Source organism: Aeromonas sp. 600276 (assembly GCF_049175815.1).
Taxonomy (GTDB): domain Bacteria; phylum Pseudomonadota; class Gammaproteobacteria; order Enterobacterales; family Aeromonadaceae; genus Aeromonas; species Aeromonas dhakensis.
Genome location: NZ_JAAKVU010000005.1, coordinates 113,160 through 227,386, shown reverse-complemented (window position 1 = coordinate 227,386; position 114,227 = coordinate 113,160). Strand labels below are relative to the sequence as shown.

The following is a 114,227-nucleotide window of genomic DNA, read 5'->3' as shown; positions in this document are numbered from 1 at the left end:
GTGATGTTCCTGATACAGACGATGCAACTGCGCCTGGAAGGAGCCTGTGCCCATTTCCACGATTTCTCTCCTGAACCTCGTGTTATTTTTATTTGAGAATGAAAATCATTATGGTAATCATTTGCACGGTATCGTGTTCATCGATATATCGCAATGCCTTTCCCGCCAATTAGGGGGGAGGGGCATGCGTCCGTGGTTATTTCAAATAAAACAGACGTTATTCACAGGGTTATATTTCCACAGAGAAGGAGATGGCTTTTGCTGCAATTCCATAATGAGGGGCTGCTTGAGCTGCCTGTCAGTGCCCATGAAGAGAGCTGCTGGTTGTTACAACAACAGCAGCCCGAGCAGATAATTAAACAGGCGATGTGTTGGCCGCTTCCTGACGATATTGATATTTCGCTGTTGATACTGAGTGTTGAGTTATTAATAAAGGAGCAGCCGGAACTCAATGCCCGTTATTTTTTCAGTGCCGATGGCGATCTATTTAAATATCAGATAAATGGCTGGTATCCCTGTCTGGAATTTCATCGTCTGGCGGCCGACGAGGTGGATGAGCTGGTACGGCGAGTGCAGCAGGCCCCCTGGGACAGTGCCCGCCAGCCGCCTTTCAAGGCATTGATTATCAACGCAGAACGAGGTGTGACACTGGCGCTGGTGCTGCATCCTGTGCTTGCGGAACAGGGTTCGCCACAGACCCTGATGGCGGCGCTGAAGGAGCACTACGATCGGTTGGCTACCGGCCAGGCCGGGCAAACGCCGCTGCTGCTATCATCCCCGGCATGCATTGCCACACCAGCCTCTTGTGCCCCTGCTCATGATGTCGGCAAGAATATTTCACGGATTATTCTTGAGGAATTTCGCCGTGCCTTGTCATCGCCAGATATGGGACCGGATGATGACTTTTTTGATAATGGTGGTCACTCCCTGCTGGCGACCAGAATTATTGGGAAATTACTGAGCGAGCACGGTATCGAGTGCCGCTTCAACGACTTTTTCGAATCGCCGACGGCGGCTGCCTTGGCACGCAAGGCCGTGATATCAGAGCTGGCTTCATTGCCGGAAGTCGTTTTGGAAAATAACAGGGCACCGGCTCCGCTCGCCCTGGCGCAGGCCTCTCTGTGGCGGGCTTATGAAGCCCACGACTTTGGCACCATTTTTAATCTTCCCTTTGCCCTCGACTTTATTGACGAGGTGGACGAGCCCCTGTTTGCTCGCGCCTTTGCCGATATTATCGAGCGCCACGCCAGTTTGCGGACCCTGTTCATGACGCAGGATGGCGAGGTGCGGCAACGCATTCTCCCGGTCGATCAGCTGGCTGGCTATCGCTGGTTCTGGGGCAGCGCCGAGTCGAAGGGGATGACCCTGGCCGACGCAGCGGCCCATCGCTTCGACCTGACCCGGGAGCTGCCGCTGCGGATCCGTTTCCTGCGCGATCCGGCCACGGGGCGCCAGCAGCTCTCCTTGTTGGTGCATCACATGGTGGTGGACGAGTGGTCCATCAACCTGATGATGGGGGAGCTGGCCCAGGCTTACCTGGCTCGCGCCGCCGGGACTGCCCCCCGCTGGGATGCACCGGCGCCGGCGTTTCACGATTTTGCCCGCCGGCAGGCGGCGGATGGCATCAACGAGACGCACCTGGCCTACTGGACCCGTCTGCTGCACGGCGCCGTGCCGGCTTCCCACCGTCCTCCCTTGCCGGTGATGCCCCTGCAGGGGGAAACCTGGGCCGCCCGCTGGCACGAGTGGCAGCCGGCCGAGGGCACGTTGGCCCGGCTCTATGAGCTGGCCCGTGGCCACGATGCCTCCCTCTTTACCCTGATGTACACGGCCATCGCCCTCTCCTTGCACCAGCTGGGTCAGGCCGAGGAGATCCTGATCGGTACCTCGACCTCGGGGCGCACCGATCCCGCCTTCTTCGACTCGGTGGGCTATTTCACTACCATGGTGGCGCATCGGGTGTCGTTTGCCGCGACCACCCGGTTTGGCGATCTGCTGCGCCAGGTGACCCGCACCATCAACGACTCACTCTGCTATGCGGATGTGCCGCTCGAACAGATCCAGCAGGGATTGGGCATGACGCCTGCCGACGGCTTGCTGTTCGACGTCTACATCCAGATCCACGCCAGCAACGCCCTCAACGGCCGTCTGCCGACCCCGGCGGGCGAGGGGCTGCGCTACCGCCAGATCGATGCGGACAAGACCGAAACCATGTTCGGCCTGCAGTTCGAGATCATGGAGGATGTGCTGGACGATGAGCGGCGGCTGCGGCTGGTCATTACTTACCGGGACGGACGCTACAGCCCGGCCCAGATACAGACTCTCTGTGTCCTGCTTGACCGGTTGCTCGAACAGCTGGTGCGGGAGGGGACTGCCAGCCCGCTCGCGGCCCTGGCCCCACAGGTGTAATGGCGTGAGCCCCCGCAAGGGGGCTCACTGTTTGGCTCAGTCGGTCGGCAGACCGTAGTGCTGGAAGGTGGTGCGGGCGGGCAGGTGGTAGTGGGCGCGGCCCAGCAGCTGGTTGAGGATGCGGGCATTGCGGTTGGGCCCGAGCCCCAGATCCGGCGAGCCTACCCCCTGCTGGAAGATGTCGGCGTTGTGGATGAAGACCCGGCCTGTGCCCCGATCGGCGCGGCGGGCGGTGAAGTCCTCCTGCACTATGCAGTCCCCCTGTTCGTCCACGGCCAGCACCTCGCCCTTCAATTGTTCGAACCAGGCGGGCCAGGCGTGGGCATAGCCGGTGGCGGCCACCACGGCATCGGCCTCGAGGGTACAACGCTGATCGAGCTGGGTGTGGTGGCAGGTCAGACGCAGGGCTCCGTCGCTCAGGACTTCGGCCGCCTCCAGATTGCAGCTGGAGAAGAGGGTCAGCCCGGGTGTCTGGCCGCCGATGGATCGCTCGTAGATCAGGTCGAACAGGGCGCCTATGGTCGCGAAGCTGATCCCCTTGTAGAGCATCCCCTGTCCGGCCACGATGGCGCGCCGTTTCTCCCGCGGGATGCGCTGGAAATAGTCCATGTAGCCGGGGGTGAAGCACTCCTGCCCCAGCTTGGAGTACTCCATGGGGTGGAAGCCGGGGGCCCGAGTGATCCACTGGATGGCCGCCCCGGCGGCCACCCGCTCCGGCGTGAGCGTCTGGAACAGGGCCAGCACGCACTCGGCCGCACTCTGCCCGGAGCCGACCACGGTCACCCGGCGGCAGGCGGCCAGGCGCTCCCTGGCGTGCAGGAAGTCGGCGGAGTGCAGCAGATTCGGGTGTTCGATCCCCTGCGCCCAGGCTGGCAGGGCCGGGCGGGTGCCGATGCCGATGGCCAGATCACGGCTCTGGTAGTGGTGGGCCCGGCCGTCGGCGTCGCGGCTCTCGAGGCAGAAACGCTCCTTGCCCGCATCGTAATGCACCGCCACCACCTCTTCGCCAAAGCGGCAGCTGGGGAGCTGCTCGGCGGCCCAGCGGCAGTAGTGGTCATACTCGCGGCGCGGGATCTGGAAGTGGTCGTAGTAGTAGAAGGGGTAGAGCCGGTCGTGCCGGTGCAGGTAGTTGAGGTAGCTCAGCGGATGGGTCGGGTCGGCCAGGGTGACCAGGTCGGCCAGGAAGGGCACCTGCAGCGTGGTGCCCGGCAGCAGGAGCCCCTGGTGCCAGCTGAAGGCCGGTTTGCGGTCCAGAAACACCCCGCTCAGCTCGGGATGTCGGTCCAGCAGGGCGGCCAGCCCCAGGTTGAAGGGGCCGATGCCAACCCCGGCGATATCCACGTGTGTGGTCTCCATAAACACTCCCAAAAAAAGGTGATGCGCCCCGGCCATGCCGGGGCGCAGGGTCAGGCGTGCACGCTGGCCAGCAGCCCCTCGACGTCGGCCGCCGTGCGGCAGGCCAGCAGCTGGCCCGGTGACAGCTCCACGGCGAAGCGTTCGCGCAGCCGGGCCGAAATGGTCTTCAGGTGCTGGGGCCGCAACCCCAGCGCGGTAAAGGGCTGCCGGCTGTCGGCACTGCCCGGTGCCGCGCCCAGCACCTCCAGATAGATGTCGAGTACCCCGTGACGGGGGGCGGGTTGCGCCAGCAGGGTGCGTGCGGCGGGCTTGTCCGGCTTGCCGTTGGCGGTGAGGGGCAACTGCTCGACGGCCAGGGCGCGGGTCGGCACATGGGAGGCCGGCAACCGCGCGCGGGCAAACTCGCGCAGGGCGGCCGGGTCCAGCCGGTGGCCGGTGGCGCAGACGTAGAGCAGCCCGATCCCAAGCTCCCCCTGTCGCTCGTCGCCGTACTCCACCACCAGCACCTGGGCTAGGGCCGGATGGGTGATGAGGGCGCTCTCGACGTCGGGCAGCGAGACACGCACCCCGCGCACCTTGATGTAACCGTTGACCCGGCTGTCGAACAGCAGGGTGCCGTCGCGGCGGTAGCGGCCCCGATCGCCGGTGCGAAACGCACGCACCGGTTGGCCCCTGTCATCGGTGAGGGTGACGAAGTCGGTCTGGACGAGCTGCCCCTGTTCGAGGTAGCCGAGGGCCAGGTTGACACCGCTGGTATGGATACGGCCCGCCACCCCGAGTGGGCAGTGTTCACCGCGCTCGTCCAGCAGCCAGTAGGCATTGCCCGGCAGCGGTGTGCCGTAGGGGATGCGCTGCCGATCGTCGGCGCTTATCTCGTGCCAGATGCTCCAGATGGTGGTTTCAGTCGGCCCGCCGAGGGAGAAGAGGCGGGCGACAGGCAGGCCGGTGCGCAGGCGCTCTATGATGCCCGGCTTGATGTAATCCCCCCCCTGGGCGATGAGCCGCAGACTCTGCAGCGTGTCGACCGGGTGGCAGGCGAGCAGCATCTCCAGCATGGCCGGCACCGAACACCAGAGGGTGACGCCGTGGCGCGCGATGAGCCGGCCCCAGTGCACTGCGTCCTTGTCGGCGCCGGGCTCCGGCAGCACCAGGGTGGCGCCGGCGGTCAGGCAGCCAAACACGTCGAAGACCGACATGTCGTGGTGCAGCGGGGTGACGGAGAGAAACTTGTCCTGCTCTGTGATGTTCCAGCGCTGCAGGGTGCTGCCGATCACGTTGGCGGTGGCCTGGTTGCTCAGCACCACGCACTTGGGGCGCCCCGTGGTGCCTGAGGTATAGAGGTAGTAGGCCGGCGTGGTGCGGGCACTGTGCCCCGCCCAAGGCGTGCCGAGGGGGGCGTCGGAGCCGGCCAGCAGGGGGGCCGGGGTCAGCGTGGGGTGGCCCGTCTCTGCGCCTGGCTCTGCCACCACCAGATCGGGGCAGCAGTTGTCCAGCAGATAGCGGCGGCGTTCGGCTGGCGAGGCGGCATCGACGGGCACCCAGATGATGCCGCTGAGGGCGCAGGCCAGGGTCACCATGGTGTGCTCTGGGCTGCGCGGCAGGCAGATGGCGACGACCTGCCCGGCCTCGATGCCGGCCTCGCTCAGGGCATGCATCACTCGCCCCACGCCGTGACCAAGCTCCCGGTAGCTGAGCCGTCGTTCCCCCTGGATCAGGGCCACCGCCTCGTGCTGCGGATGGAACAGGCGATCGGCGATGCGCTGCAGGAAGTCGGTGTGGCAGGCGGCGTCCGGCAGGCTGTTGTGACGGGCATGGGGGGGGGTGACCAGATCTGGGAGGTGAAATGCCTTTCCCTCCGCCAGCCGGGCCACGGCACGCGCCATGGCAGCGAGCAGATCGCTCACCAGCGCGGCCTCCAGGGCCTCGCTGGTGTAGTCGATGTCGAGCACCAGGGTACCGTCGGCCTGCTGGCTGATGCGAATGTCCATGGCGACCTGGGGTGTCTGGGTCAGGCCCCCTTGCCACTGCATGGGGCTCTCTGGCGCGGTCACCGGCCAGGCCAATCCGTTGGTGATGACCACGGGCAGGGCGGGCCCGCCGCCATGGGTCTCCACCAGTTGGCGGGCGATATCGACCCCGGAGAAGGCGAGCCGATCCAGCCCCTCCATGACGTCCTGCTGCAGGATGTGGGCCCGCTCCAGCAGGGTGCCCTCCGCGGGTTGCCAGGTGAGGGCGATAAAGCTGGAACGGTTGGTCAGCGGCCCGCCGGGTGGCGGGGCCACCGGCACGGCCACGCAGAGATCCCCCTCGTCGCGCCAGCGGGAGAGCACCTCCAGGATGACGGCCATCAGTGTGGTGTTCTTGAACAGGTGCTGGCGGGCACCCAGCTTGTAGAGCGCGGCCGCCTGCCCGGCAGGTATGCGTTGCCGCTGGCGTGCGTAGCGGGCACAGCGCAGACCTTCGAGCGGCTGGGTCCAGGGCAGGCGCGGTGGCCCCTCCAGCCTGGCCAGCTTGCGCCGCCAGTAGTCCCCGGCCTGCTCCCGCTGCGCCGCCGTGGGCTCGTGAGCGGGCGGGAAGGGCAGCGCGGGGGCCACTATCCCTTCGAACAGCTCGCGCATCAGGGTGGCGATGGCGTGTCCATCCAGGATCAGGGCATCGATGCGCACGAAGGCGACCAGCTCGTCTCCCGGCAGGTGCAGCAGGGTCAGATCCCAGGGGGACTGCGTCAGGTCGAACAGGGCATGGCTGTATGCCTCCCGGTGGCGAGCGAGCCTGGGAGACACCTCCTCTTCGGTCAGCTGACGCAGGTCCTGTTCGTGCAGATTGAGGTGCGCCTCGTCATCGACGACCTGTACCAGGCGGTCGGAATCGATGCGGGTACGCAGCGCATCGTGGCGCTGCACCATCTCCCGCAGGCGGGCGCGCAGCAGCGCCGGCTCCATCTTGCCGCGGTACTCCCGGTACTCCTGCATGGCCACACCCCCGAGCGGAAACTGGGTGGTGCGACCGAGCAGGTAGGCCTGCTGCAGCGGTGTCAGGGGGGCCTCGCGGCGGCGGTGCAGCTGGGCGTCGAGCAGGGCGGGATCCCGCGCCAGCTGGCGCAGATGTGTCACCAGATCGTCGAAGAGGGCGGTGATCCAGGGGCGCGGCAGGGCATCGAGGCGGACGTCCCAGTTGATGAGCAGTTCGCCGCGCAGGCGCACCAGCTGGGCATCCAGCGCCACCTGGGGGCCCTGGGAGATGACCCAGTTCATGGCGCCGAAGACCCTGTGCACCCGTTCGTCAAACAGCGAGCCCCCTTCCAGATCCAGGGCGGCGGTGAAGACGATGGGGGCCAGCTGGGCCGAGCCGTGGTGGCGGGAGAGATCGCGCATCACCGCCACGCCGGAATAGGCGCCGTGGCCGAGGCGCTGGTGCCATTGGGCCGCCAGTTGCCGGCACAGCGCATCCAGCGTGCCGGCCTGGTCAAGGTCCACGTCCACCAGGGTGAGGTTGGCGAACTCGCCGACGATCCGCTGCTCGTTGCCGAGCACGGGCTCGCGCCAGAAGAAGGGGACATTGAGGCGAAAACGCCTGTCGCCGGTGGCCTTGCCCAGGGCGTGGGCAAAGACGCCCAGCATCAGGCTGGAGAGGGTCAGGCGCCGCTGCCGTGCCAGGGCGGTGAGGGCCTGGCAGGTGGCGGCATCCAGAGTGGCGCTGAGACGCTCGCTGGCGGGGGGAGTCTGCTGCGGAGCGGGTGGCAGGGTGGGCGCCGGCGCCAACGCGGGCAGTTGCTGTCGCCACCACTGCCGATCCTGTTCCCGGCGCGCGCGCAGGCGCGTCTGCACAGCCTCGTGCCAGGCAAAAAACGAGGGGGCTGGCGGCGGCGTCCACTCCGGCTCTTCGTACCATTGGGCCAGATCGGCGAGCAGGATCCGCACGCTGGAGGGATCGATGGCCATCATGTCGGTGTCGATGTGCAGCCGCTGGCGCTGGTTTGCCAGCCGGGTGACGGAGAAGCGGGCCGCCTGGCCCCGGCTCAGATCGAGTTGCTGATGGGTCCACTCCTGCCGCTTGCGGGCCAAGGCATCGGCCAGTGGCTGGCCGCTCAGGGAGCGGAAATCATCTATCTCCAGCACGGCCGGGGCAGGCTCCCCCAGCGTTTGGGCGCCGTCCCGGGTGACGGTCAGGCGCAGCATGGGGTGCGCCTGATAGAGACGCTCCAGCGCACCGTGCAGGCGCGCCAGATCGAGGGCCGGGCCGTCAAACTCGGCGTAGAGGTGGGCACTGACGCCCCCCAGATGGGCATGCGCGCTGCGTCCCATCCAGCAAGCCGCCTGCATCGCGGTCAGTTCTTTCATCTCATTCATGGCGTTGACAACTTGTCGTGTTTCGTTGTTTATATATTTAAAGGTGAGAATGATTTTCATTTCAAGGTTAATTTAATCCGTCAACCCATATGGTTATATCGATAAGTCGCTTAATTAAATTGGCATCAGTCGTGGCCAGAGATGACTCTGGACGGTATTTCAGGCCGGTATGACTGGGCCTCTTTTTTGGCAGTCGTCGATCCAGTTTTCAGCAATTGGGTGGGGGCGTTGATTAAACAATCACGACTAGAAATAACCATGACAGACAGTGAGGAAATAACATGAGCAGACCAACATTCATGACCCGTGAGTGGTTGAATGAACGAGTACAGAGCTTGGTGGAGGAGGGGGAGCTGGATCCGGAGGAGAGTCTGGTGCTGTATGGGCTGGACTCCCTCAGCATCATGCGCTTTACCGCAGAGCTGAAGGCTCAGGGGGTCGATGTCGGCTTTGACGAGCTGGCGCGCAGGCCCACCCTGTCAGCCTGGTGGGCGCTCCTGAGCGGCTCCCAGGCGGCCTGACTGGCTGTATATATTCAATCAATTTCACGCATTGCTCTTATCATTCAGCAAGGGCGGCGCCAGTTCATGGCGCTCGCCACGGACACCATCATGACGCTGTCAGCAGAAGATCAGCACAGGCTCGAGCAGTTTTGGCAGTTCTGCCTTACCCATCAATATTTCAATGTCGGTTATCCGGAGGCTGCCGACTTTGATTATTCCCAGCTGCACAAGTTTTTACAGTTTTCTATCAATAACTGTGGCGACTGGGGGGCGCCTGGAAATTATTTGCTCAATACCTTCGAATTTGAGCGAGAGGTCATGCACTATTTCTCATCGCTATTTTCAATCCCGCCAGAGCAGAGCTGGGGTTATGTGACCAATGGTGGCACCGAAGGCAATATGTTTGGCTGTTATCTTGCCAGAGAGTTGTTTCCTGAAGGCACCCTCTATTATTCACAAGAGACACACTATTCGGTTGCCAAAATAATCAGATTGCTGCGGATCAAGGCCAAGGAAATTCCCACACTGCCCAGCGGGGAAATTGACTGCGATAAATTGGCAGAGCAGATAGTGGATGATGGCGAGCGTCATCCCATCATATTTGCCAATATCGGTACCACCATGAAGGGGGCGGTCGACGACATCGGTGCCATTCAACGGCGGCTGTCGGCCATCGGCATCCCCCGTCAGGATTACTACCTGCACGCGGATGCGGCCCTGAGCGGCATGATACTGCCGTTTGTGGACGATGCGCCGCCCTTTTCATTTGCTGACGGCATCGATTCCATCAGTGTCTCGGGCCACAAGATGATGGGGTCGCCGATCCCGTGCGGCATCGTGCTGGCCAGGCGGCGTTTTGTGGAGCGCATCGCCGTGGAGGTGGACTACATCTCGGCCAGCGATCAGACCATCAGCGGATCGCGCAGCGGCTTCACGCCCCTGCTGATGTGGGCCGCCATCAAGGGACGGACGCTGGCACAGTGGCGTGAGCGGACCGGGCGCTGCCTGGCCATGGCCCAGCAGCTGGTAGAGCGGCTGAATCAGCAGGGGGTGTCGGCCTGGCGGCATCCGCACTCCATTACCGTGGTCTTCCCGCGCCCATCGGAGCGCACCTGGAAGCGCCATTGCCTGGCGACCTCGGGTGAGCATTCCCACCTCATCACCCTGCCCCATCATCACAGCCTTCATCAGCTGGATGCGGTGATCCGCGACATAGTGCGGGATCTCGGCCCGGCGGCCGAGCCCACCGCCTGTACGCTCCCAGTGCGCGCCTGCTCCGCATAAAAAGAAAAAGCCATTGTCTCCAATGGCTTTTTCACGCTATCGAACCGGGATTATTCGATGTTCTGAATTTGTTCGCGCATCTGCTCGATGAGCACCTTCAGCTCCACGGCGGACTGGGTCACCTCGGCGTTGATGGACTTGGAACCGAGGGTGTTCGACTCGCGGTTGAACTCCTGCATCATGAAGTCGAGGCGACGGCCACAGGCGCCACCCTTCTTCATGATCTTGTTGGTCTCGCTGATGTGCATCTCCAGCCGATCCAGCTCTTCGGCCACGTCGATCTTCTGGGCCAGCAGCACGATCTCCTGCTCGATGCGAGCCGGATCCAGCTCCACCTTGGCTTCGGCCAGCCGGTCGGTGAGCTTCTGACGCTGCCACTCGATGATCTGCGGCAGGTGCACGCGCACCTTCTTCACTTCTACCTGAATGCCGGCCAGGCGCTGTTCGATCAGGGCCTTGAGGTTGGCCCCTTCGCTGGCGCGGGAGGCGAGGAAATCTTCCATGGTCAGGTCAAACCCGCCGAGCAGCTCGGTGGCGACCACGTCCATGTCCTGCTCGGCGGCAGCCATGACGCCCGGCCAGCGCAGCACGTCGACCGGATTAAGCTGACCCTGGCCCGCCTCTTTCATTACCCAGTTGGCGCTGTCGATGATGAGCTTGGCCAGCTCTTCATTGATGTGCAGCTGGCTGGCGGCAGCTTGCGCGGCCTCGAAACGCAGGTTGCACTCCACCTTGCCGCGCTGCAGCTTGGCGCGGAAGCGCTCACGCAGAACCGGCTCCAGGCTGCGCAGTTGTTCCGGCAGGCGAATGTAGGTCTCCAGATAGCGCTGGTTGACCGAACGAATTTCCCAAACGGCTGTGCCCCAGTCGCCCTTGAGTTCCTTGCGGGCGTAGGCGGTCATGCTGTGAATCATTGATTGTTCCGGGCTTGATGAAGTGTGGGGCCAGTATACTCAGCCAGCCCTGCTCCGTCAGCCGACAGCGTGGTTTTAGCGGCTGATATTTGGGCTGGGATCACTTATACTCCTGCGCCAATTCAGCCAGCCCAGAGGTCCGTCCCATGTCACGTCCCAGCGATCGCACTGCCGCGCAGCTTCGTCCGGTCACCATTACCCGCCACTTCACCAAGCATGCTGAAGGGTCCGTGCTGGTGGAATTCGGCAACACCCGCGTGCTCTGCACCGCCAGCGTCGACACCAGCGTGCCGCGCTTCCTGAAAGGGAAGAACCAGGGCTGGGTGACTGCCGAGTACGGCATGCTGCCGCGCTCCACCCACTCCCGGATGAACCGCGAAGCGGCCTCCGGCAAGCAGAGCGGCCGCACCCTGGAGATTTCCCGGCTGATCGCCCGCTCCCTGCGCGCTGCGGTAGACCTGACCGCGCTGGGCGAGCACTCCATCACAGTTGACTGCGACGTGCTGCAGGCCGACGGTGGCACTCGTACCGCCGCCATCACTGGTGCCTGCGTGGCGCTGGTGGACGCGCTGAACTGGATGGTGGAGAAGGGCATGATCAAGCAGAGCCCGCTCAAGCAGATGATCGCCGCCGTCTCCGTCGGCATGTTCGAAGGGGAAGCCATCTGCGATCTGGAGTACATCGAAGACTCCGCCGCCGAGACCGACATGAACGTGGTGATGACCGAGGATGGTCGCATCATCGAGGTGCAGGGCACCGCGGAGGCCGAGCCCTTCACCCACGAAGAGCTGCTGGAGATGCTGGCGCTCGCCAAGGGCGGCATCGCCGACATCATTGCGCTGCAGAAGCAGTCGCTCTCCTGATTTTAAAAACGCGGCATTGACCGCGTTTTTTTATACCCCCACACCAGTAAACGACAAGCCAAGCAAGGAGCCAGAATGAAAGCCTACCAGCGTCAATTTATCGAGTTCGCCCTGGAGAAGCAGGTCCTCAAATTCGGTGAATTTACCCTGAAATCCGGTCGTAAAAGCCCCTACTTCTTCAACGCCGGTCTGTTTAACAGCGGCCGCGATCTGGCCCGTCTCGGGCGTTTCTATGCCGCCGCCCTGATGGATGCCGGCATCGAGTTCGATGTGTTGTTTGGCCCGGCCTACAAGGGGATCCCCATCGCTTCCGCCACTGCGGTACAGCTGGTTGAGCAGCACGACGTGGACGTGCCCTGGTGCTTCAACCGCAAGGAGGCCAAGGATCACGGCGAGGGCGGCAATCTGGTGGGCAGCCCGCTCAAGGGGCGCATCATGCTGGTGGATGACGTCATCACCGCCGGCACCGCCATCCGCGAATCCATGGATCTGATCCAGGCCAACGGCGCCTCCCTGGCTGGCGTGCTGATCGCGCTGGACCGTCAGGAGAAGGGCAAGGGCGAGCTCTCCGCCATTCAGGAGGTGGAGCGTGACTACGGCGCCCACATCATCGCCATCATCCAGATGAGCGATCTGATCGCTTATCTGGAAGAGAAGCAGGCCGAGCAGCCGGAGCTGGCTACGCAACTGGCTGCCATGAAGGCGTACCGCGCCCAGTACGGCATCTGAGCCGATCACACCGCGCAATAGTTGAAGTCGGCGCCCGTTTGCTCACTGGCAGCAAACGGGCGCCGTTTTTTCATCTGCAAAAAGTGAGTCAGATGGCTTGAGCTTACCCTTACAGTAAAGGTTAGGGTTTGCTGGTCAGCGCTCGTTCTGGCCGACGGGTTCCGGGGAGGAACAAGATGACCACTCATATTCAATTACCCATTCATCTGCAGCTGCCGCTCACAGGCATGAGCTGCGCCAATTGCGCCAGCCGCATCACGACCGCCCTCAACAAGCTGGAGGGGGTCGAGGCGACCGTCAACTTCGCGCTGGAGCAGGCCGCCATCGACCTGGCCAGCCTCGACCGTTTGCCGGCGGTGCTGGAGAGCATCCAGGCACAGGGCTATGACTATGGCCACGAGACGCTCTCCTTCCAGATCAGCGGCATGACCTGTGCCGGTTGCTCGGCTCGTCTGAACAAGATGCTGGCCGCGCTGCCCGGCGTCATCTCAGCCGACGTCAACTTCTCGCTCGAGCAGGCCCGTATTGTGCTGGTGCCCGGGATGCAGACCCCCGCCGCATTGCGCGAGCAGATCGAGGCCCTCGGCTTTGGTGCCCAGCTGGCGCAAGGCTCGGCCAGCGGCCGCCGTCAGCAGTTGCTGGAGCGGGAAGCGCAGGAGGCCGCCAGTGCCCGTCAGGTGCAGACCCGGGTCATCGTCTCGGCGCTGCTGACCCTGCCGCTGCTGGTGGGCATGTTCTCAATGGCCGGTCTGCTGCCCTGGCATCTGCCCGCCTGGCTGGAGCTGGTGCTCGCCACCCCGGTGCAGTTCTGGATCGGGGCCCGCTTCTATCGCGGTGCCTGGCTCGCCATCAAGAACCGCTCCGCCAACATGGATGTGCTGGTGGCGACCGGTACCAGTGCGGCCTACTTCTATAGCCTCTATCTGCTGCTGACCCTGGGGATGGCCGCCAGCGGCCAGCTCTATTTCGAGGCGAGCGCCATCATCATCACCCTGATCTCCCTCGGCAAGCTGCTGGAAGCCAGGGCCCGACGCAGCACCCAGTCCGCCATTCGCGAACTGATGGCGCTGCGGCCGGAAACCGCCACCGTCTGGCGCGGTGAGAGCTGGCAGAGCGTCGCCATCGACGAGGTGCTGCGCGGCGATCGGCTGCGGGTGCTGGTGGGTGAGCGGGTGCCGGTGGACGGCAGAATCGTGAGCGGCGAGAGCGAGCTGGATGAGTCGATCCTCACCGGCGAGAGCCTGCCGGTGCCGCGCGGCGAGGGCGACAAGGTGCTGGGTGGCGCCATCAACCGCTCTGGCGTGCTGGAGATCGAGGCAACCACGGTGGGGGAGGACTCCAGCCTCAGCAAGATCATCGCCCTGGTGGAGAGCGCCCAGATGGGCAAGGCCCCGCTGCAGCAGCTGGTGGACAAGGTCTCCGCCGTGTTCGTGCCGGTGGTGATGGCCATCGCCCTCTTTACCCTGCTGGTGTGGTACGCCATCGGCAACGATTTCGGTCAGGCGCTGCTGGCGGCGGTGGCGGTGCTGGTGATCGCCTGCCCCTGCGCGCTGGGACTGGCCACGCCGGCCGCCATCGTCACCGGCACCGGGGTGGCGGCGCGCCACGGCATTCTGATCAAGGATGTGGATACCCTGCAGAAGGCCCACGCCATCAAGGCGCTGATCTTCGACAAGACAGGTACGCTCACTCAGGGGCGGCCGGTGCTGGCGAGCTGGAGCGGCAACGACGAGCAGCTGCGCCTCGCTGCCGCACTGCAGCAGGCGAGTGAGCACCCGCTGGCGCTGGCCATGCGCGAGGCGGCCGGTCAGGATGCCGTGCTGCCCCAGCCGGAGGCGGTGGAGGTGCGGGTCGGGGCCGGTATTGTCGGTCAGGTAGCTGGTCACACGGTCGCCATCGGCAATGCCAGTCTGCTGGCCCAGCTCGGCATTGACGTACCACAACAGGATGAACAAGCCGCCGACGGCGCGACCCGGGTCTGGGTGGCCATCGACGGCGTGGTGGCGGGCATAGCCGCCCTGGCCGATACCCTGAGACCGGAGAGCCCCGAGGCCATCGCTACCCTGCGCCAGCGCGGCATTGCCAGCTGGCTGGTGAGCGGTGATGCGCCGGCGCCGGTGGCCCATATCGCCGCCAAGCTGGGGTTGGACGGGGCGTTTGACTCCGTGCTGCCGGCCGGCAAGGTGGAGAAGGTCGAGGCGCTGCGGGCGCAAACCCGCGGGCTGGTCGCCATGGTGGGGGACGGGGTGAACGATGCCCCGGCGCTGGCGGCGGCGGATGTGGGGATCGCCATGGGCTCCGGCTCTGACGTGGCGATGGAGACCGCCGCCATCACGCTGATGCGCTCTGATCCGCGGCTGGTGGCCGATGCCATCGACATCTCGGCGGCCACCTGGCGCACCATCCAGCAGAATCTGTTCTGGGCCTTCGTGTTCAACATCATCGGCATTCCGCTGGCGGCACTGGGTTACCTCAGCCCCGAGCTGGCGGGGGCGGCCATGGCCCTGAGCAGCATCACAGTTTTGAGCAATTCCCTGTTACTGAAACGCTGGCAACCGCGGGCGCTCGCTCAGGTCAGCCACCATGTCAGCACTGAATCGAACCGTTAAGGAGTCATCCATGAACATCAGCAAGGTAGCCAAGGCGACGGGACTGACCGCCAAGACCATCCGCTACTACGAGAGCATCGGCCTCATCTCTGCGCCGGTGCGCAGCGACAACGGCTATCGCAGTTACACCGAGGGGGCGCTGCGCGAGCTGCGCTTCGTCAAGCGGGCGCGGGAGACCGGCTTCAATCTGGAGGAGTGTCAGGAGCTGCTGGCGCTCTATCGGGACGAGCACAGAACCAGCGCCCAGGTGAAGAAGCTGGCGCAGGAGAAGATCGTCGATCTGCGCGCCCGCATCGCCGGCCTGCAGGCCATGCTCAGCTCCCTCGAGGGGCTGGTCGGCTGCTGTCACGGGGACGAGAACCCCGAGTGCCCGATCCTCGACGAGCTGGAGCGAGGCTGACTAACCGCTTAATAACGGACGTTTTATTGTTGGCTCCGAAGGGGTAGTGGTAGACTGTGCGGCTCTTGTACAGGGAGTACGCAGTTGACCCAGAGTGTGACACGTCAGGTAAAGCAGGCCATCATGGCCCAGCTCTATACCCACGCCTCATTCAGCCTGCCTTGCCTGGGTCTGCTGGCACTTGGCTGGAGCCTGCTATTCCACGACTACCTGCCCGCCAGCGAGGCGCTCGGCTGGCTGGCGAGCGTGATGCTGCTGCTGCTCTGCCGGGGCTGGCATCTGCGCTGGCGCCAGCCCAGGCTGGCACAGATCCCGCTGCCGGTGCTGGAGCGCGAACTCTTCATCGGGGTGACCATCACCTCCATCATCTGGGCGCTGGGCGTGCTGCTCTACATGGACAAGCTGCCCGATACCTACCGCGCCGCCATGATGATGCTCGCCAGCCTGATCCTCACCGGCAGTGCCATCATGCTGTTCGGCAGTCGCCGCTCCCTCTATGGCGCCGTGCTGCCGCTCGGGCTGGCCATGGTGTTCGAACTGGGGGCGGGCAACGAGCAGGAGCGGATCGTCTCCAGCATGCTGGCCGGCTACCTGTTCGTCTTCCTGCCGACCCTGCTGCGTCGCCTGCGGCGGGATCAGGTGGCCTCCCTCTATCACCGTTTCTCCAACGCCGACCTGGTGGCCGAGCTCAAGGCGGTCTCCGAGCACCTCAAGCTCACCTCCCGGCTGGACGGGCTGACCGGCATCGCCAACCGGGCCCACCTCGACTACTGCCTCGAGCGCGCCTGGCGTCGCTGCCACCGTGCCCGGGCTCCCTTGTCGCTGGTGCTGGTGGATGTGGACTACTTCAAGCAGTTCAACGATCTCTACGGCCATCAGCTGGGGGATGAGTGCCTGCAGCAGGTGGCGGGTCTGCTGGCCGAGGTGCAGCGGCGGGAGGACGATCTCGCCGCCCGTTACGGTGGCGAGGAGTTTGCGCTGCTGCTGCCCTGCACCAGCATGCAGGGGGCCATGCAGATCGCCGAAAACGTGCGGGTGGCCCTCAAGGAGTTGAGCATTCCCCATCAGAAGTCCCTGGTTTCCGGTCGGGTCAGCTGCAGTTTCGGGGTGGCGACCCTGGTACCGGATCAGACCCTCTCCATCAGCGAGCTGATACAAAAAGCGGATGCGGCCCTCTATCAGGCCAAGCATAATGGGCGGGATCGTATCGAAGTAGCCTTGATGGGTAAGGTTGCCTGAGTTTCACAAGACAGATTAAAGAGGTCGTCTATGCAATGTCATCGTATCGAAGAGCTGCTGGAGTTGTTGCAGCCTGCCTGGATCAAGGAACAGGATCTCAGCCTGGTACAGTTTGTTGCCAAACTGGCCGAAGAAGCGGGATTTGAAGGGCCTCTGTCCGAGCTGACCGACGACATGCTGATCTACCACCTCAAGATGCGTGAATCCGACAAACAGGCGATGATCCCCGGTCTGGCCAAGGACCACGTGCCCGACTTCAAGGAAGCCCTGCTCAAGGCCCGCGGCATCAAGTAAAGAGTGCGCTTGCTGGAAGCTTGAAGGTTTTCAAAAGAATCTCTCAAAAAGGCGTTTCGTCAACTGGCGATACGTCTTTTTTGTTGCTTGAAATTGCGACACCACTCGAACATTAGATACATTTTACCCACACAATTAGCATGCTGTTTAAGATATAATCCGCCCCATAACAATTAATTAATGGAGCGAAGTGTTGCAATGGCCGACCAGGACAAGATAGATATCAAGGATGTCACCGGCGATGTAACGGGGACGTTCAACCCCAATACCTTCAAAGCCAGCGACGACAGGTTCAACCCCGGCAACCGCATCTATGTCCGGGCCCAGACCGGCTACTGGCAGCGGATGCGCAAGGCCATGGGCTGGTTCTTCGTGGTGCTCTTCGTCGCCATTCCCTGGTTGCGTTATGACGGTCGACAGGCCGTGTTGTTCGATATCGGCCATCAGCAGTTCCACATCTTCGGTGCCACCATCTGGCCGCAGGACCTCACCCTGCTGGCCTGGGTCTTCATGATCGCCGCCTTTGCTCTCTTCTTCGTGACCACCTTCCTGGGTCGGGTCTGGTGCGGCTACCTCTGTCCACAGACGGTGTGGACCTTCATGTTCATCTGGTTTGAAGAGAAGCTGGAAGGCTCCGCCAACAAGCGCCGCAAGCTGGACGCCTCGCCCTGGAACGGCGAGAAGCTGGCCCGCAAGGGGGCCAAGCACCTGGCCTGGCTCCTGCTGTCGCTGGGCACCGGCCTCACCTTCGTCGCCTACTTCCAGGATGTGTTCCAGCTGGTGCCTGACTTCTTCACCCTGCAGGCCAGCGGCTGGGTCATCTTCTGGGTGGTGCTCTTCGCCGCCTGCACCTACGGCAACGCCGGCTGGATGCGCGCCATCATGTGCATTCACATGTGCCCCTATGCCCGCTTCCAGTCCGCCATGTTCGACAAGGACACCTTCATCGTCGGCTATGACACCAAGCGCGGCGAGACCCGGGGGGCCCGTTCCCGCAAGGCCGATCCCAAGGCGCTGGGACTGGGGGACTGCATCGACTGCGACCTCTGTGTGCAGGTCTGCCCGACCGGCATCGACATCCGCGACGGCCTGCAGTACGAGTGCATCAACTGCGGCGCCTGCGTCGACGCCTGCGATCAGACCATGGAGCGAATGGGCTATCCGAAAGGGCTCATCAGCTATACCACAGAGCACAAGCTGGCCAACGACTCCACCCATGTGGCGCGGCCCAAGCTGATCGGCTACGGCCTGGTGATGGTCATCATGCTGGGGGTGTTCGTCTACAACGCCATGTCCATCATGCCGATGGGGCTCGACATCCTGCGGGATCGCAACCAGCTGTTCCGCGAGAACAGCGAGGGGCTCATCGAGAACACCTATACCCTCAAGATCCTCAACAAGACCCTGCATCCCCAGACCTATCAGCTGGATGTGGAGGGGTTGCCGGAGCACGAATGGTTCGGCCCGCGCGAGGTGACCCTGAAGGCGGGCGAGATCTATACCCTGCCGGTGAGCGTGGCCGTCGACCCCTTCAACCTGAAGAAGCCGACCCTGGACATCCGCTTCGTGCTCAAACGCGAAGGGGCGGCGCCGGACGACAGCAAGGGGACCCTGCGCCAGCCCAGCAAGTTCATCAGCCGGTTGTGACGGCAAGGCACACCGCCATGCACGGCAACGGCGGACAGTAGTGATAGAATGGGGCGCAACGGCGCCCCTTTCTCATGGTGGATGACATGCGTTTCAACTATTCCGATCTCACTCCCGACCTCATCATGGATGCGCTGGACCTCAGCGGTCTGCGGCTCGACTCGGGCCTCATCGAGCTCAACAGCTACGAAAACCGGGTTTATCAGTTCCAGGACGAGGATCGTCGCCGCTACGTGGTGAAGTTCTATCGTCCCGGCCGCTGGAGCCGGGCCCAGATCCTCGAAGAGCACGAGTTTGCCGCTCGCCTGCGCGAGGCGGAGATCCCGGTCGCTGCTCCCATCGCCTTTGCCGGCGAGACCCTGCTGGAGCATCAGGGCTACCCGTTTGCCATCTGGCAGAGCGTGGGGGGACGTCAGTTCGAGGTGGACAACCTCGACCAGCTGGAGTGGGTGGGGCGCTACCTCGGCCGCATCCATCAGCTCGGTGCCAGCAAGCCGTTTCACCACCGGATCCGGCTCGACGTGGAGACCATGCTGCACGAGCCGCGTCAGCTGCTGGCGTCCGGCGAATGGCTGCCGAGCGGGTTGGCCAAGCAATTCTTCGGGGTGCTGGACGAGCTGATCAAGCATGTCGGCGACGCCATGACCCTGGATGTGGCGCAGATCTCCCTGCATGGCGACTGTCATCCGGGCAACATCCTGTGGCGCGACGGTCCCATGTTTGTCGATCTCGACGACTGTCGTACCGGCCCCGCCATCCAGGATCTCTGGATGATGCTGAACGGCGAGCGCAGCGAGCAGCAGATCCAGCTCGATACCCTGCTGGCGGGCTACGAGGAGTTCATGGAGTTCGACCCACGCGAGCTGGCGCTGATCGAGCCGCTGCGGGCCATGCGCATCGTTCACTACATGGCCTGGCTGGCGCGGCGTTGGGAGGATCCCGCCTTCCCCCGCCACTTCCCCTGGTTCAATACCGAGCACTACTGGCGCCAGCAGATCGCCACCCTGCACGATCAGCTGGAGGCACTCAAGGCGCCGCCCCTGACCCTGATGCCGGGCTGGTGATGTGGCAGGTTGCCGGCCGTTCGTCATGCCTGCCGCAGACCCGCGGCAGGCAATCAAGGCGTTCGCGCTGACGCGGGCGCCGGGGAGAGAACTTGACGACCTGGTGAGCGAGGGATGGGACTCGCACCCCCTGCTTGATCATTGACTGTGCAGTGGTGACGCAATAGGCTTGGCACTGCTTCGGTTCGCCGGGCGTGCCTCACAGTGATCCCTTAACAGGAAACGTCATGAAAAAAATTCTGTTTTTCCTTGCTGCCATGCTGATGATGCCCATGGTTCACGCCGCCCCCGAATTCAAGGAAGGCGTCAACTATGATGTGGTCAAGCAGACCGGTAGCGCCCAGCCGGAAGTACTGGAGTTCTTCTCCTACTACTGCCCCCACTGCGCCAAGTTCGAGCCGATTGCCGAGGATCTGAAGAAGAACCTGCCGGAAGGCGTGCCGATGAAGAAGAACCCGGTGGCCTTCCTGGGCCGCGAAATGGGTCCGGAGATGCAGCGTGCCTACGCCGTTGCCAGCCTGCTGAACGTTGAAGGCAAGCTGACCCCAGCCATCTTCGACAAGATCCACACCCAGCGTCAGATCCCGCAGAGCCGCGCCGACGTGAAGCAGATCTTCGTGGACAACGGCGTACCGGCCGAAGAGTTCGACGGCGCCGTCGACAGCTTCGCCGTCTCCGGCATGGTCTCCCAGTTTGACCGCAACACCGAGAGCTACAACATCCGCGGTGTGCCGGCCTTCCTGGTCAACGGCAAGTACATGGTGAAAATCGAATCCATTACTTCCCAGGAGCAGTTCAACCAGCTGGTGAAATTCCTGCTGGCCAAGAAAGACTGACCTCGTCTGATCCCATGAAAAAAGCCCGCCGGTGCAAACCGGCGGGCTTTTTGTTTATCAGGAGCCTGCGTCAGATCTGGCAATCCCGCTGAGTGGGGGCCGGGCGCGGCAAGCGGGTGCGGCGGCTGATGGCCTCCGCCAGCCAGACCAGCAGCAGGATGGCCAGCAGCAGGGTGGCAGTCTGATCGTAACGGAACAGGCTCAGGGAGACATAGAGCTGCTGCCCCAGCCCACCGGCGCCGACCACGCCGAGTATGGTGGCGGCCCTCAGGTTCATCTCGCCGCGATAGAGGCTATAGGCCAGCCACTGGCGCGTGACCAGGGGAAACAGCCCATACCAGAAGCTGGCAATGGGCCCGGCCCCGCTCAGCTGCAGGGCGAGGCGGGGGGCAGGATCGGCGTTCTCCAGGGTCTCCACGAACAACCGCGCCAGCACCCCGGTGGTGTGCAGGGTCAGCGCCAGTATGCCCGCCACCGGCCCCAGCCCGACCGCGATCACCAGCAGGCTGGCGAAGATGAGCTCGGGTACCGAGCGCAGCAGGTTGAATAACAGCCGCAGCGGCCAGCAGTGGCGAGCGAGGCAGGCCAGCGGCAGGGCCAGCAGGGCGCTGAAGAGGGTACTCAGCAGCGCCATCTGCACCGTATCGAGCAGGCCGCTGGCCACCGTCTTGAGGAAGGGCCATGACCAGTCCGGTTGCAAAAACTCCCCCACGAAGGAACCCAGCCCGCTCAGGGAGAAGCTCAGCATGCGCCAGTCGAGCTGATAAAGGGCGAGAGCTGAGGCCAGCCCCAGGCAGATCAGCAACAGCAGGCCGGGGGAGCGGCTGTGGCGCAACCAGGCGCTGAGGCCATCCGCGAGCGTCACCAGCAGGATAAAGGCCAGCAGCAGGGTCACCACCTCGCCACCGGCAAACATGCGCAGGGAGAGCTCGAGCTGCTGGCCGAGCCCGCCGGCACCGACGAAGCCCATGATGACGGAGGCGCGCAGGGCGCACTCCCAGCGGTAGACGGTGTAGGAGAGCAGCTCCTGGCGCACCGCGGGCAGCACGCCGTACCAGAGTGCCTGCAGCCGGCCACTACCGCCCAGCAGCAGGGCGCGGGCCGGTTGCAGGGCGCCGCTCTCCATGATCTCGTTGTAAACCTTGGCCAGCATGCCGCCGTAGCTGACCGCGATGGCCAGGATGGCGGCCAGCGGCCCGAGCCCGGACAGGCGCACGAACAGCAGCGCCCAGATGAGCTCGGGCAGGCTGCGCAGCACGATGGCGACGAGGCGCGAGAGGGCTCGCAAGGCGCTGCGCAGCGGGCTGGGCACCGGCCCCAGTTCGGCCAGCGACAGGGCGCGGGAGCCGAGCAGGGCAAACGGCACGCCGAGCAGCAGGGCGCCCGCCAGCCCTAGGGTGGCGACGGCCAGGCTCTCCAGGGTCGCGGTCAGGGTCAGGGCGAGAAAGTCCCGATCAAAACGGGGTGGCCAGCTGGTGGCGAGGAAGTTACCCATCTGCCGCCAGCTCTGGCCGTCGAACAGGCCGAGCCAGCCGTCGGCCTGCTGCCACAGGCTGAAGCCGATCAGCAGCAACAGCCAGGGCAGGGGATGGCGCCAGCGGTGGGTCAGTTCAAACACGCAGCCGCCTCGTCGTCACCGGCGTAGAGCTCGGTCAGCATGGCTGGCGTGACGGCCGTCGCCGGACAGTCGAACTGCACTCGCCCCTCGCGCAGGCCGATGATGCGGGGGAAGCGGCCGAGCGCCAGCTCGACCGCATGCAGGTTGGCGATGAGTGTGCTGCCCCGGGCGCGGGCCTGGGCCAGCAGGGCATCCAGGCTGCTCTGGGCGAGCACGGGGTCGAGGGCGGAGACGGGCTCGTCGGCCAGGATCAGATCAGGCTGCTGATAGAGCACCCGGGCGATGCCGACCCGTTGCAACTGGCCACCGGAGAGCTCGCCGCAGCGCTGTTGCCATTTGTCGGCAAGGCCGAGGCGGGCCAGTTCGGCCCGCGCCCCTTGCGGGTCGCAGGGGCGCAGCAGGGAGAGCAAGGAACGGCCGAGGGACCACTGGCCGAGCCGGCCGGCCAGCACGGCGGTCACCACCGGCTGGGAGGCGGGCAGCGGCGGTTGCTGCCAGACCATGCCGATCCGGCTGCGCAGCCGCTGGCGGTCCCGGGTGGAGAGACTCCAGGGATCCTGCTCCCAGAGGGTGAGCCTGCCCTCGCCACGCAGCTCGGTGCCGATCAGCCGCAGCAGGCTGGTCTTGCCCGCGCCGCTTGGCCCTATGATGGCCACGCACTCGCCCGCGGCTATCTGCAGGTTGAACGGCTGCAGGATGCGGCTCTGGCCGAGCCGCAATCCTTCCCCGTCCAGCGCGACGGCGATCACTTCAGCAGGCCGGCCTGGGTGGCGGCGGCTTCGATGCCCAGGTAGTTCTCGGGCTTGGTCTCGATGAAGCGGCTGGCGCGCTGCAGCTTGAGGATTTCGGCCTGGGCGGGCACCGCCGGATCCAGACTGAGGAAGGCCTGCTTGATCTTCTCTTGCAGGGCCGGGTCCAGGCCGCCGCGCACGGTCCAGTTGTAGTCAAAATAGGTAGGTGTGGTCCAGATCACCTTGACCTTGGCGGTGTCGACCTTGCCCTCTTCCACCAGCTTCTCCCACACGGAGGCGTTGAGCGCACCGGCCGGCACCTTGCCGGAGGCGACCCAGGCGACGGTGGCGTCGTGGGCGCCGGAGAAGGCGACGTGGGCGAAGTCACGCTCGGGGTTGATGCCCTGCTCGGCCAGGAAGTGGCGTGGCATCAGGTGGCCGGAGGTGGAGGAGGGGGAGCCGAACGCAAAGTCCTTGCCCTTGGTGTCGGCCAGGGTCTTGATGCCGCTGTCTGCATTGGCGATGAACTTGGAGGTGAACTGGGCGTCCTCCTGGCGTTGTACCAGGGGCACCACCTTGTCGGCACGGCGATGGGCCTGCACATAGGTGAAGCCACCGAGCCAGGCCATGTCCAGCTTGCCGGCGGCCAGTGCCTCGACCACGGCGGCGTAGTCGTTGACCGGTACGAACACCACCTCGCGGCCGGTCTTCTCGGCCAGGTAGTCACCCAGGGGGGCAAACTTGCGTTGCAGCTCGGTGGGGGCCTCGTCCGGGATGGCGGAGACCCGCAGCGGTTCGGTGGCGACGGCGCTCAGGCTGGCGAGCAGGGTGGTGAGGGCGAATATCCATTTGCGGGTCATGGTGCATTCCTTGGTGGGCTGTCGTTCGGGCAATAGAAAGGCCCGACACCAGTCGGACCTGACGAGGAGAGAATGGTAGGGGGCCACTGGCCACTGGCGCAAGATGCGCCCCCAAAAATAGGCGTTAGACCCCGACGTGGAAGGCCTGCTTGAGGTTGCGGATGAAGTCCGCGTCCCGGCACAGGGTCTTGCCCGGGCTGTCGGAGATCTTGGCGACCGGGCCGCCGTTGCACTCGATCAGCTTGAAGACGATGTTCATCGGGCTGACGCCGGGCAGATCGCAGGTGAGCTTGGTGCCGATACCGAAGCTGGTGTTGATGCGGCCGCGGAAGTGGCGCAGCAGCTCAACGGCCTTGTCGAGATTGAGGCCATCGGAGAAGACCAGCGTCTTCTCGGTGGGGTCGATGCCGAGCCGCTGATAGTGGCTGATGGCCTTCTCGCCCCATACCACGGGATCGCCGGAGTCGTGACGCAGCCCCTGATAGCGGCTGGCCAGCTCGAAGTCAAAGTCGCGCAGGAAGGCATCCATGGTGATGCAGTCGGTGAGCGCGATGCCGAGGTGGTTGGTGAACTCATCCAGCCAGCTGGTGAGGGCGGCACGCTGGCTGTGCTCGAGCGGGAAGCCGAGCTGCTGGTGGGCTTGGAACCACTCGTGAGCCTGGGTGCCCACCGCCGGCAGGCCGTACTTCTGGGCCAGCAGGTAGTTGCTGGTGCCGCGAAACGCCGGCAGCCGCTCCTGGAGGCGACCCACCACCGCATCTTGTACCGCGAGGGAGAAGCGGCGACGGGTGCCAAAGTCGATGAGGTTGAATTCGCTCATCTCTTCCCGGCTCAGCTCCCGCTCCAGCTTGTCGAGCTTCTGATCGAGCCGCTCCAGCGCCTGGCTGACGCCAAACTGGGGGTAGCGGAAGCGGTTGCGCATCTCGCTGATGATGGCGAGCACCGGGATCTCCCACAGGATCACGTCCTGCCAGGGGCCCTCGACCCGCACGTTGATGCGACCATCCTGCTCGAACACCTTGAGCAGCGAGGCATCCAGCGGCTTGCGGCGCAGGTGGTCGAGGTAATCGGCGGTAAAGAAGGGGCGCTCCGCCAGGAAGTTGAGCTCGGGCCGGGTCAGCCGCAGGGAGCCGGCCAGGCGCAGCTGCTCCTCGATCTGGCCCATCATGGGCAGCAGATCTTCCTCGTTGCGGCTGTGGAACTCGGCCACCACCTCGGCATCCGGATAGCGATGGAACACCGCCTGCTGCATGTGCAGCTTGTAAGCATCTGTATCGAGCAGGCTGTTGAGTATGGGTGGCATATCAGACTCCCCGCAGGGGGGTGAACGCAAGAGCGCTCCCCTGCCGCTTTTGTAGATTGCAGACGCCGGTATCGGGCAGGCTGTTGAGAATAGGAGGCATATCAGGCGTCCAGCAGGCGTTGTACATCGGCAAGGGTCTGGGCCAGTTCGGCGCCGGCCTCGATCATCTGGGTGTGGGCCTGAGCGACCGTTTCGGGGGCGATGCCACGACAGGCATCGAGATGGACGATCACCCGGAAACCGGCGCGGCGCAGCTGCAGCACGCTGGTCTTGACGCAGTAGTCGGTGGCGAGGCCGCCGGCCAGTACGGTCGTGACGCCGCGGGACTGCAGGAACTCGATGAGCCCTGTGCTGCGGCGCTCGGCCAGATCGTGGAAGCAGGTGCCGTAGGGGTGCAGATCCGGCTCGACCCCCTTCCAGACGAAGAAGTCGTAATCGACCGGGGCCGGCAGGCCGTCGAGCAGTTCGAAGCCGCGAGTGCCCGGCACGCAGTGCACCGGCCAGGTGAGGTCGGCGTTGGGCATATCCAGCGGCAGCAGCATGCCGGCAGGGTCGCTGACGGCCCAGGCGGCGTTGGCCGGGTGTGAATCCTTGCTGCCGACCCGCAGGCTGGCGAGGGTGGCCTGAGCGTTGAGCGCAGCCACAATATCATCCCCGCCCGCGACGGGCAGTTCGTTCGGGCAGAGGGGGGTAAACCCCTTCTGCGCATCAATATCCAGGCTGGCGACGGTTCCCATTGAGTGGCTCCTGCACATACTATTCGTGTGATATTATCTACCAAACATTAATCGAAGGCGAGCAGGGCGATCGGCATGTTGAGAATGAGTCTGGATATGGTGGTGCTGCGGTTGAACGAGGAGCGGCTCGAGCTGCTGCTGGAGACCCGCGATCGCCCGCCCTTTGCCCACTGCTGGCAACTGCCGGCCCTGCGCATCGACGAGACCCGGGATCGGGATCTGGACGCGGCTCGCCATCGCCTGCTGACCGAATGGGGGCTGGGCCACTGCTACAGCGAGCAGGTCTGTACCCTGGGCAACCTGGAGCGGGATCCCCGTGGCTGGTCCACCACCCTGGTCTACCTCTGTCTGGTGGATCCCGAGGTGGAGGTTCTCCACGGCTGTTGGCACCCGCTTGCAGCCCTGCCGGGGCTCAGCCTCGCCTTCGACCACACCCAGCTGATCGCCAGAGGGCTGGAGCGACTGCGCATCAAGAGCCGTTACAGCACCCTGCCGCTGCAACTGCTGGGGGCCGAGTTCACCCTCTCCGAGGTGCAGCGGGCCTTCGAAATCATCCTGCAGACCCCGATGAACACGGCCGCCTTTCGCAAGCGCATCCATCGCGCCGATATCCTGGTGGACACCGGCCGCAAGCGCACCGGCAAGCAGCGTCCCGCCATCCTCTACCGGCTGGAGAGCCCCTGCTGCGTGATGTTCGATCAGGTGATGCACGGAGCGGAAGCATGAAGGATGTCGGCGTGCACAAGGTATTGGTAAGCGCCTGTCTGCTGGGACCATGTTCGTTGTGCTACGAGGGCCCTGGTTTTAGCCAGCGGGGGAGCAAAGCATGAGTGAGACCAGCGTGCACAAGGTACTGGTGAGCGCCTGCTTGCTGGGTCAGCCGGTGCGCTACGACGGTCAGAGCAAGGGCATCGTCAGCGACTGGCTGCAAACGCTGGGGGCTGAAGGGCGGGCATTGGCCTTCTGTCCCGAGGTGGCGGGCGGTCTGCCGACGCCGCGCCCCCCAGCCGAGCGGCAAGGGGAGCGAGTGATGACCGCAAGCGGGCTGGATGTGACGGCGGAGTTTGCCCGTGGCGCCGCGCTGGCGCTGGCGACTTGTCAGCAGCAGGGCATTCGCTTCGCTCTGCTCAAGGAGGGGAGCCCCTCCTGTGGCAGCGGCCGCATCTACAACGGCCGCTTCGAGGGGCAGTCCGTGGCGGGCGAGGGCATGACCACTGCCCTGCTGCGCCGCCACGGCATCGCCGTGTTCAGCGAGGATCAGCTGCCCGAGCTGGCCTCGGTGCTCGCCTCGGCTGCCTGCGGCTCGGTCTGAGCCGCCGCATCGGCCGCCTGCCACTGCGCCAGCACGGCGTCCTTCTCCTGCCAGCGCTGGTTCAGCCACTCCTGGAAGCCGCGCTTGAACTGCTTGTCATTGAAGTAATCCCCCACCAGCTGCTCGTCCACCGGCAGCTCCTCGATCCGCACCCGGATGCGCTTCATCCGCCCCATCAGGAAGTCCTTGAAGGGGGTCTCGACGTTGTCCGGATAGCTGATGGTGACGTTGATCAGGCTGTCGAACTGCTCCCCCATGGCCGCCAGGGTGAAGGCCAGCCCCGCCGCCTTGGGCGGCATCAGATGCTGGTATCGGGAGCGGGAGGCATCGCGCTTCGCCTCGGTGAAGCGGGTCCCCTCCACGAAGTTGATGACGGTGGTGGGGATGTGGCGAAACTGCTCGCAGGCGTTGCGGGTGGTCTCGATATCCTTGCCCCGCAGATGCGGGTTGCGCAGCAAGAACTCCCGCGAGTAGCGACGCATAAAGGGCATGTCCAGCCCCCAGCAGGCCAGTCCCAGCAGCGGTATGTAGATGAGCTCGTGCTTCATGAAGAACTTGGGCACCGGCAGCCGGTCGCGAAACAGGTGGCCCAGCACGACTATGTCGGTCCAGCTCATGTGGTTGCTGATGATGAGATACCAGCCATCCTTGCGCAGCCGGGTGTCGTCCTCCACCTGCCAGTCGATGCGGGTGGTGAGGCGGATCACCAGGGCGTTGCAGGCCAGCCACAGCCGCATGAAGCGGTTGTTGAGTCGGCTGCAGGCACGGGCCAGGGGCGGAACGGGCAGCAGTTTGACCAGCGACACCAGCAGGATCAGGCTGGCGCACAGGGCGGTAAACAGTATGGTCAGGCTGGCGCTGATGAGCAGCACCAGCGGACCCGGAAGCAGGCTTAGCATGGCGTAGTTTGGGGCGTCTTGTCTGCCAGCAGCTGGTTCAGGGTCTGGTCCTTCTCGTGCCAGATCCCGTTCAACCACTGCTGAAACTCTTGTTGGAACTCGGGGTCATTGAAGTAATCCCCCACCAGATTGCGTTCGATCGGCAGAAAGCGGACCCGAACCTTGATCTCCTTGACCCGACCGCACATGAAGTCCCAGTAGCTGGGGATGCCGCCCGGATAGGCGATGGTCACATCCACCAGCTTGTACAGCTGATCGCCCATGGCTGCCAGGGTGAAGGCGATGCCGCCAGCCCTCGGATGCAGCAGGTGGCGATAGGGCGCTGCCTGTTTGTCGTGCTTGCGGGCGGTGAAGCGGGTGCCCTCCACGAAGTTCATCACGCTCACCGGCATGTGGCGGTACTTGGCACAGGCCTTGCGCGTGGTCTCTATGTCTTTTCCCTTCAGATGGGGCTTCTTTTCCAGCAGTTTGCGGGAATATCGCTGCATGAAGGGGAAGTCCAGTGCCCACCAGGCCAGCCCGAGAAAAGGTACCCAAATCAGTTCTTTCTTGAGGAAAAACTTCAGGAAGGGGATTTTTTGATTAAAAACCCGCTGCAGTACCAGTATGTCGACCCAGGATTGATGGTTGGCAATCACCATATACCACTCATTCCGGTGCCCTTTGTCCACTCCGACCACATCGAAAGGAGTTCTGATGATGGTTTTCTGGATCAGGTTGTTGAAACCGATCCAGCAGCCGGCGCTGCCATCCAGCAGGGCATTGCAGAAGGTACGCCAGCCCTTGAGGGGCAGCACCAGCTTGAGCAGGCCCAACGAGAGAATGGGGATAAACCAAAACAGGGTGTTGAGAAAATAGAGCAGGGTCGAGAGGCTGCCGCGCAGTCGCTCAATCAGCTTGTTGGGCATGGGTCGGGTCCGTCTTGCTGTCGATAAAGGGCCATCAAGTGGTCAGATCTGTGGCCATAATATCAGCCGATGGCCCGCGAGACCATGCAGGGCCGTCAGGTGCGCTTGCGACCCATCAACCGCTGCGCAGCCGTGACAGCAGCCGATCCATGGCCCGATAGCCGAGCGCCTCGATCAGGTGCTCTCTTTCGATGGCGGCGTGCCCCGCCAGATCGGCGATGGTGCGCGATACCCGCAGGATGCGGTGCCAGGCCCGGATGCTGAGCCCAAGCTTCTGGATGGCGTTCTCCAGAAACTCGGCATCCTGCGGCGATAAGCGGCAAATTTCTTCGATTTCACGGCTATCAAGCAAATTGTTGAGCTTGCCGTCGCGGCTCAGCATGCGCTCCCGCGCGCCCAGCACCCGTTCGCGGATCTGCTGGCTCGACTCCCCCCGCTCCGCCTTGCCGGTCAGGCTCCCCTTGGGCAGCAGCGGCACCTCCACCGTCAGGTCGAAGCGGTCGAGGAAGGGGCCGGAGAGCTTGCCGAGGTAGCGCAGGATCTGATCCGGGCTGGAGCGGGTCTGGCCATCGCCGTAGTGGCCGCAGGGGCTGGGGTTCATGGCGCCGACCAGCTGGAAGCGGGCGGGAAAATCCACCTGACGGGCGGCCCGGCTGATGGTGATGTGGCCCGTTTCCAGCGGCTCGCGCAGGGAGTCGAGCACCTTGCGCTCGAACTCCGGCAGTTCATCCAGAAACAGCACCCCGTTGTGGGCCAGGGATATTTCACCGGGCCGCGGGTGGCTGCCACCCCCCACCAGCGCCACCGCCGAGGCGCTGTGGTGCGGCGTGCGATAGGGTCTGTGGTGCCAGTGACCGGCGCGGGGGGTGAGGCCGCCAATGGAGTGGATGGCGGCGGTCTGCTGCGCCTCCTGCTCGCTCAGCGGTGGCAAGATGCCGGGCAGACGGCTCGCCAGCATGCTCTTGCCGGTACCGGGCGGGCCGATGAACAGCAGGTTGTGGCTGCCGGCGGCGGCGATCTCCAGCGCCCGTTTGGCCTGGGATTGGCCGATCACGTCCTGCAGGTCCGGCACATCGGGCAGGGCCTCCGTGGTCTGAGGATCCGGCAGCGGCAGCTCGTATTGACCCGCCAGCCAGGCGGTGACGGCCAGCAACTGATGGGCGGTGCGTACCTCGGCGTCCTGGATCAGCGAGGCCTCGGGGCCGTTCTCCTGCGGTACCAGCAGGGTGCGTCCCGCGTCCCGGCAGGCGAGCACGGCGGGCAGCACGCCGAGCACGGGACGGATCTCGCCGGTCAGGGCCAATTCGCCTAAAAATTCGTGATCGAGCAGGTATTTTGCGGGTATCTGCTTGGAAGCGGCGAGGATGCCGATGGCGATGGCCAGATCGAAACGGCCCCCCTCCTTGGGCAGATCGGCGGGGGCCAGATTAACCGTGATGTGCTTGCTCGGGAACTCGAAATTGCCGTTGAGCAGGGCGCTGCGCACCCGATCCCGCGACTCCTTCACCGAGGTTTCCGGCAGGCCCACCATGTTGAAGGCGGGCAGACCGTTGGAGAGGTGCACTTCCACCGTGACTTGCGGGGCCGCTATTCCCAGGCTGGCACGGCTATAAACCACAGCTAATGACATAAATCCCGTCCTTGGTTTGATGTATATGCTGGTTAACCGTTTTTTATTAGTTTTTTGTTCCAACTGACGCGATTGGACTCAGTGAAAATCAGAGTCTTGTCAGGCAAAAAACGCTTGCCCAATAAAATTCACCGTGCTAGTTCTAATAGCCATTCGCGGTAAAAACCGCCCCAATTTCACAGGATTTCCGGTTGTAACTATGAACATGGCCTCCCGTTTCGTCAGCATTATTGTGGTCCTAGTGGTGATTATTATCTCACCGCTCGGGGCTCGTTTAGCTGCACGGAACAAGGGATAGACCCACCACCGGACAGAACGAAACAAGCGACCCCCGAGCCTCACGGCCCGGGGGTTTTTTTTCGACCAAAGGACAGGATTTTCCAGATGAACGGCGCGCAGTTTTTGGTACAGGCTCTCAAGAAACAGGGTGTGACCCAGGTGTTTGGTTACCCGGGCGGGGCCATCATGCCGGTCTACGATGCCTTGTATGACGGCGGTCTGGCGCACCAGCTCTGCCGCCACGAGCAGGGGGCCGCCATGGCGGCGGTGGGCTTTGCCCGCGCCTCCGGTCAGGTGGGGGTTTGCATCGCCACCTCGGGCCCGGGTGCCACCAACCTGGTGACTGGTCTTGCGGAGGCGCTGCTCGACTCGGTACCGCTGGTGGCCATCAGCGGCCAGGTGCCCTGCGCCGCCGTGGGAACCGATGCGTTCCAGGAAGTGGACGTGCTCGGCATGTCTCTCTCCTGCACCAAGCACTCCTTCATGGTGACGGACGTGGCGGATTTGCCTCAGGTGATCGCCGAGGCCTTCGCCATCGCCAGCGAGGGGCGCCCCGGCCCGGTACTGATCGATCTGCCCAAGGACGTGCAACTGGCCGCGGTGCCGGCCCAGAGCCCGCTGTTTGCGGTGGCTGAGCCCGAGCATCTGAGCCAGACCGAACTGACGGCCGCCCGTACCCTGCTGGCCGCCGCCGAGCGTCCGGTGCTCTACGTCGGTGGCGGGGTGGGCATGGCCAATGCCGAGCAGCAGCTGCGCGACTTTGCTGCCGCCACCGGCATGCCTGCGGTCACCACCCTCAAGGGGATAGGGGCGCTCGATCCCGACAGCCCCGTTTATCTGGGCATGCTCGGCATGCACGGCACCAAGGCCGCCAACTATGCGGTGCAGCAGTGCGACCTGCTGGTGGTGGTGGGCGCTCGTTTCGATGATCGGGTGACCGGCAAGCTGGAGGAGTTCGCCCCCGAGGCCAAGGTGATCCACCTGGATGTGGACGCCGCCGAGTTCGGCAAGCGCCGCGCCGCCGAAGTGGGCATCACCCAGGATCTGAAACAGGTGCTGCCGCACCTCGTCATGACGTTGGCCATCGAGCCCTGGCGTGAGCACTGCGCGAACATGGCCCGCGAGTACGCCTTCCGCTACGACCATCCCGGCCAGCCCATCTATGCTCCGGGGCTGCTCAAGCAGCTTTCTGCCAGGTTGCCGGAAAGCAGCGTAGTGGCCTGCGACGTGGGCCAGCACCAGATGTGGGTGGCACAGCACATGCGCTTCACCAGCCCGCGCAACCACCTCTCCAGCGCCGGTCTCGGCACCATGGGCTTCGGCCTGCCCGCCGCCATCGGCGCCAAGATGTCGCGCCCCGAAGACGAGGTGGTGCTGGTGAGCGGCGACGGCTCCTTCATGATGAACGTGCAGGAGCTCGGCACCATCCGCCGTGCCCAGCTCAAGGTGAAGATGGTGCTGCTGGACAACCAGCGCCTCGGCATGGTGCGCCAGTGGCAGGAGCTGTTCTTCGACGGCCGCTACAGCGAGACCATCCTTTCCGACAACCCCGACTTCGTCGCCCTGGCCGCCGCCTTCGGCATTCCGGGCGAGACCATCACATGCAAGGAGGAGATAGCCCCGGCCCTCGATCGCCTGCTGGCCAGCGAGAGTGCTTACCTGCTGCATGTGGCCATTTCAGAGGAAGAAAACGTCTGGCCCCTGGTTCCGCCAGGAGTCGCCAACCACCAGATGATGGAGCAACGCCCATGAGTCAGTTCAATACCTTGCAAATCCATGCCCAGCCCAGACCCGAAGTGATGGAGCGGGTGCTGCGGGTGGTTCGTCACCGCGGTTTCAACCTCTGCGCCCTCAACATGGAGCAGGATTGCCAACAACTGCGGATCACGGTTACTGTCGAGTCGGTGCGTCCCATCCAGCAGTTGTGGAGCCAGCTGGTGAAGCTGGTGGACGTTTCCCGGGTCGATGCACTGGAACAGCAACCCCGGATCAGAGCTTAAGGAGCCAAGCCAATGTCACAGCCTTCCCAATCCGCCACCCACCCGCAATACATCTGGTTCAACGGCACACTGGTGCCCTGGCAGGATGCCCAGGTGCACGTGATGAGCCACGCCCTGCACTACGGCTCCTCTGTGTTCGAAGGGGTGCGCGCCTACGATACCCCCAAGGGCACCTGCATCTTCCGCCTGCAGGAGCACACCCGCCGCCTGTTCGACTCCGCCAGGATCTACTGGATGGACGTTCCCTACAGCGAGGCTGACGTGAATGAAGCCTGCCGCACCGTGGTGCGCGAGAACGGCCTGAAGAGCGGCTATCTGCGCCCGCTGGCCTTTGTCGGCAACGTGGGGCTGGGGCTGCATCCGCCGCTGGATGCCAAGGCCGACCTGATGGTGGCTGCCCTGCCGTGGGGCGCCTATCTGGGGGAAGAGGGGCTGAAAAACGGGGTGGATGTCTGCGTCACCTCCTGGAACCGGCTCGCTCCCAACACCATTCCCACCGGCGCCAAGGCGGGCGGCAACTATTTGTCCTCCCAGTTGATCAGCCGTGAGGCCAAGCGCAATGGCTTCGCCGAGGGGTTGGCGCTGGACGTGAACGGCTACCTGAGCGAAGGGGCGGGGGAGAACCTGTTCCTGGTGAAGAACGGCGTGCTGTTCACCCCGCCCGCTACCGCTGCCATCCTGCCCGGCATCACCCGTGACACCATCATGACGCTGGCCCGTGACTTGGGATACGAGGTGCGCGAGCAGGCGCTGCCCCGTGAGGCCCTGTATGTCGCAGACGAGATTTTCATGACCGGCACCGCCGCTGAAGTGACCCCGGTGCGCTCCGTCGATCGGATGCAGGTGGGCGCCGGTTGCCGCGGTCCGGTGACCGAGCAGCTGCAGAACGCCTTCTTCGGCCTGTTCAATGGCCAGACCGAAGACAAGTGGGGCTGGCTGACGCCGGTGGCTGACTGACAAATGAGGGGAGGCGATGTGCCTCCCCGAGTCGCTTCCGGTCAGGGCATCCGGCGGTGCCCTCACCAGGATCGATTCCCGATCCGAGAGTCACTTTTTCATTTCCAAAGATAATGAGCCCGCTGGGCATTCAGGGAGTAGAGACAATGCCGAAGTTGAGATCCGCCACCACCACCCACGGACGTAACATGGCCGGGGCCCGCGCCCTCTGGCGTGCCACCGGCATGACCGATCAGGATTTCGGCAAGCCCATCATCGCCGTGGTCAACTCCTTCACCCAGTTCGTACCGGGCCACGTCCACCTCAAGGACTTGGGCCAGCTGGTGGCGCGCGAGATCGAGGCCGCCGGCGGGGTGGCCAAGGAGTTCAACACCATAGCCGTGGATGACGGCATCGCCATGGGCCACGGCGGCATGCTCTACTCCCTGCCGTCGCGCGAGCTTATCGCCGACTCGGTGGAGTACATGGTCAACGCCCACTGCGCCGACGCCATGGTCTGTATCTCCAACTGCGACAAGATCACCCCGGGGATGCTGATGGCTGCCCTGCGCATCAACATCCCGGTGATCTTCGTCTCCGGCGGCCCAATGGAAGCGGGCAAGACCAAGCTCTCCGACCAGATCATCAAGCTGGATCTGGTGGACGCCATGATCCAGGGTGCCGACCCCAAGGTCTCCGACGCCCAGAGCGAACAGGTGGAGCGCAGCGCCTGCCCGACCTGTGGCTCCTGCTCCGGCATGTTTACCGCCAACTCCATGAACTGTCTGACCGAGGCGCTGGGCCTCTCCCAGCCGGGCAACGGTTCCCTGCTGGCGACCCATGCCGATCGCGAGCAGCTGTTCAAGCTGGCGGGCCAGCGCATCGTGACCCTGGCCAAGCGCTGGTATGAACAAGATGATGCGAGTGCCCTGCCGCGCAATATCGCCACCAAGGCGGCGTTCGAGAACGCCATGGCGCTCGACATCGCCATGGGCGGCTCTACCAATACCGTGCTGCACCTGCTGGCGGCGGCCCAGGAGGCTGGCGTCGACTTCACCATGGCCGACATCGACCGCATGTCGCGCAAGGTGCCGCAGCTGTGCAAGGTGGCGCCCTCCACCCAGAAGTACCATATGGAAGACGTGCACCGTGCCGGCGGCGTCATCGCCATCCTGGGCCAGCTGGAAAAAGCGGGCCTGGTGCACGGCGACGCCCGCAACGTGCTGGGCACCTCGCTGGTGGAGCTGCTGGCCGAGTATGACGTCAGCCGCCAGCCCAGCCAGGAGGTGGTGGACTTCTACCGCGCCGGCCCGGCTGGCATCCGCACCACCAAGGCGTTCAGCCAGGATTGCCGCTGGCCGGAGCTGGATCTGGACCGCGCCGAGGGTTGCATCCGCTCGCTGGACAACGCCTACAGCCTGGAGGGGGGCCTGGCCGTGCTCGCCGGCAACCTGGCGCTGAATGGTGCCATCGTCAAGACCGCCGGGGTGGACGAGGAGAACCTCACCTTCCGTGGCCCGGCCCGGGTATTCGAGAGCCAGGACACGGCGGTCGCCGGTATCCTGGATGGCACAGTCCAGGCAGGTGAAGTAGTGGTGATCCGCTACGAGGGTCCGAAAGGGGGCCCCGGCATGCAGGAGATGCTCTACCCCACCACCTATCTGAAATCCATGGGGCTGGGCAAGGCGTGCGCGCTGATCACCGACGGCCGCTTCTCCGGCGGCACCTCGGGTCTCTCCATCGGTCACGTCTCGCCGGAGGCGGCCTCTGGCGGCACTATCGGTCTGGTGGAGGATGGTGACATCATCAACATCGACATCCCGGCTCGCAGCATGGTGCTGGAGGTGGCCGACAGCGTGCTGGCCGCCCGCCGCGTCGCCGTCGAGGCCCGTGGCTGGAAGCCGCTCGATCGCCAGCGTCAGGTCTCCTTTGCCCTGCGCGCCTACGCCATGTTTGCCACCAGTGCCGACAAGGGCGCGGTGCGCGATCGCACCTTGTTGGGGGAATAAAGATGAATTCCAATATGAACTATGAGCAGTCGACCCGACTGGTCGGTCTTTGCGCCGACAAAGGGGTGATGTGGCGCGATCGCTCGATGCTGGGGGAATAAGTCATGGTCTCTGCGGCGGATTATCTACGCAAGGTGTTGCTCTCCCCCGTCTACGAGGCGGCGCGGGTCACCCCTTTGCAAACCCTGAAGAAACTCTCCGAGCGGCTCGGCAATCACGTCAGCCTGAAGCGGGAGGACCTGCAACCGGTCCACTCCTTCAAACTGCGCGGCGCCTACCACAAGATCGCCACCCTGACCCAGGAGCAGAAGGAGCGCGGCGTCATCGCCGCCTCTGCCGGCAACCACGCCCAGGGGGTCGCCCTGTCGGCCGCCAGGCTCGGCATCAAGGCGATCATCGTGATGCCCAAGACCACGCCGGACATCAAGATCGATGCGGTGCGCCGGCAGGGTGGCAACGTCATGCTGTTTGGCAACAGCTTCGACGAGGCCTACGGCGAGAGCCGCCGTCTCGCCGAGTTGGAGGGCTACACCCTGATCCCGCCGTTTGACGACGTCGAGGTGATCGCCGGGCAGGGCACCATCGGCAAGGAGCTGCTGGAGCAGGATACCCATCTCACCCACGTCTTCGTGCCGGTGGGCGGCGGCGGGCTGGCCGCCGGGGTGGCGGTTTACATCAAGCAGTTGCTGCCAGATGTGAAGGTGATCGGAGTGGAGGCGGAGGGCTCCGCCTGCCTCAAGGCCGCGCTGGCGGCCGGTGAGCCGGTCAATCTGGAGCGGGTCTCGCTGTTTGCGGACGGGGTGGCGGTCAAGCGCATCGGCGAGGAGACCTTTCGCCTGTGCAACCAGTATCTGGACGAGGTGGTGACCGTCTCCAACGACCAGATCTGCGCCGCGCTCAAAGACATCTTCGACGACTGCCGCGCCATTGCCGAGCCGTCGGGCGCCCTGTCACTGGCCGGCCTCAAGGCCTACAGCGAGCGGGAGCAGGTCAAGGGTGGCCGGATGGCGGCCATTCTGTCCGGTGCCAACGTCAACTTCCACAGCCTGCGCTACGTGTCGGAGCGCTGCGAGATCGGCGAGAAGCGCGAGGGCATGCTGGCGGTGACCATCCCCGAGCGCAAAGGGGCCTTCCTCGACTTCTGCCGTCAGCTCGGGCCCCGCATGGTGACCGAGTTCAACTACCGTTACGCCGATGCCGAGCAGGCCTCGCTGTTCGTCTCGGTGCGCCTCAGCGGCGGTGACGAGGAGCTTGGCCAGATCATCGATCAGCTCGGCGGCAACGGCTATCCGGTGGTCAACATGACCGAGAGCGAGCTGGCCAAGAACCACGTGCGTTACATGATTGGCGGCCGCCCTGCCCGGCCCCTCGGTGAACGTCTCTACAGCTTCAAGTTTCCGGAGCAGCCTGGCGCCCTGATGCGTTTCCTCGAGACCCTCGGCTGTCGCTGGAACATCAGCCTGTTCCACTACCGCAACCACGGCGCCGACTACGGCCGGGTGCTCTGCGCCTTCGAGCTGCCGGACGAGGACGTGGCCGCCTTCCACGACTACCTGCACGAGATTGGCTACGGCTGGAAAGAGGTAAGCGACGACCCCGCCTACCGGCTGTTTCTGGCCAGCTAGGTGCGTTGCAAGCAGCAAGAGGGAGGCCATCGGCCTCCCTTTTTCATGGCGCTGCCGGCGCACCCGCGGATACCCCTGCATGGGGCGTTTTGCGGTCGGGAATGCCGGGCGCTTCACACTCTTGAGTCCCAAGTCATTTGAGGCTGACAACAGATGGGATAACCTGATGGGCGGGGCCGGGTTTGCCCCATCAGGGAAGAGAGGCGCAAGAGCGCCCATCACGACTCATTGCAGAGGCTTTTACCATGAACAAATCGATACTTGCCGTGCTGGTCAGCGGCCTGCTCGTCAGCGGGGCCGTGCAGGCTGCCGCTCAGGACAACACCTGGTATGTCGGCGGCAAGGCCGGCTGGTCCAAGTTCTTCGACGTGGATCAGAAGCAGGTCGTCTCCGACACCCTGGGGGCGTTGCAAAACACCAGCACCAGCAAGGATACGCTCGGGCTGGGCGCTTTTGCCGGCTATCAGCTCACCCCCAACCTGGGCTTCGAATTCGGCTATGACTGGTTCGGCAAGTACACCTCGTCCGGCGAATTGAGCGGGGTGAGGGTGGAAGGGGAAGCCAAGAGCCAGATGATCCAGACCACCATGAAGATAGGGTTCCCGGTCAACGATGCGCTGGATCTCTATGGCCGGATCGGCGGTGGCTACGCCTGGACCAACAGCGAACTGTCGGCCCAGACGGCCACTGACTTCATCAAGGATACCGGCAACAAGCATGGCGCCGTGTTCGTCGGGGCGCTGGGGGCCGAATACGCCATCGACCGTGACTGGGCCGCCCGCCTCGAATACCAGTACACCACCCCGCTCGGGGATACCTCCCTCGATCGTTCCGGCATCGAGATGGACAACGGCCTGCTGGCCTTCGCCATGCTCTATCGCTTCGGTCAGCAGGGCGGCGAAGTGGCGACGCCCGCACCGGCCCCGGCAGCGGCGCCTGCTCCCGCCGTGGTGGTGGTGCCCAAAACCTTCAGCCTGAGCTCGGACGTGCTGTTCGAGTTCAACAAGGCGACCCTGAAGCCGGCTGCCAGCCAGGCGCTCGACGCCCTGTTCAGCCAGATAGTGGCGGCCAATCCGAAGGACGGGGTGGCAACCGTGATCGGCCACACCGATCGCATCGGCTCCGATGCTTACAACCAGGCGCTCTCCGAGCAGCGCGCCCGCAGCGTGGCCGACTACCTGATTGCGAAGGGACTGTTTGCCGACAAGGTGCGGGTCGAGGGGCGCGGCAAGTCTTCTCCGATCACCGGCAACAACTGCAGCAACGGCTCCAGACCGGCGCTGATCGCCTGCCTGGCACCGGATCGGCGGGTGGAAGTGCGACTGGAGGGGGTCTCCCAGCAGGCGCAATGACCAGGGTGTCAGCATGAACGACGAGGGAGGCCCAGGTCTCCCTCGGCTGTTTAGTCGGTACCAAGCCGTCGCTGCCATTTGACCCGCTGGAAGCCGTAACCCAGCAGGATCAGCAGCAGGGCGCCGGGCAGTACCGTGTGCCACAGAAAGGGCCACTGCTGCCCCGTCATCAACACCAGCAGGGGGTTGGCGCCGGCGGGCGGGTGGATCAGGTCCAGCCCCTGCATCAGCGCGATGGCCAGCCCCACGCCCAGGGCCAGTTGCAGCTCCAATGGCAGGGGCAGCTCCTGTACCAGCAAGCCGACGGTGGCCGTCAGCAGATGGCCGCCGAGTACGTTCCACGGCCGTGCCAGCGGGCTCGCCGGCAGGGAAAACAGCAACACGCAACTGGCCCCGAAGGGTGCCATGATCAGGGCGGCATGCCAGCTGATGTTCAACCAGCCCAGCACACCTATCGCCAGTGCCGCCCCCACTCCTGCCCACAAGGGGCCATACCATCTCGTCATCACGGTTTCCTTCTTGGTTTGTCAGCCGTGATTAGGCACATTAGGTAGACAGATCGGTGTACTTCAAGGGGAAAAACGCGATGAGCGAAAAACGGCAGCAGCTGATGGAGACGGCCTACCGTCTGTTCAACCGCCATGGTTTTCACGCCACCGGCATCGACCGCATCTGGGCGGAGGCCGGCAGCACCAAACGCACCCTCTACCGCCATTTTCCCACCAAGGATGCCCTGATCGAGGAGGTGCTGCAGTCCCGCGAGCGGGAGTTCTTCGCCCTGCTGGAAGCGCGCCTGCAGGGGCAGGAAGGGCGGGAGAGCCGGCTGCATGCCCTGTTCGACGGTTTCGGGGAGTGGTTTGGCCGCAGCGACTTCTATGGCTGCAACTTCATCAACGCCAGCGCCGAGTTTGCCGATCCCCGTCACCCGGTTCGCAAGCTGGTGGTGGCGCACAAGCAGGCGCTGCTGGACTGGGTCAGCACCAGGCTCGATTGCCACGAGGCACAAGCCACCTGCATTTGCCTGCTGCTGGAGGGGGCCGTGGTGATGGCGCACAGCTATCAGCAACCGCTGGCACTGGTGCAGGCAAGGTCGCTGGCATTGGCGCTGTTATGCGCCGACGGCGAGGCGTCTGCCGGCTGATATAGCCAATCGGTGTTAAGCCCGCCCCGGCAGCTGGTCGATAACTGACCAGATGTATGGCGCCGAGGGCGAAGATATGCGCATCGATCACTACGACCTCCAGGGGGAGGTGCAATACCAGCAGCAACAGGCCCAGGCCCGCAAGGTACGCCGGCTCGGCCCCGTGCCGCCAGCCAGCCAGGTGCAGTCCCCTGCCACGGCGCCGGCGGACTCTACACCTGCTGCTGCCGGCGGCGGCAGCCAGCTCACCTTCACCCGCAGCAGCCTGCTGACGCTGCAGATGGCCAGCCGCAGCGCCGCCGGTGCGGCTCAGAGTGCCCCTGAACCGGCGTCGGCCAAGCCCGCCGAGACCGGCAAGGGCGAGCAGGATGGCATTCCCAACGACGGGCTCGACAACCGCCAGCGGCTCATCAAGCTGATGATCGAGGCGATGCTGGGCCACGAGATAGAGTTGCCGGAGCCCATCAAACCGGCTGACCAGAGCGCAGAGGGAGTCCCCGCGTCGACGGGTGAGGGGACCCAGCCTGCCGCCGAGCCGGATCAGCTGGTGGAGGTGACCGACAGCCTGCTGCAAAAAGAGCAGCTCAACGTGGTGGCGGCGGCGAATGTGCAGACCCAGGATGGCCAGACCCTGCAGCTGGATCTGGGTTTTGTGCTGGACTGGCGCCAGCTCGACATCAGCCAGCGCCGTACCACCCTCAATGCCCTCAAGGATCCGCTGGTGCTCAGTCTGGATGGAAAAATCGCCGGCCTGACCGACGCCCGGGTCAAGTTCGACCTCGATCAGGATGGCAAGGCCGACAGCCTGCCCGGCCTGAGCGAGGGGAGCGGCTTCGTGGCGCTGGATCGCAACGGCAACGGCACCATAGATGACGGCGGCGAGCTGTTCGGGGCCCGCTCCGGCAATGGGTTTGGCGAGCTGGCGACCCTGGATGAGGATGGCAATGGGGTGCTGGACGAGCGGGACAGCCAGTTCTCGGCGCTGCAGTTCTGGCAGCCGGACCAGTCACCCATCGCCCTGGTGGAGCTGGGGATAGGTGCCATCCTGCTGCATCCCCTCGACACCCCCTTCAACCATCTGGGGGAAAGCGGCAATCAGGGGGTGCTGCGTCAGTCCGGCCTCTATGTGACCGAGCAGGGCAAGGGAGGCTGGGTGCAGCAGGTCGACCTGCGAGTCTGAACCCTGCACCCGCATGGCAAACCCGGTCGCTGACGTTGCACGTTGGCGACCGCTTCACCCTCAGCAACCAGCACCTGACTCAATTCAGCTCGGTGGGGTCTATGTCGAGGCTCCAGCGTACCCGCTTGGTCTCGGGCCACCCCTCCAGCTCCTTCACCGCCCAATCCAGCAGCTGGGCCAGTGGCGCCCGGTTCGGCCCCTGTACCAGCAACTGCATGCGAAACTTGCCCGCCTTGCGCTCCATAAAGCCGCTGATGGGCCCCAGCACCTGCACATGTGGGTAGCGGGCGCTGCGCAGGGTGTCGGCGAGGCGGGCGAGGAACAGCTGCACCTCGTCGCGGCCGTTGGCCTCGGCCCGAAACAGCCCCTGATAGCTGAACGGGGGCAGCCCCAGCAGGCGGCGCTCTTTCAGCGCCGTGTCGGCGAAGTGGCCATAGCCGTTCTGGGTCAGATCCTGCAGCAGGGCGTGCTCGGGGTGGTGGCTCTGCAACACCACCAGCCCGGGCTTGCTGGCGCGACCGGCACGGCCCGCCACCTGGGTGTAGAGCTGGGCCAGTTTCTCGGCGGCGCGAAAATCGGCACTGAACAGGGCACCATCCACATCCAGCAGTCCTACCAATGTCACGTCCGGGAAGTGGTGGCCCTTGGCCAGCATCTGGGTGCCGATCAGGATCTTGTACTTGCCCGCCTTGATGTCGCCGAGGTGGGTCTCCAGCTCCCCCTTGCGACGGGTGTTGTCCCGATCGATGCGCACCACCGGATATTGCGGGAACACGGTGCCGAGCAGCTGCTCCAGCTGTTCTGTGCCGACCCCGGATCCGATCAGTTCGTTGCTGCCACACTCCGGGCAGTGGTGGGGCAGCGGGCGCACGCTGTCGCAGTGGTGGCAGTGCAGCCGCCGCCCGGCCTGGTGCCAGGTGTACCAGGCGTCGCAGCGCTCGCAGGCAGCGCTCCAGCCGCACTGGTGGCAGATCAGGGCCGGGGCATAGCCACGGCGGTTGAGAAACAGCATCACCTGGTTGCCGGCCGCCAGATGCTCTGCCATCAGCTGCTCCAGCTGGGGTGAGAGGCCGGCCTGCAGCCGCACGTTCTTGATGTCCAGGATCACCTGGCGGGCGGTCTGGGCGTTGCCGGCGCGCCGGGTCAGGCTGAGGTGGTGATACTTGCCGCTGCGGGCGTTGTGCAGCGTCTCCAGCGACGGGGTAGCCGAGCCCAGCAGGATGGGGATGCCGGCGCGATGGGCGCGCATCACCGCCAGATCCCGCGCGTGGTAGCGAAAACCGTCCTGCTGCTTGAAGGAGCCGTCGTGCTCCTCGTCGATGATGATGATGCCGAGGTCGTGAAACGGGGTGAACACCGCGGAGCGGGTGCCGATCAGGATGGCGGCACCGCCGTCGCGGCAGGCCAGCCAGGCGTCGAGCCGCTCCCGATCGTTCATGGCCGAGTTCATCGCCACCACGGGTACGTTGAAGCGGCGGCGAAAGCGGTTGATAGTCTGCGGGGTGAGGCCTATCTCCGGTACCATCACCAGCGCCTGCTTGCCCGCCTTGAGCAGGGGCTCAAGGATGCTCAGATAAACCTCGGTCTTGCCGGAGCCGGTGATGCCGTCCAGCAAAAAGGCGCCGAACCTGTCGCTCTGGCTGGTGACGGCAGAGACCGCCAGCGCCTGCTCACCGTTGAGGCGAAGCCCCTCGCCCGGCTCGAAGCGGGCGGCCCAGTCACCCTCATGGCTCGGCTCCAGCGAGCGCTTCTCCAGCAGCCCCTTCTTCTCCAGTGCGCTGAGTGCGGCACTCTGGATCTCCTCCTGCTTGAGAGCGGAGGGGGTCTGCGGCCCCTTGCGCAGCAAGGCGAGGGCCTGCTGCTGCTTGGCCGCCCGCTTGAGCTCGTTGAGATCGACCGCCATGCCGGCCTCGGTGGCGAACCAGAACTCCAGCTCGCGATAGGCGGCGGGCTCCCCCTTGCGCACCAGCACCGGCAGGGCGTGGGGCAGCACCTCCCCCAGCGGGTGCTGGTAGTAGCTGGCACTCCAGTTCATCAGCGCCAGAATATCTGGCCCCAGCACCGGCGCCGCGTCCAACACCCGCTTGATGGGTTTGAGCTTGTTGCGCGGTACCTGGCTATCGGCCGGGTGATCCACCACCAGTCCAACCAGGGTTTGCGGGCCGAACGGGATCTCGACCCGGCAGCCGGGGGCAGGCAAGGGCAGGGGGGAGAGATAGTCGAAATGACGGCGTAACGGTACCGGCACAGCCACACGAACCAGATCCAGGGTTTGGGAAGAATTCACCAGAGATTGCCTATTTTTTCTGCGAAGCCACTTGCCTGATCTCAGGCATTTCCTATATTATTCGCAGCCTTTGAAACTGTGTTCAACAATCGTGTGGTGTCCGACAGAAGATCGGATGGCGACACGGCCTATTACTTTGAGGTTGTCCATGAAAGCTGGTATCCACCCTGACTACGTAGCCATCACCGCCAAGTGCTCTTGCGGTAACGTCATCAACACTTTCTCTACCGTTGGTAAAGATCTGAACCTGGACGTGTGCTCCGAGTGCCACCCGTTCTACACCGGCAAGCAGAAAGAAGTTTCTAGCGGCGGCCGCGTAGACAAGTTCAACAAGCGTTTCGGTGCGATGACCACCAAGAAGTAATTTTACTTCTGAAGAATTCTGAAAAAGGCGCCCGATGGGCGCCTTTTTTATTGGTCGGCGTTCTGTCATGGCCCGCTTTGCCCTATGGTGGTGTGGTTGACGAGGGATGCAGAGCAGGAGCGAGTGAATGAGGAATTGTCTGGTGATGGGGGCGGCGGGCTACATAGGTTCTTACCTGGTGCCCCATCTGCAGGAGCTGGGTTATCGGGTGATTGCCGGGGCGCGGCGCCCCTGCCGGCTGTCGCCCGGGGTGGAGTTTCGCCTCGCCGACAGCCTCAAGCCCATCACCCTGCTGCCCGCCCTGGCCGGCATCGACACCGTCTTCTATCTGGTGCACGCCATGGGGGCGGGGGCCGACTTTCACCGGCTGGAGCAGCAGGGGGTGAAAAACTTCGCCGCCGCCGCTCGCGCCGCCGGGGTGCGCCGCATCATCTATCTCGGCGCCATCCAGCCCGAACCCTGCAACAGCCGCCATCTCAACTCCCGCCGCCACTGTGGCGAGCTGTTTCGGGGGGCCGGCGTGCCGACGGTGGAGCTGCGCGCCGGCATCATCATTGGCCCCGGCTCGGCGGCGTTCGAGGTGATGCGGGATCTGGTGTTCAACCTGCCGCTGATGGTGACCCCCAAGTGGGTGCGCTCGCGCACGCCGCCGATTGCGCTCTCCAACCTGTTGCACTATCTGGGCGGGCTGGTGGAGGCCGACGGGGTGGACGGCCGGATCTTCAACGCCGCCGGCCCGGAGTTGCTCAGCTACCAGCAGCAGTTGCAGAAGTTCGCCGCCCATATCGGCAAGCGCTGCCCCATCATTCCCATCCCCTTCCTGAGCCCGCGCCTCTCCGCCTGGTGGCTGCAGTTTGTGACCTCGGTGCCGCAACCTGTGGCCAAGGCGCTGGTGGGCGGCCTCAAGCACGACATCCCGGCCGACGACGACCCGCTGCGAGCCCTGCTGCCGCAAACCCTGCTCAGTTTCGACGAGGCGCTGGCCGAGAGCCTCTCTCTGGAGCAGCGGCTCGGCGCCGAACAGCAGGGGGAGGAGACCCCGCTCGGCCTGCGCTGGCGCCATCCTGAGTACGGCTTCTATGACCGCACCGCCAGCGGGGAAGCCATCTGCCTCGCCGCCCCCGAGGTGGTGTGGCAGGTGCTGCAGCAGCTGGGGGGCGAGCAGCGCTACTTCTACATGAACCAGCTGTGGGTGGTGCGCGAATGGATGGATCACCTGATCGGCGGCCCGGCGCTGACCCGTGGGCGCACCAATCCGGATCGCTTCGTGAAGGGCGACATGCTGGACTCCTGGCAGATCCTCGGGGTGGACGAGGGGCGCAGGCTGGATCTGCTGTTCAACATGCGGGCCCCCGGTGTCGGCCGGCTGGAGTTCAACATACTGCCGGAGGAGTCGGGGCTGACCCGGCTCAAGGTGACGGCTCACTGGCATCCGCAGGGGGCCTGGGGGCTGGCCTACTGGCTCGCCATGCTGCCGTTTCACCTCTTCATCTTCCAAGGGATGACGGAGGCGATCGCCCGGAAGGCGGAGGCCAGGGCGGGAATCCCCGTCATGGATTGAAACCATATCTATAACTAAATAGGTATTGGTGAGTGGTATGACATGCTAATTACTGGCTTGTCATTGGCGGGTTGGCGATACTTTCCTCTGTGAAAGCCCGGTGGTTTTCTTTATGATCCCCAGCCCTCGCCCGTGGGCGAGCCAATGCACCACTCATTCACTACCGTATCGGGGTCCCCCATGTCCGATCAGCAGCACGATCTCCGCCAACAGGCACTCGACTATCACGCCCAGCCCGTGCCGGGCAAAATCGCCATCGCCCTCACCAAGCCCGCCGAGACCGCCCGCGATCTGGCACTGGCCTACAGCCCGGGCGTCGCCGAGCCGGTGCGCGAGATCGCCGCCAACCCGGCCGATGCCTACCGTTACACCGGTAAGGGCAACCTGGTGGCCGTCATCTCCAACGGCACCGCCATTCTGGGGCTGGGCAATCTGGGCCCGCTGGCCTCCAAGCCGGTGATGGAGGGCAAGGCCCTGCTGTTCAAGCGCTTTGCCGGCATCGATGCCATCGACATCGAGGTGAAGCACGACACCAGCGCCCAGTTCATCGACACGGTCGCCGCCATCGCCGACACCTTCGGTGGCATCAACCTGGAAGACATCAAGGCCCCCGAGTGCTTCGAGATTGAACAGGCGCTGATCGAGCGCTGCGACATCCCGGTGTTCCACGATGACCAGCACGGCACCGCCATCGTCACCGCCGCCGGCCTGCTCAACGCGCTGGAAGTGCAGGGCAAGCAGATTGGCGACAGCCGCATCGTCTGCATGGGTGCCGGGGCCGCCGCCACCGCCTGCATGGACCTGCTGATCAAGTGTGGCGCCAAGCCCCACAACATCTTCATGCTGGACCGTCAGGGTGTGATCCACAGCGGCCGTACCGATCTGAACCAGTACAAGCAGCGCTTCGCCAACGACACCCCTCTGCGCACCCTGATGGAGGTGATCGACGGGGCTGACGTGTTCGTCGGCGTCTCCGGCCCGGACGTGCTGCCTGCCGAGGCGGTAGCGATGATGGCCCCCAATCCGGTGATCTTCGCCTGCTCCAACCCGGACCCCGAGATCAAGCCGGCGCTGGCCCACGGGGTACGTGGTGACCTCATCATGGGGACCGGTCGCTCCGACTACCCGAACCAGATCAACAACGTGCTCTGCTTCCCCTTCATCTTCCGCGGCGCCCTCGACGCCCGTGCCAGCCGTATCAACGATGCCATGAAGATTGCGGCGGTCGAGGCGATCCGCGGTCTGGCCAAGGAGCCGGTACCGGCCGAGGTGCTGACCGCTGCCGGCGTCAGCGAGCTCGCCTTTGGCAAGGACTATGTCATTCCCAAGCCGATGGATGCTCGTCTGCTGCCGCGCGTCGCCCGCGCCGTGGCGCTGGCTGCGGTGGAATCCGGCGTCGCCCGCATCGCCCTGCCGGCGGACTACATGTTGGGTTGAGTCACGGCAAGCGCGCAGAAAACAGAAGGGGCCCCATGTCGGGGCCCCTTTTCATTACGGGAAGCTTGCTGGTCGATTACTTGGTCTTGGGAGCAACCTTGACGGCCGGCGCCTTGGCGTGGGCAGCCTTGTGGTGTTTTTTCACGACCTTGGTCTGGGTAGCCTGGGGAGCGGCAGCCTTGGTCGGGGTGGCAGCCATGGTGAAGCCGGAGGTCAGGGCGAAGACAGCAGCCAGGCTCAGGGGGATCAGCTTGTTCATATTCCAGTTCCTCATTCGGGTTGATGACATGGAGCGTTTCTCCATGACTTCATCCTAGGGCTGTTCGACTTGCGGTTCAGTGAGTGACTGGTGACGGTTTGTATCCAAATGTACAGGCAGCATCAGGCAGAAGCGGGCACCGCTGCTGCTTGGCAGCAGCTGCACCTCGCCGCCATGGTGGCGGGCGATGCTGCGCACTATGGCGAGCCCCAGCCCGGCGCCGCCGGTGCGCCTGTCGCGGCTCTGATCCAGCCGCACGAAGGGCTCGAAGATCTGCGGCGCCAATGCGGGATCGATGCCGGCGCCGTCGTCGGCCACCTCCAGCAGATAGTGATCCTGCTGGCGCGCCATGTTGAGGGTGACCCGGCCGGCGGCGTGGCGCAGGGCGTTGCCGATGAGGTTCTCCAGCGCCCGATCGAGCAGGCGGATGTCGCCGCGCCAGGGCAGGGCCATGGCTGGGCGCACGAAGTCGAGCCGTTTGTCCGGTCGCAGCGCCTGCCAGTCGGCGAGGCGGCTGCCGGCCCAGCTGCCGAGCTCCAGCTCGCTGCACTGCAGCGGCAGCTCGGGGCGATCGAGCCTGGCGTAGGTGAGCATCTCCTCGATGAGGGCATCCAGCGCGCCGAGATCCCGCTCCAGTCCCTGCTGCTCCTCGGCCGAGGGGGCGGGATCCAGCATGGCGAGCCGGTAGCGCAGCCGCACCAGCGGGGTGCGCAGCTCGTGGGCGATGGCGTCGGTCAGCTGCTTGCGGCTGGCCAGCATGGCCTGCAGCTGCTCGGTCATCTGGTCGAAGGTGCGGCCGACCCGACCCAGGCTGCTGCCGGGGGGCAGGCGGGTGCGGCAGGAGAGATCGCCGTCGCCGACCCGACGGGCGGTCTGTTCGAGCTGCTGCAGGCCGCGCCAGTGCGGGCGCAGCCAGAGCAGGATCGGCAGCCCCAGCGAGAGACCGATGACCAGCAGCAGCCCCACGTCGACCCAGTGCAGCTCGTGCAGGTAGGAGAGATAGGGTACGGGGCCAACGATCAGCACCTGATCGGTGCCCGGAATGCGCTGCAGGAAGGTGTCATCCTCCTCGACGATGACGATGTTGCCGGCCTCCAGGAAGGCCTGATCCTCGTTGGCCAGCGGCTGGTTGGCGAGGGCGCCGATCTGCAGCGGCAGGGTAAGCTGGCGGCTCTGCTCCGCCATGCGGGCGGGCCAGTGCTCCGGTGGCAAGCGGGCCAGCTCGCCGGTGAGCAGGCCGAGGGAGCCCTGCATCATCCGCTCCAGATAGCGATCTCCCGCCCGCTCGGCGGTGACCTGATAGACCATGCCGACCAGCAGGATGGCCAGGGTGAAACAGCCGATCAGCAGCAGATAGAACTGGATAAACAGGCGGCGCATTGGGCTCTCCTCTTGCCTGGATTACGTCTGGGCATTGCATTGTTGCCCCCTCATCCCCAACCCTTCTTCCGCAAGGGGAGAAGGGAGCATCAAGGTCATTCGGCGGGGCTTATTCCCAGGCGTGGGGCACCAGCAGGTAGCCCTTCTGGCGTACTGTCTTGATGCGGGTCGGGTTGCTGGTATCGTCCCCCAGCTTGCGACGCAGGCGGGAGATGGCCACGTCCATGCTGCGATCCTGGCCGTCGTAGTCGCGACCGCGCAGGCTGCGAAACAGCGCCTCCCGCCCCAGGATCTGGCCGGCGTGGCAGGCCAGCTCCCACAGGAGATCGAAATCGGCGGTGGAGAGCGGAATGCTGTCGCCGTCGAGGCGCACGTCCCGGCCCGGGCCGTCGATCTGCAGCCGGCCGAACTGCAGGCGCTGGGGCGGTGTGCTGGCGACCACGGGCTGCGGGGCCTGTTGTCCCTGCTGGCGGAACTGGACCCGCAGCCGGGCCAGCAGCACGGGGGGCGGCGTGGTTTTGAGGATGTAGTCGTTGGCGCCCAGCTCCAGGCTCAGGATCTGGTTCATGTCGCTATCGAGGGAGGTGAGCATGACGATGGGACCGGCAAAACGCGGGCGCAGATCCCGGCACAGGGAGAGACCATCCTGACCCGGCAGCATGATGTCGAGCAGCACCAGGTCCGGCTGCTCTGCCTCGACCCTGGCCAGCGCCAGATCGCCCCTCGGCTCCAGCAGCACTTCCATGTCGTGGCGGGCCAGCCAGCTGCTGATGAGCTGGCCTATCTCGGGATCATCTTCAACAAAAAGAATGCGTTGCATGGTGGCATGACACCCAGACTGTGGCGCGGATGCGCGTGCCGCCAGCATAGCGGCTCCGGCCGCCCCATGCACAGGGTTAAATAATCAAACAGGGCCTGCGGGCCCTGTCTTGCTGGTCGAGCGGGGAGCTGTGCCCCTGTGATATCAACCTGCCTTGCGCTTGAGATAGACGCCGGCTTCCATGTGGTGAGTCCAGGGGAACTGATCGAACAGGGCGAAGCGGGCGATCTCGTGGGTTTCGCCCAGCACCGCCATGTTGGCCTGCAGGGTCTCGGGGTTGCAGGAGATGTAGAGGATGTTATCGTAATCCTGCACCAGCTTGACGGTGGCCTCGTCGAGGCCGGCCCGGGGCGGGTCGACGAAGATGGTGTTGCACTGGTAGGCGGAGAGATCCACCCCCTTGAGGCGGTTGAACTCCCGCTCGCCGCGCATCGCCATGGTGAACTCCTCGGCCGACATGCGCAGGATGATCAGGTTGTCGACGCTGTTGGCGGCGATGTTGAACTGGGCGGAGTCCACGCTCGGCTTGGCGATCTCGGTGGCCAGCACCTTGCTAAAGTTCTGCGCCAGGGCGATGGAGAAGTTGCCGTTGCCGCAGTAGAGCTCCAGCAGGTCGCCCTCGCTCCCCCTGGTCACGTCCAGCGCCCAGCCCAGCATCTGTTCGTTGATGGCGGCGTTGGGTTGGGTGAAGCTGTTTTCCACCTGCTTGTAGATCAGCTCGCGGCCTTGCACATTCAACCGTTCGATGACGAACTCCTCCCCCAGGCAGATCTTCTGCTTGTGGGCGCGGCCAATCAGCTGCAGCTCGAACCCCTTGGCCCGCAGGTCGGCCTGCAGCGCCTCGGCGGCCTGCTGCCACTCGCTCTCCAGCTTGCGGTGATAGAGCAGGCTGACGCAGATCTGGCCGGACTGGGTGGAGAGGTAATCGATCTGGAACAGCTTGCGGCGCAGTACGGGGTGCGGGCGCAGCCCCTCCAGCAGCACCGGCATCAGCTGGTTGATGAGGCGGCTGGCGGTGGGGAACTGGTCGACCCGGATGATCTCCTTGGTGGCCGGCGCATACATGCAGTGGTACAGGTCGTCACCGTCGTGCCAGATGCGAAACTCGGCGCGCATCCGGTAGTGTTCGGCGGGGGAGGCGTGCACTTCCAGCGCAGGCAGGGTGAAGTCGGCAAACAACCCGCAGAGGCGCTCGCGCTTCTCGTCGAGCTGGGCCTGGTAGTCGGCCGGGGTTCGAAGGGGCGCCGGGTCGGCGGAAACCTGCTGGGATTGGGTCATGATTTACCTCACATGCACACCGGTCTGGCCGGGACGAAATCGGGGGAAGCCTGCGGCCACCCAAAGGGGCCCGATTTTAAAAGGCCGCTGCGGATTGTCCAGCATTTTGTGGTCAAGAAGTGTGCAGTCAGGCCGATAGCTGATCTACAGGCATGGTGGGAGGACACATTATGCAGATCGACGGAGTGGGCGCGGCCCAACCCAAGGGAGTGGGTGTTGCTCCCAAATCGCCCCAGCAGGCGGACTCGAAGCCGGTAAACAACGAGGACGAAGTCTCGTTGCACAAGGCGCCGAAATGGGCGCAGGTGCTGGTGCAGCAGGCGCTGCAGTTCGCGCTGGAGATCAACGGCCAGGGCTACAAGGCGCCCAAGGCGCAGGATCAGCCGGAGGCGGTGACCCCGGATACCCTGTTCGACTTCCAGTCGGTGGCCGACAACGTGCTGCAGTTCGTCACCGGCCGGCTGGGGGCTGCCCGGGCCGACGGCAAGTCGGACGACAGCCTGACCGGCATGATGGAGCAGGCCCGCAAGGGGGTGGACAAGGGCTTTGGTGACGCCAGGAAACAGCTTGGCGACTGGGCGGACAACGAAGACATCAAGACCGGCATGGATCAGAGCTACAAGCTGATCCAGGAGGGGCTCGACCAGTTCGAGAAGGAGTTCTTCGGCAAGGTCTCCACCACCGACATGGGGCAGGCCGAGATGGCCAGCCGCCAGCAGGGCTCGCTGGAGATCCAGACCAAGGATGGCGACAAGGTGGTGCTGCGCTTCAACGACAGCTGGCAGACCAAGTCCCAGAAGGATGACAGCGGCAGCCAGTTCAGCCTCAAGTCGAGCCAGAGCTTCAGCTTCTCGCTGGAGGGCAACCTGAGCAGCGAGGAGATGGACTCCATCGGCAAGCTGGTCAAGGGGATCGACGATCTGGCCGGCAGCTTCTTCTCCGGCAATTTCGACGACCTGTTGAAGAAGGCGGGCGAGCTGAAGCTGGATGACAGCCAGCTGGCCTCCTATTCGCTCAAGCTCAAGCAGAGCCTCAAGCTGAGCCAGACCTATCAGGGGGCGCACTCCCTGCAGGAGATGCTCAAGCCGCTGGCCGACTACCTGCCCAAGCTGGATCAGGTGCAGCAGCAGGCGGATTCTCTGCTGCCGGCATCCCAGCAGCAGGCGCTGACGCCGGCGGTGCTGGCGGCCCGTGGCCAGAGCGATCCGGCCCAGGTGGGCAGCTTCACCAGCTTCAACCAGCGGATGCTGGATGCGCTGCGGATGATCGGCCAGTTCCAGCCGGCGACGGATACCAGCAGCAAGAGCGTTTGAACCGTTTTGGATTGAGAAGGACCATGACCGGCCGTTTGCCAGCTCCCGCAGGGGCTGGCAAACTGGCCTTTTTCCCGATCCGGCCACCCTATGAACCCGAAAAAGCCCAGAGACAAGCGCGAGCTTTGCTACCCCTTCATCTTCGAAACCCAGTTCCAGTGTGACTACGAGATCGCCACCGACGAGCTCTGCTGCCAGGTGGGCGCCGTATTGTCACAGCTGGCTCCGGAGGCCGAGATTGCGCCCATACAGGCGGATCTCGCGGCGCTGCAGCGGCTTATCTACAACCTCAACGGCTCGGTGCGCGGCCGGCTCGGCATCTTCGAGGAGGATCTGGCGTGGCTGAAGGGGCGTTACGATCACTACAACGAGGCGAGCCGCGGCCGGGTCACCGGTTTCGTGCTGCCGCAAGGGCCGCAGCCGATCCCGACCCTGCACCTGTGCCGCTGCGGCAGCAAGAAGGTGGTGCGGCTGCTGGTGCGGTTGGAGGAGAGCGGGGTGTGCTTCGACCCCATCCTCTATCGGTTCGCCAACCTGCTGGCCAACTTCTTCTTCGTGCTGACCGTCTACCTCAAGCAGCTGTGGCAGGTGGACGAGGTGCCCTACGTCAGCATCAACTACTGAATACGGCCAAAAAAGCTTTTGTTTTTCATGAAGATCAAACACGATCATCCCATTTGTCGGTTGCCGGGATGGTCCCGGTAGTGCAGGGGGAAGGTCATGACCATGCTTCATCTCAGTGGCAGTTCGTTCTTGATGCCGGGCAACCTCGCCTGGCGCCCCCTGGCTGAATATGGCGAAGTGCAGGTGGCCCCCCACGGCCAGTGGTTGCAGACCCTGATGCACCAGAGCGCCGATGCCGCGGCCGGAACCCACATCATCATCTGGTTGTGGGAAGATCTGGTGCCCGCCCGGACCCTGCAGGAGTGGGGCCGTCTGGCGCAGGACGATCAGCAGCTGGCGGTTGCCGCCTTCGTCGACGCGCTCTGCCAGCCTCTGTTGCAGCATCTGCAGCGCCGCCCGCAGGATCATCTGCTGGTGGGGGCCTGCAGCCATGCCCCGCTCTGTGTCTATGGCCCGGCCCCTGCCGTGCTCGCCGCGCTGGCCAGTGCGTTCGAGCAGCAGATGGCCCGCCTGCGCCTGCAGCAACCCGGCCTGGACGACCTGCACCTGCCGCTCTGGCTGCAACAGCATGGCCGCCAGCACTGCTTCGATCGGCGCAACCTCTATCTGATGTCCTGCCCCTTCTCCATGGCCGGTCTGGCCAGCCTGGCGCAGTGGATGCTCCCCTTGCTGCAGCGGTTGCAGCAACCCGCCCACAAGGTGCTGGTGCTCGACTGCGACAATACCCTGTGGGGCGGCGTGGTCGGTGAAGACGGTGTCGGCGGCGTCCTGCTGGGACAGGACGGGATGGGCCGGCTCTACCAGGCCTTCCAGCAGGCAGCCAGCCACTGGCACGAGCAGGGCATAGTGCTGGCGCTCTGCTCCAAGAATCTGGCGGACGATGTATGGCGGCTGTTTGACGAGCATCCGGGCATGATGCTGACACGGGCGCAGATCGCCGCAGCCGAAATCGGCTGGGAGCCCAAATCCAAGGGGCTGCAGCGGCTGGCAGCCCGCCTCAATGTCGGGCTGGACAGCCTGGTCTTCTGGGATGACAGCGAGCTGGAGCGGGCCGAGGTGCGGGCCAACTGCCCCGAGGTGTTGGTGATTACCCCGCCGGCCGATCTCTGGAGCTGGCCGGATGCCCTGCTGACGCTGCCGGCCCTGTGTAGTCGCCACCAGAGCCGGGATGACGGCCTGCGGCAGCACTCCTATCAGGCCCAGGCCGAGGCCGAGGCGGTGCGCCGGCAACTGGGCGACGAGCACGCCTTCCTGCGACAATTGGCGCTGCAGGCCGACTGGCAGATGCTCTCCCCAGGCAACCAGTTGCGAGCCGAACAGCTCAGCCAGAAGACCAATCAGTTCAACCTCTCCGGCCGCCGCTATCAGGCGGCGGAACTGGCCCGGCTGGCCGCCGAGGGGGGCGAGGTCTGGCTGGCCAGTCTGCGAGACAGATTTGCCGATCACGGCATGACGGCGCTGCTGGTGGTGCGCCCGCTCGATGAGGGCAGGGCGCTGCTGGATACCCTGGCCATCAGCTGCCGGGTGCTGGGGCGCGGTTTCGAATACTGGCTGCTGGCACAACTGGCAAACCATCTGCGGGCGCAAGGGGTGAGCGAGCTGGTCATCAGCCTGGTTGCCACCACCCGCAACCAGCCGGCGCGGGATTTTCTGGCGAGCCTGCCAACCCGGCCGATAACCACTCCAGCGGGCTTGCTGCCGCTGGCGGACGAGCTGTTCCTCACGCTTGATCTCTGCTCTCTTTCTCTCCCGTTTTTGGAGTTCTATGCCAATGAATGACCTTATCGCGCTGGCACACCAGCAGTTCCCCCAGGCCAGCATCAACGCACAATCTGCCCTCGGCAGCTTTCCCGAGTGGGACTCTCTGGGTCACTTCAACCTGCTACTGCTGGTCGAGCAGCACTATGCCGTGCGGTTCGAGCCGCAGGAGCTGGCCGAGTTGAAGAGCCTGGCCGACATCCAGCAAGCCCTGCTTAGCAAAGGGGTTGCCGTGTGAAACAGGCGCTCGAGCAGGCGCTGACCGCGCTGGGGATCCCCAGAGGCGGCGCCCTGATGGTGCACTCGGATGCCATGGTGGTGGCCCAGTTTGCCGGCATGGGCAACGCCGCAGGCATCGCGGCTTTCTGGACATGCCTCGAACAGTGGCTGGGCGGGCACCTGCTGGTGCCGACCTTCAGTTACAGCCCGATGGCGGACGAGTGCTTCGACCCTGCGCAGACCCCGAGCAAGGTGGGCTTGATGACGGAGCTGTTCCGCCAGCGCGAAGGGGTGGTGCGCACGCGGGATCCCGTCTTCAGCATGGCAATCAGCGGCCCGCAGGGGCCTGCGCTGGTGGCCCGGGAGTGTCACGACTGTTTCGGTCAGGAGAGCCCGTTCGGCTGGCTGGCGGAGCAGGACGGCTGGCTGCTGGGGCTGGGTTGCCACCCCGACCGCATCACCTTCACCCACTACGTGGAGCAGCGGCTGGCCGTCTCTTATCGCTATCACAAGATGTTTGCGGGTCAGGTGTGCGTCGATGGCCGCGTGCGGGAGTGGCAGGCGGATTACTATGTGCGCGACCTGTCGCTGGCCAGCGAAATCGACCTCTCCCGGCTGGTGGCCCTGCTGCAGGAGCGGGGCGCCTGGCGCCAGACGCTGTGCCAGCGGGTGCCGGTCTGGGCGGTGCCGTGTCGCGACTTCATCCTGGCTGCCGGCGAGTTGCTGGCGGCGGCCCCATACGCCCTGATCCGGGCGGGAGGAGAGTCCCATGCAGTTTGATCACATCGGACTGGTGGTGCCGGACCTGGCGAGCGGTGTGGCCTATTGCCGCGACGTACTGGGGCTGAGCCGCTTCTCGGCGGCAGTGGAGGATCCGCTGCAACGGGTCTGGGTGCAGTTCGCGCACGACGACCATGGCCTCTGCTACGAGCTGGTCGCGCCGGCCAGCGAGGAGAGCCCGGTCGCCCAGGTGCTCAAGACCCGGCGCAACGTCATCAACCACCTTGCATATCGGGTGAGCAACCTGCAGGAGAGTGCCGAACGGCTGCGCGCGCAGCGCCACCTGCCCCTCGGGCCCAGCCAGCCGGCCATCGCGTTTGGCGGCGCCCACGTCCAGTTTTTCCTGAGCCCCCTTGGCCACATTGTCGAATTGATCGAGGCACCCACCCCATGAGTTTTTCACCCAAGAGCGGCTATCTGCCCACCGACTGGGACGACCAGGCACAAGTCGGTGAACAGCTGCATCGGCTGCTCACCCTGCTGTTTCCGCTCAACCGCAGCCTGACCGGGGACGGGGTTCGGCAGTCGCTGGCCCTGTGGCGCGAGCACTGCCTGCCCGAGCTGCAGATCCATGAAGTAGCCAGCGGCACCGAGTGCTTCGACTGGACCGTGCCTGACGAGTGGAACGTGCGGGAGGCCTACATAGTGGGGCCGGATGGCCGCAGGGTGGTGGATTTCCAGGATCACAATCTGCATCTGGTCGGCTACTCGGAGCCGGTGCGCTGCACCCTCTCGCTGGCCGAGCTGCAACCCCATCTTCACTCTATGCCCGAGCAGCCGGATGCCATTCCCTATGTGACCTCCTACTACAAGCGCCGCTGGGGCTTCTGTCTGCCCCATCGGCTGCGAGAGGCGCTGCCGGAGGGGGAATATCAGGTGGTGATCGATGCCACCCTGGCACCGGGTTCGCTCACCTATGGCGACTGGGTGCTGCCGGGGGAGAGCGAGCAGGAGATCCTGCTGTCGAGCTACACCTGCCACCCCTCCATGGCCAACAACGAGCTCTCCGGCCCCTGCGTCGGTGTCTTCCTGATGGCCTGGCTGGCGTCACTGCCCACACGTCGCTACAGCTACCGGCTGATGCTGGTGCCCGAAACCCTAGGGGCCATCGTCTATCTCTCCCGCCATCTGGACCAGCTCAAGCAGCACACTCTGGCCGGGTTCAACCTGACCTGTCTTGGCGATGACCGCGGCTACTCCTTCCTGCCTTCCCGCCAGGGCAACACGCTGGCGGATCGCATCGGTCGCCATGTGCTCGGCCATCTGGCACCGGGTTACCAGGCGTACAGCTTTCTGGAGCGTGGCTCCAACGAGCGGCAGCTGTGCGCGCCCGGCATCGATCTACCGGTCACCTCGGTGATGCGCAGTCGATACGGCTGTTATGCCGAGTACCACACCTCGCTCGATGACCTCTCGCTGGTGACGCCGGCCGGGCTGGCCGGTGGCTTCATGGCGCTGCGCCGGGCCATCGAGTGTCTGGAGCTGGACGAGCGCTGCGAGGTCACCGTGCTGGGCGAGCCTCAGCTCGGCAAGCGGGGGCTCTACCCGGATTTGTCGACCCGCTATTCGGGCTGGCGGGTACGGGAGATGATGAATCTGCTGGCCTACAGCGACGGCAAGCTGACCCTGTTCGAGATCGCCGAGACCATAGGGGCGCCGTTCTGGCGGGTGGAGCCGCTGGCGCGGATGCTGCTGGAGGCCGGGCTGCTGCGTCGTCTCAGCCCGCAACCAGACTACTCGATCACCAGATAGGCCGGGCCCGGGTTGTGCGGGGTGCGGCGGATGGCGTAGCGATCCAGCCCCAGCACCTCCTTGAGGGCCAGGGTCTCCCCCGGAAAGGCGGGCCAGTTGAGCTCATCGAATGCCAGCACAGATCCCTTGGTCAGGTGCGGCTTGATGAGCTCGAGGCAGCGGCGGGTCGGCTCGTAGAGATCAAAGTCAAAATAGGCCAGCGCTATCATTGTTTCCGGCTGACGAGCCAGATAGGCCGGCAGCGTCTCTGTCACATCCCCCTTCACCAGCTCATGCTTGACGATATGGTCCAGCGGACTTTCCGCCTCATGGGCGGCGAGCAGTTGGGCCAGATGCTGCTCATAGCCCGGCGTCACCCCGTAGGCACCGGGCTGGATGGCGGCGTCGCTACCATCCTGCGGAGCGTGGGAAGGGAAGCCGCTGAAGGTATCGAATCCCACCAGCTTGCGGTTGTAGTTGTAAGGCTCATACATGCCGCGAAACGAGGAGAAGAGCGCCAGGTTCTGACCCCAGCGGGTGCCGAAATCCATGATGACGCCGTGGACCGGCACGATCTTCTGATACAGCTCGTGCATGAACAGGATGCGGGAGAGCGACTGGCGCTTGAGGTAGAGGCCCAGGTTGTTCTGCAGCTCGGCCGCGGGCAGCGGGCTGGCGTGCAGCAACTCGCTGAAGGTCTGGCGACGTGATAGCTCCTGCTCGGAGGCGTTGGAAATGGCCTTGATCATCAATGGTCTCCTGTGGTGTCGCTGGTCGGGGTCGACAGGCAGTGCACCACTTCATATTCGAGGTAGTCGGCTAGCCCCAGCCAGTCCTTGCGCTCCTGGCACTGCAGCAGGGCGGCTACCAGTCCGGGTGGCAGGTTGCCCTGCTCGGTGACCACCTCTTGCAGCAGTTCCGGCAATGCCTGACTCGCGGCAACCGACTGCCCCAGCCGAAACTGGTGTGCCAGGGCGGTTAGGCGGGTGATCTGGCCGTTTTTCATTGCACGTACTCCGGGTGATAGCGGCAGCCGGCGATCTCCGCCCCTTCCCGGCTGCAGTTCCAGAATTGCACCTCGGGGTGGCGCGCTATGTAGCGCTCGAGTTCGGTGCGGTAGGCGGAAAAGTTCGGATTGGTCTTGACCCGCCGGCCATGGCCGTCGAGGGCCCAGCTGAGTGCCAGCGCGGCACTGGGGCCGAGCGCACCGTCGGCCCAGCCCGAGTGGGTAAGCTCGCCGGGAAAGGCGAAGTCGGTACCCAGCAGGATGACCTGGTGGCAACCCATCTGTACGGCGAGATCCACGGCGGGATGAATGACGCTGCCGCCCGAGTGCAGCACGCCCTTGGGGAGCGTCTGCCGCAGCTGCTGATACATGGGGCTGCGGGAGTAGGCGGTCTTGCGCGGCCCCTGCCAGGCCAGCAGGGCTGCCGTGGGAACCGTGGGGTAATAGACCAGGGTGGTCTGGGCCGACTGGGCGGCGGGCAGCCGGTTGCCGTCGATGGCGTCATCGATGGTGACGACGATGTCCGGTCGGATGCCGTGGCCAAGCAAGAATGCCAGCGCGGTATCGACGCTGATCAGCAGGAAATCTTGCCGACGGCGCTGCAACTGGGCCTGCAGGATGGTCAGGTTGTGCTGCAGGGTCGGGCCGCTCGCCACGATCAGGGCCTGCTTGCCCTGAGCCAGACCAAACAGGGAGGCCACATCGCCGTCGCCGGCCACCAGTTCGCGGTTTTCGGCCAGCCGCCTAGTGACGTCGGGGTGCTCGGCGTCGAACCTGGCCCGGGCAAACGGCAAGTCGATTTCACTCACCAGCCGGTCGCGGATGCGGGCGGCGGCATCTTCCACCAGCAGCAGCTCGGGCGGCAGGGCGAAGAAGGGCAGCCGCACCTCCCCCTCGTCGCCGGCCATCATCAGCTCTACCCTGGGGTCCGTCAGCCAGTCCTGCTGATCCAGCAGGCGCAGCACCAGGGCAAACAGGGCGCCATTCATGATCTTCACTTCCAGCCGCTTGAGGCTGCTGCGCCCCAGCAGGGCGCGCGGCAGATCGCCTAGCCCGGTGCCGTAGAGGTGCAGCACAGCTTGCTCGGGCAGGCTGGCGGCCTGCAGCTCTGCTTCCTTCACCCGGTCGTGCCGGCTGGTGAGCTGGATGCCGTGGAGGCTGAGGGTGGAGCCGAGCCCCTCGGTCAGCTCGGCCGGCAGGCTTTCCACGTCCTGTGCCAGCAGGCGGAGCCAGAGGGCGGGCCAGCGCTGGCTGATGAGCCTGCCGTGCTGGTTGAAGAGATCATCACTCATCTTTGTCTATCCACTCCCAGCTCAGCGGTTGATTGGCGCTCAGGCTGCGGTTGACCCGCTTGCCGATGAGCCGATCGTAATCGGCCGGGGGCAGGCCGAGGGCGGGGCGCACCGACTTGATGTGCTCTGCGGTGAGCACCTCGCCGGCGGCCATCTCCTTGACCAGATAGAGGGAGCGGCGAAACGCACGGTTGCCCTGTTCACTGGCGGTGAGCTGGTAATCGGCCACCCCGAGGGCGGCATGGGCGGTGTTGACCGAGGCCACCAGCTCGGTGAGTTCGGCCGGTTCCATGGAGAAGGCGCAATCCGGCCCGCCGTCGGCGCGGGCCAGGGTGAAGTGCTTCTCGATGAGGGTCGCCCCGAGCGCAGTGGCGGCGATGGCCGTGGCCGATCCCAGGGTGTGATCGGAGAGCCCCACCTCGACCCCGAAGCGCTGGCGCAACATGGGGATGGTACGCAGGTTGTATTCGGCTGCCGGCGCCGGATAGCCGCTGACGCAGTGCAGCAGGGCCAGCTGGCCGTTGCCGTGCTTGAGCGCCATCTCGACTGCGGCGGCGATCTCGGCCTCGTTCGCCATGCCGGTGGACATGATGAGCGGCTTGCCGGTCTGGGCGGCGTAGCGGATGAGGGGCAGGTCCACCAGCTCGAAGGAGGCGATCTTGTAGGCCGGGCAGTCGAGGGATTCCAGCAGATCCACCGCGCTGAAGTCGAACGGACTGCTGAAGACCGTCAGCCCCAGCTCGCGCCCCTTGGCAAACAGGGCCTGATGCCACTCCCAGGGGGTATGCGCCCACTCATAGAGGTCATAGAGGTTGTGGCCATCCCAGAGGCCGCCATGGATCTGGAACTCGGGCCTGTCGCTGTTGAGGGTGATGGTGTCGGGCCGGTAGGTCTGCAGCTTGACCGCACTGGCCCCGGCCTCCTTGGCGGCGGTCATGATGGCCAGTGCGCGCTCCAGGTTGCCGTTGTGGTTGGCCGACAGTTCAGCGATCACATAGGGAGCCTGCGCCGGGCCGATGGATTGATGGGCGATCTGCATCTGTGTTCAGACTCCTGTGCCAAGTTGCCAGCCTTGCGGCGCCGGCTGCCAGGGGGCAGGGGGCGCTATCTGCGGTGGCTCGGCAAGATAGAGGGGAAATTGGGAGAAAATTGTTTGCAAGCGATGTGCCAGCTCTTGCCACGCCGTGGGCTGAAGTGGCTGAGTGGCCTGCCATGTCAGCCGCTGGCCGTTCAGGGTCAGGGTGAGCAGCAGTTTGCCATCATGGCGTAGTTGCCACTGCTGGCCATCTGGTAACAGTTGATAATCCGATTGTTGCAGCAACCGGGCGGTGAGCCGATCCAGCCCCAGCCCGTCCACCTGCTGCTGGCCGCGGCGGCGGTAGTCGTCTGACTGTTGTTCAAGCCGTTGCAGGGCCTGCAGCAGTCGCTCAGGCTCGGCCAGCTCGCTCAGGGTCAGCCGCTCGGCCAGCTGGAAGCGGGCGATCACCTGGTCGTTGAACTGCTGGTTGTCGACGATGGGCACTGCCAGGGTCGGCAGACCGAGACAGGCCCGCTCCCAGGTCATGCCGCCGGCGGCGCCGATGGCGAAGTCGTGCCGGCTCATCAGGTCGGCCATCTGGTCGCTCTGGCGCAGCAGCGCCAGGTCGAGGTCGGTCAGTTCGGCCACCCTCTGTTCCAGCTCAGGCCAGAAGGGATTGGCCCCGCCCGCCACCAGGGTCCACTGGATGGTGCGGGCCCAGGGCAGCCGGGCCAGGCTGTTGAGGGTGATGAGGCAGGCGCCGGCGGGATCGGCGCCGCCAAAGCAGACAAGCCCCCGTCGCCACTGACTGGCGTGTGGCCGCGCCAGCTGGCGATAGGCGGGACGCAGCAGGGCGTAGTCGGTACCCAGCAGCAGCCGACAGCCGGCGGGGGTGAGCGGCTGGTAATCGGCAGCGCGGCGCAAGGGGCCCTGATCCAGCAGCAGCTGGCAGTGGTGTGTCCGGTCGGCCAGATCATCGATCACTAGCACGCGGCCGCAGTGGGCGGCCAGCTTTTGTTCGATTGTGTGGTCAATCTGGTAGTGATCGAACACCAGCCAATCGGGCTGCAAGCCGGGCAGCGGGCCGGCGTCATCCAGCGCGCTCAGAGGATGCTGGTGATGGGGTCGCAGCAACGACAGCAGGTGTATCGGCAGATCGTGGCAGAGGAAGTGGCACTCGGCCCCGGCGGCGTGCAGCCTATCGGCGATGGCCAGGCAGCGCATCAGGTGGCCCAAGCCGATCTCGGCGCCGGCATCGAGCCGGAAGGCAACCTTAAACGTCATCTTGGGCCAGCACTTGATAGAGCAGTTCGGCCAGGTGCCAATCTTCCGGCGTGTCGATGTCGACCACCCTGTGCCGCGGCAATATGTGGCCAATCCCTTCTCCCCCCACCGGGCTGATCCCTCCCAGCCAGGCCGCGCGGCTGCCCCAGTAGAACTGGCCGGCATCCTGATAGGCGGGCTCCAGATCCTGGGAGCGTTTCGCCATCTGCTCCGGCCAGAAGGGGGTGACCCTGCCTTGCGCGTCCATGCGCACCGCCCGCTGGATCGGGAAGCCGAATTCGGCCACCGTGTAGACGAAGGGGGCCTTGCTGGCGAGCATGCGGTGGTGGGCGGCGCGCAGGTCATCGGCCTGGATCAGCGGCACTGTGGCATAGATGCAGCAGTAGTGCTCCGCCTGGATGCCGAGCTGGTCGAGCCGCTGGATGGTGTCGATCACCACAGGGGTGGTGCCGGTATGGTCATCGGCCAGCGCGGCGCCCCGCAGGAAGGGCACCTCGGCCCCGAGGCGACGGGCCACCTCGGCGATCTCCGGGTCATCGGTGGAGATCACCACCCGACTGAAACAGCCCGAGTCTCTGGCTGCCTCAACGGCGTAGGCAATCATGGGCAAGCCGCAGAAGGGACGGATGTTCTTGCGGGGAATGCGCTTGCTGCCGCCCCGTGCCGGGATGATGGCGATGGCCATGATGCTCTCTCCCTGAGGAGCCCGACGTGGTCGCCGGGCCGGATAATTGATGACAACTCGTTGATTATTTTTGAGATTATACCGAGTTTTCATCTTATATTATTGAGCTTTGCTACGGAATTGCCCGGCGATGGTCGATAACATGGGCAAGTGATGGGACGTCATTGGTATTGAACATGAGTTATGGTGTCGAATTGCGCCCGCTCCAGCCCTGGGATCTGCCCACTCTGCGACGCTGGCGCAACCAGGACGAGGTGCGGTTGCAGATGGTGGAGCAGGCGCTCATCTCCCCCCGCCAGCAACGGCAGTGGTTCGTCAGCAGCCTGGAACGGGCTGACCAGCAGCACTGGGTGCTCTGGTGCCGCGGCCTGCGGGCCGGCTACGTCAACCTGAAAGGGGAGACGAGTCAATCGCTGCAAGGGCAGCCGGTGGCCGATGCCGGCCTCTATCTGGGCCGCTCCAGCGTGCGCCACCCCATGCTGGCCGTCGCCGCCGCCCTGTCACAGCTCGATCAGGGCTTCGATACCTTCGGGCTCGGCTGCATCCGCACCCTGGTGCGTACCGGCAACGACGCCGCCCTGCGCCTCAACGCACAGCTCGGCTATCGCCAACAGGGGCAACAGGGCGACTTCATCGCCCTCGAACTGCAGCCCGCCGACTATTATGCCGCCCGAGAACGGCTACGGAGATTTTTCAGATGACTACAGCGTTGGAACAGGTTTTTGCCGATGCCCTCGGCATCGACGTCGGCAGCGTCAGCGACCAGCTGGCCTACAACAGCATTCCCCAGTGGGACTCCGTCGCCCACATGGGCCTGATCGCCCAGCTGGAGGATTGCTACGGCGTGCTGCTCGATACCGATGACATCATCGACATGAGCTCGGTCGCCAAGGCGCGGGAGATCCTCGCCAAGTACGGGGTCGCCCTCTGATGCAGGGGCTGCTGCAAGGCAAGCGGGTGTTGATCACCGGCGCCGGGCGCGGCATCGGGCTCGCCATTGCCCGGCTGTTTGCCGCGCAGGGGGCAGAGCTGTGGCTGGCGGGACGTGACGAGGCGGCCATGAGCCGGCTGGCCGATGAGCTCGGCGCCGAGTTCGGCGTGCCTTGTCACTCGCTCTGTGTCGACGTGGCGCAGCCGCAGGCGGTCAAGCAGGCCTTTCAGCAGCTGTTTGCCCAGACGCGCCAGTTGGACGTACTGGTCAACAATGCCGGCATGCTGGAAGAGGGGCTGCTCGGCATGGTCAATCAGGCTCAGCTGGAGCAGACCTTCAGCCACAACACCTTCAGCGTGGTCTATTGCAGCCAGTATGCCGCCCGCCTGATGCAGCGCAGCGGTGGCGGCAGCATCATCAACCTGGCCTCCCTGATGGGGCGGGTGGGTGCAGCCGGCCTTTGCAGCTATGCCGGCAGCAAGGCGGCGGTGATCGGCATCACCCAGTCGCTGGCCAAGGAGCTGGCTGCCAGCCAGATCCGGGTCAATGCCATCGCCCCCGGTTTCATCGACACCGAGATGGCCCACGCCATCCCGGACGACAAGTTTGCCGAGCGGCTCGCCAGCATCGCCATGGGGCGCATCGGCACCCCGGACGAGGTGGCCGGGGTGGCGCTGTTTCTCGCCTCCGACCTGGCAAGCTATGTGACCGGTCAGGTCATCGGCGTGGATGGAGGCATGACGGTCTGATGGATCACGCGCACGCACTGCTCGCCCACCTGCGGGAAGACAACCCGGCACCGGCCTGGCGCGACCCGCAAGAGGGCTGGCTCTCCTACGGCGAGCTGGCACGGCGGGTGGCGCGGCTGGCGGCCAGCTATCCGGACGAGCGCAGCTTGGTCTATCTGCCCTTTTTCACCCGCACCGCCCACCTGTTGCACTATCTGGCGGCGCTCAAGCTGGGGCATGTCGTGATGCTGGCAGACCCGGCCCTCCCTGCGAGTCAGCACGATGCCAGCTGCCGGCAGTTTGGCGTGAGCTGGCGGGTCAATGATGTCGGCCAGCTGGAGCGGCTCGCCGCGACGACGCCTGCCCTGCACCCGGCGCTGACGGTAATGCTGCCAACCTCGGGCAGCACTGGCAGCGCCAAGTGGGTGCGGCTGTCGGGGCGCAATCTGGCGGCCAACGCCGCCTCCATCGTCGACTATCTGGCGCTGACCGCGGCCGAGCGGGCCATCACCAGCCTGCCGCTGTACTACTCCTACGGCCTGTCGGTGCTCAACAGCCATCTGCTGGTGGGCGCCTCCCTGGTGCAGCACGAAGGGAGCGTACTGGAGCGCGACTTCTGGCAGCAGGTCGATCTGCACGGCGTGAGCAGCTTTGCCGGGGTGCCCTTTACCTATCAGATGCTGGCCAGGCTGCGCTTTGACTGGGCCCGCTACCCCTCTTTGCAGACCCTGACCCAGGCGGGCGGGCGTCTCGAACCCGCGCTGGCGCAGCAGTTTGCCGAGCAGGCCCTGCGGCTGGAGCGGCGCTTCTTCGTCATGTACGGCCAGACCGAGGCCACCGCCCGCATGGCCTGGCTGGCAGCGCCCGAGGTGGCCGCCCATCCCGATGCCATCGGTCGCGCCATTCCCGGCGGCCAGTTCACCTTGCGCGCGCAGGAGGGGGGCAAGCCCGGGGAGGGGGAGCTGGTCTATCGCGGCGACAACGTCATGCTGGGTTACGCCGTTACGGCCGAGGATCTGGCGCTGGGCGCCCAGCTGCAGGAGCTGGCTACCGGCGATCTGGCCCGCTGTGACGAGGCGGGCCGCTACTACATCTGCGGCCGGCTCAGCCGTTTTCTCAAGCTGTTCGGCAAGCGGGTCAGCCTGGCGGAGGTCGAGAGCCAGCTCCATCGCTGGGGCTGGACGGGGGCCTGCGGTGGGCGTGACGACTGCCTGCTGGTGGCTGTCGAGCCCCGCGATGACTTGACGACCGACGGCTTGCTGCGCGAGCTGGCGCAGTGGCTGCAGTCCCCGCCGCGGGCGGTGCAGGTGGTGCAGGTGACACAACTGCCGCGCACCGCCAATCACAAGATTGACTACGCCGCCCTGGCCAGACTGGCGGGGGAGGCGTGATGGAGCAGTTGCTGAGCGCGCCGGTCTTCGCCCTGCCCCAGGCCGCCAAACAGGCGCTGCTGCTGGCGCGGCTCAACGCGTTGACTGCGCACCACCAGGCACACTGCACGGCTTATAACAATGTGCTGCAAGCCTTCGGCTGGACGGCCGCGGCGACCGACTACGATGTGCTGCCCTACCTGGCGGCCCGGCTGTTCAAACTGGCCCAATGGCAGAGCGTGCCGCAGAGCGAGGTGTTCAAGGTGCTCACCTCGTCGGGCACCACGGGCTCGCCATCACGGATCGTGCTGGACAGGGAGACCGCCGCCCTGCAGAGCAAGGTGCTGGTGAAGATCTTGCAGGAGTTTGTCGGCAAGCAGCGCCTGCCCATGCTGCTGGTGGAGCAACCCGCCCTCATCCAGAACCGCAGCGGCTTTTCGGCGCGGGGCGCGGGCGCGCTGGGGCTCTCCTTCCTCGGCCGTGACCATACCTATGCCCTCGACGAGCAGATGCGGCCCAACTGGCCTGTCATCGAGGCCTTCTGTGACAAATATGCCGGCCAGCCGGTGCTGCTGTTCGGCTTCACCTTCATGGTCTGGCAATGCCTGCTGGAGCCGCTGCGCGAGCGCGGCCTGCAACTGCCGCTGACGCAGGGCATTTTGTTTCACAGCGGCGGCTGGAAGAAGCTGCAGCACCTGGCGGTGGACAATTCCGCCTTCAAGGCCCGCTGCCGTGACCAGCTGGGGCTGGGCCGGGTGCACAACTTCTACGGCATGGTGGAGCAGGTAGGCTCCATCTTCGTCGAGTGCGAGCAGGGACACCTGCATGCTCCCGTGTTTGCCGATGTACAGGTGCGCGATCCGCTCACCCATCAGCCGCTCGGGATTGGCAGCCCAGGCCTGCTGCAGGTGCTCTCCGCCATTCCCGGCAGTTATCCCGGCCACAGCCTGCTGACCGAGGATCTCGGCGTGCTGCTGGGAGAGGATGACTGCCCTTGTGGCCGCCATGGCCGTTATTTTCACGTAGCGGGACGCCAGCACGGCGCCGAGGTGAGGGGATGCAGCGACACCTTCCAATGACCCCGTCCGGAGTGACCACAGTGCTCTGGCAGGAGGGGCCGGCGGTCAGCTTCGTGGCACCGACGACGGGCTGGTCAACCTTCTGCCCGCAGCCGCTGCCCTGCTTTGCCCCCGTCATTTGCGACTTCGTGGCGGCGCTGTCGGCCCGCCTGCAGCAGGAGGGGCGTCGTCACCCTGATCTGGCTGCGTTCGGTTTCTGGCTGCGGCCCCGCCAGCTGGCCAGAGAACAGCAGCGCTTGCAGGGACGGGGGCCGCTGGGGGTTACCTTTCACCTGGTGCCCTCCAACGTGCCGACGGTGGCCTTCTACTCCTGGTTGATGGCTCTGTTGATGGGCAACCCCTGCGTGGTGCGGCTGTCGTCACGCCGCGATCCGCAGCAGGAGGCCATGCTGGCGATCCTCAACGAACTGTTCAGCCTCGGTGAATGGCAAGAGATCGCCGCGCGTACCCGCTTCATTCGCTATGAGCACGACGAGGACATCACCGCCTGGCTGTCGGTGCGCTGCCGGCTACGCATCATCTGGGGCGGCGACGAGACCATCCGCCAGGTGCGGGCCACTCCCCTGGCACCAACGGCGCAGGAGGTGGTGTTTCCGGATCGTCGCTCGATGGCGGTGCTCGACAGCCGCTGGCTGGCCGGGCTGGATCCGCAAGAGTGGCAACGGACGATGGATGCCTTGCAGCAGGACTGCACCCGTTTCAACCAGCAGGCCTGTGCCTCGCCAACCACCCTCTGCTGGCTGGGTGAGCCCGACGAGGGGCTGCGCCGCCGCCTGCTGGAAGCCCTGTTTGCCCCCTTTGCCACCGATCCCGCCCTGGCGATGGAACGGCTCATCCACAGTCAACAAAATGCCGCCGAGCAGGGGGTAATGAAGGTGACCAGCTTGCCCGGCGTCACCTTATTGACTCCGGCGAGCGGGCTGCGGCTCGCACACGTCGGAGGAGGTACAGTTGCCGAATTTGTGGCCGATACCCTGAATGAGCTGCTGGCGCAGCCCTGGGACATGCAGACCTGCGTCTGGGTCGGCGGTGACAGGGCCGGGGTCGAGGCGGCGCTGCCGACTGCCTCCACCTGCCGGATTGACCGGGTGGTGGCGCCGGGACAGGCGCTCGCATTCGAATGGCACTGGGATGGCATCGACATGCTGCAACTGTGCAGCCGTGGTCTCAGTCGACGTGAATAATCGGGTGTGGCTCACATAAATCCAGCAGCTTCAATGGATTAGCTTGGTCAGGCATACCTCTTGCAGTAAAACCTGACAGAGAGGGAGAAGGGTTGACAGGGACCGTGCGGTAGCCTTGCCCATTTTCTCCCATCCGCTTCTTTTCTATTCATTTTCCCTTGGATTTCCCTATGAAAGTCAGCGTATTGGTGCCCGTCTACAATCTGGCGCGCTTCATCGAACCCTGCCTGCTCAGCCTGCTTGAGCAGCAGACGGATTTCGAGTTCGAGGTGATCGCCATCGATGACGGCTCGAGTGATGACTCCTGGTCCATCATGCAGCGGCTGGCACGGCAGTGGCCGGCCCTGCGGGCCCTGCAAAACGAACAGAACATGGGGCTGGCCAGAACCCAGAAGCGGCTGCTTGGTGAAGCAAAAGGGGCCTACCTTGCCTATGTGGATGGCGACGACCTGGCCTTGCCGGGCAAGCTGCAGCGTCAGGCCGACTATCTGGACGCGCACCCCGGCTGCACGCTTTGCTATCACGAGGCGGAGATGTTTGATGATGAGACCGATGCGCGCATCAAGCTCTTCACCCACGATTACTACAATGCCCGTTACCTCGAACCCGTGATGACACGGGAGGCGTTGATCCGCTTCGGGGTCTTCGTCAATGCCAGCTCCATCATGTTCCGCCACTATGACGGCATGGCCGATGCCATCGATGAAGGGTGCAAGATCATTCTCGATTATCCCTGGCACATCCTGAATCTCTCCCTCAATCCGGGCACCCTGGATTTCATCCCCGAGCTGCTGGGGCGTTATCGCTTCCATACCCAGAGCTTCGGCGGGCAGACCCGCAAATCCGCAGAGCGGCGTGAGCAGTCGCTGCGCGACCTGCTGCGCGCCTGTGACAATGCGGCTGCATTCGGTGCAGACCCGGTGGTCATTGCCCAGGGGCGTGCCCATCACTACTACTCTGCCGCGCTCTACTTTTTGCGGCAGGATGATGTCGCCCGCTTTACTCAGCTCATCGAGCAGTCGGCGGCAGAGGTTGCGGAGCTGGCCCCTGGCTGGTTCTTCGACGAGCGCCATCAACTGGCGTGGGCGCAGCGAGCCCATCCTGCCCGGGTCGTACAACAACTGTTTGGAGAAGCGGCGTGAGTTATCAGGCAATCGTCATCGGCGCCGGGCTGTCTGGTGCCGTCATGGCTGAACGAATGGCCAGCCAGCTTGGCTGGAAGGTGCTGGTGCTGGAACAGCGCGATCACATCGGGGGCAACTGCTTCGACGAGTATGACGAGCATGGCGTGCTGATCCATCGCTATGGGCCGCACCTCTTCCATACCGACAGCAAGGAGGTGTGGGATTACCTGTCTCAGTTTACCGAGTGGTTGCCTTACGAGCATAGCGTGCTGTCACGTATTGACGGGCAACTGGTGCCTATCCCGTTCAACCTGACCAGCATCGAGCGCTGTTTCCCCGCCGACAAGGCTGGCGCCATGATTGAGGCCCTGCGCACCCGGTTCGGGGATAACGCCAGAGTACCGATTCTCGAACTGCGCAAGGAGCAGGATCCCCTGCTGGGCGAACTGGCGGATTTCATCTATCAGAAGGCCTTCGTCAACTACACCAGCAAACAGTGGGGGGTACCGCCCGAGCAGATCTCCCCCGAGGTGACGGCGCGGGTACCCGTGGTAGTCAGTCGGGATGATCGCTACTTCACCGACCCCTGGCAGGCGGTGCCGGCCGCAGGCTATACCGCCATGTTTGAGCGCATGCTTGCTCACCCGCTGATTGAAGTTAGGCTGTCGACCCCAATGGCAGAGCACGTCAGGCTGGATTGGCAGCAGAAGCGGGTGCTGCTGGATGGCGAGCCATTTAACGGCCCCTTGATCTATACCGGAATGCTGGATTATCTGCTGCCGGCAGAGGGGAATTACCTGCCATACCGCTCACTGCGTTTTGAGCATCGCCATCTGGCGCAGGAGCAATTTCAACCGGTCACCACCGTCAATTATCCGAATGAAGAAGCCTTCACGCGGATCACCGAGTTCAAGCATTTCAGCGGACAGGTACATCCTGGTACCAGCATCGTTTATGAATATCCCTGTGATTATCAGCCGGAACAGGGTCTCGAACCTTATTACCCGCTATTTACCGATACAGCCAAACAGCATTATCAAGCGTGCCGTGATAAGTTGATCCTGTTTCCGCAGCTGATCGCCCTGGGGCGCCTTGCTGAGTATCGCTATTTCGATATGGATGATGCGGTTATAAATGCACTGTTGTATTTTGATAAAATGTGGAATATTCGGTTGCCATTAATATCAGTGATTATGCCAGTTTACAATTGCGAAGATTTTGTTGGAGAGGCTGTCAATAGTATTCTTTCTCAAACCTTTAGAGACTTCGAATTCATCATCATAGATGATGGGTCAACAGATAATACACACCACATCCTACAAGCTCTTTCCAAACAAGACCAGCGTATAAGACTGTACCGTCAGAGCAACAAAGGTCTTGTATATAGTTTGAATAAAGCGATTAAACTTTCACGAGGGACTTTTATCGCTCGAATGGATGCTGATGATATTTCAGTAAAAAATAGATTCGAACTGCAAGTTGAATTTATGAAGAACAATCCTGACGTATATATACTAGGGGGGTGGGCTAAGCTTTTCGGTGAGATAAATGAAGTATGGCATCACAGACAAGATGACAATTTCATAAAAAATCTGCTTATGTTTAGAACATCTGGTTTTCAGCATTCGTCGGTGTTAATTAGAAAGTCTGTGTTTGATAAATATGAATATGAGTCTCAGTGGCCTCATATTGAGGATGCAGCCCTTTGGTGCAAAATAGCGGCCAATGAGAAATGGAAGTTTCACAACCTGAGATGTATTCTTGTTTACTACAGGACACATCACCAACAGGTAAGCGAGATATATCGAGAAGTGCAGTCAACAGGCTTCACCAAAATGACTGAACTATATGTTAATCAGCTTGGTGTAAATATTGGCTCTCTTGCTCTATGGCGTAAAATAATTGAATTATCCTCAATGGATACGTCGGAAGTGGTAGCCGCTGGCTCGATTTTAACTGATATCAGGACAGAGCTAAAACTGCCTGATGAGTTTTTCGTAATTGAAGAGCGATGGTTAAAAATTTGCTTGGTAAACCAGGTGTCACACCACCTTTATAAAAGCCATGGGCCATGTCGAGATGATTTTGTATTCTTGGCAGAGTCGCAGCTAGCTTGATGGACATAAAAATGAAGAAAGTGATTGTCTTTGGTGCTGGTGGGTTGTTTAGAGTGTTTCTGCCATTTATAAAATCCAGGTATCAACTGGTGGCTATTTCTGACAATGATACAACGCGACATGGACAATTTTCTGATGAGGTTAGGATTGTATCACCTTCGGATATTGTATATTTAGATTTTGAACTTGTTATTGTCACGAGCATGTATTTTGAAGAGATAAAGGAAAAACTCATTTCTCTTGGTTTAAATAATAATGTCATTGTAAATGTATATGATGATTATTTGATTCGTGAAAGTGTTGCTAATTATTTGAATGGGCATGATGAGCTCCTCATAGCCGTAAATAAAATATCATCCCTTTCATTAACAAAGAAAAGATTGATTGTGATGAACTCTTTAGGTAATGGGGGGGCTGAGAGAGCATTATTAAACTTATGTCGCAGGATTGAAGAGAAAGAAAAAATATTTCTGGTCGTCATTGAAGGGGGTGGAGAGTATTTTGATGCGCTTAGCCATATTCTTCCCGTAGTAGAGATCTTTTCATCTACCGAAAACAGGCTGCTATCTCGTTGTTTTTTTATGCATTTTTCCGCCAATGACATATGTGCTCGATTATTCGGCCAAAATGAATACGATATTGCTATTGCATATATTGAAGGACTTTCTACTTATCTTGTCTCAGGAATAAATAGCAACGATAAAGTCGCTTGTGTACATGCGAATCTATTTTCTCATCATATTAGTGCCCCTTATTACGCATCATTGAAAGCAGAGTATGATGCTTATGCTAATATGGACCGGCTTATCTTTGTATCTAATTCTGTCAAGAATGGGTTTAATGAGAGAATAGGATTGAGGGACTATGAGTCAAACGTAATAGGAAATATCTTTGATGTTGAGGTTATCACTAATAACTCCAACATGGAGAATGACTCTCAAATACTATATCCATATATCGTTGCTGTTGGGAGACTAGTTGAAGTTAAAGGGTTCGATAAGTTGATTCGAGCCTTCACCAAGATTAAAAAAAATGGTCAGGAAGATCTCAAGCTGGTTATTATAGGGGATGGTCCCCTAAAGTCAGCTCTGGATGACCTGATATCTACATTGGGAATGAAAGAGCATATTATTTTATTAGGAAAGAAAGAGAATCCCTATCCATATATTAAATCTGCTCAATGTTTAGTATCGTCCTCAGTTAGTGAGGGACACCCACTGTCAATTGGCGAGGCTATAATCCTCGGTACACCGATCATTGCAACTTGTTGTGAAGGGAATGTAGGGCTGCTAGCACATGGCCGTTATGGTTATCTATGTGAAAATGATGAGGATGGCTTAGCGTCAGCACTCTATAGTTTAAGTGTCATACCGATGCATCATGCGACCTTGATTTTTAAATCAACAGATGGTCAGAACAGCCTGTCTGGGAAAAATGAAAGTAATCAATGGAATGAGATGTTATCAGGGGAAAGATAGTATGAGGAAAAGAATAATTATATTTGGCTTAGGCAGTTTGTATAAACGAGCGATTATTTATATCAAAGATCTGTATGAAATAGTTGCGTTAACAGATAACAATCAGTCTCTGCATGGCACCATATTTGACGGAGTTTTGGTAATTCCTCCCTCTGAAATTTCATCAAAGAAATGTGATGGCATTATCGTCCTCAGTTCATTCTACAAAGAAATACATAAGCAGATAATTAGCTTTGGTGTTGATTCCACACTTATCAACAACGGTTTAAGTATTCTTGTGGATGTATTCAGACCTCTACTTGAAAGCGCCTTGATTAATAAAGGTGAAAACATGAATGACACCGAAAGCAACGTGTCATTTTTTATCGATACATTGGGTAATGGTGGCGCTGAAAAAGCTTTAGTTGATCTTACAAAGATGCTTTCAAACGAAAATATTTCAGCATCTATAGTGGTTACTTTTAATATCGGGGATTACTCCAGTTCGATCCCTAGCCGATTTCCAATAAGAACACTATTTGATTATAAAGATAAAGAGTTGATCGATCTTATTTTTACATTTGTTGAATGGCAAGTCATAAGAAAGATAGTAAAAATTCATGATAGTCAGATTGAAGTATCCTTCCTTGACGGGGTTAGCTCATGCCTTGTTGTCGCTGGCAGAGCAGGTAAAAAAATTGGGTGGGTGCATTCAGATTTATCTTATTATCTAGATAATGAGCAGAAAAAGAAAGAGGCATCGGCTTTATATTCATTGTTCACCGATGTTGTTTTTGTGACAGGAAATTCTAAAGTAGCATGGGAAAAGTTATTCCCTGATAATTCAAACATTAAAAAACACGTAATTTACAATCTGGTAAGTGTACAAGATATTACAGCTCATAAAGGAAAGTGTAGTCTAACATTTGATAAGCTGACATTTGTTGCTGTAGGGCGTCTTGATTATGTAAAAGGTTTTGATTTACTGATAGAGATCTGTCACAGATTAAATAATGAAGGTTATGATAATTATCAACTTCTTATTATCGGAGAGGGAAGTGATAGACCTCATCTTGTGAATAAAATAGAAGAGCTTCATATACCAAATATTAGTCTTTTAGGGCATCTTGCATATCCATATCAGTATATTGAGGCCGCTGACTTTGTTATCTCATCGTCCCGAGCAGAAGGTTTTTCTCTGGTCATTCTCGAAGCTCTCTTACTCGGCACCCCAGTGATTGCGACAAAAACAGCAGGCTCTATGGAGCTGATAGCTCGTTTAGGGGGAGGGGTACTAGTGGACAATAATATTGAAGCTCTTTATTCTGCAATGAAGAACGCATGTGAAGGAAAACTAAATAATACCCTTCCTCCTACCAGAGAAAGCTTCGAAGATATATATAGGGATACATGTGATGCAATAATAGGCATTCTGGGAGGCGGAAAGGATGTATTTTGATGTTACTGTTATGGCAGGCAATCGAGTAGGAACTGACTCACTTTGTAAATATATATCAAAACACCCAAGCATATATTGCCCAGGATTCTATGGTACGAAGTTTAGAGCTAACAAATATTCAGACAAAACATTTATTGATGTTATAGGCTGTAAGCGAAATGTTTTTATTTGGCATGATATTGATATCGATTTCATATACAGTGGTGATATACCATTAAAGAATCATCATTTAATTCATCCAATTCGACATCCATATGAGCAAGCTATCGCAAGTTATAACTCATTCTTACAACAGTTAGTTCTTGATAACAAAGATATCCCTGACGTTGAAGAGTATATTCTGCGAAATGGCGAATTATATTTTAATAGTTCATTACGCTGCTCCAAGTATTATGATAAATATGAAAAAGTGAAGATCGTTGATTTTTCTGAACTAACACGTTGCTCTGTAAATAGAACAATGAATGATATTTATCAATGGTTAGGTGTTGAGGAGTGTGCAAATTTTGTTGATGACTCTGTATTCAAAAAGAGCTACGTCGATACTTTCCTCGAAAAGTTACCATTACGAATAAGTTACAAGGGAATTTATTGGACTATACATTTTTTCAGGCTTGTTGATTTTATTCCAAAGTATTTTCATAAAATTGGCTCTATCAATACAGATGACTTTGGAATGTTAGAAATGTGTATGACCAAAGATGAGCTCTACATTAATAGGGCTCGGTACAATGACATAATAGCTAAAGAGTTGGAGTTAATTATTGAGAGTCATTTTTCAACATGGTCAGATGAGCTAAATCATAAACTTGATGTTTTTATGATGAAGAAGATAAATTCATTACCACAAAAAATTTATAGCCTTATTGATAACGAATGTGAAAGTGACTATGAAAAAATTATAGAATACTGCCCTAAAATAGAGATGTTATGGAGGGACAAATGGATATAAAGATAGAACTCGACTTTGAAGCTGTATACAGGACACTGGAATTAGATGGAGAGCGTGATAAAAATTCATTTCTTTCTATTACAAAATTAAATCAAGTGTTTAATCGATTGCACAAATCTAATGGTGCACCAGTGTATATATTCGGACTGGGTGTCGGTGGCCGCAACATAATCGGATCGATGATTTTTGATGGTATTCTCTCGGGAATAATTGATAATGATAGTCAAAAGTGGGGAGAGCATTACAATGGGTTGGATATATTATCTCCTGATATATTGAAAGACAAAAAAAATGCGTTGATCTTTGTGGTAAGTGATTGGTTTCATGATATAAGGCTGCAATTGATTAATATTGGAATCTCAAATGAAAATATTATAAATGTGATGCCAATATATACAGCGTACCAATGGTTGCTTGAGACATCCCCTATAGAGTATTATATATCATCATGTGAAGGGATATGATATATGGATGCTAAGAAACATGTAGACAAATATGATCTTTTCGTCATGTCTCTTGCTCGATGTGGTACAAATTTTATTTCAAGATGTCTAAATGGACACCCCTATATAAACCCTCTTGATTATACCAGGAATGAAATAGTAACAAGGCATCATAGGGTCGATATTTTTAATAACCACAGACTTTCATACTATCATCTTCATGTGGTAAATCATCTATCTCATTGGGATCTATTTAGTAAAATCCTTACAAAAAAGCACTTCTTATATACAATAAGGAACCCTCTTGACTTAGCTGTATCATTTTATAATTTTAGTTTATTACAATATTACTATGGCTATAGAGTGCAGCGTCCATCATTAGATTCTATTTTATTAAGTAGGGATTTTATGGTTCGCCAAAACTCTATTGCAATTGGTCTCAGCTTGGAATCTGAATTTCATCATTCAAAATGTATTGGTTTTTCCTCATTGAGATTGGATAAAGCTCAAAATACAATAAATGATATCTCACATTGGCTGGGTATTGAAAGCTACAATATTGATGATTTATCTAAGCAGGTCGAATCTTCCCTGTCACTTGTTTTATCTTTTATTCCTATGACTTTGATGGCTTATTCTAAGCAAGTTCAAATTTTTTTCTGTGAACATGAAGGTGGACCTGCAACGAGTGGTTTCGTAAAGCACATATTCAGAAGATATATCAAAGTAGTTGACGTTGATTTTTGTGAGTATAATAAGTTATATGGATTTGTAGATAGTGATTTCTTTGCGAGTATAGCAGCTCATGAGCTTGATAGTGTGCTCTACGAGCTAGGTTATAAAATTCGAACAGAATTTAAAGAATGGATTGAAATACCACTTTCAATGCTTCATTCTGCCCGGTCAGAATATATAGAACGTCTACCTAAAAGCATTGAAAATAAAATAATCAATTATTATAAACCCTACGTATCACAACTTTATAAATCCCATCCGAACATTTTGGATGAATGGTGAAAATATGGTCATATGGATTACTGGTCTTTCTGGTGCAGGGAAAACGACGGTTGCAAAGCATTTAGTATCTATACTAAAAAGTGAAGGAATACATGTCGTTCATTTGGATGGTGATATTCTTAGAGATATATTTTTTTCTGATATTACAGGGGATCCACATTCATCTGGTAATCGATTGAGAATTGCTTATAAATACTCGGCTCTGTGTGCCATGCTATCTAGACAAGATATAACTGTTGTGATGTCCACGATTTCTCTCTTTAAAGAGATTCATCAATGGAATAGGGATAATATCAACCCATATTTTGAAGTTTTTCTAGATGTGCCCATCGAAATTCTTCAAGAGCGAGATGTAAAAGGGATTTATGCTCGTTATGAAGAAGAGAAAATTAGTAGTATATACGGCTTAGATTTGGAATTTGATTATCCACATAACGCTGATATGGTATTTTGTCACAATGCTAAAATAACTGCTGAAGATATAGCAGAGAGAATTTTCAAACAAAGTTTATTGAAAATGGAGAATATTATGGCACCTGAGTCATCAGTAAAAGTAGAATGGGATTACACTGAACATGCACAGCACTATGATAAAAGAGCTGATTATAGTGAGCTTGCAATCAGCAAGTTGATTGCCATAACAGATTGTCAGCAGGACAAGCTTACTGCTGATATTGGGGCAGGTACGGGCAAGCTCACGAAGGAATTGCTAAAATTGGGTCTTACGGTTATTTCAGTCGAACCGAATGCTGCGATGCGAGAATTTGGTATCAAGAATACCTTGGGCCAAAAAGTTGAGTGGCGTATTGGTACGGGGGAAGAAACAGGAATAACAGATAGAGCCGTGCAGGCAGCATTTTTCGGAAGTTCCTTCAATGTTGTAGATCAACAAAGAGCATTAATTGAAATAAAAAGAATTCTGGAGCCAAAAGGTTGGTTTGCCTGTATGTGGAATCACCGAGATCTAGATGAAAAAATACAGACAGACATTGAGCTTATTATTAAAGGGAAGATAAAAAAATATTCATATGGTTCTCGTCGGGAAGACCCTACTGAGGCAATCAATAAATCCGGTTTGTTCGGTGAAGTAAAAAAAATAGAAGAGCGCTTCATCACTGAAATGACTCGAGATGAAATTTTGATTGCGTGGAAATCACATGCGACTTTGAGAAGAGAGGCTGGTAGTGATGCTGTGTTCGACAGCATCATTTCTGATATCGAGAACTATCTATCTTTACTTCCTGAGCCAGTACTTGTTCCATATTTCACAAGAATTTACACGGCTCAATTAAAATAATATGTTGTGGCCACTGTTTAGATGCAGTGGTCTTTTATTACATATGGTGACTAATGATGCTTAAATTTGGTACTAAAGCGGAAACACTGGCTACTTTAAATAGGGTCAGGCTAAGTGCGAGCATTCCATTTTCTATATATTTTTCTTATGGAGAATGGATTGAGAATCACCATGCTATCATAAGGTCAGTACACGATAACATTCCTGGTCGATTAATTGTAAGATCTAGTTGTTTGGCAGAAGATAACCATTTTCATTCTAATGCGGGGGCATTTCTCTCTGTTGCGAATGTCGAAATTGACTGTTTGGCATCAGCTGTCTCTAAAGTCTTTTCATCGTATGGCGATCACCCTGACGATAATGAACAGGTGTTAATTCAGCCAATGCTGGAGCATGTTGTCTTGTCCGGTGTCGCGTTTAGTCACGATCCAAGTACTTGCTCTCCTTATAGAGTGATTAATTGGCATGAAGGTAATGACACTGCTTTTATTACATCAGGATGTGGAGGGAAAATATGGGTCTCATCCAGTCATATCTCTTCAAATGAAATTGAAAATCCTTATATATCACAAGTTATAAAATTGATTGATGAGCTTTTGATATATTTTGGAGGGACGCCTGTCGATTGTGAGTTTGCTTTTACAAAGTCAGGTGACCGTTTGATCCTGTGGTTATTACAAGCCAGGCCTCTCATATTGAAAGCTCAACCTGACTCGGATAACGGGCATCATAATAAATTAAGGCAAATTGCAGATAAAGTGGAATTGGGCATGTGTGAACACCCATTTCTGATGGGCAAGAGGACGGTTTACGGTGTGATGCCTGATTGGAATCCTGCCGAAATAATTGGGTTAAGACCAAAGCCATTGGCTTTATCATTATATCGTGAACTTATAACAGATAGCACATGGGCCTATCAACGAAATAACTACGGCTATCGTAATCTTAGAAGTTTTCCTTTGATGCTACATTTTTATGGCATGCCGTATATTGATGTTCGCATATCATTCAACTCATTCATTCCTGCCAACTTGCCAGATAATATTGCCGGAAAATTGGTCGATGCTTATATAGAGAGGTTACTTGAGAAACCTTATTTACATGACAAGGTAGAATTCGAGATAGTTTACTCATGCTATACACTTGACCTTAATGAGCGACTACAGTCATTGAAAAATGAAGGTTTCTCTGAGCGTGATATAGCTAGTATTACTGAGCATCTCAAAGAATTGACCAACAAGATTATTGATCCGGAGTTGGGGCTTTGGAAAGAGGATGCAAGCAAGCTTGATATTCTTAAAGAGAGAAGAGAAATACTTCTGCAATCAAGCATTGGTACATTAGATACAATTTACTGGTTGATTGAAGATACCAAGCGTTATGGCACTTTACCTTTTGCGGGATTGGCACGTGCTGGTTTTATTGCGGTACAGTTTCTAAAGTCTCTGGTGAGAGTCGGTGTTTTTACTCAACATAATTATGATGCTTTCATGAATAGCTTGACTACAGTTAGTGGTCAGTTATCCCATGATAGAGCCATTTTAAGCAAGGAGCTTTTTTTAAATAAATATGGGCACTTACGCCCAGGAACATATGATATAGAATCACCCCGTTATGATGAGGCCCCAGATTTGTATTTTGATTGGAGCTCTTCGTCATCAAGTTCGACAGCAATAAATCCCCCTTTTTCGCTGACCATTAATCAAATGAAGTCAATATCTTCGTTGCTTAAAGAACATGGATTAAAGTCGGATGTGGTGGGCTTGTTTGAATTTTTGGAGTCAGGAATTGAGCTAAGAGAATGGTCTAAGTTTGAGTTTACACGGAATTTGTCAGATATAATTGCATTAGTCGGTTCTTACGGTGAGTCTTTAGGCTTTAGTCAAGATGAAATGTCATATTGTGATATTGCTGTCTTCAAGGAGTTACAAGTCGGAGCTATCAATCCAGTAGATTCTATTCGACGCTCGATTGATGTAGGAATGAGCAGATATAAAGATAGTTTGAAAATAATTCTACCTCCCGTGATTACATCACCGGATGATGTTTGGGGATTCGAATTGTCCGAAGCAAATCCTAATTTTATCACCCAAGGGATTACGACTGGACATGTGGTAACTGATTCCAATAAAGATAACTTCAGTGGAGCTATTATATTTATTCAGAGTGCAGACCCTGGCTATGACTGGATATTTTCATATCCAATAGCAGGCTTGGTGACCGCTTGGGGGGGGGCAAACTCTCATATGGCTATTCGTGCTGGTGAACTGGGTATTCCTGCAGTGATTGGTGCAGGTGAGGTTCTTTTCAAAAAATGGTCATCATTCAGCAGAATAACAATAAATTGTGCTGCTAAGAAAGTCGATATATTGAGTTGAACCAGATATGTTCAAAGTGATAGTTACTCAGCGTGTGGACCATCTCAAGGAACGGAATGAGAGTCGTGACGCTTTGGATGAGAATCTCTGTCGATGGGTGATAGCTGCTGGCGGGCTACCTTATCCTGTGTCTAATGTATTTGATGATACATTGCTACTTGAATATCTTCATCATATAGATCCTGATGCGGTCATTCTCTCTGGCGGGAATGATATTGGTGATTTTCAGTGTAGGGATAATACGGAGACCAAGATACTGAACTGGGCTCACTCACATAAAGTACCTACCTTGGGTATTTGTCGTGGAATGCAAATGCTGATCAATTGGTCTGGGGGGACATTGAATGAGGTAACCGGGCATGTAGGGCAAAGGCATAATATACATGGTGATATCTCTGCCAGCGTTAATAGCTTCCACCGTTACGGTGCATTATCTGTTCCCGAAGAGTTCAGTGTTATAGCAAGATCTGCAGAAGGCTGTATTGAGGCGATTGCACATAAAGATTGGCCGTGTGAAGGGTGGATGTGGCATCCAGAGCGAGATTTACCTTTTAGTCCATTATGGCTTGATCGATTTTATAAAATGGTGTCGAGAGGATAACATGACAAGAGCGATTATTTTGGCTGCAGGGCGAGGCAGCCGAATGAAAGAGATGACGGCAGAGAAACCAAAATGCCTTACCATACTGTATGGTAGACCTCTTCTAGAACATCAACTTTCAGCCTTAAGATCGGCCGGCATTACAGATATCGCAGTTGTAACAGGTTATATGAGCGAGGCTCTCACATCCTATGATTTAGTTGAGTTCCATAATTCAAGATGGGCTGAAACCAACATGGTTGCCTCACTATGCTGCGCGCGAGAATGGCTTATGGATGAGGAGTGTATTGTATCATACTCCGATATATTTTATAGTCCCAAGGCTGTAACGACCTTGCTTAATACTAATGATGATTTTGCTATTACTTATGATCCAAACTGGTTGAATTTATGGCGCCAGCGTTTTTCTGATCCCTTATCTGATGCCGAGAGCTTTAAGCTAGATGAGGAGGGCTATCTCATCGAAATAGGGAATAAAACCACAGATGCTGCTTTGATTCAGGGGCAATATATGGGGTTGTTGAAGTTTTCCCCTGTAGGTTGGGAGCGTGTAGAGAAATATCGTGAACAGTTACCTGTTGTAATGCAAGATAATATGCATATGACTGGAACTTTAAATTCAATGATTCAAGAAAATCATATAAAGATTAAAGCTTTTCCATATGAAGGAGAGTGGGGGGAAATTGATTCACCAGAGGACTTAGCGTGTTATAAACAATCATGAGTTACCATTGGGTAACTCATGATTATCAGAGATGTTGTGTCTGATAGATGACCTCTATCAGAGTCTCTTCTTGTTCCAATAAGGTAGGGTACAGCGGTAAAGTAATCAGTTGTTCGTAGAAGCATGTAGCCTCCCCACAATCACCTGTATGATAAGGATGATCCCCTATCGGGATGTAGTGCACATTTACGCCTATGCCATGTGCTCTGAGCTTTTCGAACTGTGTTTTACGATATTTCGCTGGAACTTTGATAACAAACAGGTGCCAAGCTGAGAGTCGATTATTACGGTCTGATAGAACTTCCAAGCCAAGACGTGGTAATTCGGCCTGATAACGTGCAGCAATTTTCCGTCGTTTAACCAAGAATTCCTCGAGTCGAGCCATCTGACTCAACCCTAATGCAGCCTGGATGTCGGTCATGCGGTAGTTGAAGCCCAGCATTTGCTGCTCGTAGTACCAGGGGCCGTCCGGCTCATTGATGAAGTCTTCCGGCTCCCGGGTGATGCCGTGGCTGCGTAGCATGCGCATGGTTTTGGCGAGCGCAGGGTCGTTGGTCATCGCCATGCCACCCTCGCCGGTGGTGATGATCTTCACCGGGTGGAAGCTGAAGACGGTGATGTCGCTGTAGCGGCCGTTGCCGGTGGGTTCGCCGTGATAGCGGGCGCCGAGAGCGTGGCAGGCATCTTCTATGATCCGAAAGCCGTACTCTTGTCCCAGGCGATGGATCTCCTGCATGTCGCAGGGCAGGCCCGCGAAGTGTACCGGGATGACCACCTTGGGCAGACATCCTTGAGCCTTGGCTGCTATCAGCTTGCGCTCCAGCTCGATGGCACACATGTTGCCGGTATCGGGCTCGATGTCGACGAAGTCGACCTGAGCCCCACAATAGAGAGCGCAGTTGGCCGAGGCGACAAAGCTGATGGGGGAGGTCCAGACCCAGTCACCCGGGCCGACACCCAGAGCCAGACAGGCGATATGCAGGGCGGCCGTACCTGAGTTGACCGCCACCCCGAAGCGGGCTCCGCAGTAATCCGCCACTGCCTGCTCGAAGCGGGGCACCACAGGCCCCTGGGTCAGAAAATCTGACCTCAATACTTCGACCACGGCTTCGATATCCGCTTCGCTGATCGACTGTCTGCCGTACGGGATCATTCCATTACCACCTTGCTGTTCAATGCTTTCAGCTGCTCAACCGTCAGGAAATCATCGTTGTCTCGGGAGTTGTATTCGAATCCCTGGGCCACCATGGTTCCCTTTTCACCCGAGGCGGTGACGGAGAAGTCGTTGTTGCGGTTGTTGAAGTTGATGGTCGGCCCGATGATGAAGAAGTCGTCGAACTCGAAGGTGTGGTAGGAGTCGTCACACGGGCACATCACTTCATGCAGTTTCTCACCCGGGCGGATGCCGATGATCTCCTGCTCCAGCTGAGGGGCCATGGCGGTAGCCAGGTCGGTGATCCGCACCGAGGGCAGCTTGGGCACGAAAATCTCACCCCCCTTCATGCGCGGGAAGTTGTTCATCACGAAGTCCACTCCCTGCTGCAGAGTGATCCAGAAGCGGGTCATCTCGGCGTGGGTGATGGGCAGGGTGGTGGCGCCCTGATCGATCCGTTTCTGGAAGAAGGGCACGACCGAGCCACGCGACCCCACCACGTTGCCGTAGCGCACCACCGCAAAACGGGTTGGATCCTGACCGGCGATGTTGTTGGCGGCGACAAACAGCTTGTCGGAGGCCAGCTTGGTGGCGCCGTACAGGTTGATGGGGTTGGCGGCCTTGTCGGTAGAGAGGGCGATCACCTTCTTGACCTGATTGAGCAGGGCTGCCTGGATGACGTTCTCGGCCCCGTGGATATTGGTCTTGATGCACTCCATGGGGTTGTATTCGGCGGCCGGCACCTGTTTGAGCGCCGCTGCATGCACCACATAGTCGACCCCGCGCATCGCCATGGTGAGCCGGTTGGCGTCCCGCACATCGCCGATGAAATAGCGCATGCAGGGGGCGTTGAAGACCTGCTGCATCTCGAATTGTTTCAGCTCGTCGCGGGAGTAGATGATCAGCCGTTTCGGCTTGTAGCGTTCCAGCACTGTCTTGACCAGCATCTTGCCAAACGAGCCAGTGCCGCCGGTAATCAATAGGGTTTTATTGTCGAACATGACGGATTCTCGCTAGTGATGCCAAGTGACAAGCAATTTATGTGCCTTGGGCCAGTTTAGCCGAAAAGGGGCTGATGCGGCCTTGTATGATGCCAGTTTTATTCCACTCTGAGTGAACTAACTAGATGATTCATAGAGAAATCCAACCCAGCTCAAACAACTTTATGCGATTTCGGGGGCTTTAACAAAAAGCGGAACACAGGGGTTCCGCTTTTTTGACGCCTAGCTGGAGAGCAGCACTCTGGCCGAGTTGGCGGGGATGGTGAGCTGAACCTCGCCCTGCACCACTTCGAACTTGTCGCCGTTGAAGGCGTCGGTGAAGCGGCTGGCGGGACTGGCGGTCTGCCACAGGGGCAGGCTGATGGTGCGCGGCTCGCTGGGGTGACGGTTGCAGGCCACCACCACCTGATCGCTTTGCAGGGTGCGGGCGAACACATAGCTGTGGGGGCCGGCATAGAGGGTCTGGATGTCGCCGCGGCGCAGGGCCGGACGCTGGCGGCGGATCTGGATCAGCCGGCGGTAGTGGTCGTGCAACACGTGATCCCAGGCAGTGGTCTCCCACGGGAAGCAGCGGCGGCAGTCCGGATCGTTGCCACCAGAGAGCCCCACCTCGTCGCCGTAGTAGATGGACGGCACGCCGATATAGGTGAGCAGCAGGGTGGCGGCGAGCCGCATCCGCTGCTTGTCTTCCCCCAGCAGATGGAGGAAGCGGGCGGTATCGTGACTGTCCAGCAGGTTGAACTGGGCCAGCTGGTTCTTGAACGGGATATGGGCCCGCGTCAGTTTGAGCCAGCGATCCAGCTCTTCGGCGCTGATCTTGATGGGGTGGTAGGCGATGTCCTGGCCAGCCAGGAAGGCGCGGATCGGGTGGGCGAAGCCGTAGTAGTTCATGGCGCCGTCCTCCTGATCCCCCTGTAGCCACTGGCTCGCCTCGAAGAAGTGCTCACCCAGCACGTAGGCGTCCGGGTTCTCCTGCTTCACCGCGCCGCGAATGGCGCGCACGTGGCCGCGGTTGCCCTCGGCGGTGCCGCGCTCCCCCAGCATGTGGATGACATCGAAACGCCAGCCGTCGATCTGGTAGGGGGCGCGCATCCAGTAGCGCAGGATGGCGTCGTCGGCTCGGTAGACGGCGTCCTGCACCTGTTCGCTGGAGAAATCTAGCTTGGGCAGGCTGCGGATGCCCTTCCAGCTGACGTAATCCCCTTCGTTGTCAAAGGTGTAGAAGCTGCGCCACGGCGAGTCAGGGTTGCGCTGGGCCCCCAGCGGCGGGCAGAACCAGGGGTGTTCGGTGGAGGTGTGGTTGACCACCGCATCCAGGATGATCTTCATGCCGCGCTGGTGCAGGTTGCGCGTCAGCTCGGCGAATTGGGCGTTGGTGCCCAGATGCGCATCCACTTTGAAGTAGTCCTGGGTGTCGTACTTGTGGTTGCTCGGCGAATCGAAAATGGGGTTGAGGTAGAGCGCCGTCACCCCGAGGGACTGCAGATAGTGCAGCTTGGCATCGATGCCCGCCAGATCGCCGCCGTAGAACTCGCAGGCGCCGTGGCCCTCTTCGTGGCGGCTGACCGGCTCGCCCCACGCCTTGCTGATGACCGCCTTGCCGCGGTACTCGTATTCGTGATGCTTGACGCTGAGGGACGGGTCGCCGTTGCAGAAACGATCCGGGAAGATCTGGTAGAACACCTGATCCTGCACCCAGGCCGGCGGCTGGTGCAGGCTGTTGAAGCGAAAATGCTGTTCCCGCGGCGGCATGGCCGAGCTGACGCCGGCGCCATGCAGCCACCACTGCTCCTCGTCGGTGAGACACTTGAAACAGTAGAGGTGGATATCCTGCCCCTTGTGAAGCGGCAGGGTGCCCTGCCATACCTGCAACCGATCGCGGGTGGAGACCGCCGTCATCGGGATCAGGTACTCCTCGTTGTCCGGCTCGTGGCGCAGCCACACCTCGCGGATCGGCGCGTCCAGCTCGCTGAACAGGGTGAGTTGCAGGGCGTCGGCGCTCTCTTTGAACCAGGGCGCCACCTGGGGATGAAACAGAAACGGATGGGTCATGATGCTTATTGAGTCAGAAGATCGGCGAGGGCATTACCCTGTTCATGCAGTGTTTCGAGCTGACCGGCGAGGGACTTGGGATCCAGTCCCAGCTGGTCGGCCAGCGGCTTGGGGAAGCGAGCTATGATGGCCTGGGCCGGCACCCCGGCGTTCCAAGCGAAGGAGATGAAGACTGCCAGGCGGATCAGTACCGCCTCCTTGCTGACCGGATCGTGGGAGAGGGGATCCAGCTGCTGGGAGATGGCGTCGACGAAGGCCTCCGACAGGTTCCAGCGCCGCGCCAGCTCGGCACCGAGCTGGGCGTAGTCGTAACCCAGCATCTCGCGCTGGGCCTCGACCCGGCTGCTCCCTTTCTGGATCGCCAGATTGATGAGCTCCGCCTCTTCCGGCAATGTGCTCTGGATCAGCAGCTCGCCGATGTTGTGGATGAGGGCGCAGGTGAAGGCTGTCTCGGGGTCGAGCACCTTGGCCTCCTGGGCCAGCGTCTTGGCGATGGTGGCGACCTGGAAGGTCTCGGTCCAGAACTTGTTCTTGTCGAAGCTGGGAGGGGCCTTGAAGCTGCCGATGATGCCGGAGGCGACCACCACGGAGCGCAACCGGTTGAAACCGAGGCGGATCACCGCCTGTTCGATGGAGGTGACTTCGTTGCCGCGGCGCAGGGCGGCCGAGTTGGCCATTCGCAGCACCTTGACGCTGATCACCTGATCCATGGCGATCTTGGCCGCGATCTGGTCGATGCGGGCATTTTCATCGCTGAAGCTCTGCATCAACTCATGCAGCAGCTGTGGAATAGTGGGGAGTTGTTTGATCTTGTCAAACAGACGGTCCATCGACATGGCTGAGGCAGCCTCCATTGCGAGCACTGCCTCATATTGTGCCACAGGCGGGGCACATGTTCCTGTTTGTGATCCGGCTTTGTGATGCGAAGGGGGGGTTACAGCACCCAGTCGCGCAGGGTGTATTCCAAACGATGCCGTTTTCCCTGCAGGATCAGGGTCTGGGTGGTGCCATCCAGGGTGGCCCCTTCGGTGAGGGTGGTCAGCACCGCCTGCTCCACCGCATCGAGCGGGGCCTGGCAGGCCATCTCTGTGCTGCCCAGACTGGTCACCCAGAACTTGTTCCCCTCGAGGTGGCCCTGACCGAAGTAGCGGTTGCAACCGGCGATGCCGTTGACGGTGAAGTGCTCACCTATCTCGAAATCGGGCGGATTGTCTCGCGCCGCGGTGACGGGTTGGCCATCCAGCTTGTCGAGCACCCAGTGGTGGTGCTGCAGGTCTTGCGAGGCAAAGCGGGGAGTACTGCTGCAGGCGCTGAGCAGAAGCAGGGCGAGCAGCAGTAGCAAGAATCTGGGCATGAAAGGGCTCCGGTAGTGGGAGTGACAAGCATACCCTCTGTGCGGCCCCCCAGGCAGGGCAAGGGGGAGTGCCCCCGACCGCTTCTGTCGTCCCGCGGATTGGGCCTGTGTCGTTAAATGGCAACACTGGCCTTGCAAAGAGTGCCAGCGTCGTCGCCGGCTCCCCCGCCGGGGCGTCAGTTGCCGAACAGCCGCTCGGCGTAACGGGCCAGACCGGAGGCGACCGAGCCGAAGTCATCGCCCCCTTCCAGTGGCACCTGGGGCAGCTTCTGGCGGATGAAGGCCTGGATGAGGGGCGAGCGGGCGCTGCCGCCGGTGATGAAGACCCGGTCCGGCTGGACGCCGGCGGCGGCGATGGCTTCGTCCATCAGCTCGCCGATCTTCTCCAGCAGCGGGGTGGAGGCGCTGGCCAGCTGATCGCGCCTGAGCTCGGCCGTCAGCCCGCGCTCCAGCTCGGCCAGAGATTGCTGGGCCGACTCCTCCTGGGAGAGGGCGATCTTGCCCTGCTCGGCGCGCCACACCAGCTGGTGGCTCAGCTTGTGGGCACGCAGGCTGGCGAGGCGCCCCAGCTTGCTGCCGGGCAGGCTGTCGAGCTGCAGATCCTGCAGCTGGCGGCCCGTCTCCAGGCTGTAGAAGCGGCTCTGGGCGCTGACGTCGTTGATGGCGGCGGCGTCCCAGAACAGCGGGTGGGGCAGCGGCTTGCCGGTCTTGAGGGTCTCGTGCATGCCGAGCAGCGGCATCATGCCCTCCACCGTCAGCCGGATGTCGAAGTCGTTGCCGCCGATGCGCTGACCGCTGTGGCCGAGCAGATCGCCGCTGCGATCGAGCTGGGCGCGATGGCTCGGGCCCATCCGCAGCACCGAACAGTCGGTGGTACCGCCGCCGATGTCCACCACCAGCACCACCGCATCCTCGTTGAGGCGGGCCTCGAATTCGAAGCCGGCTGCCACCGGCTCATAGAGAAACTCCACCTGCTCGAATCCGGCGAGGCGCGCCGCCTCGCTCAGGATGGCGATGGCCTGACGGTTGCTCTCTTCCCCCGCCAATCCCTGGAAGTTGACCGGGCGGCCGACCACGGCCCGGCGAATTGGTGCGCCGAGCTGCTGCTCCGCCTCGCGCCGCACGTGCAGCATCATGGCGCAGACGATGTCTTCGAACAGGGCGATCTGCGGTGCCTTGAGGCCGTAGGCGCCGAGGAAGGATTTGGGCGACTTGATGTAGTAGCCGTCGTCCGGCTCTTCCAGATAGCGCTCCAGCGCAGCGGCGCCGAAGCTGAGCTCGTCGATCAGCCCCTCTTCGCGTATCTGGCGGCGTACCGCCTGGGCCCGGGTTACCACGGGGCCGCGCAGCTTGAGGTACTCGCTCTGCTGGGCAGGCGCCAGTCCTTCGGCCAGCAGGCCGGCGATGGCATCCCGATGGGGGGCGTGCAGGGTGGAGGGAAGATAGTGGGCACCGCTCAGGTTCAGCAGCCGAGGGCTGCCTTGTTCCATCACGGCGACGGCACAGTTGGAGGTACCGTAATCAAATCCGATAAACATGGGCAGCCAGACTCCTGAGCAAAAAAGGGCTGGTAGCCTACCCGAAGGCGCCGGGTCTCACAACCCGGCGCAAGGCAATGAACCGCTGAGGGGCAGGGGAGGCCCCTTATTCCACCTCGTTGTCAGAGCGGCCCTGACTGTCGATGGCGCGGATGTTGCTGAGGGTGGTGTCGGCGATGGCGTGCAGTGCCTCCCGGGTCAGGAAGGCCTGGTGACCGGTGAACAGCACGTTGTGGCAGGCCGACAGGCGACGGAACACGTCATCGGTGATCACCTCGTTGGACTTGTCGGCGAAGAAGAGATCCTCCTCCTCCTCGTAGACGTCCAGCCCCAGCGCGCCGATACGGGCAGTCTTGAGCGCCTCGATGGCGGCGTTGGAGTCGAGCAGGCCGCCCCGGCTGGTGTTGATGATCATCACCCCGTCCTTCATCTTGGCGAACGCCTCCTTGTTCAGCAGGTGGTAGTTCTCCTTGAACAGCGGGCAGTGCAGGCTGATAACGTCGGACTGGCGGAACAGGGTATCGAGATCCACATACTCGGCGCCGAGATCGATGGCCGCCTGGTTCGGATAGGGATCGCTCACCAGCAGGCGCATGCCGAAGCCCTTGAGGATGCGCAGGGTGGCGATGCCGATCTTGCCGGTGCCAATGATGCCGGCGGTGCGGCCGTGCATGTTGAAGCCGACCAGCCCCTCCAGCGAGAAGTTGGCGTCACGGGTGCGCTGATAGGCTTTGTGGATGCGACGGTTGAGGGTCATCATCAGGCCCACCGCGTGCTCGGCGACCGCTTCCGGGGAGTAGGCGGGTACTCGCACCACCTTCAGCCCCAGCTCCTTGGCGGCGGCCAGATCCACGTTGTTGTAGCCGGCGCAGCGCAGGGCGATCACCCTGGTGCCGTTGGCGGCCAGCTCGGTCAGCACCTCGCGGTCGGCATCGTCGTTGACGAACAGGCACACCACGGGGAAGCCGTGGGCCAGCCGGGCAGTCTTGGCCTCCAGCCGCACGTCGAAGAACTCCAGTTCATAACCGTACTGGCTGTTGGCCTGATTGAAGTGCTCTTTGTCGTAGCTCTTGGTACTGAAAACGGCGACTCTCATGGTGCGCTCTCCGCAGATTATGATGTAGTTAAATTACAACAAATATGGGTCGTCATCACGGGATAAATGGTGGGGATTCAGCCCCACGGCATGATGGGCACGGCGCTGACCGCACTCTTGTAAGAACCATCCACCAGCTTGGTGCTGTAAGTCAGATAGACCAGCGCATTGCGCTTCTGATCGTAAAAGCGCACCACTTTCTGCTCCTTGAACACCAGCGAGGTGCTGACGTCGAACACCTCTTCTCCCGCCTTCAGCTTGGCGGGCAGGGTGATGGGACCGATCTGGTGGCACGACAGGGAGGCATGGGAGGGATCTTCCGCCAGCCCGAGCCCGCCTTTGACGCCGCCGGTCTTGGGGCGCGCCAGATAGCAGGCGACGCCGTCGATGCGCGGGTCGTCGAACGCCTCCACCAGGATCTTGTGGTTGGGGCCAAACAGCTTGAAGGCGGTGCTCACCTCGCCGACGGGGTCGGCCTTGTCGGCCAGCACCGGGCCGGCAATCAATGCGCCCAGCAGCAGCGGCAGGGCGCGAGCAAGGGGGTGACGGTATCTCATGGTCTCTCCTGTTGGCTTCCCTCAGTAGGGAATGCCCAAACGACGATAGAGGCTGGCCAGCACCCAGGCGGGGCCGATCAGCAGAAATTGCAGGTCGGCGAGGAAGGAGGGGCGCTTGCCCTCGATCTTGTGACCGACGAACTGGGCTATCCAGAGCAGCACGAACCCGGCCAGTGCCGGCCACAGCAGCGGGCCCTGCCAGCTGTGGCAAGCGATCAAGCCCAGCGCGGTCAGCACCGCCATCCCCACGAACAGCGCAAGCGACAGCCGCAGGTAGAAGGCCAGCACCGGAATGGCAGCCAGCGCAGCCCAGTTGAGCGACGGTGGCAGCGGCCCGGCTGGCAGGCACCAGAGCAGGGCCAGGGCGCAGAGATAGATACCCGGTACCGCCAGCTTGTGGATGGTCACATTGACCAGGTGTTGGTGGCTCTGGCCGTACAGCTCAAACCACTCCTCGATTCCCTTCATGGCACCTCCCTGGCGCGCTGTGTGTGCCACCCCGGTTGAGGTGGCCGACTCTTATCCCTGCGGGGGATACTCCCAATATTGGGCCGGAATGGATTTTAGCAACGGTGTCATGTCGGGATTGGGCAGGGCGATGGTGACCCGCCGCTCGAGATTGGCGCTGGCCAGCGCCTCGCGGATCTTGGGGTTCTCCCGGAAGAATTTCATGAAGCTGCCGTCGGCATAGGCCCGCTCAAGCCCGGTCTGAATCGCCTTGGCCAGTTTCGGCGCCTCGGGACTGACGAAGAAGAACTCGGCGAAGGGGTAGCGGATCAGCAGATGCTGATCGATGACCAGGTTGGGGTATTGCGCCACCAGCTCGCTGCGCTCGGCGAAGATCTCCACCAGGTTGCGCGGGAAAAAGTCCAGCTTGTCACCGTCGTTGATCAGCCGAAACAGGTTGCTGTAGCGCCCCGAATAGGTGGGGATGCCGGCGTTTTCCAGGATCTTGTTGTCGGCCCAGCCCACCCCTTGCGCCGCCTTCAGCTTCTTGAGATCGGCCAGCGAGTTGATCTGGTTGAACTTCTCCTGGGCATCGGCGTGGATGAAGGAGAGCCGCAGCCCTTCCAGACCGCGAAACAACGGGATCGGCACGGCGATGAGGGAGGATTCGAGGGCGCTGGAGGTTCCCATCCAGAACACATTGATGGTTTTGCCCTTGCTGAGCTGCTGCTGCAGGCTGTACTGGTTGAGGTTGAGTTCGACCTGCTGGATGCGAAACGGCTGGTCGGCATGGGTGAGGGCCAGTTCCAGCAGCTTGAGCTGGTACTCTTTGTCGAGGTCGTTGATCGGTCGGCTGGGCACCTTGACCGTGAGGGTCTGTGCTTGTGCCAGCAACGGCAGACACAAGCACAGTTTGAGGAACCATTTCACTCTCTGCTCTCCTGTAGATTCCGGGGCTTGCCCGGAGTCTAACAGAACTTGTCACTCTGTTGCTGCGCCGCCATGGCGCGGGGAGCGACGAGGCAGGGAACCCCGCCTGCATCGAGGCAGACAGGGCCTGCTCGTCATCCCGCCGGCGAGCGCCAGTGACGGTGCCGGGAGGCGTCAGGCGACGCGACGATACACGTGGGTATCGTTGAACTCCTTGGTGCTCTGGCATTCGACGCAGAAGCGGGACTCGGGACGCGCCTGCAGTCGCTTGAGGGAGATCTCGTCACCGCAGGATTCGCAGTAACCGAAATCCCCTTCGCTGATGCGCTTGAGCGCACCACGCAGCTTGCGCAGATGCAGCTTGTCATGCTCGATGCGGTTCAGCTCCAGACGGCGGGCTTCCTCGATGCTGGCACGGTCAATTTCATCAGCCATCTCGTTGGTATCGGTGGCGATGGCCTGGCTGGCCTGGGAGTTGAGGCGATCTTCGAGTTCGAGGATCTGGCGCTCGATCTGTCCCTTGTAAAAGGCCAGTTGGTCTTCAGTCATGAAATCACACATACGATTTACTACCAGTCAGTTTACTAACCCAATTATCCCTGTTTATGGGGGCTGTCTGCCTGCAGACCAAGCCCTGTGTCCTGTATTTGCACCAAATCCATGCAGGAGAGTGCAAATCAGGGCGGGCCTTGTACCAAAAAAATGCAGGCATGCAAAGCAAAGAGGACAAGGATTGTGCGCCCTTGCAAAAAAATGGCCCAATTCCGACAGGGTCTGACTGAGAACATACGGGGGTAACACGCCTCGTTGGCACCGGCTTTGCAGTAAGTCGTTACCATGACAGGGTGTTTAGTATTTGTCCCCGCCATGGTCATTATATGCGCCGTTATTTATAGTTTTTTAAACACCACCGCTTGACATTGCCCCTGATGGCGGGCTTTTATGGTGGTGTTGATTACAATTTGATAACAAGGGTGTTCCATATATTAGACACCCTTGCCAATGGCAACCGTAGAGTCGGGGTTTAACATGGACAGTATCAAGGGCTGGATGGAGAGCAATCGCATCACGGAAGTGGAGTGCCTGTTTCCGGATTTCACCGGCAATGCCCGAGGCAAGATCATTCCAGCCAACAAGTTTCTGCGCGAAGGGGGCATGCGCCTGCCCGAGGTCATCTTCACCCAGACGGTGACCGGCGAGTATCCGGATGACGACAGCATGATCGACCCGCTGGAGCGGGACATGCAGCTCTATCCCGATCCCAACACCATTCGTTTCGTACCCTGGGCACTGGAGCCCACCGCCCAGGTGATCCACGACTGTTTCGACATCAATGGCAAGCTGATCGACATAGCGCCGCGCTCCGTGCTGCGTCGGGTCCTGTCATTTTACGAGAAGCAGGGCTGGAAGCCGGTGGTGGCCCCCGAGCTGGAGTTCTACCTGGTCAAGCGCAACGAAGACCCCGACTATCCGCTGGTGCCGCCCACCGGCCGCAACGGTCGCCCCGAGACGGCCCGCCAGTCGTTCAGCATCGACGCGGTGAACGAATTCGACCCCATCTTCGAGGACATGTACGACTACTGCGAGGCGCAGGAGCTGGAGGTGGACACCCTGATCCACGAATCCGGTGCCGCCCAGATGGAGATCAACTTCCTGCACGGGGATGCCATCGATCTGGCCGACCAGGTGTTCCTGTTCAAGCGCACCATGCGCGAGGCGGCCCACCGTCACGGGATTTACGCCACCTTCATGGCCAAGCCGATGAGCGACGAGCCCGGTTCCGCCATGCACATTCACCAGAGCCTGGAAGATGAGAATGGTCGTAACCTGTTCGGGGCCGAGAACGGCGGCAACTCCGAGCTGTTCATGCACTTCATCGCCGGCCTGCAGAAATACACCCCGGCGGTGACCGCGCTGCTGGCCCCCAACGTCAACTCCTACCGCCGTCTCACCTTCGGCGAGAGCGCGCCGCGCAACGTGCAGTGGGGGGTGGAGAACCGCACCTGCGGGCTGCGGGTGCCCTTCTCCGAGGCCAGCGCCCGCCGGGTGGAGAACCGCTTCGCCGGCGCCGATGCCAACCCCTATCTGGCGCTGGCCGCCACCCTGGCCTGCGGCTACCTCGGCATGATGGAGAAGCTGGAGCCGCTGCCGGAGATGAAGTCGAGCGCCTATGAGCTGCCCTACAGCTTGCCCCGCTCGCTGGAGGAGGCACTGAGCCACCTGGAGCAGTGCGATCCTATCAAGGAGATGCTGGGCGAGCGCTTTACCCGCGCCTTCGTGGCGGTGAAGCGCAAGGAGTATGAAACCTACTTCGGGGTGATCAGCCGCTGGGAGCGGGAGTTCCTGCTGCTGAACGTGTGACCCGGATGCGTGCTTGACGCGCATCGGCCTGCCGGGAGCGCCCGGGGGCGTTCCCGCTCATATCGACAATGCCGGGGCCAAGGTCAGGCTCTCCCACGCGTGAGTGGGGGAGCCCCCCTCCCTCATCCGTTGACGAACAAACATCGCTTACATCGAAGGAACCGAGGAGCAAGCAATGCAGCACACCACCCGTGAGTGGCAGCAACTGGAAGCCAGCCATCATCTGCATCCGTTTACCGATTTTCAGGCGCTGAACAAGAAAGGCAGCCGCATCATCACCCGTGCCGAGGGGGTCTATCTGGAAGACTCCGAAGGCAAGCGCATTCTGGACGGCATGGCGGGCCTGTGGTGCGTCAACCTGGGTTACGGTCGCCAGGAGCTGGTGGACGCCGCCACTCACCAGATGCAGCAACTGCCCTACTACAACCTCTTCTTCCAGACCAGCCACCCGCCTGCCGCCGAGCTGGCGACCCTGCTGGCCGAAGTGACGCCCTCCCACCTCAACCACGTCTTCTTCACCGGTTCGGGCTCCGAGTGCAACGATACCGTGCTGCGCATGGTGCGCCACTACTGGGCCAGCAAGGGGCAGCCGGAGAAGCAGGTGATCATCAGCCGCCACAACGCCTACCACGGCTCCACCGTGGCCGGGGCGAGCCTGGGCGGCATGAAGGGGATGCACGCCCAGGGCGGGCTGCCGATCCCCGGCATAGTGCACATCGATCAGCCCTATCACTTCGGCGAGGGGCAGGGGATGAGCGCCCACGAATTCGGCCTGGCCCGTGCCCGTCAGCTGGAGGAGAAGATTCTGGAGCTGGGGGTGGACCAGGTGGCCGCCTTCATTGGCGAGCCGATCCAGGGCGCCGGCGGCGTCATCATCCCGCCCGACAGCTACTGGCCCGAGATCCAGCGCATCTGCGACAAGTACGGCATCCTGCTCATCGCCGACGAGGTGATCTGCGGCTTTGGCCGCACCGGTCACTGGTTTGCCAGCGAGGGTTTTGGCATCAAGCCGGACCTCATGTGCCTGGCCAAGGGGATCACCTCCGGCTACCTGCCGATGGGGGCCGTGATGGTGGGGGACAGGGTCGCCAAGGTACTGGTGGAAGAGGGGGGCGAATTCAACCACGGCTTCACCTACTCCGGTCATCCGGTGGCCTGCGCCGTGGCCATTGCCAACATTACGCTTATGCAAAACGAAAGCATAGTTAAGCGAGTTCATGATAGTATCGGCCCCTATTTGCAGCGTCGCTGGGCGGAGCTGGCGGACCATCCGCTGGTGGGCGAAACCCGTGGCAAAGGCCTGGTGGCCGCGCTGGAAATAGTGCAGGACAAGCAGACCAACAGCCGCTTCCCGGCTGGGCTGCAGGCCGGTATGACCTGTCGGGAGTTCTGCTTTAACAATGGCTTGGTGATGAGGGCGGTCGGCGATACCATGATCATATCGCCCCCCTTGGTGATCACCGAGGAACAGGTGGATGAATTGGTCAATCTGGCCAGGCTCAGTCTGGATCTGACGGCGGCAAAGCTGCGGGGATAGGCGGGCGCCGGGCAGGTTGGCTTGCGCATACAATTTGCTTAGGAGACAAGGACGATGTCTTTCAAAACGGGAATGATTGCAGCCTCGGTGGCGCTGGTCATGATGAGCGGCGCGGCGATGGCCGAAGACAAGGTGTTGCACGTCTACAACTGGAGCGACTATATCGCGCCAAACACCCTGGAAGACTTCCAGAAAGAGACGGGCATCAAGGTGGTCTACGACGTGTTCGACAGCAACGAGGTGCTGGAAGCCAAGTTGCTGGCAGGCAGCTCGGGCTATGACATCGTGGTGCCGTCCAACCCCTTCCTGGCCAAGCAGATCAAGGCGGGCGTGTTCCAGAAACTGGACAAGTCCAAGCTCTCCAACTGGCAAAACCTGGATACCTCGTTGCTCAAGGCGCTCGAACCGAGCGACCCGGGTAACCAGTACTCCATTCCTTACCTGTGGGGCACCATCGGTTATGCCTACAACCCGGAGAAGGTGAAAGCCGTGCTGGGTGACAAGGCACCGGTGGACTCCTGGGATCTGGTGTTCAAACCGGAAAACATGGCCAAGCTGAAGGAGTGCGGTGTCTCCTTCCTCGACTCGCCGACTGAAATGCTGCCGGCCGCCCTGCAATACCTGGGCTTCAAGCCGGACAGCCAGAAGCCGGACGAGCTGAAGAAGGCGGAGGAGCTGTTCCTCTCCATCCGTCCCTACACCGCCTACTTCCACTCCTCCAAGTACATTTCGGATCTGGCCAACGGCAACCTGTGCGTGGCGGTCGGCTATTCCGGTGACTTGCAGCAGTCCAAGTCCCGGGCGATCGAGGCCAAGAACGGCATCAATCTGACCTACGTGATCCCGAAAGAGGGGGCAGGCAGCTTCTTCGACATGCTGGCCATCCCGGCCGATGCCAAGAACGTGGAAGCGGCCCATGTATTCCTGAACTATCTGATGAAGCCCGAGGTGATCGCCCAGATCTCCGACGCCGTCAGCTATCCGAGCGGGAACAAGGCCTCCGTGCCGCTGGTGTCCGAGAAGATCCGCAACGATCCGGGCATCTACCCGAGCGACGAGACCCTCAAGAAGATCTACACCTTCCCGGATCTGCCGGCCAAGGTGCAGCGTCTGATGACTCGTAGCTGGACCAAGATCAAGTCAGGCAAGTAAGTGAAGAGTGCCCCTCCCGGTCCGCAGTTCGGCCGGGAGGGTGGTGACCCACCCGACAGGTTGGACGGCGCGTATGGATGCGCACTGGCAAATCACACATAAAGAGGACTGAGTAAGTGCACATGACCAAGATAGCTACGCTGGCCCTGACCCTGGGGTTTGCAAATCTGACCCAGGCAGCCCCTGTGGTTCATTTTTACAACTGGTCCGACTATATCGGCGAGACCACCCTCAGCGACTTCCAGCAAAAGACCGGGATCAAGACCGTCTATGACGTGTTTGACTCCAACGAGACGCTGGAAGGCAAGCTGCTGACCGGCCGTACCGGTTACGATCTGGTCGTGCCCTCCAACAATTTCCTGGCCAAGCAGATCAAGGCGGGGGCCTTCCAGAAGCTGGATCCCGCCCTGTTGCCCAATCTGGCCAATCTGGATCCCGTGCTGCTCAAGCAGCTCGACAAGGTGGATCCGGGCCATCAATACGCCGTGCCCTATCTGTGGGGCACCAACGGCATCGGTTACAACGTCGAGAAGGTCAAGGCGGTGCTGGGGGTCGACAAGATCGACTCCTGGGCGACCATCTTCGAGCCGGAAAACATGAAGAAGCTCTCCCACTGCGGGGTGGCCTTCCTCGATTCGGCGGACGAGATGATCCCGGCGGCGCTCAACTATCTGGGACTCGATCCCAACAGCCATGAGCCGGCAGACCTCAAGCGTGCCGAAGAGCAGCTGCTCAAGGTGCGCCCCTACGTGGCCTACTTCCACTCCTCCAAGTACATCGGCGATCTCGCCAATGGCAACATCTGCGTGGCGGCCGGCTTCTCCGGCGACATCCTGCAGGCGGCGGCGAGGGCCGAGGAGGCGGGCAAGGGGATCAAGATCGCCTACAGCATTCCGAAGGAGGGGGGCAACCTCTGGTTCGACATGATGGCGATCCCGGCCGATGCCACCAACGTGAAAGAGGCGCACGCCCTCATCAACTACATTCTCGAGCCTGACGTCATCGCCAAGGTGAGCGACTACGTGGGATATGCCAACCCCAACAGCAGGGCGGGAGAGTTCATGGAGAAACGCGTGCGCGAAGACGAATCCGTCTATCCACCCCAGGCGGTGCTGGAACGGCTCTATGTGCAGCAGGCACATCCCCGTGCGGTGCAGCGTCTGATCACCCGGAGTTGGACCAGGATCAAGTCCGGAACCTAACCTTGGCGCCCGTCCCGGGGCGCCAGACTGTTTTATGGATCGGCCCCGGCCGGTATTACCTTTGGGAGTTTGGTAATGGCGATAGCCTCCAGTGCCTACAAGAAAGCCCTCGAGGGCAGCCAGCAACGCAAAGAAGTGCTGGTCAAGATAGACAGGGTAAGCAAGCAGTTCGATGAAACGCTGGCGGTCGACAACGTGTCCCTCAACATCCACAAGGGCGAGATCTTCGCCCTGCTGGGCGGGTCTGGCTCCGGCAAGTCGACCCTGCTGCGGATGCTGGCGGGGTTCGAGCGCCCCACCGAGGGGCGGCTGTTCCTCGACGGCGTCGACATCACCGACATGCCGCCCTATGAGCGTCCCATCAACATGATGTTTCAGTCCTACGCCCTGTTCCCCCACATGACGGTGGCCCAGAACATCGCGTTCGGTCTCAAGCAGGACAACCTGCCTAAGGCGGAGATCGACGCCAGGGTGGAGGAGATGCTCAAGCTGGTGCAGATGACCCAGTATGCCCGCCGCAAACCCCATCAGCTCTCCGGTGGCCAGCGTCAGCGGGTGGCGCTGGCGCGCTCGCTGGCCAAGCGGCCCAAGCTGCTGCTGCTGGATGAGCCCATGGGGGCGCTCGACAAGAAGCTGCGTTCCCAGATGCAGCTCGAGCTGGTCGAGATCATCGAACGGGTCGGGGTTACCTGCGTCATGGTGACCCACGACCAGGAAGAGGCCATGACGATGGCCGAGCGGATCGCCATCATGCACCTGGGCTGCATCGAGCAGATCGGCAGCCCGATGGACATCTACGAAACCCCGGCCAGCCGGCTGGTGTGCGAGTTCATCGGCAACGTCAACCTGTTTGACGGCCTGCTGGTGGAGGATGAGCAGGACCACGCCACCATCGCCTGCGCCGATCTGGAGCAGCCCATCTACGTGGGTCACGGCATCAGCTCCCGCGCCGAGAACAAGAAGGTGACCTACGCCCTGCGGCCGGAAAAGCTGCTGATGAGCCTGCAAAAGCCGGTGGAGATCGAGCATCCGGACTTCAACTGGACCAAGGGCGAGGTCTACGACATCGCCTATCTGGGCGGTCACTCGGTTTACTACATCCAGTTGCCCTCGGGCAAAATCGTTCAGGCTTTCATCGCCAACGCCGAACGCCACGGCAAGCGGCCGACCTGGGATGACCAGGTGTTCCTCTACTGGGAAGATGACAGCGGCGTGGTGCTGCAATCATGATGGCATTGAAACGACTGAAGTCGTTGGGGGGGCGGCAGCTGGTGATCGGCATCCCGTTCTTCTGGCTGTTCCTGTTCTTCCTGCTGCCCTTCATCATCGTCGTGAAGATCAGCTTCGCCGAAGCGGACGTGGCAATCCCGCCCTATACCGACGTGGTGAGCTGGGCGGACAATCAGCTCACCATACTGCTCAACATGGGCAACTACCTGCTGCTGCGGGAAGATGAGCTCTACATCGCGGCCTACCTCGGCTCTCTCAAGATGGCCCTGGTCAGCACCATTCTCTGCCTGCTGATCGGCTATCCCATGGCCTACTCCATCGCGCGGGCCAACAAGGAGACCCAGACCGTACTGCTGCTGCTCATCATGATGCCGACCTGGACCGCGATCCTGATCCGGGTCTACGCCTGGATGGGCATTCTCAGCAACAACGGCCTGCTCAACAGCCTGCTGATGGGCATCGGCCTCATCGACGAGCCGCTGCAGATCCTCAATACCAACCTGGCGGTCTACATCGGCATCGTTTACTCCTACCTGCCGTTCATGGTGCTGCCGCTTTACGCCAACCTGGTCAAGCATGACCAGAGCCTGCTGGAGGCAGCCTCCGACCTCGGCGCCCGCAACCTGACCCGGTTCTGGCGGATCACGGTACCGCTCTCCAAGAACGGCATCATCGCCGGCTGCATGCTGGTGTTCATTCCGGTGGTGGGTGAGTTCGTCATTCCGGAGCTGCTGGGCGGCCCCGAGACCCTGATGATAGGTAAGGTGCTGTGGCAGGAGTTCTTCAACAACCGTGACTGGCCGGTGGCCTCCGCGCTGGCGGTGGTGATGTTGGCGGTGTTGATCATCCCCATCATCCTGTTCAACCGTAACCAGGCCAAAGAGCTGGAGGGCAAGGCATGATGAGACGTTTCGGTTTTGCCAAGCTGATGCTGTGGCTGGGGCTGCTGTTCATCTACCTGCCCATGATCATCATGGTGATCTACTCCTTCAACGCCTCCAAGCTGGTGACGGTATGGGGGGGCTGGTCGCTGAAGTGGTACTTCGGCCTGCTCGACAACAAGCAGCTGATCGGCTCGGTGCTGCGCTCCCTCGAGATCGCCTTCTACACTGCCATCTCGGCGGTGGCGCTGGGGACGGTGGCGGCCTTCGTGCTGACCCGGATCCCGCACTTCCGCGGTCGGACCCTGTTCGGCGGCATGGTGACGGCGCCGCTGGTGATGCCCGAGGTGATCACCGGTCTGTCGTTGCTGCTGCTGTTCGTTGCCATGGCCCAGCTGGTGGGCTGGCCTGCCGAGCGGGGCATGGTGACCATCTGGATCGCCCACACCACCTTCTGTACCGCCTATGTGGCGATCGTGGTGTCGGCGCGGCTGCGGGAGCTGGATCTCTCCATCGAGGAGGCGGCCATGGATCTGGGGGCCAAACCCTGGAAGGTGTTCTTCCTGATCACCATCCCGATGATCGCCCCTTCGCTGGCGGCGGGCGGCATGATGTCGTTTGCCCTGTCGCTGGATGACCTGGTGCTGGCGAGCTTTGTCTCCGGCCCGGGTTCCACGACCCTGCCGATGGAGGTCTTCTCGGCGGTGCGGCTTGGGGTGAAACCCGAGATCAACGCGGTGGCCAGCCTGATCCTGCTGTCGGTATCGCTGTTCACCTTCGGCAGCTGGTATCTGATGGCCAAGGCGGAGAAACGCCGCCGTGCCGAGATCGCCATGACCACCCAGATGCAGGCAGTCGCCTGACCCCTCACATGATAAGATCCGCATTCTCTCGTCAATCCGGAGGATGAGAATGCGGATCTCCCTCTTTAGCGGCCAGGGTGCCGAACTGGTTCCCGGTCTTGTCAGTGCCATCCACAAACAAGCCACCACCATACCGCTCTGGTGCGGCGTCAGCGGTCTTGCGGGCGACGAACAGTGCGACCAGCGTCACCATGGCGGCCCGGATCGGGCGTTGCACTACTATCCCGCCGATCACTACCCCTGGTGGCACAACTGGCAGACGGCGCTGGGCCTGCCGGCCCCGCGTACCCCCTGGCAGCCCGCCGCCTTCGGCGAGAACCTCTCCGGGGTCGGGTTGACCGAGGCGCAGGCCTGCATCGGCGATGTCTATCGACTCGGCGAGGCGCTGATCCAGATAAGCCAGCCCAGATCCCCCTGTTTCAAGCTCAATCAGCGTTTCGGTTATGGCCAGTTGTCGCAGGTGATGCAGCTCAGTGGCCGCTGCGGCTGGTTGCTTCGGGTACTGGAGGAGGGGATGGTGATGCCGCAGGAGAGGCTGGAGCTGGTGGACAGACCCTACCCTGAGCTCACGGTGAAGCATACTGCCGATATCCTGTTCAATCAGCTACGCAACGAGGCGGACCTGTTGTTGCTGCTGGAAAATCCGGCCCTCTCGCCCAACTGGCGCAAGCATGCGGCGGACTGGCTGGAGCACGGCACGATTGCGGATTGGCAACGCCGGTTGCTGGGGCCTGAGTCGCTTCGCCTGCCCTGAGGCTGGGTTAGCGAAATGTCACCGTCCGGCTGCATTTCGGTAAAACGATGAGGGGAGTGCTGAATAGTTGAGCGAACAGCACTTTTTTTCCTTTTTAATGCAAAAAAGGCTTGTGTCGGGTCGGGGCTTTCGGTAAATTCCCGTCCCGCAGACATCGGTGTGTAGCGCAGCTTGGTAGCGCACTTCGTTCGGGACGAAGGGGTCGGAGGTTCGAATCCTCTCACACCGACCACATTAGAAAAGGCCGCTCAATAGAGCGGCCTTTTCGCATTTGGCTTTCGCCTCAACAGAGGCTGGCTCCAACGCTGGCAGTCGTACGATGGTATGCGATGCTTCCCTGTCTCCCTGTCTCCCTGTCTCCCTGTCTCCCTGTCTCCCTGTCTCCCTGTCTCCCTGTCTCCCTGTCTCCCTGTCTCGCTGTCTCGCTGTCTCGCTGCCTCGCTGCCTCGCCTATCTCGTTTGCAGGATTGCCCTGTGTCAGACAATAAAAGGGCCACCGCTCGGTGGCCCTGGGTGGAGTCTGATCCTGACTCCGGCACTCTAGATTGTGGCAATCTCTCGTTGGGTTCTGTCTATGGTGCCCTCCTTGCGCGCCAGGCGCCTGTTAGATATGCCAGTGCTGATGCCGCAATGCCTTGAAGCTGTGTTGAGGTTGCAAGGCCGCGTGCTTGGGGTACTCACTAATGAAATGTTCTATTCCCTCCATCAGTTGTTCGCGTAATGAAGACACGGGCTCATGCCAGGCTTGCAGGCACAGATGGCCAGGGATCAGCTGCTCCTGATAATCTTCCAGCAGCTGTTCTGGCCAAGGCTCAATACCGGAATTGCGTTGCAGCAAATAGTGGGCGGCGGGTTCACGGGCATAGATGAACTGAATCTGGGCCAGATCGCGTTGGCTTAGCGTTTGACTGTTGATGTGACAGGTCAGGTATTTTCCCGTCTTCAGATCCAAGAAGTGACCGCGTTGCCGACAGGCTATGATGCGATACCAGGGCAGGGGCGAACAGAGAGAGTATCCCTCAAGCTCCTGTTCCAGCCAGTGGCGACACTCGGGTGTCTGCACCTCGTCGAGCATGGACTCGAGCTGCCTCAACAAGGCTCTGGATGGTTTGGTGGCCAGTTTCGCACTCATCGCCTGCAATCCTCCCTCTGCACACAATCCCGACTTTCAGTATGAACCCCGTGGCGGCAGAGGGGGTAAGGTTTCTAATGATTAAAATCAGATTAGCAGCGCTGTTTTTATGCAATGAGCGGGTTCAGCCCACCAGATAGGTGCCGGTACCGAAGGCGATATGGGTGCCCTCTTCGTTGTGCAGCTCCATGCGGGCAACGGCGACCTTGCTGCCGGCCCGGATGATGTGGGCGGTGGCGATGAACTCGTTGCCGCGCCCCGGCCGCAGGTAGTCGACCCGCAGATCGATGGTACCGAGGCGGGAGAAGCGCTCCTTGAGATAGCTGGGGGAGAAGTCTTCCAGCTCGTCGATGCAGGAGGCGGCGACTATCATGCCGCCGGCCACGTCGAGCAGGCTGGCGGTGACGCCGCCGTGCAGGATGTTGTGGAAGGGATTGCCAATCAGCTTCTCCTCCATCTTGATGCGCAGCTCCACCTTGTCGAAGTCGTAGTGGGTGACCTGCATGCCGATCAGCTTGTTGAAGGGCATCCTCTCGGCGAACAGGTTGGCAATGCCACTGAGCGCCATCTTCTTGAGCATCTGTTTCATTCCTTGAGTCCAATCCCTGTCGGCATAGCCGAGTAAAAACTCCAGCCAGTCTGCAACACTTCCTTAACAGTCGCAATGGCAGGTTTATTGTGGGCGGCGGCTGCTTTAGAATGGCGACCCCAAAGGAGAGCCCATGACCGTCATTGCCGAAACCCTGCCTGACCCTCAGCCAGAGAACCCCCTTGCCCTGTTGCAGGCGGTGTTCGGCTATCAGCAGTTTCGGCCGGGTCAGCTCGAGATCATCGAGCAGATCGTGGCGGGGCGCGATGCGCTGGTGCTCAAACCCACCGGCGGCGGCAAGTCGCTCTGCTACCAGATCCCGGCGCTGCTGCGGCCCGGGCTCGGGGTGGTGGTCTCCCCCCTCATTTCGCTGATGAAGGATCAGGTGGACAGCCTGCGCGCCAACGGCGTGGCGGCGGTCTATATCAACTCGGCCCTGAGCCGGGAGGAGATGATCCAGAACTTTGCCGCCATGCGGCGCGGCGAGATAAAAATCGTCTACGTCTCCCCCGAACGCCTGCTGCAGCACGAATTCATGGATCGGCTGGCGGAGTTGCCGCTCGGCCTGTTCGCCATCGACGAGGCGCACTGCGTCTCCCAGTGGGGTCACGATTTCCGGCCGGAGTATGCGGCGCTGGGCCGGCTCAAGCAGTGGTTTCCCCAGGTGCCCGTGGTGGCGCTCACCGCCACCGCCGATGAGGCGACCCGCAGCGACATGCTGCACCGGCTGGAATTGCAGGATCCCTTTATCCACACTGCCAGCTTCGACCGACCCAATATCCGCTACAGCCTGGTGGAGAAGTTCAAGGCGGCCGAGCAGCTGTTGCGCTACGTGCAGAGCCAGAAGGGCAACTGCGGCATCGTCTACTGCTCCAGCCGCAACCGGGTGGAGGAGGTGGCCGAGCGGCTCTCCCGTCACGGCTGCAAGGCGGCCCCCTATCATGCCGGTCTGCCGCTCGAGCTGCGCCAGCAGACCCAGGAGGCCTTCCTCAAGGATGATATCGAGATAGTGGTGGCGACGGTGGCGTTCGGCATGGGCATCGACAAGCCCAACGTGCGCTTCGTGGTGCACTACGACATCCCGAAGAACATCGAATCCTACTATCAGGAGACCGGCCGCGCCGGGCGTGACGGCACTCCGGCCGAGGCGCTGCTGCTCTACGATCCCGCCGACATCGGGCGGGTGCGTCGGCTGCTCGACAACATCGAAAACCCCCAGCAGTTGCAGGTGGAGCAGTACAAGCTCAACGTGATGGCGGCCTTCGCCGAGGCGCAGACCTGCCGCCGTCAGGTGCTGCTCAACTACTTCGGCGAATACAACGACAAGCCGTGCGGCAACTGCGACATCTGCCTCGATCCGCCCAAGAGCTATGACGGCACCGAAGACGCCCAGAAGGCGCTCTCCTGCGTCTGGCGGGTGGGTCAGAACTTCGGGGTGGGCTATGTGGTGGAGGTGCTGCGCGGCTCGCTCAATCAGCGCATCAAGGATCATGGCCACGACAAGCTCTCGACCTACGGCATCGGCAAGGATCAGAGCCACGAGTACTGGATGAGCGTCATCCGCCAGCTGATCCACAAGGGGTTGCTGACCCAGAACATCACCCGCAACCTGGTGCTGCAGCTGACCGAGGCGGCCCGCCCCGTGCTGCGCGGCGATGTGAAGCTGGAATTGGCGGTACCCCGCCTGCAGCCCATCTCCAGTCGCAAGGAGAAGCGCAACGGCCTGCTCGACAACGCCAACTATGACAAGCGGCTGTTCAAGGAGCTGCGGGCGCTGCGCAAGCAGATCGCCGAGGATGAAGAGGTGCCGCCCTACGTGGTGTTCAACGACGCCACCCTGGTGGAGATGGCGCAGCTCATGCCGATGACGGAAGACGAAATGCTCGCGATCAACGGCGTCGGTCACCGCAAGCTGGAACGTTTCGGCGAAGCCTTTATGGACCTGATCATCGACTACTGCCGTCGGTAGGATCGACCCTGGTGGAGATGGGGTCAGCGGCGATTCATGCCGATGACGGAAGACGAGATGCTGGCGATCAACGGCGTCGGTCACCGCAAGCTGGAACGCTTCGGCGAAGCCTTTATGGACCTGATCATCGACTACTGCCGCCGGTAGGGGAGATTCGCAAGGCGTTATCGGCCGCGGCGGACTCAGGCCCGTGCGGTACATCAGGGGAGTGGCGCCCGTTGGCCGGACGCCGTGAATTATTTCAAGCTGGCGTAATAGGCTGCCAGGTTCTCCATGTCTGCCTCGGTGAGCGGTGCCATGAAGGGCACCATCAAAGGTTCCTTGCGGCTGCCATCCTTGAAAGCCTTCAGCTGTTTCACCAGATAGGCGGCGTTTTGTCCCGCCAGATGGGGATAGTTGGGGACAAGGGCCCTGCCTTCGGCCCCGTGACAGGCGGCGCATACGGCAGCCTTGGCCTTGCCAGCCTCGACATCGGCCGCCTGGGCCGGCCCCCACAACAACAGCAACAGGGGCAGGGCGCCCAACCATCTTTGCATCTTCTTCTCCTTGAAATGAAATCGCGCATCGCCCGTTAGCCACTGCTGGCCGACGGCGGTATAAAGAGTGACACGAGCATACGCAGGGACGAACCGCACCACCATGAAGCTGATCAACACTTTTGCCACCGAACTGCCCTGGGCCTGTGAGCCCGTTGCCCCCCAGCCATTGCATGCTCCCGGCCTGCTGCACCTCAACCGTGCGCTGCTCGGCGAGCTGGGGCTGGGGACGGTGAGCGAGGCAGACTGGCTGGCCTGCTGTGGCCATGGCCAGCCCTTGCCCGGCATGCAGCCGGTGGCCCAGGTCTATGCGGGCCATCAGTTCGGCGGCTACAGCCCGCGTCTCGGTGATGGCCGTGCCCTGCTGCTGGGTGAGCAGCAGGCACCGGATGGCAGCCGCTGGGACCTGCACCTGAAAGGGGCGGGCAAGACCCCTTTCTCCCGCTTCGGCGATGGTCGTGCCGTGCTGCGTTCCAGCATTCGCGAGTATCTGGCCTCCGAGGCGCTGCATGCCCTCGGCATTCCCACCACCCGGGCACTGGTGCTGGTGGGCAGCCAGGAGCCGGTCTACCGCGAACAGGTGGAGACGGGCGCGACCGTGCTGCGCACCGCCCCGAGCCATCTGCGCTTCGGCCATGTCGAGTATTTCGCCTGGAGCGGGCAGGGGGAGAAGATCCCGGCCCTTATCGACTATGCGCTGCGTCATCATTTCCAGGAGCTTGCGAACGGGGCCGAGCTGTTTGCCGAAGTGGTGCGCCGCACCGCGCGGCTCATCGCCAAGTGGCAGGCGGCAGGCTTCTGCCACGGGGTGATGAACACCGACAACATGTCGCTGCTCGGGCTGACCCTGGATTACGGCCCCTACGGCTTCATCGATGCCTATGTGCCGGACTTTGTCTGCAATCACTCGGATCCGGGCGGTCGCTATGCGCTGGATCAGCAGCCGGCGGTCGGCTACTGGAACCTGCAGAAGTTGGCCCAGGCGCTGGCCGGTCACGTCGATGGTGACGCGCTGGCGTCGGCCCTGGCCCAGTACGAGCACCAGCTGATGCTGCACTACTCCGAACTGATGCGCGCCAAGCTGGGGCTGGCGGTGTGGGAAGAGGAGGATCCGGCGCTGTTTCGCGAGCTGTTCAGGCTGCTGGCGGCGCACAAGGTGGATTACCACCTGTTCCTGCGTCGGCTGGGGGCGCTGACCGTTCAGGGCGATTGGCCCGCCAGCCTGCTGGCCCTGCTGCCTGACCCTGCCGCCTGGCAAGGGTGGCTTGAGGCCTATCGGGCGCGCCTCTCCCGGGAGGGGAGCGAGGATGCTGTGCGCAAGGGGCAGATGGATGCGGTCAATCCCAAGTATGTGCTGCGCAACGCGCTGGCCCAGCGGGTGATCGAGGCTGCCGAGCGAGGAGACATGGCGCCGTTCGAGCGGCTGTTTGCGGCCCTGCAGCATCCCTATGATGAACAACCCGAGTACGAGGATCTCGCCACTCCGTCCCCCGCATGGTATTGCGGTGGCGAGCTCTCTTGCAGCAGTTGAGGAGCAGCCGATGAACTGGTGTATCGCTAAGATAGACAGGGAGGCCGGGGTGGTGACGCTGGTGCACCCCGCGCTCGACTGGGACAGCTTTCCAACCCTGGCCGATGCCCTGTTGCAGGAGTGGGAGCTGGTGGCGCTCGAGCGTGAGTGCGGCGCCGATCGTCATAGCTGGCTGCTGGAGTTCGAGGGGAGCCGCTTTCGGCTTGAGTACGAACACTACAGCGGCTGCTGGCTGGCGGCGGAGCAGCCGGCCGATGCCGAGGTGTTGCTCTGGCTGGCCCGCCAGCATCAGGGCTGAGCAGGCGCCGCAGCCTCAACCCACCGCATAAAGATTGAACTATCAATTTGGGGGCGTATAATCTCGCCCCTCAATTATCGCCAATGGTGGCGGTATGGGTTCCCTAACCCCATTAACCAAAAAGGTCACAATATGAATCTGACCCCTGCTCAGCACCAGACGGCGCTGGTGCGCCTCTCGTTGTTCCACATCCTGATCATTGCCAGCAGCAACTATCTGGTGCAGCTGCCGATCACCATCTTCGGCTTCCATACCACCTGGGGCGCCTTCAGCTTCCCATTCATCTTTCTGGCCACCGATCTGACGGTGCGGATCTTCGGTGCCGGTCTGGCGCGCAAGATCATCCAGACCGTGATGTTGCCGGCGCTGGCCATCTCCTATGCGCTGTCGGTGCTGTTCTTCGAAGGCAGCTTCCAGGGCGTTGGCAATCTGGCCGAGTTCAACTTGTTCGTGGCACGCATCGCTCTGGCCAGCTTTATGGCCTATCTGGTGGGCCAGTTCATGGACGTGGTGGTGTTCAACCGGCTGCGGCTGCTGAAAGCCTGGTGGGTGGCACCGGCGGCCTCCACCCTGTTCGGCAATCTGGTGGATACCATCACCTTCTTCACCATCGCCTTCTGGCGCAGCACGGATCCCTTCATGGCCGAGCACTGGGTCGAGATCGCAACCGTGGACTACGTGTTCAAGCTGCTGATAAGCCTGGGATTGTTTGTGCCGCTCTACGGCGTGCTACTGCGTTATCTCAGCCGCAAGCTGGTGGGCGAGGCTGGTTTGAGTGGCCTGCAAACGGCCACACGGCAAGCCTGACGACATTGACCACCCTTCGGGGTGGTCAATTTTTTTGCATTTATGGCAAATAAGGGTTGCTTAGTTAAATGAGAATGATTATTGTTACCTTGTTTTCCGGGAAAGACTTCATTCGTTCCAACGTGATGGACTTCTTGTGAAGGCACGACATTGCTCACATTGCTTCCAGTTAAGGGGCCAGTTTTTACTGGCCCTCTTTTTTTGTCCGCGTCCGGCAGGGCAGCACGCGGGCATAAAAAATGGGAGCCTTGGCTCCCATTCTCACTCTGCTCTGCTTACTCGATGTCGAGCGCATCGGGGGAGAGGATCACCCCTGTGGTATCGGCGTAGAGATGGTCGTCCGGCAGGAAGGTGACACCGCCGAAGTTGACCGGCAGATCGGTCTCGCCTACGTCCTTGCTGTCGGCCCCCACCGGAATGGCCGCCAGCGCCTGAATGCCGATATCCAGATCTTCCAGAATGTCGACCTCGCGCACGCAGCCGTAGCAGACGATCCCTTCCCACTCGTTCTCCGCCGCCGTGGTGGCGATCTCGCTGTCGATCAGGGCACGGCGCATGGAGCCGCCGCCATCGATCAACAGTACCCGACCAACGCCGTTCTCTTTGACGAGTTCACGGATCAGGCCGTTCGATTCGAAGCATTTGACTGTGGTGATGACGCCGCCGAAGGAGGCGCGGCCGCCGAAGGAGCAGAGCATGGGTTCGAGCACATCCACCATGTCCTGATAGATGTCGCACAGTTCTGAAGTGTTGTATTCCATTGTGTCAAATCCACCGCTGGAAACAGGTGGGATCCAGTATAAGGAGTGGGACTGGCATTTCAATGAATATTCCTTGAACAACAACAGGGATAACGTTTTCTGCATAAGCTCAATGCATGCCACCCCATGTTTGTGAGAGGTTCATCGTGCTCATCCGTCATAAATTGATCCTGAATACCGCGCTGGTCGCCGTGGCCATGCTGGTATTGAGCAGCCTGTTTTTTTACTCCAACCAGGTGAGTCGCCATCTGACCGAGGCCCAGCGCAATGTGGACAGCCTCGAGATCGCCATGCTCAACCTGCGACGAGCGGAGAAGGACTTCCTGATCCGCAAGGATCCGACCTTTGTTGCCCGCTTCAATGAAGTGCTGGCTGACTTTCACCGGCTCAACCAGACCCTGAGCCAGGAGGACAACCTGAGTGCCGTGCAGGGCGAGCTGACCATGCTGGATCAGCAGATGGAGGCCTATGGCAAGGCCTTCAACGAGCTAGTGGTCCAGCAGCAGAAGATCGGGCTGGGGCCGGAGGATGGGCTCTACGGTCGCCTGCGGACGGCGGTGCACGAGGTGGAGGAGGGGCTCAAGCAGCTGGATGAGCAGGGACTGCTCATCACCATGCTGCAGCTGCGGCGGGCGGAGAAAGACTTCATGCTGCGCTCCGACATCCAGTATCTGGAGCGCTTCCAGACCCTGCACAAGGATTTCCAGCAGCGGCTCGCAACCTTGCCGGAGGCTGAACGCGGCAAGCTGGAGCAGGCCAGCGAGCAGTACAAGCAGGACTTCATCGCCCTGGTGCAGGGGATGCAAGTGCTGGGGCTGAATGAGGGGGAAGGGCTGCGCAGCCAGATGCGGGATCTGGTGCACCAGACCGAGCAAGGGTTCGCCGCTGTCGACAAGCACATCGCCGACGAGCTGGTACGGCAGACCTCGCGCCTCAACACTCTGATGCTGGTCTGTGGCGGCGTCATCATAGTGCTGATGGGGATCATGAGCATGCTGCTGGGCCGCAGCATCGATCGCCCCATCTCGCGGGTGAACGACACCGTCAACCGCATCCGGCAGGACAATGACCTGCGCCTCAAGATCGAGCTGCAGGGGGCGGACGAGATGGCGCAGCTGGCGAGCAACCTGGACGTCATGCTGGGAGGTTTTCGCCACCTCATCGGCGACGTGAAGCAGAGCGTGCACACCCTGACCGAGGCGGCGGATCACCTCTCAGGCAACGTCCGCCGCACCAGCGAGGGGGCGGCCCGCCAGCTGCAGGAGACCGACATGGTGGCGACAGCCTCCACCGAGATGGGCTCCACCATAGAGGAGATTGCCCGCAACACCGAGCAGGCCGCCAACAATGCCCAGACCACCAACAACAAGGCGATGGAGGGACGCAGTGCGGTGGAGAACACCGTCAGCCAGATCCGCTCCCTGGCCGACAATCTGGAGAACTCCTCCCGCGAAGTGGCCCAGCTGCAGCAGGAGAGCGAAACCATCGGCTCTGTGCTGGACGTGATCCGCGGCATCGCCGAGCAGACCAACCTGCTGGCTCTCAACGCGGCCATCGAGGCGGCGCGGGCGGGGGATCAGGGGCGCGGCTTTGCGGTGGTGGCGGACGAGGTGCGCAGCCTCGCCATCCGCACCCAGAAGTCGACCCAGGAGATCGCCGGCATCATCAGCTCGCTGCAGAAGCAGACCGGCAACATAGTGGGCATGATGGCGACCTGCCGCGAGCAGGGCAACAGCAGCTCGGAGCAGGCCAGCATGGCGGGCGAACTGCTGGAGCAGATCACCCAGGACGTCACCCACATCATGGACATGAGCACCCAGATTGCCGCCGCCATCGAGCAGCAGAGCCTGGTGGCCAACGAGGTGAACCGCAACGTCAACAACATCCGCGACATCGCCCAGGAGTCGAGCCTGATGGCGGAGGAGAACGCCAAGTCGAGCCACGGCCTGACCGAGCAGGCCAAACTGCTCAACCAGGCGGTGGCCAAATACCGGGTGTAGCGGCCGCGCCGAATGAAAAAGGGAGCCATAAAGGCTCCCTTTTTATTGCCAAGCGGATTAAAGCAGGAACAGGGTGGCCAGCCCAAGGAAGATGAAGAAGCCGCCGGTGTCGGTGATGGCGGTGATCATCACGCTGGCCCCCACCGCCGGGTCGCGGCCCAGCCGGCTCATGGTCATGGGGATGATGACCCCCATCAGCGCCGCCACCAGCAGGTTGAGCATCATGGCGAGCGTCATCACCGCGCCCAGCGCCGCATCCTGATAGAGGATGTAGGTGGCCACCCCCATGGTGCCGCCCCACACCAGGCCGTTGATCAGGGCCACCCCCAGCTCACGCCACAGCAGGAAGGAGACGTTGCCGGTCTGGATATGCTGCAGCGCCAGCGCCCGCACTATCATGGTGATGGTCTGGTTGCCGGTGTTGCCGCCGATGCCGGCGACGATGGGCATCAGCGCCGCCAGCGCCACCAGCTGGGAGATGGTGTGCTCGAACAGACCGATCACCCGCGATGCCACGAAGGCGGTGCAGAGGTTGATGGCGAGCCAGGCCCAGCGGGTCTTGACCGCCTTGGAGACGGGCGCGAACACGTCCTCCTCTTCACTGATCCCCCCCATCCGGCGCAGATCGGTGTCACTCTCCTCATAGACCAGATCCACCACCTCGGCGACGGTGAGCCGGCCCATCAGTTTGCCCCTGGCATCCACCACGGCGGCGGAGACCAGGTCGTCCCGCTCGAAGGTACGGGCGGCCGCCTCATCGTTGTCTTCCGGATCGAAGGTGACCGGATCCTTCTCCATCACGTCGCTCACCCGGGTCTCGGGTCTGTGCAGCAGCACTGTGGTGAGCGGCAGCTCCCCCTGCAGCCGGTTGCGCCGGTCGATGACGAACAGCTTGTCGGTGTTGGCGGGGATCTTGCCGCGCAGGCGCAGGTAGCGCTGCACCGTGGCCAGGCTCACTTCGGCCCGCACCGTGATGAGCTCGAAGTCCATCATGGCGCCGACCGTGTGCTTGCCGTAGCGGATCACCTCCCGCACCCGGTCGCGCTGGGCCGGGGCCATGGAGGTGAGCAGCCGCCCCATCAGGTTGCGGGGCAGGTACTGGCCCAGATAGATCTGATCGTCGATGTCGAGGGTGCTCAGGGCATGCAGCAGCTCCTTGTCGCTCATGCCGCTGATGAGGCTGTCCCATACCGTCTCCGAGGCCTCCACCAGGATCTGGCCGTGCTTGTCCGCATCCACCTGTTGCCACAGTACGTGGCGCTCGTCCGGCGGCAGGGACTCCAGCGCATCGGCGATATCGGCGGCGGGCAGGCTGTTGACCAGTCGGGTGAGCTCGCTGGTCTGGTTCCGCAGTTCGGCGTCCTGCTCCCCTTGCGGGTCGAGCAGGCTGTCGGTGAGGGCGTCGTCGGCGAGCAGCAGGGTGAGGATGCGTGCTCTGTCCTGTTCACGCTGCTTGGCGTTGTTCTTGGCGGGGAGAGACATGAAACTGAATTCCTGAATTCGGTGGTCCGGCTGACACATCCCATAGGATACCAGACTCAAAACAAGAGGTTATGACAGTAAATGCAGGAAAAGAAACGCCACCCCAGGGTGGCGTTTGCATATGAGGTGATATCAGGCCGAAGCCAGCGCCGTCTCTATGGTTGCCCCTTGCCCGAACCAGGCGAGGGAGTCAGCCAGGGTTACCACCGAGCCCACCATTATAAGCGCCGGGCTCTCCACCCCCACCGCCAGCTCGGGCAACTGATCGAGGGTGCCGCGAATGACCCGCTGGCTCGGCTGGGTGCCGCGCTCGATCAGCGCCACCGGGGTGTCGCCCCCCTTGCCGTGGGCCAGCAACTGCTCGCGGATGGTGGCGCAGGATGAGAGCCCCATGTAGAACACCAGCGTCTGTTTGTCCTTGGCCAGCAGCGGCCAGTCGAGATCCCGGGCGCCCCCCTTGCCATGGGCGGTGACGAAACGCACGCTCTGGGCATGGTCGCGGTGAGTCAGTGGAATGCCGGCGTAGGCGGCGCAGCCGCTGGCCGCGGTGATGCCGGGTACTACCTGAAAGCCGATGCCTGTGCCGACCAGCGTCTCCAGCTCCTCGCCGCCACGGCCGAAGATAAAGGGATCGCCCCCCTTCAGCCGTACCACCCGCTGGCCCTTCTGCGCCTCCTCCAGCAAGAGCTGGTTGATCCCCTCCTGGGGCACGCAGTGGTTGCCCGCCTGCTTGCCGACGAAGATGCGTTTGGCGTCGCGGCGCACCAGCGCCATCACCTCGTCGGAGACCAGCCGGTCATAGACCACTACGTCAGCCTGCTGCATCTGGCGCAGGGCGTGCAGGGTGAGCAGGCCCGGATCGCCGGGGCCGGCTCCCACCAGCACCACTTCGCCACCGGTCTGGCTCTCGTCGGCAAACAGGTTGTCGGCCAGTTGGTGGGCAGAGGCGTGATCGCCCCGCGCCAGCGCCTGACCGAGCCGGTCTGCCCCGAGCAGCCGCTCCCAGAAGCGACGTCGCTCCCCCATGGTGGCGAACCGCGCCTTGACCCGATCCCGCAGGCTGCCGGCGAAGGTCGCCACGGCCCCCAGATGTTGCGGCAGCAGGGCTTCCAGTTTTTCCCGTAGCAGCCGGGCCAGCACCGGGGCCTTGCCGCCGGAGGAGATGGCCACCATCAGCGGCGAGCGATCGATGATCGACGGCATGATGAAGCTGGAGCGCTTCGGGTCATCCACCACGTTGGCAAAGATCCGCGCCTGATTCGCGCTCTGGTAGACCAGGGCGTTCACCTCGCGCCGATCGGTGGCGGCCACCACCAGCCACTTGCCCGCCAGTTGCTGCGGCGCGAATTCACCGGCCAGCCACTCGATGCTGCCGCTGGCAGCCAGCTCTGTCAGCTCGGGGTCGAGCTCGGGCGCAACTACTGTGAGCTGGGCACCGGCATCCAGCAGCAGGCGCGCCTTGCGCTGTGCTACCTCGCCGCCGCCGACCAGCAGCACGGGTTTGTTGTCGAGTCGGCAAAAGATGGGCAAGTAGTCCATGGGGCCTCCTGATCAGGCGGTTTGGGTCTGGCTGGCAGTGGTGGTGGTCTCGCTTACCGCGACCGGGCGCTCAGCCTTGGGGGTGGCATACCAGTAGCCGAGGCCCATAAAGAGGGCGCCGGAGACGGTGTTGCCCAGGGTCACCCACAGCAGGTTGTGGCCGATGCCGCTCAGGGTGTAGGCCTCGGAGTGGGCACCGAACCAGGAGAGGGCGAACAGGGTCATGTTGGCGACCGAGTGCTCGTAGCCGGAGGCGATGAAGGCCAGCAGACACCACCAGATGGCGATGAACTTGGCGGCACCCTCGGTGCGCAGCGCCATCCAGATGGCGAGGCAGACCAGCCAGTTGCAGAGGATCCCTTTCATGAACAGGGTCAGCGCCGGTGCCTGGGTCTTGGCCAGCGCGACCTTGTGGGCCAGGCTGCCTGCGTCCGGCAGCAGGCTGCCGCCGTAGGAGTAGATCAGCGCCACTGCGATGGATCCGAGCAGGTTGCCAGCCCAG

At 61.2% G+C, this 114,227-nt stretch carries 104 protein-coding genes, 1 tRNA gene and 2 pseudogenes (2 of these 107 cut by a window edge); 65 read left to right on the top strand and 42 right to left on the bottom strand.

Going from position 1 to position 114,227, the window contains the following annotated elements:
* On the bottom strand, positions 1 to 54 hold the 5' portion of the coding sequence (locus G5134_RS07340) for a sigma-70 family RNA polymerase sigma factor (RefSeq protein ID WP_024942637.1). Its footprint begins 459 nt before the window's first position; the window shows 54 of its 513 coding nt (coding positions 1-54); its start codon is at positions 52 to 54; its stop codon lies off the left edge, out of view.
* A 99-nt stretch (positions 55 to 153) separates the two neighbouring features.
* Between G5134_RS07340 and G5134_RS07335 the strand changes: the two genes are divergently transcribed.
* Positions 154 to 2,409 (top strand): condensation domain-containing protein, encoded by a 2,256-nt coding sequence (locus G5134_RS07335; protein ID WP_421231932.1) that lies wholly within the window; start codon positions 154 to 156, stop codon positions 2,407 to 2,409.
* Positions 2,410 to 2,445: 36 nt separating this feature from the next.
* Here the strand turns inward: G5134_RS07335 and basC are convergent, their stop codons facing one another.
* The gene (gene basC, locus G5134_RS07330) at positions 2,446 to 3,750 is read right to left on the bottom strand and encodes a putative histamine N-monooxygenase (protein WP_421231935.1); all 1,305 of its coding nucleotides are present in this window, start codon (positions 3,748 to 3,750) and stop codon (positions 2,446 to 2,448) included.
* A 65-nt stretch (positions 3,751 to 3,815) separates the two neighbouring features.
* A complete protein-coding gene (locus G5134_RS07325) occupies positions 3,816 to 8,105 on the bottom strand; it encodes an amino acid adenylation domain-containing protein (protein ID WP_421231931.1) in 4,290 nt (1,429 codons plus the stop codon).
* 290 nt (positions 8,106 to 8,395) lie between these two features.
* Between G5134_RS07325 and G5134_RS07320 the strand changes: the two genes are divergently transcribed.
* Positions 8,396 to 8,635 carry a phosphopantetheine-binding protein gene (locus G5134_RS07320; protein WP_005306882.1) on the top strand — a complete coding sequence of 80 codons (240 nt, stop codon included), beginning with the start codon at positions 8,396 to 8,398 and terminating at the stop codon, positions 8,633 to 8,635.
* Positions 8,636 to 8,701: 66 nt separating this feature from the next.
* Positions 8,702 to 9,901: a histidine decarboxylase gene (locus G5134_RS07315; RefSeq protein WP_082970172.1), complete on the top strand. Its 1,200-nt coding sequence runs from the start codon at positions 8,702 to 8,704 to the stop codon at positions 9,899 to 9,901.
* Between the two features lie 50 nt (positions 9,902 to 9,951).
* Here the strand turns inward: G5134_RS07315 and G5134_RS07310 are convergent, their stop codons facing one another.
* On the bottom strand, positions 9,952 to 10,815 hold the full coding sequence (locus tag G5134_RS07310; protein ID WP_017781293.1) for a YicC/YloC family endoribonuclease: 864 nt from the start codon (positions 10,813 to 10,815) through the stop codon (positions 9,952 to 9,954).
* Between the two features lie 146 nt (positions 10,816 to 10,961).
* Between G5134_RS07310 and rph the strand changes: the two genes are divergently transcribed.
* From rph to G5134_RS07265, 9 genes are all read left to right on the top strand, one after another.
* Entirely contained in the window at positions 10,962 to 11,678 is a 717-nt protein-coding gene (gene rph / locus G5134_RS07305) for a ribonuclease PH (RefSeq protein ID WP_010635695.1), read from the top strand.
* Between the two features lie 75 nt (positions 11,679 to 11,753).
* Positions 11,754 to 12,407 carry an orotate phosphoribosyltransferase gene (gene pyrE, locus G5134_RS07300; protein WP_010635696.1) on the top strand — a complete coding sequence of 218 codons (654 nt, stop codon included), beginning with the start codon at positions 11,754 to 11,756 and terminating at the stop codon, positions 12,405 to 12,407.
* A 176-nt stretch (positions 12,408 to 12,583) separates the two neighbouring features.
* Entirely contained in the window at positions 12,584 to 15,016 is a 2,433-nt protein-coding gene (locus G5134_RS07295; protein ID WP_065018443.1) for a heavy metal translocating P-type ATPase, read from the top strand.
* Positions 15,017 to 15,026: 10 nt separating this feature from the next.
* Positions 15,027 to 15,416, top strand: coding sequence for a Cu(I)-responsive transcriptional regulator (gene cueR / locus G5134_RS07290; RefSeq protein ID WP_010635698.1), 390 nt, complete (start codon positions 15,027 to 15,029; stop codon positions 15,414 to 15,416).
* Between the two features lie 84 nt (positions 15,417 to 15,500).
* The gene (locus tag G5134_RS07285) at positions 15,501 to 16,655 is read left to right on the top strand and encodes a GGDEF domain-containing protein (protein ID WP_005306862.1); all 1,155 of its coding nucleotides are present in this window, start codon (positions 15,501 to 15,503) and stop codon (positions 16,653 to 16,655) included.
* A gap of 30 nt (positions 16,656 to 16,685) precedes the next feature.
* On the top strand, positions 16,686 to 16,949 hold the full coding sequence (locus G5134_RS07280; protein WP_005306857.1) for a YihD family protein: 264 nt from the start codon (positions 16,686 to 16,688) through the stop codon (positions 16,947 to 16,949).
* A gap of 198 nt (positions 16,950 to 17,147) precedes the next feature.
* Positions 17,148 to 18,596: a cytochrome c oxidase accessory protein CcoG gene (gene ccoG / locus G5134_RS07275; RefSeq protein ID WP_065018444.1), complete on the top strand. Its 1,449-nt coding sequence runs from the start codon at positions 17,148 to 17,150 to the stop codon at positions 18,594 to 18,596.
* Between the two features lie 74 nt (positions 18,597 to 18,670).
* Complete coding sequence (locus G5134_RS07270; protein ID WP_065018445.1) at positions 18,671 to 19,660, top strand: serine/threonine protein kinase; 990 nt, start codon at positions 18,671 to 18,673, stop codon at positions 19,658 to 19,660.
* 227 nt (positions 19,661 to 19,887) lie between these two features.
* A complete protein-coding gene (locus G5134_RS07265) occupies positions 19,888 to 20,496 on the top strand; it encodes a thiol:disulfide interchange protein DsbA/DsbL (protein WP_005306845.1) in 609 nt (202 codons plus the stop codon).
* Between the two features lie 70 nt (positions 20,497 to 20,566).
* Here the strand turns inward: G5134_RS07265 and phnE are convergent, their stop codons facing one another.
* The 5 genes from phnE to G5134_RS07240 form a co-directional block, all read right to left on the bottom strand.
* A complete protein-coding gene (gene phnE / locus G5134_RS07260) occupies positions 20,567 to 22,114 on the bottom strand; it encodes a phosphonate ABC transporter, permease protein PhnE (protein ID WP_065018446.1) in 1,548 nt (515 codons plus the stop codon).
* Complete coding sequence (locus G5134_RS07255; protein ID WP_065018447.1) at positions 22,102 to 22,863, bottom strand: phosphonate ABC transporter ATP-binding protein; 762 nt, start codon at positions 22,861 to 22,863, stop codon at positions 22,102 to 22,104. The genes phnE and G5134_RS07255 overlap by 13 nt, the downstream gene beginning before the upstream one ends.
* A complete protein-coding gene (locus tag G5134_RS07250) occupies positions 22,860 to 23,705 on the bottom strand; it encodes a putative selenate ABC transporter substrate-binding protein (RefSeq protein WP_005306836.1) in 846 nt (281 codons plus the stop codon). The genes G5134_RS07255 and G5134_RS07250 overlap by 4 nt, the downstream gene beginning before the upstream one ends.
* A gap of 124 nt (positions 23,706 to 23,829) precedes the next feature.
* On the bottom strand, positions 23,830 to 25,008 hold the full coding sequence (gene pncB / locus G5134_RS07245; protein WP_065018448.1) for a nicotinate phosphoribosyltransferase: 1,179 nt from the start codon (positions 25,006 to 25,008) through the stop codon (positions 23,830 to 23,832).
* A 101-nt stretch (positions 25,009 to 25,109) separates the two neighbouring features.
* Positions 25,110 to 25,745 (bottom strand): nicotinamidase, encoded by a 636-nt coding sequence (locus G5134_RS07240; protein ID WP_005306831.1) that lies wholly within the window; start codon positions 25,743 to 25,745, stop codon positions 25,110 to 25,112.
* Between the two features lie 75 nt (positions 25,746 to 25,820).
* On the opposite strand from G5134_RS07240, the gene G5134_RS07235 reads away from it, so the two are divergent.
* Positions 25,821 to 26,471 (top strand): NUDIX hydrolase, encoded by a 651-nt coding sequence (locus G5134_RS07235; protein WP_005306829.1) that lies wholly within the window; start codon positions 25,821 to 25,823, stop codon positions 26,469 to 26,471.
* 100 nt (positions 26,472 to 26,571) lie between these two features.
* A complete protein-coding gene (locus G5134_RS07230; protein WP_024942649.1) occupies positions 26,572 to 27,057 on the top strand; it encodes a DUF523 domain-containing protein in 486 nt (161 codons plus the stop codon).
* On the opposite strand, the gene G5134_RS07225 is transcribed toward G5134_RS07230, so the two are convergent.
* From G5134_RS07225 to G5134_RS07215, 3 genes are all read right to left on the bottom strand, one after another.
* The gene (locus G5134_RS07225) at positions 27,003 to 27,956 is read right to left on the bottom strand and encodes an acyltransferase (protein ID WP_024942650.1); all 954 of its coding nucleotides are present in this window, start codon (positions 27,954 to 27,956) and stop codon (positions 27,003 to 27,005) included. The genes G5134_RS07230 and G5134_RS07225 overlap by 55 nt on opposite strands.
* A complete protein-coding gene (locus G5134_RS07220; RefSeq protein ID WP_024942651.1) occupies positions 27,950 to 28,864 on the bottom strand; it encodes an acyltransferase in 915 nt (304 codons plus the stop codon). Before G5134_RS07220 ends, G5134_RS07225 begins: the two co-directional genes overlap by 7 nt.
* Before the next feature lie 115 nt (positions 28,865 to 28,979).
* Positions 28,980 to 30,494: a YifB family Mg chelatase-like AAA ATPase gene (locus G5134_RS07215; protein WP_421231930.1), complete on the bottom strand. Its 1,515-nt coding sequence runs from the start codon at positions 30,492 to 30,494 to the stop codon at positions 28,980 to 28,982.
* A gap of 384 nt (positions 30,495 to 30,878) precedes the next feature.
* Here G5134_RS07215 and ilvG point away from each other — a divergent pair, with 384 nt between their 5' ends.
* From ilvG to ompA, 6 genes are all read left to right on the top strand, one after another.
* Positions 30,879 to 32,525: an acetolactate synthase 2 catalytic subunit gene (ilvG, locus tag G5134_RS07210; RefSeq protein ID WP_065018449.1), complete on the top strand. Its 1,647-nt coding sequence runs from the start codon at positions 30,879 to 30,881 to the stop codon at positions 32,523 to 32,525.
* Positions 32,522 to 32,773 (top strand): acetolactate synthase 2 small subunit, encoded by a 252-nt coding sequence (ilvM, locus tag G5134_RS07205; RefSeq protein WP_005306810.1) that lies wholly within the window; start codon positions 32,522 to 32,524, stop codon positions 32,771 to 32,773. The genes ilvG and ilvM overlap by 4 nt, the downstream gene beginning before the upstream one ends.
* A 12-nt stretch (positions 32,774 to 32,785) precedes the next feature.
* Positions 32,786 to 33,730 carry a branched-chain amino acid transaminase gene (locus tag G5134_RS07200; protein ID WP_065018450.1) on the top strand — a complete coding sequence of 315 codons (945 nt, stop codon included), beginning with the start codon at positions 32,786 to 32,788 and terminating at the stop codon, positions 33,728 to 33,730.
* Between the two features lie 146 nt (positions 33,731 to 33,876).
* Positions 33,877 to 35,718, top strand: coding sequence for a dihydroxy-acid dehydratase (ilvD, locus tag G5134_RS07195; RefSeq protein WP_065018451.1), 1,842 nt, complete (start codon positions 33,877 to 33,879; stop codon positions 35,716 to 35,718).
* A gap of 104 nt (positions 35,719 to 35,822) precedes the next feature.
* Positions 35,823 to 37,343: a threonine ammonia-lyase, biosynthetic gene (gene ilvA / locus G5134_RS07190; protein WP_065018452.1), complete on the top strand. Its 1,521-nt coding sequence runs from the start codon at positions 35,823 to 35,825 to the stop codon at positions 37,341 to 37,343.
* A gap of 245 nt (positions 37,344 to 37,588) precedes the next feature.
* Positions 37,589 to 38,695, top strand: coding sequence for a porin OmpA (gene ompA, locus G5134_RS07185; protein WP_065018453.1), 1,107 nt, complete (start codon positions 37,589 to 37,591; stop codon positions 38,693 to 38,695).
* A gap of 50 nt (positions 38,696 to 38,745) precedes the next feature.
* On the opposite strand, the gene G5134_RS07180 is transcribed toward ompA, so the two are convergent.
* Entirely contained in the window at positions 38,746 to 39,201 is a 456-nt protein-coding gene (locus G5134_RS07180) for an HPP family protein (protein ID WP_065018454.1), read from the bottom strand.
* Positions 39,202 to 39,281: 80 nt separating this feature from the next.
* Here G5134_RS07180 and G5134_RS07175 point away from each other — a divergent pair, with 80 nt between their 5' ends.
* A complete protein-coding gene (locus G5134_RS07175; RefSeq protein ID WP_024942656.1) occupies positions 39,282 to 39,836 on the top strand; it encodes a TetR/AcrR family transcriptional regulator in 555 nt (184 codons plus the stop codon).
* A 52-nt stretch (positions 39,837 to 39,888) separates the two neighbouring features.
* On the top strand, positions 39,889 to 41,016 hold the full coding sequence (locus tag G5134_RS07170; RefSeq protein ID WP_041204740.1) for a hypothetical protein: 1,128 nt from the start codon (positions 39,889 to 39,891) through the stop codon (positions 41,014 to 41,016).
* A 79-nt stretch (positions 41,017 to 41,095) separates the two neighbouring features.
* Here the strand turns inward: G5134_RS07170 and priA are convergent, their stop codons facing one another.
* Entirely contained in the window at positions 41,096 to 43,303 is a 2,208-nt protein-coding gene (gene priA / locus G5134_RS07165; RefSeq protein ID WP_082970173.1) for a primosomal protein N', read from the bottom strand.
* Positions 43,304 to 43,451: 148 nt separating this feature from the next.
* Between priA and rpmE the strand changes: the two genes are divergently transcribed.
* From rpmE to G5134_RS07150, 3 genes are all read left to right on the top strand, one after another.
* A complete protein-coding gene (rpmE, locus tag G5134_RS07160; protein ID WP_005306787.1) occupies positions 43,452 to 43,667 on the top strand; it encodes a 50S ribosomal protein L31 in 216 nt (71 codons plus the stop codon).
* Between the two features lie 127 nt (positions 43,668 to 43,794).
* Positions 43,795 to 45,228 (top strand): DUF2867 domain-containing protein, encoded by a 1,434-nt coding sequence (locus tag G5134_RS07155; protein ID WP_065018455.1) that lies wholly within the window; start codon positions 43,795 to 43,797, stop codon positions 45,226 to 45,228.
* Between the two features lie 180 nt (positions 45,229 to 45,408).
* Entirely contained in the window at positions 45,409 to 46,665 is a 1,257-nt protein-coding gene (locus G5134_RS07150) for a malic enzyme-like NAD(P)-binding protein (RefSeq protein ID WP_065018456.1), read from the top strand.
* Positions 46,666 to 46,741: 76 nt separating this feature from the next.
* Here G5134_RS07150 and G5134_RS07145 read toward each other — a convergent pair whose 3' ends face one another.
* The 4 genes from G5134_RS07145 to trmA all read right to left on the bottom strand — a co-directional run bounded on the left by G5134_RS07145 (position 46,742) and on the right by trmA (position 50,402).
* Positions 46,742 to 46,924, bottom strand: coding sequence for a hypothetical protein (locus G5134_RS07145; RefSeq protein ID WP_010635722.1), 183 nt, complete (start codon positions 46,922 to 46,924; stop codon positions 46,742 to 46,744).
* 54 nt (positions 46,925 to 46,978) lie between these two features.
* Positions 46,979 to 48,304, bottom strand: coding sequence for a two-component system sensor histidine kinase RstB (gene rstB / locus G5134_RS07140; protein WP_065018457.1), 1,326 nt, complete (start codon positions 48,302 to 48,304; stop codon positions 46,979 to 46,981).
* A gap of 109 nt (positions 48,305 to 48,413) precedes the next feature.
* On the bottom strand, positions 48,414 to 49,124 hold the full coding sequence (rstA, locus tag G5134_RS07135; RefSeq protein ID WP_016352344.1) for a two-component system response regulator RstA: 711 nt from the start codon (positions 49,122 to 49,124) through the stop codon (positions 48,414 to 48,416).
* A gap of 144 nt (positions 49,125 to 49,268) precedes the next feature.
* On the bottom strand, positions 49,269 to 50,402 hold the full coding sequence (gene trmA / locus G5134_RS07130; protein WP_065018458.1) for a tRNA (uridine(54)-C5)-methyltransferase TrmA: 1,134 nt from the start codon (positions 50,400 to 50,402) through the stop codon (positions 49,269 to 49,271).
* A 170-nt stretch (positions 50,403 to 50,572) separates the two neighbouring features.
* Here trmA and G5134_RS07125 point away from each other — a divergent pair, with 170 nt between their 5' ends.
* From G5134_RS07125 to G5134_RS07095, 7 genes are all read left to right on the top strand, one after another.
* On the top strand, positions 50,573 to 51,715 hold the full coding sequence (locus tag G5134_RS07125) for a DUF5610 domain-containing protein (protein WP_065018459.1): 1,143 nt from the start codon (positions 50,573 to 50,575) through the stop codon (positions 51,713 to 51,715).
* A gap of 90 nt (positions 51,716 to 51,805) precedes the next feature.
* Positions 51,806 to 52,339, top strand: coding sequence for an ATP--cob(I)alamin adenosyltransferase (locus tag G5134_RS07120; protein WP_065018460.1), 534 nt, complete (start codon positions 51,806 to 51,808; stop codon positions 52,337 to 52,339).
* Between the two features lie 96 nt (positions 52,340 to 52,435).
* Complete coding sequence (locus G5134_RS07115; protein ID WP_065018461.1) at positions 52,436 to 54,118, top strand: HAD-IIIC family phosphatase; 1,683 nt, start codon at positions 52,436 to 52,438, stop codon at positions 54,116 to 54,118.
* Positions 54,111 to 54,335 carry an acyl carrier protein gene (locus G5134_RS07110; RefSeq protein WP_065018462.1) on the top strand — a complete coding sequence of 75 codons (225 nt, stop codon included), beginning with the start codon at positions 54,111 to 54,113 and terminating at the stop codon, positions 54,333 to 54,335. The genes G5134_RS07115 and G5134_RS07110 overlap by 8 nt, the downstream gene beginning before the upstream one ends.
* A complete protein-coding gene (locus tag G5134_RS07105) occupies positions 54,332 to 55,096 on the top strand; it encodes an AAC(3) family N-acetyltransferase (protein ID WP_065018463.1) in 765 nt (254 codons plus the stop codon). The genes G5134_RS07110 and G5134_RS07105 overlap by 4 nt, the downstream gene beginning before the upstream one ends.
* Positions 55,086 to 55,490 carry a VOC family protein gene (locus G5134_RS07100; RefSeq protein WP_065018464.1) on the top strand — a complete coding sequence of 135 codons (405 nt, stop codon included), beginning with the start codon at positions 55,086 to 55,088 and terminating at the stop codon, positions 55,488 to 55,490. The genes G5134_RS07105 and G5134_RS07100 overlap by 11 nt, the downstream gene beginning before the upstream one ends.
* Entirely contained in the window at positions 55,487 to 56,848 is a 1,362-nt protein-coding gene (locus G5134_RS07095) for a DUF4910 domain-containing protein (protein WP_065018465.1), read from the top strand. Before G5134_RS07100 ends, G5134_RS07095 begins: the two co-directional genes overlap by 4 nt.
* Here the strand turns inward: G5134_RS07095 and G5134_RS07090 are convergent.
* From G5134_RS07090 to pseF, 6 genes are read right to left on the bottom strand one after another with little or no spacing between them, the layout of a single operon-like run.
* A complete protein-coding gene (locus G5134_RS07090; RefSeq protein ID WP_005306746.1) occupies positions 56,830 to 57,576 on the bottom strand; it encodes a crotonobetainyl-CoA--carnitine CoA-transferase in 747 nt (248 codons plus the stop codon). The two genes, G5134_RS07095 and G5134_RS07090, sit on opposite strands and share 19 nt — an antisense overlap.
* Complete coding sequence (locus G5134_RS07085) at positions 57,576 to 57,833, bottom strand: hypothetical protein (RefSeq protein WP_065018466.1); 258 nt, start codon at positions 57,831 to 57,833, stop codon at positions 57,576 to 57,578. Before G5134_RS07085 ends, G5134_RS07090 begins: the two co-directional genes overlap by 1 nt.
* The gene (locus tag G5134_RS07080; protein ID WP_065018467.1) at positions 57,830 to 59,125 is read right to left on the bottom strand and encodes a motility associated factor glycosyltransferase family protein; all 1,296 of its coding nucleotides are present in this window, start codon (positions 59,123 to 59,125) and stop codon (positions 57,830 to 57,832) included. The genes G5134_RS07085 and G5134_RS07080 overlap by 4 nt, the downstream gene beginning before the upstream one ends.
* Complete coding sequence (pseI, locus tag G5134_RS07075) at positions 59,118 to 60,164, bottom strand: pseudaminic acid synthase (RefSeq protein WP_017781263.1); 1,047 nt, start codon at positions 60,162 to 60,164, stop codon at positions 59,118 to 59,120. The genes G5134_RS07080 and pseI overlap by 8 nt, the downstream gene beginning before the upstream one ends.
* Positions 60,165 to 60,170: 6 nt before the next feature.
* A complete protein-coding gene (gene pseG / locus G5134_RS07070) occupies positions 60,171 to 61,427 on the bottom strand; it encodes a UDP-2,4-diacetamido-2,4,6-trideoxy-beta-L-altropyranose hydrolase (RefSeq protein ID WP_065018468.1) in 1,257 nt (418 codons plus the stop codon).
* Positions 61,417 to 62,112 (bottom strand): pseudaminic acid cytidylyltransferase, encoded by a 696-nt coding sequence (pseF, locus tag G5134_RS07065; RefSeq protein WP_065018469.1) that lies wholly within the window; start codon positions 62,110 to 62,112, stop codon positions 61,417 to 61,419. Before pseF ends, pseG begins: the two co-directional genes overlap by 11 nt.
* A 164-nt stretch (positions 62,113 to 62,276) precedes the next feature.
* On the opposite strand from pseF, the gene G5134_RS07060 reads away from it, so the two are divergent.
* The 18 genes and pseudogenes from G5134_RS07060 to G5134_RS06975 all read left to right on the top strand — a co-directional run bounded on the left by G5134_RS07060 (position 62,277) and on the right by G5134_RS06975 (position 80,973).
* Positions 62,277 to 62,813, top strand: coding sequence for a GNAT family N-acetyltransferase (locus G5134_RS07060; protein ID WP_082970174.1), 537 nt, complete (start codon positions 62,277 to 62,279; stop codon positions 62,811 to 62,813).
* On the top strand, positions 62,810 to 63,043 hold the full coding sequence (locus tag G5134_RS07055; protein ID WP_005306726.1) for an acyl carrier protein: 234 nt from the start codon (positions 62,810 to 62,812) through the stop codon (positions 63,041 to 63,043). Before G5134_RS07060 ends, G5134_RS07055 begins: the two co-directional genes overlap by 4 nt.
* Positions 63,043 to 63,792, top strand: a complete 750-nt coding sequence (locus G5134_RS07050) for an SDR family NAD(P)-dependent oxidoreductase (protein WP_065018471.1) — start codon at positions 63,043 to 63,045, stop codon at positions 63,790 to 63,792. Before G5134_RS07055 ends, G5134_RS07050 begins: the two co-directional genes overlap by 1 nt.
* Positions 63,792 to 65,162: an AMP-binding protein gene (locus tag G5134_RS07045; protein WP_065018472.1), complete on the top strand. Its 1,371-nt coding sequence runs from the start codon at positions 63,792 to 63,794 to the stop codon at positions 65,160 to 65,162. The genes G5134_RS07050 and G5134_RS07045 overlap by 1 nt, the downstream gene beginning before the upstream one ends.
* Complete coding sequence (locus G5134_RS07040) at positions 65,162 to 66,220, top strand: acyl-protein synthetase (protein WP_065018473.1); 1,059 nt, start codon at positions 65,162 to 65,164, stop codon at positions 66,218 to 66,220. The genes G5134_RS07045 and G5134_RS07040 overlap by 1 nt, the downstream gene beginning before the upstream one ends.
* A complete protein-coding gene (locus G5134_RS07035) occupies positions 66,217 to 67,404 on the top strand; it encodes an acyl-CoA reductase (RefSeq protein WP_065018474.1) in 1,188 nt (395 codons plus the stop codon). The genes G5134_RS07040 and G5134_RS07035 overlap by 4 nt, the downstream gene beginning before the upstream one ends.
* 158 nt (positions 67,405 to 67,562) lie before the next feature.
* On the top strand, positions 67,563 to 68,546 hold the full coding sequence (locus G5134_RS07030; protein ID WP_065018475.1) for a glycosyltransferase family 2 protein: 984 nt from the start codon (positions 67,563 to 67,565) through the stop codon (positions 68,544 to 68,546).
* Positions 68,543 to 69,685, top strand: a pseudogene (gene glf / locus G5134_RS07025) (UDP-galactopyranose mutase); the annotation flags it as partial. The gene G5134_RS07030 and the pseudogene glf, both read left to right, overlap by 4 nt.
* Positions 69,686 to 70,645, top strand: coding sequence for a glycosyltransferase family 2 protein (locus G5134_RS07020; RefSeq protein ID WP_421231934.1), 960 nt, complete (start codon positions 69,686 to 69,688; stop codon positions 70,643 to 70,645).
* 11 nt (positions 70,646 to 70,656) lie between these two features.
* Positions 70,657 to 72,123 (top strand): glycosyltransferase, encoded by a 1,467-nt coding sequence (locus G5134_RS07015; protein ID WP_162513120.1) that lies wholly within the window; start codon positions 70,657 to 70,659, stop codon positions 72,121 to 72,123.
* Complete coding sequence (locus tag G5134_RS07010; RefSeq protein ID WP_197495631.1) at positions 72,080 to 73,561, top strand: glycosyltransferase; 1,482 nt, start codon at positions 72,080 to 72,082, stop codon at positions 73,559 to 73,561. Before G5134_RS07015 ends, G5134_RS07010 begins: the two co-directional genes overlap by 44 nt.
* Positions 73,551 to 74,513, top strand: coding sequence for a hypothetical protein (locus G5134_RS07005; RefSeq protein WP_156559953.1), 963 nt, complete (start codon positions 73,551 to 73,553; stop codon positions 74,511 to 74,513). The genes G5134_RS07010 and G5134_RS07005 overlap by 11 nt, the downstream gene beginning before the upstream one ends.
* Positions 74,504 to 74,977: a hypothetical protein gene (locus tag G5134_RS07000; protein ID WP_156559956.1), complete on the top strand. Its 474-nt coding sequence runs from the start codon at positions 74,504 to 74,506 to the stop codon at positions 74,975 to 74,977. The genes G5134_RS07005 and G5134_RS07000 overlap by 10 nt, the downstream gene beginning before the upstream one ends.
* A 3-nt stretch (positions 74,978 to 74,980) precedes the next feature.
* Complete coding sequence (locus G5134_RS06995; RefSeq protein WP_156559959.1) at positions 74,981 to 75,973, top strand: sulfotransferase domain-containing protein; 993 nt, start codon at positions 74,981 to 74,983, stop codon at positions 75,971 to 75,973.
* A gap of 4 nt (positions 75,974 to 75,977) precedes the next feature.
* Entirely contained in the window at positions 75,978 to 77,270 is a 1,293-nt protein-coding gene (locus tag G5134_RS06990; RefSeq protein ID WP_197495632.1) for an adenylyl-sulfate kinase, read from the top strand.
* A gap of 53 nt (positions 77,271 to 77,323) precedes the next feature.
* Entirely contained in the window at positions 77,324 to 79,648 is a 2,325-nt protein-coding gene (locus tag G5134_RS06985; RefSeq protein WP_082970178.1) for a PEP-utilizing enzyme, read from the top strand.
* Between the two features lie 7 nt (positions 79,649 to 79,655).
* Entirely contained in the window at positions 79,656 to 80,249 is a 594-nt protein-coding gene (locus tag G5134_RS06980; protein WP_082970179.1) for a gamma-glutamyl-gamma-aminobutyrate hydrolase family protein, read from the top strand.
* Between the two features lies 1 nt (position 80,250).
* On the top strand, positions 80,251 to 80,973 hold the full coding sequence (locus G5134_RS06975) for an NTP transferase domain-containing protein (protein WP_082970180.1): 723 nt from the start codon (positions 80,251 to 80,253) through the stop codon (positions 80,971 to 80,973).
* A 25-nt stretch (positions 80,974 to 80,998) separates the two neighbouring features.
* On the opposite strand, the gene pseC is transcribed toward G5134_RS06975, so the two are convergent.
* The 11 genes from pseC to G5134_RS06920 form a co-directional block, all read right to left on the bottom strand.
* Positions 80,999 to 82,126, bottom strand: coding sequence for a UDP-4-amino-4,6-dideoxy-N-acetyl-beta-L-altrosamine transaminase (pseC, locus tag G5134_RS06970; protein WP_065018477.1), 1,128 nt, complete (start codon positions 82,124 to 82,126; stop codon positions 80,999 to 81,001).
* Positions 82,123 to 83,127, bottom strand: a complete 1,005-nt coding sequence (gene pseB, locus G5134_RS06965; RefSeq protein WP_065018478.1) for a UDP-N-acetylglucosamine 4,6-dehydratase (inverting) — start codon at positions 83,125 to 83,127, stop codon at positions 82,123 to 82,125. Before pseB ends, pseC begins: the two co-directional genes overlap by 4 nt.
* Before the next feature lie 222 nt (positions 83,128 to 83,349).
* Entirely contained in the window at positions 83,350 to 85,179 is a 1,830-nt protein-coding gene (gene malZ / locus G5134_RS06960; protein WP_065018479.1) for a maltodextrin glucosidase, read from the bottom strand.
* Between the two features lie 5 nt (positions 85,180 to 85,184).
* Entirely contained in the window at positions 85,185 to 86,033 is an 849-nt protein-coding gene (locus tag G5134_RS06955) for an HDOD domain-containing protein (RefSeq protein ID WP_017764864.1), read from the bottom strand.
* Positions 86,034 to 86,113: 80 nt separating this feature from the next.
* Complete coding sequence (locus G5134_RS06950) at positions 86,114 to 86,533, bottom strand: META domain-containing protein (protein ID WP_017787065.1); 420 nt, start codon at positions 86,531 to 86,533, stop codon at positions 86,114 to 86,116.
* 176 nt (positions 86,534 to 86,709) lie between these two features.
* The gene (gene yegD / locus G5134_RS06945) at positions 86,710 to 88,071 is read right to left on the bottom strand and encodes a molecular chaperone (RefSeq protein ID WP_421231929.1); all 1,362 of its coding nucleotides are present in this window, start codon (positions 88,069 to 88,071) and stop codon (positions 86,710 to 86,712) included.
* A gap of 106 nt (positions 88,072 to 88,177) precedes the next feature.
* On the bottom strand, positions 88,178 to 89,167 hold the full coding sequence (locus tag G5134_RS06940; protein WP_017781236.1) for a 2-hydroxyacid dehydrogenase: 990 nt from the start codon (positions 89,165 to 89,167) through the stop codon (positions 88,178 to 88,180).
* Positions 89,168 to 89,244: 77 nt separating this feature from the next.
* A complete protein-coding gene (locus G5134_RS06935; protein WP_065018481.1) occupies positions 89,245 to 89,724 on the bottom strand; it encodes a CreA family protein in 480 nt (159 codons plus the stop codon).
* Between the two features lie 21 nt (positions 89,725 to 89,745).
* Positions 89,746 to 90,192 carry a DUF962 domain-containing protein gene (locus tag G5134_RS06930; RefSeq protein ID WP_065018482.1) on the bottom strand — a complete coding sequence of 149 codons (447 nt, stop codon included), beginning with the start codon at positions 90,190 to 90,192 and terminating at the stop codon, positions 89,746 to 89,748.
* A 51-nt stretch (positions 90,193 to 90,243) separates the two neighbouring features.
* Positions 90,244 to 91,101: a hypothetical protein gene (locus tag G5134_RS06925; RefSeq protein WP_065018483.1), complete on the bottom strand. Its 858-nt coding sequence runs from the start codon at positions 91,099 to 91,101 to the stop codon at positions 90,244 to 90,246.
* Between the two features lie 174 nt (positions 91,102 to 91,275).
* A complete protein-coding gene (locus G5134_RS06920) occupies positions 91,276 to 91,662 on the bottom strand; it encodes a TraR/DksA family transcriptional regulator (protein ID WP_010635769.1) in 387 nt (128 codons plus the stop codon).
* A gap of 468 nt (positions 91,663 to 92,130) precedes the next feature.
* Here G5134_RS06920 and G5134_RS06915 point away from each other — a divergent pair, with 468 nt between their 5' ends.
* From G5134_RS06915 to G5134_RS06875, 9 genes are all read left to right on the top strand, one after another.
* The gene (locus G5134_RS06915) at positions 92,131 to 93,462 is read left to right on the top strand and encodes a glutamine synthetase family protein (RefSeq protein WP_005306624.1); all 1,332 of its coding nucleotides are present in this window, start codon (positions 92,131 to 92,133) and stop codon (positions 93,460 to 93,462) included.
* A 175-nt stretch (positions 93,463 to 93,637) separates the two neighbouring features.
* Positions 93,638 to 94,999 (top strand): aspartate aminotransferase family protein, encoded by a 1,362-nt coding sequence (locus G5134_RS06910; RefSeq protein WP_065018484.1) that lies wholly within the window; start codon positions 93,638 to 93,640, stop codon positions 94,997 to 94,999.
* Positions 95,000 to 95,053: 54 nt separating this feature from the next.
* Positions 95,054 to 96,151, top strand: coding sequence for a polyamine ABC transporter substrate-binding protein (locus G5134_RS06905; RefSeq protein WP_005306618.1), 1,098 nt, complete (start codon positions 95,054 to 95,056; stop codon positions 96,149 to 96,151).
* 122 nt (positions 96,152 to 96,273) lie between these two features.
* Complete coding sequence (locus G5134_RS06900; protein WP_005306614.1) at positions 96,274 to 97,353, top strand: polyamine ABC transporter substrate-binding protein; 1,080 nt, start codon at positions 96,274 to 96,276, stop codon at positions 97,351 to 97,353.
* Positions 97,354 to 97,428: 75 nt separating this feature from the next.
* Positions 97,429 to 98,583, top strand: coding sequence for a polyamine ABC transporter ATP-binding protein (gene potA, locus G5134_RS06895; RefSeq protein WP_005306611.1), 1,155 nt, complete (start codon positions 97,429 to 97,431; stop codon positions 98,581 to 98,583).
* On the top strand, positions 98,580 to 99,485 hold the full coding sequence (locus tag G5134_RS06890) for an ABC transporter permease subunit (RefSeq protein ID WP_010635771.1): 906 nt from the start codon (positions 98,580 to 98,582) through the stop codon (positions 99,483 to 99,485). Before potA ends, G5134_RS06890 begins: the two co-directional genes overlap by 4 nt.
* Positions 99,482 to 100,327: an ABC transporter permease subunit gene (locus tag G5134_RS06885; RefSeq protein WP_371440844.1), complete on the top strand. Its 846-nt coding sequence runs from the start codon at positions 99,482 to 99,484 to the stop codon at positions 100,325 to 100,327. Before G5134_RS06890 ends, G5134_RS06885 begins: the two co-directional genes overlap by 4 nt.
* Before the next feature lie 49 nt (positions 100,328 to 100,376).
* A complete protein-coding gene (locus tag G5134_RS06880) occupies positions 100,377 to 101,081 on the top strand; it encodes an MOSC domain-containing protein (RefSeq protein WP_065018485.1) in 705 nt (234 codons plus the stop codon).
* 155 nt (positions 101,082 to 101,236) lie between these two features.
* A tRNA-Pro gene (locus G5134_RS06875) sits at positions 101,237 to 101,313 on the top strand.
* Between the two features lie 372 nt (positions 101,314 to 101,685).
* On the opposite strand, the gene G5134_RS06870 is transcribed toward G5134_RS06875, so the two are convergent.
* Both G5134_RS06870 and G5134_RS06865 read right to left on the bottom strand, forming a co-directional pair.
* Complete coding sequence (locus G5134_RS06870; RefSeq protein WP_005306599.1) at positions 101,686 to 102,213, bottom strand: hypothetical protein; 528 nt, start codon at positions 102,211 to 102,213, stop codon at positions 101,686 to 101,688.
* A gap of 124 nt (positions 102,214 to 102,337) precedes the next feature.
* Positions 102,338 to 102,802 (bottom strand): thioesterase family protein, encoded by a 465-nt coding sequence (locus G5134_RS06865; protein ID WP_029306122.1) that lies wholly within the window; start codon positions 102,800 to 102,802, stop codon positions 102,338 to 102,340.
* A gap of 133 nt (positions 102,803 to 102,935) precedes the next feature.
* Between G5134_RS06865 and recQ the strand changes: the two genes are divergently transcribed.
* Both recQ and G5134_RS06855 read left to right on the top strand, forming a co-directional pair.
* Positions 102,936 to 104,771, top strand: a complete 1,836-nt coding sequence (gene recQ / locus G5134_RS06860; protein WP_065018486.1) for an ATP-dependent DNA helicase RecQ — start codon at positions 102,936 to 102,938, stop codon at positions 104,769 to 104,771.
* Positions 104,772 to 104,807: 36 nt separating this feature from the next.
* Positions 104,808 to 104,918: pseudogene (locus G5134_RS06855) on the top strand (HRDC domain-containing protein); the annotation flags it as partial.
* Positions 104,919 to 105,007: 89 nt separating this feature from the next.
* Here G5134_RS06855 and G5134_RS06850 read toward each other — a convergent pair.
* Positions 105,008 to 105,307, bottom strand: a complete 300-nt coding sequence (locus G5134_RS06850) for a c-type cytochrome (protein WP_005306588.1) — start codon at positions 105,305 to 105,307, stop codon at positions 105,008 to 105,010.
* Between the two features lie 103 nt (positions 105,308 to 105,410).
* On the opposite strand from G5134_RS06850, the gene G5134_RS06845 reads away from it, so the two are divergent.
* The 3 genes from G5134_RS06845 (at position 105,411) to G5134_RS06835 (ending at position 107,943) form a co-directional block, all read left to right on the top strand.
* Positions 105,411 to 106,838: a protein adenylyltransferase SelO gene (locus tag G5134_RS06845; RefSeq protein ID WP_065018487.1), complete on the top strand. Its 1,428-nt coding sequence runs from the start codon at positions 105,411 to 105,413 to the stop codon at positions 106,836 to 106,838.
* 10 nt (positions 106,839 to 106,848) lie between these two features.
* On the top strand, positions 106,849 to 107,136 hold the full coding sequence (locus G5134_RS06840) for a DUF3630 family protein (RefSeq protein WP_026141327.1): 288 nt from the start codon (positions 106,849 to 106,851) through the stop codon (positions 107,134 to 107,136).
* A gap of 132 nt (positions 107,137 to 107,268) precedes the next feature.
* The gene (locus tag G5134_RS06835) at positions 107,269 to 107,943 is read left to right on the top strand and encodes a 7-cyano-7-deazaguanine/7-aminomethyl-7-deazaguanine transporter (RefSeq protein ID WP_010635778.1); all 675 of its coding nucleotides are present in this window, start codon (positions 107,269 to 107,271) and stop codon (positions 107,941 to 107,943) included.
* Positions 107,944 to 108,218: 275 nt separating this feature from the next.
* Here G5134_RS06835 and rraA read toward each other — a convergent pair whose 3' ends face one another.
* The gene (gene rraA / locus G5134_RS06830; RefSeq protein ID WP_005306574.1) at positions 108,219 to 108,704 is read right to left on the bottom strand and encodes a ribonuclease E activity regulator RraA; all 486 of its coding nucleotides are present in this window, start codon (positions 108,702 to 108,704) and stop codon (positions 108,219 to 108,221) included.
* Positions 108,705 to 108,850: 146 nt separating this feature from the next.
* On the opposite strand from rraA, the gene G5134_RS06825 reads away from it, so the two are divergent.
* Positions 108,851 to 110,704 carry a methyl-accepting chemotaxis protein gene (locus G5134_RS06825; protein WP_026139115.1) on the top strand — a complete coding sequence of 618 codons (1,854 nt, stop codon included), beginning with the start codon at positions 108,851 to 108,853 and terminating at the stop codon, positions 110,702 to 110,704.
* A gap of 57 nt (positions 110,705 to 110,761) precedes the next feature.
* Here G5134_RS06825 and mgtE read toward each other — a convergent pair whose 3' ends face one another.
* The 3 genes from mgtE to nirC all read right to left on the bottom strand — a co-directional run.
* Positions 110,762 to 112,186 (bottom strand): magnesium transporter, encoded by a 1,425-nt coding sequence (mgtE, locus tag G5134_RS06820; RefSeq protein WP_065018488.1) that lies wholly within the window; start codon positions 112,184 to 112,186, stop codon positions 110,762 to 110,764.
* Positions 112,187 to 112,318: 132 nt separating this feature from the next.
* A complete protein-coding gene (gene cysG, locus G5134_RS06815; protein ID WP_065018489.1) occupies positions 112,319 to 113,725 on the bottom strand; it encodes a siroheme synthase CysG in 1,407 nt (468 codons plus the stop codon).
* 12 nt (positions 113,726 to 113,737) lie between these two features.
* On the bottom strand, positions 113,738 to 114,227 hold the 3' portion of the coding sequence (nirC, locus tag G5134_RS06810) for a nitrite transporter NirC (protein WP_065018490.1). Its footprint extends 323 nt past the window's final position; 490 of the gene's 813 nt are visible here — the last part of the coding sequence; its start codon lies off the right edge, out of view; it ends in the stop codon at positions 113,738 to 113,740.

Excerpts from the sequence above, each read along its gene's own strand:
- G5134_RS07335 (WP_421231932.1), top strand. The coding sequence starts at position 154 with ATGCCTTTCCCGCCAATTAGGGGGGAGGGGCATGCGTCCGTGGTTATT.
- G5134_RS07325 (WP_421231931.1), bottom strand. The coding sequence starts at position 8,105 with ATGAAAGAACTGACCGCGATGCAGGCGGCTTGCTGGATGGGACGCAGC.
- G5134_RS07320 (WP_005306882.1), top strand. The coding sequence starts at position 8,396 with ATGAGCAGACCAACATTCATGACCCGTGAGTGGTTGAATGAACGAGTA.
- G5134_RS07315 (WP_082970172.1), top strand. The coding sequence starts at position 8,702 with ATGGCGCTCGCCACGGACACCATCATGACGCTGTCAGCAGAAGATCAG.
- G5134_RS07310 (WP_017781293.1), bottom strand. The coding sequence starts at position 10,815 with ATGATTCACAGCATGACCGCCTACGCCCGCAAGGAACTCAAGGGCGAC.
- rph (WP_010635695.1), top strand. The coding sequence starts at position 10,962 with ATGTCACGTCCCAGCGATCGCACTGCCGCGCAGCTTCGTCCGGTCACC.
- pyrE (WP_010635696.1), top strand. The coding sequence starts at position 11,754 with ATGAAAGCCTACCAGCGTCAATTTATCGAGTTCGCCCTGGAGAAGCAG.
- G5134_RS07295 (WP_065018443.1), top strand. The coding sequence starts at position 12,584 with ATGACCACTCATATTCAATTACCCATTCATCTGCAGCTGCCGCTCACA.
- cueR (WP_010635698.1), top strand. The coding sequence starts at position 15,027 with ATGAACATCAGCAAGGTAGCCAAGGCGACGGGACTGACCGCCAAGACC.
- G5134_RS07280 (WP_005306857.1), top strand. The coding sequence starts at position 16,686 with ATGCAATGTCATCGTATCGAAGAGCTGCTGGAGTTGTTGCAGCCTGCC.
- ccoG (WP_065018444.1), top strand. The coding sequence starts at position 17,148 with ATGGCCGACCAGGACAAGATAGATATCAAGGATGTCACCGGCGATGTA.
- G5134_RS07270 (WP_065018445.1), top strand. The coding sequence starts at position 18,671 with ATGGTGGATGACATGCGTTTCAACTATTCCGATCTCACTCCCGACCTC.
- G5134_RS07265 (WP_005306845.1), top strand. The coding sequence starts at position 19,888 with ATGAAAAAAATTCTGTTTTTCCTTGCTGCCATGCTGATGATGCCCATG.
- G5134_RS07250 (WP_005306836.1), bottom strand. The coding sequence starts at position 23,705 with ATGACCCGCAAATGGATATTCGCCCTCACCACCCTGCTCGCCAGCCTG.
- pncB (WP_065018448.1), bottom strand. The coding sequence starts at position 25,008 with ATGCCACCCATACTCAACAGCCTGCTCGATACAGATGCTTACAAGCTG.
- G5134_RS07240 (WP_005306831.1), bottom strand. The coding sequence starts at position 25,745 with ATGGGAACCGTCGCCAGCCTGGATATTGATGCGCAGAAGGGGTTTACC.
- G5134_RS07235 (WP_005306829.1), top strand. The coding sequence starts at position 25,821 with ATGTTGAGAATGAGTCTGGATATGGTGGTGCTGCGGTTGAACGAGGAG.
- G5134_RS07230 (WP_024942649.1), top strand. The coding sequence starts at position 26,572 with ATGAGTGAGACCAGCGTGCACAAGGTACTGGTGAGCGCCTGCTTGCTG.
- G5134_RS07225 (WP_024942650.1), bottom strand. The coding sequence starts at position 27,956 with ATGCTAAGCCTGCTTCCGGGTCCGCTGGTGCTGCTCATCAGCGCCAGC.
- G5134_RS07220 (WP_024942651.1), bottom strand. The coding sequence starts at position 28,864 with ATGCCCAACAAGCTGATTGAGCGACTGCGCGGCAGCCTCTCGACCCTG.
- G5134_RS07215 (WP_421231930.1), bottom strand. The coding sequence starts at position 30,494 with ATGTCATTAGCTGTGGTTTATAGCCGTGCCAGCCTGGGAATAGCGGCC.
- ilvG (WP_065018449.1), top strand. The coding sequence starts at position 30,879 with ATGAACGGCGCGCAGTTTTTGGTACAGGCTCTCAAGAAACAGGGTGTG.
- ilvM (WP_005306810.1), top strand. The coding sequence starts at position 32,522 with ATGAGTCAGTTCAATACCTTGCAAATCCATGCCCAGCCCAGACCCGAA.
- G5134_RS07200 (WP_065018450.1), top strand. The coding sequence starts at position 32,786 with ATGTCACAGCCTTCCCAATCCGCCACCCACCCGCAATACATCTGGTTC.
- ilvD (WP_065018451.1), top strand. The coding sequence starts at position 33,877 with ATGCCGAAGTTGAGATCCGCCACCACCACCCACGGACGTAACATGGCC.
- ilvA (WP_065018452.1), top strand. The coding sequence starts at position 35,823 with ATGGTCTCTGCGGCGGATTATCTACGCAAGGTGTTGCTCTCCCCCGTC.
- ompA (WP_065018453.1), top strand. The coding sequence starts at position 37,589 with ATGAACAAATCGATACTTGCCGTGCTGGTCAGCGGCCTGCTCGTCAGC.
- G5134_RS07180 (WP_065018454.1), bottom strand. The coding sequence starts at position 39,201 with ATGACGAGATGGTATGGCCCCTTGTGGGCAGGAGTGGGGGCGGCACTG.
- G5134_RS07175 (WP_024942656.1), top strand. The coding sequence starts at position 39,282 with ATGAGCGAAAAACGGCAGCAGCTGATGGAGACGGCCTACCGTCTGTTC.
- G5134_RS07170 (WP_041204740.1), top strand. The coding sequence starts at position 39,889 with ATGTATGGCGCCGAGGGCGAAGATATGCGCATCGATCACTACGACCTC.
- rpmE (WP_005306787.1), top strand. The coding sequence starts at position 43,452 with ATGAAAGCTGGTATCCACCCTGACTACGTAGCCATCACCGCCAAGTGC.
- G5134_RS07155 (WP_065018455.1), top strand. The coding sequence starts at position 43,795 with ATGAGGAATTGTCTGGTGATGGGGGCGGCGGGCTACATAGGTTCTTAC.
- G5134_RS07150 (WP_065018456.1), top strand. The coding sequence starts at position 45,409 with ATGTCCGATCAGCAGCACGATCTCCGCCAACAGGCACTCGACTATCAC.
- G5134_RS07145 (WP_010635722.1), bottom strand. The coding sequence starts at position 46,924 with ATGAACAAGCTGATCCCCCTGAGCCTGGCTGCTGTCTTCGCCCTGACC.
- rstB (WP_065018457.1), bottom strand. The coding sequence starts at position 48,304 with ATGCGCCGCCTGTTTATCCAGTTCTATCTGCTGCTGATCGGCTGTTTC.
- rstA (WP_016352344.1), bottom strand. The coding sequence starts at position 49,124 with ATGCAACGCATTCTTTTTGTTGAAGATGATCCCGAGATAGGCCAGCTC.
- trmA (WP_065018458.1), bottom strand. The coding sequence starts at position 50,402 with ATGACCCAATCCCAGCAGGTTTCCGCCGACCCGGCGCCCCTTCGAACC.
- G5134_RS07125 (WP_065018459.1), top strand. The coding sequence starts at position 50,573 with ATGCAGATCGACGGAGTGGGCGCGGCCCAACCCAAGGGAGTGGGTGTT.
- G5134_RS07120 (WP_065018460.1), top strand. The coding sequence starts at position 51,806 with ATGAACCCGAAAAAGCCCAGAGACAAGCGCGAGCTTTGCTACCCCTTC.
- G5134_RS07115 (WP_065018461.1), top strand. The coding sequence starts at position 52,436 with ATGACCATGCTTCATCTCAGTGGCAGTTCGTTCTTGATGCCGGGCAAC.
- G5134_RS07110 (WP_065018462.1), top strand. The coding sequence starts at position 54,111 with ATGAATGACCTTATCGCGCTGGCACACCAGCAGTTCCCCCAGGCCAGC.
- G5134_RS07100 (WP_065018464.1), top strand. The coding sequence starts at position 55,086 with ATGCAGTTTGATCACATCGGACTGGTGGTGCCGGACCTGGCGAGCGGT.
- G5134_RS07095 (WP_065018465.1), top strand. The coding sequence starts at position 55,487 with ATGAGTTTTTCACCCAAGAGCGGCTATCTGCCCACCGACTGGGACGAC.
- G5134_RS07090 (WP_005306746.1), bottom strand. The coding sequence starts at position 57,576 with ATGATCAAGGCCATTTCCAACGCCTCCGAGCAGGAGCTATCACGTCGC.
- G5134_RS07085 (WP_065018466.1), bottom strand. The coding sequence starts at position 57,833 with ATGAAAAACGGCCAGATCACCCGCCTAACCGCCCTGGCACACCAGTTT.
- G5134_RS07080 (WP_065018467.1), bottom strand. The coding sequence starts at position 59,125 with ATGAGTGATGATCTCTTCAACCAGCACGGCAGGCTCATCAGCCAGCGC.
- pseI (WP_017781263.1), bottom strand. The coding sequence starts at position 60,164 with ATGCAGATCGCCCATCAATCCATCGGCCCGGCGCAGGCTCCCTATGTG.
- pseG (WP_065018468.1), bottom strand. The coding sequence starts at position 61,427 with ATGACGTTTAAGGTTGCCTTCCGGCTCGATGCCGGCGCCGAGATCGGC.
- pseF (WP_065018469.1), bottom strand. The coding sequence starts at position 62,112 with ATGGCCATCGCCATCATCCCGGCACGGGGCGGCAGCAAGCGCATTCCC.
- G5134_RS07055 (WP_005306726.1), top strand. The coding sequence starts at position 62,810 with ATGACTACAGCGTTGGAACAGGTTTTTGCCGATGCCCTCGGCATCGAC.
- G5134_RS07050 (WP_065018471.1), top strand. The coding sequence starts at position 63,043 with ATGCAGGGGCTGCTGCAAGGCAAGCGGGTGTTGATCACCGGCGCCGGG.
- G5134_RS07045 (WP_065018472.1), top strand. The coding sequence starts at position 63,792 with ATGGATCACGCGCACGCACTGCTCGCCCACCTGCGGGAAGACAACCCG.
- G5134_RS07040 (WP_065018473.1), top strand. The coding sequence starts at position 65,162 with ATGGAGCAGTTGCTGAGCGCGCCGGTCTTCGCCCTGCCCCAGGCCGCC.
- G5134_RS07035 (WP_065018474.1), top strand. The coding sequence starts at position 66,217 with ATGACCCCGTCCGGAGTGACCACAGTGCTCTGGCAGGAGGGGCCGGCG.
- G5134_RS07020 (WP_421231934.1), top strand. The coding sequence starts at position 69,686 with ATGTGGAATATTCGGTTGCCATTAATATCAGTGATTATGCCAGTTTAC.
- G5134_RS07015 (WP_162513120.1), top strand. The coding sequence starts at position 70,657 with ATGAAGAAAGTGATTGTCTTTGGTGCTGGTGGGTTGTTTAGAGTGTTT.
- G5134_RS07010 (WP_197495631.1), top strand. The coding sequence starts at position 72,080 with ATGAAAGTAATCAATGGAATGAGATGTTATCAGGGGAAAGATAGTATG.
- G5134_RS07005 (WP_156559953.1), top strand. The coding sequence starts at position 73,551 with ATGTATTTTGATGTTACTGTTATGGCAGGCAATCGAGTAGGAACTGAC.
- G5134_RS07000 (WP_156559956.1), top strand. The coding sequence starts at position 74,504 with ATGGATATAAAGATAGAACTCGACTTTGAAGCTGTATACAGGACACTG.
- G5134_RS06995 (WP_156559959.1), top strand. The coding sequence starts at position 74,981 with ATGGATGCTAAGAAACATGTAGACAAATATGATCTTTTCGTCATGTCT.
- G5134_RS06990 (WP_197495632.1), top strand. The coding sequence starts at position 75,978 with ATGGTCATATGGATTACTGGTCTTTCTGGTGCAGGGAAAACGACGGTT.
- G5134_RS06985 (WP_082970178.1), top strand. The coding sequence starts at position 77,324 with ATGATGCTTAAATTTGGTACTAAAGCGGAAACACTGGCTACTTTAAAT.
- G5134_RS06980 (WP_082970179.1), top strand. The coding sequence starts at position 79,656 with ATGTTCAAAGTGATAGTTACTCAGCGTGTGGACCATCTCAAGGAACGG.
- G5134_RS06975 (WP_082970180.1), top strand. The coding sequence starts at position 80,251 with ATGACAAGAGCGATTATTTTGGCTGCAGGGCGAGGCAGCCGAATGAAA.
- pseC (WP_065018477.1), bottom strand. The coding sequence starts at position 82,126 with ATGATCCCGTACGGCAGACAGTCGATCAGCGAAGCGGATATCGAAGCC.
- pseB (WP_065018478.1), bottom strand. The coding sequence starts at position 83,127 with ATGTTCGACAATAAAACCCTATTGATTACCGGCGGCACTGGCTCGTTT.
- malZ (WP_065018479.1), bottom strand. The coding sequence starts at position 85,179 with ATGACCCATCCGTTTCTGTTTCATCCCCAGGTGGCGCCCTGGTTCAAA.
- G5134_RS06955 (WP_017764864.1), bottom strand. The coding sequence starts at position 86,033 with ATGGAGGCTGCCTCAGCCATGTCGATGGACCGTCTGTTTGACAAGATC.
- G5134_RS06950 (WP_017787065.1), bottom strand. The coding sequence starts at position 86,533 with ATGCCCAGATTCTTGCTACTGCTGCTCGCCCTGCTTCTGCTCAGCGCC.
- yegD (WP_421231929.1), bottom strand. The coding sequence starts at position 88,071 with ATGTTTATCGGATTTGATTACGGTACCTCCAACTGTGCCGTCGCCGTG.
- G5134_RS06940 (WP_017781236.1), bottom strand. The coding sequence starts at position 89,167 with ATGAGAGTCGCCGTTTTCAGTACCAAGAGCTACGACAAAGAGCACTTC.
- G5134_RS06935 (WP_065018481.1), bottom strand. The coding sequence starts at position 89,724 with ATGAGATACCGTCACCCCCTTGCTCGCGCCCTGCCGCTGCTGCTGGGC.
- G5134_RS06930 (WP_065018482.1), bottom strand. The coding sequence starts at position 90,192 with ATGAAGGGAATCGAGGAGTGGTTTGAGCTGTACGGCCAGAGCCACCAA.
- G5134_RS06920 (WP_010635769.1), bottom strand. The coding sequence starts at position 91,662 with ATGTGTGATTTCATGACTGAAGACCAACTGGCCTTTTACAAGGGACAG.
- G5134_RS06915 (WP_005306624.1), top strand. The coding sequence starts at position 92,131 with ATGGACAGTATCAAGGGCTGGATGGAGAGCAATCGCATCACGGAAGTG.
- G5134_RS06910 (WP_065018484.1), top strand. The coding sequence starts at position 93,638 with ATGCAGCACACCACCCGTGAGTGGCAGCAACTGGAAGCCAGCCATCAT.
- G5134_RS06905 (WP_005306618.1), top strand. The coding sequence starts at position 95,054 with ATGTCTTTCAAAACGGGAATGATTGCAGCCTCGGTGGCGCTGGTCATG.
- G5134_RS06900 (WP_005306614.1), top strand. The coding sequence starts at position 96,274 with ATGACCAAGATAGCTACGCTGGCCCTGACCCTGGGGTTTGCAAATCTG.
- potA (WP_005306611.1), top strand. The coding sequence starts at position 97,429 with ATGGCGATAGCCTCCAGTGCCTACAAGAAAGCCCTCGAGGGCAGCCAG.
- G5134_RS06890 (WP_010635771.1), top strand. The coding sequence starts at position 98,580 with ATGATGGCATTGAAACGACTGAAGTCGTTGGGGGGGCGGCAGCTGGTG.
- G5134_RS06885 (WP_371440844.1), top strand. The coding sequence starts at position 99,482 with ATGATGAGACGTTTCGGTTTTGCCAAGCTGATGCTGTGGCTGGGGCTG.
- G5134_RS06880 (WP_065018485.1), top strand. The coding sequence starts at position 100,377 with ATGCGGATCTCCCTCTTTAGCGGCCAGGGTGCCGAACTGGTTCCCGGT.
- G5134_RS06870 (WP_005306599.1), bottom strand. The coding sequence starts at position 102,213 with ATGAGTGCGAAACTGGCCACCAAACCATCCAGAGCCTTGTTGAGGCAG.
- G5134_RS06865 (WP_029306122.1), bottom strand. The coding sequence starts at position 102,802 with ATGAAACAGATGCTCAAGAAGATGGCGCTCAGTGGCATTGCCAACCTG.
- recQ (WP_065018486.1), top strand. The coding sequence starts at position 102,936 with ATGACCGTCATTGCCGAAACCCTGCCTGACCCTCAGCCAGAGAACCCC.
- G5134_RS06850 (WP_005306588.1), bottom strand. The coding sequence starts at position 105,307 with ATGCAAAGATGGTTGGGCGCCCTGCCCCTGTTGCTGTTGTTGTGGGGG.
- G5134_RS06845 (WP_065018487.1), top strand. The coding sequence starts at position 105,411 with ATGAAGCTGATCAACACTTTTGCCACCGAACTGCCCTGGGCCTGTGAG.
- G5134_RS06840 (WP_026141327.1), top strand. The coding sequence starts at position 106,849 with ATGAACTGGTGTATCGCTAAGATAGACAGGGAGGCCGGGGTGGTGACG.
- G5134_RS06835 (WP_010635778.1), top strand. The coding sequence starts at position 107,269 with ATGAATCTGACCCCTGCTCAGCACCAGACGGCGCTGGTGCGCCTCTCG.
- rraA (WP_005306574.1), bottom strand. The coding sequence starts at position 108,704 with ATGGAATACAACACTTCAGAACTGTGCGACATCTATCAGGACATGGTG.
- mgtE (WP_065018488.1), bottom strand. The coding sequence starts at position 112,186 with ATGTCTCTCCCCGCCAAGAACAACGCCAAGCAGCGTGAACAGGACAGA.
- cysG (WP_065018489.1), bottom strand. The coding sequence starts at position 113,725 with ATGGACTACTTGCCCATCTTTTGCCGACTCGACAACAAACCCGTGCTG.